The 113402-nt window shown below is 65.7% G+C and carries 113 protein-coding genes, 4 tRNA genes and 1 pseudogene (2 of these 118 only partly in view); 52 read left to right on the top strand and 66 right to left on the bottom strand.

Annotated features, from left to right (window positions below):
- The 6 genes and pseudogenes from MNAB215_RS13120 to MNAB215_RS13095 form a co-directional block, all read left to right on the top strand.
- On the top strand, positions 1-901 hold the 3' portion of the coding sequence (locus MNAB215_RS13120) for a thiolase C-terminal domain-containing protein (RefSeq protein WP_174604591.1). 791 nt of this gene lie to the left of the window's left edge; the window shows 901 of its 1692 coding nt (coding positions 792-1692); its start codon lies off the left edge, out of view; its stop codon occupies positions 899-901.
- The gene (locus tag MNAB215_RS13115) at positions 898-1776 is read left to right on the top strand and encodes an alpha/beta hydrolase (RefSeq protein ID WP_077079241.1); all 879 of its coding nucleotides are present in this window, start codon (positions 898-900) and stop codon (positions 1774-1776) included. The genes MNAB215_RS13120 and MNAB215_RS13115 overlap by 4 nt, the downstream gene beginning before the upstream one ends.
- Positions 1776-2591, top strand: coding sequence for an NAD(P)-dependent oxidoreductase (locus tag MNAB215_RS13110; protein ID WP_077079240.1), 816 nt, complete (start codon positions 1776-1778; stop codon positions 2589-2591). The genes MNAB215_RS13115 and MNAB215_RS13110 overlap by 1 nt, the downstream gene beginning before the upstream one ends.
- Positions 2567-3394: pseudogene (locus tag MNAB215_RS13105) on the top strand (NAD(P)-dependent oxidoreductase); the annotation flags it as partial. The gene MNAB215_RS13110 and the pseudogene MNAB215_RS13105, both read left to right, overlap by 25 nt.
- A 109-nt stretch (positions 3395-3503) precedes the next feature.
- Positions 3504-4706 (top strand): cytochrome P450, encoded by a 1203-nt coding sequence (locus MNAB215_RS13100; RefSeq protein WP_077079239.1) that lies wholly within the window; start codon positions 3504-3506, stop codon positions 4704-4706.
- A gap of 10 nt (positions 4707-4716) precedes the next feature.
- Positions 4717-4914 carry a ferredoxin gene (locus MNAB215_RS13095; protein WP_077079238.1) on the top strand — a complete coding sequence of 66 codons (198 nt, stop codon included), beginning with the start codon at positions 4717-4719 and terminating at the stop codon, positions 4912-4914.
- Between the two features lie 17 nt (positions 4915-4931).
- Here the strand turns inward: MNAB215_RS13095 and MNAB215_RS13090 are convergent, their stop codons facing one another.
- The 9 genes from MNAB215_RS13090 to MNAB215_RS13050 form a co-directional block, all read right to left on the bottom strand.
- Positions 4932-5216 carry a DUF1330 domain-containing protein gene (locus tag MNAB215_RS13090; protein WP_077079237.1) on the bottom strand — a complete coding sequence of 95 codons (285 nt, stop codon included), beginning with the start codon at positions 5214-5216 and terminating at the stop codon, positions 4932-4934.
- Positions 5217-5247: 31 nt separating this feature from the next.
- Positions 5248-5448: a ferredoxin gene (locus MNAB215_RS13085; protein ID WP_077079236.1), complete on the bottom strand. Its 201-nt coding sequence runs from the start codon at positions 5446-5448 to the stop codon at positions 5248-5250.
- Positions 5445-6719, bottom strand: coding sequence for a cytochrome P450 (locus MNAB215_RS13080; protein WP_077079235.1), 1275 nt, complete (start codon positions 6717-6719; stop codon positions 5445-5447). The genes MNAB215_RS13085 and MNAB215_RS13080 overlap by 4 nt, the downstream gene beginning before the upstream one ends.
- A gap of 120 nt (positions 6720-6839) precedes the next feature.
- Positions 6840-7358, bottom strand: coding sequence for a hypothetical protein (locus MNAB215_RS13075; protein WP_077079234.1), 519 nt, complete (start codon positions 7356-7358; stop codon positions 6840-6842).
- Positions 7355-7972 carry a TetR/AcrR family transcriptional regulator gene (locus tag MNAB215_RS13070; RefSeq protein ID WP_077079233.1) on the bottom strand — a complete coding sequence of 206 codons (618 nt, stop codon included), beginning with the start codon at positions 7970-7972 and terminating at the stop codon, positions 7355-7357. Before MNAB215_RS13070 ends, MNAB215_RS13075 begins: the two co-directional genes overlap by 4 nt.
- A 95-nt stretch (positions 7973-8067) precedes the next feature.
- Entirely contained in the window at positions 8068-9216 is a 1149-nt protein-coding gene (locus MNAB215_RS13065) for a thiolase family protein (RefSeq protein WP_077079232.1), read from the bottom strand.
- A 4-nt stretch (positions 9217-9220) separates the two neighbouring features.
- Positions 9221-10030, bottom strand: a complete 810-nt coding sequence (locus MNAB215_RS13060) for an enoyl-CoA hydratase/isomerase family protein (protein ID WP_077079231.1) — start codon at positions 10028-10030, stop codon at positions 9221-9223.
- Complete coding sequence (locus MNAB215_RS13055) at positions 10027-11193, bottom strand: acyl-CoA dehydrogenase family protein (protein ID WP_077079230.1); 1167 nt, start codon at positions 11191-11193, stop codon at positions 10027-10029. Before MNAB215_RS13055 ends, MNAB215_RS13060 begins: the two co-directional genes overlap by 4 nt.
- Before the next feature lie 71 nt (positions 11194-11264).
- Entirely contained in the window at positions 11265-12563 is a 1299-nt protein-coding gene (locus MNAB215_RS13050) for an amidohydrolase family protein (protein WP_077081981.1), read from the bottom strand.
- A 420-nt stretch (positions 12564-12983) separates the two neighbouring features.
- Here MNAB215_RS13050 and MNAB215_RS13045 point away from each other — a divergent pair, with 420 nt between their 5' ends.
- The 7 genes from MNAB215_RS13045 to MNAB215_RS13015 all read left to right on the top strand — a co-directional run bounded on the left by MNAB215_RS13045 (position 12984) and on the right by MNAB215_RS13015 (position 18674).
- On the top strand, positions 12984-13520 hold the full coding sequence (locus MNAB215_RS13045; RefSeq protein WP_077079229.1) for a carboxymuconolactone decarboxylase family protein: 537 nt from the start codon (positions 12984-12986) through the stop codon (positions 13518-13520).
- A gap of 5 nt (positions 13521-13525) precedes the next feature.
- The gene (locus MNAB215_RS13040) at positions 13526-14803 is read left to right on the top strand and encodes an aromatic ring-hydroxylating oxygenase subunit alpha (RefSeq protein WP_077079228.1); all 1278 of its coding nucleotides are present in this window, start codon (positions 13526-13528) and stop codon (positions 14801-14803) included.
- Positions 14787-15110, top strand: coding sequence for a hypothetical protein (locus tag MNAB215_RS13035; RefSeq protein WP_077079227.1), 324 nt, complete (start codon positions 14787-14789; stop codon positions 15108-15110). Before MNAB215_RS13040 ends, MNAB215_RS13035 begins: the two co-directional genes overlap by 17 nt.
- A gap of 4 nt (positions 15111-15114) precedes the next feature.
- Positions 15115-16341 carry a metal-dependent hydrolase family protein gene (locus tag MNAB215_RS13030; protein WP_077079226.1) on the top strand — a complete coding sequence of 409 codons (1227 nt, stop codon included), beginning with the start codon at positions 15115-15117 and terminating at the stop codon, positions 16339-16341.
- Positions 16313-16747, top strand: a complete 435-nt coding sequence (locus MNAB215_RS13025; RefSeq protein ID WP_077079225.1) for a nuclear transport factor 2 family protein — start codon at positions 16313-16315, stop codon at positions 16745-16747. The genes MNAB215_RS13030 and MNAB215_RS13025 overlap by 29 nt, the downstream gene beginning before the upstream one ends.
- The gene (locus MNAB215_RS13020; protein ID WP_077079224.1) at positions 16744-17850 is read left to right on the top strand and encodes an acyl-CoA dehydrogenase family protein; all 1107 of its coding nucleotides are present in this window, start codon (positions 16744-16746) and stop codon (positions 17848-17850) included. Before MNAB215_RS13025 ends, MNAB215_RS13020 begins: the two co-directional genes overlap by 4 nt.
- Positions 17851-17912: 62 nt before the next feature.
- A complete protein-coding gene (locus MNAB215_RS13015; protein WP_083746309.1) occupies positions 17913-18674 on the top strand; it encodes an acyl-CoA dehydrogenase family protein in 762 nt (253 codons plus the stop codon).
- An 11-nt stretch (positions 18675-18685) separates the two neighbouring features.
- Here the strand turns inward: MNAB215_RS13015 and MNAB215_RS13010 are convergent, their stop codons facing one another.
- Positions 18686-19705: an NAD(P)H-dependent amine dehydrogenase family protein gene (locus MNAB215_RS13010; RefSeq protein WP_083746310.1), complete on the bottom strand. Its 1020-nt coding sequence runs from the start codon at positions 19703-19705 to the stop codon at positions 18686-18688.
- Between the two features lie 113 nt (positions 19706-19818).
- Between MNAB215_RS13010 and MNAB215_RS13005 the strand changes: the two genes are divergently transcribed.
- On the top strand, positions 19819-20151 hold the full coding sequence (locus tag MNAB215_RS13005; protein ID WP_077079222.1) for a DUF4190 domain-containing protein: 333 nt from the start codon (positions 19819-19821) through the stop codon (positions 20149-20151).
- Between the two features lie 21 nt (positions 20152-20172).
- Here MNAB215_RS13005 and MNAB215_RS13000 read toward each other — a convergent pair whose 3' ends face one another.
- Positions 20173-21357 (bottom strand): acyl-CoA dehydrogenase family protein, encoded by a 1185-nt coding sequence (locus MNAB215_RS13000; RefSeq protein WP_077079221.1) that lies wholly within the window; start codon positions 21355-21357, stop codon positions 20173-20175.
- A 231-nt stretch (positions 21358-21588) separates the two neighbouring features.
- On the opposite strand from MNAB215_RS13000, the gene MNAB215_RS12995 reads away from it, so the two are divergent.
- Positions 21589-22239, top strand: a complete 651-nt coding sequence (locus MNAB215_RS12995; RefSeq protein ID WP_077079220.1) for a TetR/AcrR family transcriptional regulator — start codon at positions 21589-21591, stop codon at positions 22237-22239.
- 266 nt (positions 22240-22505) lie between these two features.
- Complete coding sequence (locus MNAB215_RS12990) at positions 22506-23345, top strand: mycofactocin-coupled SDR family oxidoreductase (RefSeq protein ID WP_077079219.1); 840 nt, start codon at positions 22506-22508, stop codon at positions 23343-23345.
- 3 nt (positions 23346-23348) lie between these two features.
- Here MNAB215_RS12990 and MNAB215_RS12985 read toward each other — a convergent pair whose 3' ends face one another.
- The 3 genes from MNAB215_RS12985 to mdlC form a co-directional block, all read right to left on the bottom strand.
- Positions 23349-23765: a DUF5313 domain-containing protein gene (locus tag MNAB215_RS12985; protein ID WP_077079218.1), complete on the bottom strand. Its 417-nt coding sequence runs from the start codon at positions 23763-23765 to the stop codon at positions 23349-23351.
- A 9-nt stretch (positions 23766-23774) separates the two neighbouring features.
- Complete coding sequence (locus MNAB215_RS12980) at positions 23775-24266, bottom strand: MarR family winged helix-turn-helix transcriptional regulator (protein ID WP_077079217.1); 492 nt, start codon at positions 24264-24266, stop codon at positions 23775-23777.
- A gap of 188 nt (positions 24267-24454) precedes the next feature.
- The gene (mdlC, locus tag MNAB215_RS12975) at positions 24455-26068 is read right to left on the bottom strand and encodes a benzoylformate decarboxylase (protein WP_077081979.1); all 1614 of its coding nucleotides are present in this window, start codon (positions 26066-26068) and stop codon (positions 24455-24457) included.
- Between the two features lie 398 nt (positions 26069-26466).
- Between mdlC and MNAB215_RS12970 the strand changes: the two genes are divergently transcribed.
- Positions 26467-27303: an SDR family NAD(P)-dependent oxidoreductase gene (locus MNAB215_RS12970; RefSeq protein ID WP_077079216.1), complete on the top strand. Its 837-nt coding sequence runs from the start codon at positions 26467-26469 to the stop codon at positions 27301-27303.
- Between the two features lie 38 nt (positions 27304-27341).
- On the opposite strand, the gene MNAB215_RS12965 is transcribed toward MNAB215_RS12970, so the two are convergent.
- The 8 genes from MNAB215_RS12965 to MNAB215_RS12930 all read right to left on the bottom strand — a co-directional run bounded on the left by MNAB215_RS12965 (position 27342) and on the right by MNAB215_RS12930 (position 36359).
- Positions 27342-29777 (bottom strand): CaiB/BaiF CoA-transferase family protein, encoded by a 2436-nt coding sequence (locus MNAB215_RS12965; protein WP_077079215.1) that lies wholly within the window; start codon positions 29775-29777, stop codon positions 27342-27344.
- Positions 29774-30901, bottom strand: coding sequence for a M24 family metallopeptidase (locus MNAB215_RS12960; RefSeq protein WP_077079214.1), 1128 nt, complete (start codon positions 30899-30901; stop codon positions 29774-29776). The genes MNAB215_RS12965 and MNAB215_RS12960 overlap by 4 nt, the downstream gene beginning before the upstream one ends.
- On the bottom strand, positions 30891-32135 hold the full coding sequence (locus MNAB215_RS12955; protein WP_077079213.1) for a M24 family metallopeptidase: 1245 nt from the start codon (positions 32133-32135) through the stop codon (positions 30891-30893). Before MNAB215_RS12955 ends, MNAB215_RS12960 begins: the two co-directional genes overlap by 11 nt.
- Positions 32132-33196 (bottom strand): amidohydrolase family protein, encoded by a 1065-nt coding sequence (locus tag MNAB215_RS12950; RefSeq protein WP_174604658.1) that lies wholly within the window; start codon positions 33194-33196, stop codon positions 32132-32134. Before MNAB215_RS12950 ends, MNAB215_RS12955 begins: the two co-directional genes overlap by 4 nt.
- Before the next feature lie 165 nt (positions 33197-33361).
- Positions 33362-34600, bottom strand: a complete 1239-nt coding sequence (locus MNAB215_RS12945) for a cytochrome P450 (protein WP_077079211.1) — start codon at positions 34598-34600, stop codon at positions 33362-33364.
- A gap of 1 nt (position 34601) precedes the next feature.
- The gene (locus MNAB215_RS12940) at positions 34602-34796 is read right to left on the bottom strand and encodes a ferredoxin (protein ID WP_077081978.1); all 195 of its coding nucleotides are present in this window, start codon (positions 34794-34796) and stop codon (positions 34602-34604) included.
- Positions 34797-34807: 11 nt separating this feature from the next.
- Complete coding sequence (locus MNAB215_RS12935) at positions 34808-35470, bottom strand: TetR/AcrR family transcriptional regulator (protein ID WP_077079210.1); 663 nt, start codon at positions 35468-35470, stop codon at positions 34808-34810.
- A gap of 79 nt (positions 35471-35549) precedes the next feature.
- The gene (locus MNAB215_RS12930; RefSeq protein WP_077079209.1) at positions 35550-36359 is read right to left on the bottom strand and encodes an SDR family NAD(P)-dependent oxidoreductase; all 810 of its coding nucleotides are present in this window, start codon (positions 36357-36359) and stop codon (positions 35550-35552) included.
- Positions 36360-36509: 150 nt separating this feature from the next.
- On the opposite strand from MNAB215_RS12930, the gene MNAB215_RS12925 reads away from it, so the two are divergent.
- Together MNAB215_RS12925 and MNAB215_RS12920 are read left to right on the top strand one after the other, a co-directional pair.
- Positions 36510-37268: an SDR family oxidoreductase gene (locus MNAB215_RS12925; RefSeq protein WP_077081977.1), complete on the top strand. Its 759-nt coding sequence runs from the start codon at positions 36510-36512 to the stop codon at positions 37266-37268.
- A gap of 84 nt (positions 37269-37352) precedes the next feature.
- Positions 37353-38996: a multicopper oxidase family protein gene (locus tag MNAB215_RS12920; RefSeq protein ID WP_077079208.1), complete on the top strand. Its 1644-nt coding sequence runs from the start codon at positions 37353-37355 to the stop codon at positions 38994-38996.
- Here MNAB215_RS12920 and MNAB215_RS12915 read toward each other — a convergent pair.
- The 8 genes from MNAB215_RS12915 to MNAB215_RS12880 are packed head-to-tail and all read right to left on the bottom strand — an operon-like array spanning position 38993 to position 48128.
- A complete protein-coding gene (locus MNAB215_RS12915; RefSeq protein WP_077079207.1) occupies positions 38993-39817 on the bottom strand; it encodes an alpha/beta fold hydrolase in 825 nt (274 codons plus the stop codon). The two genes, MNAB215_RS12920 and MNAB215_RS12915, sit on opposite strands and share 4 nt — an antisense overlap.
- Positions 39817-40806 carry a cyclase family protein gene (locus tag MNAB215_RS12910; protein ID WP_077079206.1) on the bottom strand — a complete coding sequence of 330 codons (990 nt, stop codon included), beginning with the start codon at positions 40804-40806 and terminating at the stop codon, positions 39817-39819. Before MNAB215_RS12910 ends, MNAB215_RS12915 begins: the two co-directional genes overlap by 1 nt.
- Complete coding sequence (locus tag MNAB215_RS12905; protein ID WP_077079205.1) at positions 40794-41621, bottom strand: coniferyl-alcohol dehydrogenase; 828 nt, start codon at positions 41619-41621, stop codon at positions 40794-40796. The genes MNAB215_RS12910 and MNAB215_RS12905 overlap by 13 nt, the downstream gene beginning before the upstream one ends.
- Positions 41622-41641: 20 nt before the next feature.
- Entirely contained in the window at positions 41642-42940 is a 1299-nt protein-coding gene (locus tag MNAB215_RS12900; protein ID WP_077079204.1) for an LLM class flavin-dependent oxidoreductase, read from the bottom strand.
- Complete coding sequence (locus MNAB215_RS12895) at positions 42937-44685, bottom strand: FAD-binding protein (protein WP_077079203.1); 1749 nt, start codon at positions 44683-44685, stop codon at positions 42937-42939. The genes MNAB215_RS12900 and MNAB215_RS12895 overlap by 4 nt, the downstream gene beginning before the upstream one ends.
- On the bottom strand, positions 44682-45599 hold the full coding sequence (locus tag MNAB215_RS12890; RefSeq protein ID WP_245830295.1) for a 3-carboxyethylcatechol 2,3-dioxygenase: 918 nt from the start codon (positions 45597-45599) through the stop codon (positions 44682-44684). Before MNAB215_RS12890 ends, MNAB215_RS12895 begins: the two co-directional genes overlap by 4 nt.
- Positions 45547-47265: a bifunctional 3-(3-hydroxy-phenyl)propionate/3-hydroxycinnamic acid hydroxylase gene (locus MNAB215_RS12885; RefSeq protein WP_077079202.1), complete on the bottom strand. Its 1719-nt coding sequence runs from the start codon at positions 47263-47265 to the stop codon at positions 45547-45549. The genes MNAB215_RS12890 and MNAB215_RS12885 overlap by 53 nt, the downstream gene beginning before the upstream one ends.
- Positions 47265-48128 carry an alpha/beta fold hydrolase gene (locus MNAB215_RS12880; RefSeq protein ID WP_077079201.1) on the bottom strand — a complete coding sequence of 288 codons (864 nt, stop codon included), beginning with the start codon at positions 48126-48128 and terminating at the stop codon, positions 47265-47267. Before MNAB215_RS12880 ends, MNAB215_RS12885 begins: the two co-directional genes overlap by 1 nt.
- 127 nt (positions 48129-48255) lie before the next feature.
- Between MNAB215_RS12880 and MNAB215_RS12875 the strand changes: the two genes are divergently transcribed.
- Positions 48256-48933, top strand: a complete 678-nt coding sequence (locus MNAB215_RS12875) for an IclR family transcriptional regulator (RefSeq protein ID WP_077079200.1) — start codon at positions 48256-48258, stop codon at positions 48931-48933.
- 14 nt (positions 48934-48947) lie between these two features.
- Positions 48948-50561, top strand: a complete 1614-nt coding sequence (locus MNAB215_RS12870; protein ID WP_077079199.1) for an FAD-dependent oxidoreductase — start codon at positions 48948-48950, stop codon at positions 50559-50561.
- A gap of 14 nt (positions 50562-50575) precedes the next feature.
- Here the strand turns inward: MNAB215_RS12870 and MNAB215_RS12865 are convergent, their stop codons facing one another.
- Positions 50576-51778 (bottom strand): ATP-binding protein, encoded by a 1203-nt coding sequence (locus MNAB215_RS12865; RefSeq protein ID WP_174604589.1) that lies wholly within the window; start codon positions 51776-51778, stop codon positions 50576-50578.
- A gap of 113 nt (positions 51779-51891) precedes the next feature.
- On the opposite strand from MNAB215_RS12865, the gene MNAB215_RS12860 reads away from it, so the two are divergent.
- Complete coding sequence (locus MNAB215_RS12860) at positions 51892-52545, top strand: response regulator (RefSeq protein WP_077079197.1); 654 nt, start codon at positions 51892-51894, stop codon at positions 52543-52545.
- On the opposite strand, the gene MNAB215_RS12855 is transcribed toward MNAB215_RS12860, so the two are convergent.
- Both MNAB215_RS12855 and meaB read right to left on the bottom strand, forming a co-directional pair.
- On the bottom strand, positions 52538-53443 hold the full coding sequence (locus MNAB215_RS12855) for a thiamine pyrophosphate-dependent enzyme (protein ID WP_245830293.1): 906 nt from the start codon (positions 53441-53443) through the stop codon (positions 52538-52540). The two genes, MNAB215_RS12860 and MNAB215_RS12855, sit on opposite strands and share 8 nt — an antisense overlap.
- A gap of 155 nt (positions 53444-53598) precedes the next feature.
- Positions 53599-54477, bottom strand: coding sequence for a methylmalonyl Co-A mutase-associated GTPase MeaB (meaB, locus tag MNAB215_RS12850; protein ID WP_077079196.1), 879 nt, complete (start codon positions 54475-54477; stop codon positions 53599-53601).
- 172 nt (positions 54478-54649) lie between these two features.
- Here meaB and MNAB215_RS12845 point away from each other — a divergent pair, with 172 nt between their 5' ends.
- Positions 54650-55513, top strand: a complete 864-nt coding sequence (locus MNAB215_RS12845) for a proline iminopeptidase-family hydrolase (protein WP_165691639.1) — start codon at positions 54650-54652, stop codon at positions 55511-55513.
- A 324-nt stretch (positions 55514-55837) separates the two neighbouring features.
- Positions 55838-56080 (top strand): microaggregate-binding protein 1, encoded by a 243-nt coding sequence (mbp1, locus tag MNAB215_RS12840; RefSeq protein WP_077079194.1) that lies wholly within the window; start codon positions 55838-55840, stop codon positions 56078-56080.
- Positions 56081-56120: 40 nt separating this feature from the next.
- Here the strand turns inward: mbp1 and MNAB215_RS12835 are convergent, their stop codons facing one another.
- Genes MNAB215_RS12835 through MNAB215_RS12820 form a run of 4 tightly spaced genes read right to left on the bottom strand, consistent with a single transcriptional unit; the run spans position 56121 to position 60251 of the window.
- Positions 56121-56888: an enoyl-CoA hydratase/isomerase family protein gene (locus MNAB215_RS12835; protein WP_077079193.1), complete on the bottom strand. Its 768-nt coding sequence runs from the start codon at positions 56886-56888 to the stop codon at positions 56121-56123.
- A gap of 1 nt (position 56889) precedes the next feature.
- Positions 56890-57978 (bottom strand): acyl-CoA dehydrogenase family protein, encoded by a 1089-nt coding sequence (locus MNAB215_RS12830; protein ID WP_077079192.1) that lies wholly within the window; start codon positions 57976-57978, stop codon positions 56890-56892.
- Complete coding sequence (locus tag MNAB215_RS12825; protein ID WP_077079191.1) at positions 57965-58870, bottom strand: acyl-CoA dehydrogenase family protein; 906 nt, start codon at positions 58868-58870, stop codon at positions 57965-57967. Before MNAB215_RS12825 ends, MNAB215_RS12830 begins: the two co-directional genes overlap by 14 nt.
- Positions 58848-60251 (bottom strand): class I adenylate-forming enzyme family protein, encoded by a 1404-nt coding sequence (locus MNAB215_RS12820; RefSeq protein ID WP_077079190.1) that lies wholly within the window; start codon positions 60249-60251, stop codon positions 58848-58850. Before MNAB215_RS12820 ends, MNAB215_RS12825 begins: the two co-directional genes overlap by 23 nt.
- Before the next feature lie 183 nt (positions 60252-60434).
- Here MNAB215_RS12820 and MNAB215_RS12815 point away from each other — a divergent pair, with 183 nt between their 5' ends.
- Together MNAB215_RS12815 and MNAB215_RS12810 are read left to right on the top strand one after the other, a co-directional pair.
- Positions 60435-60725, top strand: a complete 291-nt coding sequence (locus MNAB215_RS12815) for a 2Fe-2S iron-sulfur cluster-binding protein (protein WP_077081974.1) — start codon at positions 60435-60437, stop codon at positions 60723-60725.
- 20 nt (positions 60726-60745) lie between these two features.
- Positions 60746-61066: a DUF4286 family protein gene (locus MNAB215_RS12810; RefSeq protein WP_077079189.1), complete on the top strand. Its 321-nt coding sequence runs from the start codon at positions 60746-60748 to the stop codon at positions 61064-61066.
- Here the strand turns inward: MNAB215_RS12810 and MNAB215_RS12805 are convergent.
- Both MNAB215_RS12805 and MNAB215_RS12800 read right to left on the bottom strand, forming a co-directional pair.
- A complete protein-coding gene (locus tag MNAB215_RS12805; RefSeq protein WP_077081973.1) occupies positions 61063-61959 on the bottom strand; it encodes a TIGR03620 family F420-dependent LLM class oxidoreductase in 897 nt (298 codons plus the stop codon). The genes MNAB215_RS12810 and MNAB215_RS12805 overlap by 4 nt on opposite strands.
- Positions 61960-61983: 24 nt before the next feature.
- Positions 61984-62877 (bottom strand): SDR family oxidoreductase, encoded by an 894-nt coding sequence (locus MNAB215_RS12800; protein WP_077079188.1) that lies wholly within the window; start codon positions 62875-62877, stop codon positions 61984-61986.
- Positions 62878-63032: 155 nt separating this feature from the next.
- Here MNAB215_RS12800 and MNAB215_RS12795 point away from each other — a divergent pair, with 155 nt between their 5' ends.
- Positions 63033-63935, top strand: a complete 903-nt coding sequence (locus MNAB215_RS12795; RefSeq protein WP_077079187.1) for a LysR family transcriptional regulator — start codon at positions 63033-63035, stop codon at positions 63933-63935.
- 3 nt (positions 63936-63938) lie between these two features.
- On the opposite strand, the gene MNAB215_RS12790 is transcribed toward MNAB215_RS12795, so the two are convergent.
- From MNAB215_RS12790 to MNAB215_RS12775, 4 genes are read right to left on the bottom strand one after another with little or no spacing between them, the layout of a single operon-like run.
- A complete protein-coding gene (locus MNAB215_RS12790) occupies positions 63939-64979 on the bottom strand; it encodes a CaiB/BaiF CoA transferase family protein (protein WP_077079186.1) in 1041 nt (346 codons plus the stop codon).
- Positions 64976-65932 carry an LLM class F420-dependent oxidoreductase gene (locus tag MNAB215_RS12785; protein WP_077079185.1) on the bottom strand — a complete coding sequence of 319 codons (957 nt, stop codon included), beginning with the start codon at positions 65930-65932 and terminating at the stop codon, positions 64976-64978. Before MNAB215_RS12785 ends, MNAB215_RS12790 begins: the two co-directional genes overlap by 4 nt.
- Complete coding sequence (locus MNAB215_RS12780; RefSeq protein ID WP_077079184.1) at positions 65917-66342, bottom strand: cobalamin-dependent protein; 426 nt, start codon at positions 66340-66342, stop codon at positions 65917-65919. The genes MNAB215_RS12785 and MNAB215_RS12780 overlap by 16 nt, the downstream gene beginning before the upstream one ends.
- Positions 66342-67919, bottom strand: coding sequence for a methylmalonyl-CoA mutase family protein (locus MNAB215_RS12775; protein ID WP_077079183.1), 1578 nt, complete (start codon positions 67917-67919; stop codon positions 66342-66344). Before MNAB215_RS12775 ends, MNAB215_RS12780 begins: the two co-directional genes overlap by 1 nt.
- Positions 67920-68089: 170 nt before the next feature.
- Here MNAB215_RS12775 and MNAB215_RS12770 point away from each other — a divergent pair, with 170 nt between their 5' ends.
- The gene (locus tag MNAB215_RS12770) at positions 68090-69625 is read left to right on the top strand and encodes an amidase (protein WP_077079182.1); all 1536 of its coding nucleotides are present in this window, start codon (positions 68090-68092) and stop codon (positions 69623-69625) included.
- Between the two features lie 5 nt (positions 69626-69630).
- Here the strand turns inward: MNAB215_RS12770 and MNAB215_RS12765 are convergent, their stop codons facing one another.
- Positions 69631-70440: a methyltransferase domain-containing protein gene (locus tag MNAB215_RS12765; protein WP_077081972.1), complete on the bottom strand. Its 810-nt coding sequence runs from the start codon at positions 70438-70440 to the stop codon at positions 69631-69633.
- Positions 70441-70528: 88 nt separating this feature from the next.
- A complete protein-coding gene (locus MNAB215_RS12760; protein WP_077081971.1) occupies positions 70529-71215 on the bottom strand; it encodes a M15 family metallopeptidase in 687 nt (228 codons plus the stop codon).
- Positions 71216-71436: 221 nt separating this feature from the next.
- Here MNAB215_RS12760 and MNAB215_RS12755 point away from each other — a divergent pair, with 221 nt between their 5' ends.
- Positions 71437-73422 carry a molybdopterin-containing oxidoreductase family protein gene (locus tag MNAB215_RS12755; protein ID WP_077079181.1) on the top strand — a complete coding sequence of 662 codons (1986 nt, stop codon included), beginning with the start codon at positions 71437-71439 and terminating at the stop codon, positions 73420-73422.
- A 7-nt stretch (positions 73423-73429) separates the two neighbouring features.
- On the opposite strand, the gene MNAB215_RS12750 is transcribed toward MNAB215_RS12755, so the two are convergent.
- Positions 73430-74461 (bottom strand): epoxyqueuosine reductase, encoded by a 1032-nt coding sequence (locus MNAB215_RS12750; protein WP_077079180.1) that lies wholly within the window; start codon positions 74459-74461, stop codon positions 73430-73432.
- 469 nt (positions 74462-74930) lie between these two features.
- On the opposite strand from MNAB215_RS12750, the gene MNAB215_RS12745 reads away from it, so the two are divergent.
- A complete protein-coding gene (locus MNAB215_RS12745; protein WP_083746112.1) occupies positions 74931-75194 on the top strand; it encodes a hypothetical protein in 264 nt (87 codons plus the stop codon).
- Between the two features lie 129 nt (positions 75195-75323).
- The gene (locus MNAB215_RS12740; RefSeq protein WP_245830288.1) at positions 75324-76466 is read left to right on the top strand and encodes a class I SAM-dependent methyltransferase; all 1143 of its coding nucleotides are present in this window, start codon (positions 75324-75326) and stop codon (positions 76464-76466) included.
- Between the two features lie 44 nt (positions 76467-76510).
- On the opposite strand, the gene MNAB215_RS12735 is transcribed toward MNAB215_RS12740, so the two are convergent.
- From MNAB215_RS12735 to MNAB215_RS12725, 3 genes are all read right to left on the bottom strand, one after another.
- A tRNA-Phe gene (locus MNAB215_RS12735) sits at positions 76511-76584 on the bottom strand.
- Between the two features lie 26 nt (positions 76585-76610).
- A tRNA-Asp gene (locus MNAB215_RS12730) sits at positions 76611-76687 on the bottom strand.
- Between the two features lie 35 nt (positions 76688-76722).
- Positions 76723-76795: transfer RNA gene (locus tag MNAB215_RS12725), tRNA-Glu, on the bottom strand.
- A 134-nt stretch (positions 76796-76929) separates the two neighbouring features.
- On the opposite strand from MNAB215_RS12725, the gene MNAB215_RS12720 reads away from it, so the two are divergent.
- Positions 76930-77002: transfer RNA gene (locus tag MNAB215_RS12720), tRNA-Lys, on the top strand.
- A 45-nt stretch (positions 77003-77047) separates the two neighbouring features.
- On the opposite strand, the gene MNAB215_RS29430 is transcribed toward MNAB215_RS12720, so the two are convergent.
- A complete protein-coding gene (locus tag MNAB215_RS29430; protein ID WP_131829109.1) occupies positions 77048-77230 on the bottom strand; it encodes a hypothetical protein in 183 nt (60 codons plus the stop codon).
- Positions 77231-77409: 179 nt separating this feature from the next.
- Here MNAB215_RS29430 and MNAB215_RS12715 point away from each other — a divergent pair, with 179 nt between their 5' ends.
- A complete protein-coding gene (locus tag MNAB215_RS12715) occupies positions 77410-78219 on the top strand; it encodes a TIGR04255 family protein (protein ID WP_077079179.1) in 810 nt (269 codons plus the stop codon).
- Positions 78220-78228: 9 nt separating this feature from the next.
- On the opposite strand, the gene MNAB215_RS12710 is transcribed toward MNAB215_RS12715, so the two are convergent.
- Positions 78229-79128, bottom strand: a complete 900-nt coding sequence (locus MNAB215_RS12710) for a class I SAM-dependent methyltransferase (protein ID WP_077079178.1) — start codon at positions 79126-79128, stop codon at positions 78229-78231.
- 110 nt (positions 79129-79238) lie between these two features.
- On the opposite strand from MNAB215_RS12710, the gene MNAB215_RS12705 reads away from it, so the two are divergent.
- Complete coding sequence (locus MNAB215_RS12705) at positions 79239-79646, top strand: ArsR/SmtB family transcription factor (RefSeq protein WP_077079177.1); 408 nt, start codon at positions 79239-79241, stop codon at positions 79644-79646.
- A gap of 28 nt (positions 79647-79674) precedes the next feature.
- Here the strand turns inward: MNAB215_RS12705 and MNAB215_RS12700 are convergent, their stop codons facing one another.
- Positions 79675-80736 carry an oxygenase MpaB family protein gene (locus tag MNAB215_RS12700; RefSeq protein ID WP_077079176.1) on the bottom strand — a complete coding sequence of 354 codons (1062 nt, stop codon included), beginning with the start codon at positions 80734-80736 and terminating at the stop codon, positions 79675-79677.
- A gap of 67 nt (positions 80737-80803) precedes the next feature.
- Between MNAB215_RS12700 and MNAB215_RS12695 the strand changes: the two genes are divergently transcribed.
- The 5 genes from MNAB215_RS12695 to phoU all read left to right on the top strand — a co-directional run bounded on the left by MNAB215_RS12695 (position 80804) and on the right by phoU (position 86764).
- Entirely contained in the window at positions 80804-81442 is a 639-nt protein-coding gene (locus MNAB215_RS12695) for a TetR/AcrR family transcriptional regulator (RefSeq protein ID WP_077079175.1), read from the top strand.
- A gap of 61 nt (positions 81443-81503) precedes the next feature.
- Positions 81504-82526 (top strand): acyl-ACP desaturase, encoded by a 1023-nt coding sequence (locus tag MNAB215_RS12690; protein ID WP_077079174.1) that lies wholly within the window; start codon positions 81504-81506, stop codon positions 82524-82526.
- Positions 82527-82533: 7 nt separating this feature from the next.
- Complete coding sequence (gene dusB, locus MNAB215_RS12685; protein ID WP_077079173.1) at positions 82534-83667, top strand: tRNA dihydrouridine synthase DusB; 1134 nt, start codon at positions 82534-82536, stop codon at positions 83665-83667.
- A 259-nt stretch (positions 83668-83926) separates the two neighbouring features.
- Complete coding sequence (locus tag MNAB215_RS12680) at positions 83927-86038, top strand: LCP family protein (protein ID WP_077079172.1); 2112 nt, start codon at positions 83927-83929, stop codon at positions 86036-86038.
- A 57-nt stretch (positions 86039-86095) separates the two neighbouring features.
- Positions 86096-86764, top strand: coding sequence for a phosphate signaling complex protein PhoU (phoU, locus tag MNAB215_RS12675; protein WP_077079171.1), 669 nt, complete (start codon positions 86096-86098; stop codon positions 86762-86764).
- A 4-nt stretch (positions 86765-86768) separates the two neighbouring features.
- On the opposite strand, the gene pstB is transcribed toward phoU, so the two are convergent.
- From pstB to MNAB215_RS12645, 6 genes are all read right to left on the bottom strand, one after another.
- Complete coding sequence (pstB, locus tag MNAB215_RS12670) at positions 86769-87545, bottom strand: phosphate ABC transporter ATP-binding protein PstB (protein WP_077079170.1); 777 nt, start codon at positions 87543-87545, stop codon at positions 86769-86771.
- A 9-nt stretch (positions 87546-87554) separates the two neighbouring features.
- Positions 87555-88469 (bottom strand): phosphate ABC transporter permease PstA, encoded by a 915-nt coding sequence (pstA, locus tag MNAB215_RS12665; RefSeq protein WP_077079169.1) that lies wholly within the window; start codon positions 88467-88469, stop codon positions 87555-87557.
- Positions 88466-89497 (bottom strand): phosphate ABC transporter permease subunit PstC, encoded by a 1032-nt coding sequence (gene pstC / locus MNAB215_RS12660; RefSeq protein WP_425436443.1) that lies wholly within the window; start codon positions 89495-89497, stop codon positions 88466-88468. Before pstC ends, pstA begins: the two co-directional genes overlap by 4 nt.
- A 48-nt stretch (positions 89498-89545) precedes the next feature.
- Positions 89546-90670 (bottom strand): phosphate ABC transporter substrate-binding protein PstS, encoded by a 1125-nt coding sequence (pstS, locus tag MNAB215_RS12655; protein ID WP_083746111.1) that lies wholly within the window; start codon positions 90668-90670, stop codon positions 89546-89548.
- Between the two features lie 187 nt (positions 90671-90857).
- The gene (gene mshD / locus MNAB215_RS12650; RefSeq protein WP_077079167.1) at positions 90858-91790 is read right to left on the bottom strand and encodes a mycothiol synthase; all 933 of its coding nucleotides are present in this window, start codon (positions 91788-91790) and stop codon (positions 90858-90860) included.
- On the bottom strand, positions 91787-92557 hold the full coding sequence (locus MNAB215_RS12645; RefSeq protein WP_108637618.1) for a winged helix-turn-helix transcriptional regulator: 771 nt from the start codon (positions 92555-92557) through the stop codon (positions 91787-91789). Before MNAB215_RS12645 ends, mshD begins: the two co-directional genes overlap by 4 nt.
- 207 nt (positions 92558-92764) lie before the next feature.
- On the opposite strand from MNAB215_RS12645, the gene lmeA reads away from it, so the two are divergent.
- The 9 genes from lmeA to MNAB215_RS12605 all read left to right on the top strand — a co-directional run bounded on the left by lmeA (position 92765) and on the right by MNAB215_RS12605 (position 100793).
- On the top strand, positions 92765-93577 hold the full coding sequence (gene lmeA / locus MNAB215_RS12640) for a mannan chain length control protein LmeA (RefSeq protein ID WP_077079166.1): 813 nt from the start codon (positions 92765-92767) through the stop codon (positions 93575-93577).
- A complete protein-coding gene (locus tag MNAB215_RS12635; RefSeq protein WP_077079165.1) occupies positions 93574-93996 on the top strand; it encodes a thioredoxin family protein in 423 nt (140 codons plus the stop codon). Before lmeA ends, MNAB215_RS12635 begins: the two co-directional genes overlap by 4 nt.
- A 5-nt stretch (positions 93997-94001) precedes the next feature.
- Positions 94002-94115 carry an Ms5788A family Cys-rich leader peptide gene (locus MNAB215_RS30755; protein ID WP_425436442.1) on the top strand — a complete coding sequence of 38 codons (114 nt, stop codon included), beginning with the start codon at positions 94002-94004 and terminating at the stop codon, positions 94113-94115.
- A 101-nt stretch (positions 94116-94216) separates the two neighbouring features.
- On the top strand, positions 94217-94681 hold the full coding sequence (locus MNAB215_RS12630) for a DUF4395 domain-containing protein (RefSeq protein ID WP_077079164.1): 465 nt from the start codon (positions 94217-94219) through the stop codon (positions 94679-94681).
- Positions 94682-94714: 33 nt separating this feature from the next.
- Positions 94715-95548: a sulfurtransferase gene (locus tag MNAB215_RS12625; protein ID WP_077079163.1), complete on the top strand. Its 834-nt coding sequence runs from the start codon at positions 94715-94717 to the stop codon at positions 95546-95548.
- 1 nt (position 95549) lies between these two features.
- A complete protein-coding gene (locus tag MNAB215_RS12620; RefSeq protein WP_077079162.1) occupies positions 95550-95852 on the top strand; it encodes a DUF1416 domain-containing protein in 303 nt (100 codons plus the stop codon).
- 157 nt (positions 95853-96009) lie between these two features.
- The gene (locus MNAB215_RS12615) at positions 96010-96675 is read left to right on the top strand and encodes a nitrobindin family protein (protein WP_077079161.1); all 666 of its coding nucleotides are present in this window, start codon (positions 96010-96012) and stop codon (positions 96673-96675) included.
- Between the two features lie 162 nt (positions 96676-96837).
- Entirely contained in the window at positions 96838-99156 is a 2319-nt protein-coding gene (locus tag MNAB215_RS12610) for a hypothetical protein (RefSeq protein WP_245830286.1), read from the top strand.
- A 98-nt stretch (positions 99157-99254) separates the two neighbouring features.
- Positions 99255-100793 (top strand): sensor domain-containing protein, encoded by a 1539-nt coding sequence (locus tag MNAB215_RS12605; protein ID WP_083746110.1) that lies wholly within the window; start codon positions 99255-99257, stop codon positions 100791-100793.
- A gap of 242 nt (positions 100794-101035) precedes the next feature.
- Here MNAB215_RS12605 and MNAB215_RS12600 read toward each other — a convergent pair whose 3' ends face one another.
- Entirely contained in the window at positions 101036-101902 is an 867-nt protein-coding gene (locus MNAB215_RS12600; protein ID WP_108637762.1) for an aminodeoxychorismate lyase, read from the bottom strand.
- An 85-nt stretch (positions 101903-101987) separates the two neighbouring features.
- Here MNAB215_RS12600 and ygfZ point away from each other — a divergent pair, with 85 nt between their 5' ends.
- On the top strand, positions 101988-103076 hold the full coding sequence (gene ygfZ, locus MNAB215_RS12595; protein WP_077079158.1) for a CAF17-like 4Fe-4S cluster assembly/insertion protein YgfZ: 1089 nt from the start codon (positions 101988-101990) through the stop codon (positions 103074-103076).
- Between the two features lie 151 nt (positions 103077-103227).
- The gene (locus MNAB215_RS12590) at positions 103228-103410 is read left to right on the top strand and encodes a DUF3073 domain-containing protein (protein ID WP_077079157.1); all 183 of its coding nucleotides are present in this window, start codon (positions 103228-103230) and stop codon (positions 103408-103410) included.
- A gap of 65 nt (positions 103411-103475) precedes the next feature.
- On the opposite strand, the gene purM is transcribed toward MNAB215_RS12590, so the two are convergent.
- From purM to MNAB215_RS12575, 3 genes are all read right to left on the bottom strand, one after another.
- The gene (gene purM / locus MNAB215_RS12585) at positions 103476-104570 is read right to left on the bottom strand and encodes a phosphoribosylformylglycinamidine cyclo-ligase (RefSeq protein WP_077079156.1); all 1095 of its coding nucleotides are present in this window, start codon (positions 104568-104570) and stop codon (positions 103476-103478) included.
- Between the two features lie 50 nt (positions 104571-104620).
- Positions 104621-106162, bottom strand: a complete 1542-nt coding sequence (gene purF / locus MNAB215_RS12580; protein ID WP_077079155.1) for an amidophosphoribosyltransferase — start codon at positions 106160-106162, stop codon at positions 104621-104623.
- Between the two features lie 139 nt (positions 106163-106301).
- On the bottom strand, positions 106302-106691 hold the full coding sequence (locus tag MNAB215_RS12575) for a sterol carrier family protein (protein WP_077079154.1): 390 nt from the start codon (positions 106689-106691) through the stop codon (positions 106302-106304).
- A 106-nt stretch (positions 106692-106797) separates the two neighbouring features.
- Between MNAB215_RS12575 and MNAB215_RS12570 the strand changes: the two genes are divergently transcribed.
- A complete protein-coding gene (locus tag MNAB215_RS12570; protein ID WP_108637761.1) occupies positions 106798-108036 on the top strand; it encodes an HAD family hydrolase in 1239 nt (412 codons plus the stop codon).
- 63 nt (positions 108037-108099) lie between these two features.
- Here MNAB215_RS12570 and purL read toward each other — a convergent pair whose 3' ends face one another.
- Both purL and MNAB215_RS12560 read right to left on the bottom strand, forming a co-directional pair.
- On the bottom strand, positions 108100-110376 hold the full coding sequence (gene purL / locus MNAB215_RS12565; protein ID WP_165691638.1) for a phosphoribosylformylglycinamidine synthase subunit PurL: 2277 nt from the start codon (positions 110374-110376) through the stop codon (positions 108100-108102).
- Positions 110377-110467: 91 nt separating this feature from the next.
- Positions 110468-111538 (bottom strand): phosphotransferase, encoded by a 1071-nt coding sequence (locus MNAB215_RS12560; RefSeq protein WP_077079151.1) that lies wholly within the window; start codon positions 111536-111538, stop codon positions 110468-110470.
- An 83-nt stretch (positions 111539-111621) separates the two neighbouring features.
- Between MNAB215_RS12560 and MNAB215_RS12555 the strand changes: the two genes are divergently transcribed.
- Entirely contained in the window at positions 111622-112209 is a 588-nt protein-coding gene (locus MNAB215_RS12555) for a TetR/AcrR family transcriptional regulator C-terminal ligand-binding domain-containing protein (RefSeq protein WP_077081966.1), read from the top strand.
- On the opposite strand, the gene MNAB215_RS12550 is transcribed toward MNAB215_RS12555, so the two are convergent.
- Together MNAB215_RS12550 and MNAB215_RS12545 are read right to left on the bottom strand one after the other, a co-directional pair.
- Entirely contained in the window at positions 112203-112550 is a 348-nt protein-coding gene (locus MNAB215_RS12550; RefSeq protein ID WP_077079150.1) for a VOC family protein, read from the bottom strand. The genes MNAB215_RS12555 and MNAB215_RS12550 overlap by 7 nt on opposite strands.
- Before the next feature lie 35 nt (positions 112551-112585).
- Positions 112586-113402, bottom strand: the 3' portion of a protein-coding gene (locus tag MNAB215_RS12545) for a M18 family aminopeptidase (protein WP_077081965.1). Its footprint extends 440 nt past the window's final position; the window shows 817 of its 1257 coding nt (coding positions 441-1257); its start codon lies beyond the right edge, outside the window; its stop codon occupies positions 112586-112588.

Below are 113402 nucleotides of genomic sequence, written 5' to 3'. Positions count from 1 at the left end.
CCCGGGCGGCTCGGTGATCGCCGCAATGCTCGCTGTCGCAACCGGTTTGGCCCGGCACGTGCTGTGCTTCCGGACGCTGTGGGAAGCCACCCACGGGGAGCTGATGAAGCAGGGCAAGATCATTCCGTCGATGGGCCGGATGACGGGCTGGCAGATGCCGTTCGGCGCGACCTCGGCTGCACACACGTTGGCGATGAACGCGCAGCGGCACTTTCACCGTTACGGCACCACCAAGGAGACGCTGGGCTGGATCGCGTTGAACCAGCGAGCCAACGCCGAGCTCAACCCGACCGCCGTCTATCGCACCCCGATGACGATGGATGACTATCTGAACGCGCGGCCCATCACCACGCCGTTCGGTCTCTACGACTGCGACGTGCCGTGCGACGGCGCGATAGCCGTTATCGTCTCCGCCGTCGACGCCGCCCGCGACCTCGCCAAGCCGCCCGTCCTGGTGGAGGCGGTGGGCACGCAGATCATCGAGCGAACCGATTGGGACCAAAGCACTTTGACCCACGAGCCGCAGGTACTGGGCCAGGCGGCGCATGTGTGGACCCGCACGTCGCTGCGGCCCGCCGACGTCGACGTCGCCGAGCTCTACGACGGGTTCACCTTCAACTGCCTGTCCTGGATCGAGGCACTTGGCTTCTGCGGCATCGGCGAAGCCCGAGAATTCCTGGACGGCGGCAAAAACATTGCGCGCGATGGGCAATTGCCGCTCAACACACACGGCGGCCAACTCTCGCACGGCCGCACCCACGGCATGGGTCTGCTACACGAGGCGATCACCCAGCTGCGCGGCGAGGCCGGCGACCGGCAGGTCGTCGACGCCCGCGTGGGAGTGGTCAGCAGCGGCGGCCTCACGCCCAGCGGCGTGCTGCTGCTGCGGGCAGACACATGAGTGCGGCTCCGCGTTCGCGGCTGGTGATCGTCGATGGGGTGCCGATGTCGGCGGTCGTCGCCGAGGCGGAAAACCCCAAGGCCGTCATCCTGGCGATCCACGGCGGGGGCACTACCGCGATGTACTTCGACTGCCCGGGCCACCCGTCGTACTCCTTGCTGCGGACCGGCGCGGCGGCCGGATTCACCGTGGTCGCACTCGATCGGCCCGGCTACGGCAGCTCGGCGCCCTATCCCGAGGCGATGGTCGAGGGCGAGCAGCGCGTCAACCTGGCTTACGGAGCGATCGATCGCATTATCGGCGAACGACCAAGCGGCGCGGGCCTATTCGTGATGGGCCATTCGGGCGGATGTGAGCTGACGATGCGGATGGCGGCCACCGAGCGCGGCGCCGAGCTGCTCGGTATCGAACTGGCCGGGACCGGCAGGCACTACCACCCGGCGGCCCGCGAGATGCTGAAGACGGCGACACGCGAGCGCCGCCCGTCGGGCCTGCGCGAGTTGTTGTGGCATCCGGAGCATTTGTATCCGCCCGAGATCCTCACCGGCATCACGGTGTCCCCGACCGCTCCGGCCTACGAGGACCAGATGGTGTCCGACTGGGCCCGGCAGACCTTCCCGGAGCTCGCGCCCGCCGTGCGCGTCCCGGTGCACTTCAGCATCGCCGAGCACGAAAAGGTCTGGCAGACTGACGATTCAGCGTTAACGGAGATCGCAGGCCTGTTCGCCGCCGCACCGCGGTTCACCGTGCATCGACAACAGGACGCGGGGCATAACATCAGCCTCGGCCACACCGCCGCCGACTATCACGCGAAAGTGCTTGCGTTCGTGGAGGAATGCATGGCTGACGACGCAGAGGAAGAGGCGGCCGGCTGATGCACGTCGGATTCATCGGATTGGGCAGCCAGGGTGCCCCGATGGCCCGACGGATCATCGAGGGCGGCTTCGCGACGACGTTGTGGGCACGCCGACCCGCGACACTCGAGCCGTTTGCCGATACCCCCGCGAAGATTGCCCAATCGCCGGCCGAACTCGCGGCCTCGAGCGACCTGGTCTGCCTCTGCGTCGTCGGCGAGGCCGACATCGAGGAAATTACCGCCGGCCAGGCCGGGCTGCTGGCGGGCCTGAAGCCGGGCAGCGTCATCGCGGTGCACAGCACGGTGCATCCCAACACATGCAAGGAGCTTGCGAAAAGGGCGGAGAGCAAAGGTGTTTCGGTCGTCGACGCACCGGTGAGCGGCGGCGGCCCCGCGGCCGTGCAGGGCCGGCTGATGGTGATGGCCGGCGGGGACGCCGACCAGGTCGAGCGCTGTCGCCCGGTGTTCGAAACCTATGGCGAGCCCGTCGTCCACCTCGGCGACCTAGGTTCGGGGCAGACCACCAAGCTGCTCAACAATCTGCTCTTCACCGCGAACCTGGGCACCGCGGCCACCACTCTGTCCCTCGCGAAGTCGCTGGGCATTTCCCCGGAGCGGTTTACCGAAGTCGTGTCCCGCGGTAGCGGAAACAGCTTTGCGCTCAACGTCATTGGCAATGAAGGCACGCTCGACCGGCTCGCCGGCCTGGCGGGCACGCTGTTGCAGAAGGACGTCCGGCTCATCGTCGAAGTCGCGGAGCAGGCCGCCGCCCCCGCGGGCACCGTACTCGACGCCGCCGACGCCGCACTGACTCTGATGGATCACCCGCGATGAGAGTCGGATTCATCGGTGCCGGGCGGATGGGCCGCCCCATGGTGGCACGCCTTGTCGCGGCCGGCCATGACGTCCGGGCGTTCGGCCGCAACGCCGAAAGCCGACGAGATCTCGAGCAGCTCGGCGCGGGCGTCGCCCACGACGTGGCCAAGGCCGCCGCGCAAGCCGATGTGGTGGTGCTTTGTGTGTTCTCCGACGAACAAGTGCGGCAAGTCTGCCTGGACAGCGCGCTGCTGCCCGCCATACCGTCCGGCGCGGCGCTGGTCGTGCACACCACCGCAAGCCCGACGACGATCGAGGCCGTGGCCGTCCACGCCGCCCATCTCGACGTCATCGATGCGCCGGTCAGCGGCGGCCCGCACGACATCGCGGTCGGCACGGTCACGCTGTTCGTGGGCGGCGCCGACGATGCGGTGGCGCGCGTGCGGCCCGTATTGAGCTGCTACGGCGACCCGATTCTGCATGTCGGCCCGAGCGGCGCCGGGCAGAAGGTGAAGCTGGTCAACAACGCGCTGTTCGCCGGCCACATCGGCCTGCTCGCCGAAGCCATCCGGCTTGGCGAGCGCATGGGCGTGCCCGAGGCGACCGTGCTTGACGCATTGACGCACGGCAGCGCTACCAGCCGGGTCCTGGAAATCGTGACCGCACGCGGTTCCGTCGCATCGTTCATCGAGGTGGCCGGCGAATTCGTGAACAAAGACGTCGCCGTCGTTCGCAACATCGCCGAAGAACTCGGCAGCGATCTCGGTGGGCTCGACGATGCCATCAAAGCCGTCAACATCGTCGGAAAAAGTTTGAGATGACGGCCTTCCAGTTCTTTTCGGTTTGCCTCGAACCCGCTACCGTTAGCGTTACAGTCAGGCATTCAACCGTAAAGGTCCAGCCCCGCATCGCGTCACCGAGGAGTCTGCAGTGACAAAACCGAAAGTCGTCTTCGACCCGTACTCGGACGAGTTCTACAACAACCCGTTCGATATTTACGCACGAATGCGCGAGGACGCTCCGCTCTATTACGACGAGAAAGAAGACTTCTACGCGCTGACCCGTCATGAGGATGTGGCTGCCGCGTTCAAGGATTTTGACACTTACTCGTCGGCGCGCGGCTGCGACCTGGCGATGGTGCGCAAGGGCGACGTCCCGCAGAAGTCGATCATCTTCATGGATCCGCCGGACCACCGCCACATGCGCAGCCTGCTCAACAAGGCGTTCACCCCGCGGGCGATCACCTCGCAGCTGGACACGATCCACGAGGTGATCGACAAGTACCTGGGCGCTTGCGATCCGGACAACTTCGACGTCGTGCAGGACTTCTCCGGCCCATTCCCGGTGGAGGTCATCACCCGGATGGCGGGGGTGCCCGAGGAATACCGCCAACAGGTGCGGCACTGGATCGACACCAGCCTGCACCACGAACCCGGTCAGATCGAGATCAGCGAGGCCGGCATGCAGGCCAACATCGACACCGCGATGTACTACTTCGGCCTCATCCAGGAGCGGCGCGCCGACCCGCAGGACGACATGATCAGCAGGCTGATCGCCGCCGAGATCCCCACCGAGGAAGGTACGACCCGCCAACTCGACGACATCGAAATCACCGGATTCGCAACACTTTTGGGTGGCGCCGGCGCCGAGACCGTCACCAAGCTGATCGGAAACGCGGCGGTGATCTTCGCCCGTCATCCCGACCAGTGGCAGAAGCTGCAGGAGGACCGCGACAAGATCCCGGGTGCCGTCGAAGAGCTATTGCGCTATGAGGGACCGGTCCAATACAACGTCCGCTACACCCTCAAAGAGGCACATGTCAGCGGTGGCGTGATCCCGCCCTTCAAACCGGTATTCCTCTGCGGCGCCGCGGCCAACCGCGACAGCGAGGCCTTCACCAACGCCGACACCTTCGACATCGAGCGCGACCAGACCGAGGCACAGCATCTCGGTCTCGGCTACGGGATCCACAGCTGCCTCGGCGCAGCGTTGGCTCGCCTGGAAAGCCGGATCGCACTCGAGAAGCTGCTCGACTTCATGCCGCGCTACGAGGTGGACTGGGACGGCTGCAAGCGAGTGACCATGCAGAACGTCGCGGGCTGGAAGCACGTGCCCGTCAAGGTCCTTCGGTAAGGGGGTCGCAATGACGAAGAAAATCGAAGTCGATTGGGGACTCTGCGAAAGCAACGGTGTCTGCATGGGCATCAATGCCGACATCTTCGAGCTCGGCGACGACGACATGCTGACCGTGCACCAGGAAGAGGTCACCCCGGAGATCGAGCACGACGTGCTCGAGGCAGTCCGTCAATGCCCTCGCCAGGCGATCTCGATCGTGGAGTAGCCAGCGCCCTAAGGGATCTAGAACCCGGACAGGATTACCGCGTTGCAATCGGCGGCCGCCTGGCGCAGTTTCGCTGCCTTCTGGTAGCCCTCGGATTCGTACCACGCACGCGCAGCATCGACCGACTCGAATTCCAGCACCACGGTCTGATCGCCGTGCCAGGTGCCCTCGATGACTTTGGGTGCGGTGTCCACGGCAAGAATGGTGGCACCGGCCATCGCTCCCCCGGCGGCCTTGCCGTAGGCCTTCATGCCCTCCGGGTCCTTGATCGCCTCGGTCAGGATGACATATCCCTTAGCCATTTCGAATCTCCTAACGTCGGTCCGAATCTCGTCAGTTCTCGTCTTTGATCTCGCTGATGGCCTGCTCGGGGCAGAACTCGATGGCTTCGTGGGCGGTCGACTCCAATTCCGTTGGGATATCGCCCTCTATCGACACCGCGTAGCCGTCGTCGGTGAGGCTGAACACGTCCGGACAGACCGTGAGGCACATGCCGTGACCGCGACAGCGCTGGTCGTCTACCCAGACCCTCATGCCAGCGTGAACTCCAGGTTCAGTTCGGTCAGGCCACGCAGGATGTACGTCGGAACATATTGGTAACGGCGGTCATTCGCCGGGCCGTGGAGGTCCTCGTCGATCCGGATGTCGGTGGTGCGGTCCAGCAGGCGCTCGATCGCCACCCGGGTTTCGGCCCGGGCCAGCGGTGCGCCCGGGCAGCTGTGGATGCCACGGCCGAACGAGATGTGCTGGCGCGCGTTCTTGCGGGCCGGATCGAAGGTGGCGGGTTCCTCGAACCGGCGGGGGTCCCGGTTGGCCGCCGCCTGCACGATCATCACCGTGGTGCCGGCGGGCAGGTCGACGCCGCCGACGTTGACGGGCACCCGGTTGATCCGGAAGTCGCCCTTCACCGGGCTCTCGTGGCGCAGCGACTCTTCGATGAAGTTTCCGATCAGGCTGCGGTCCTTGCGCAACTGCGCCTGGATGTCCGGGCGCTCGCCGAGGGTCTGCAGCGAGGCACCCAGCAGCCGCACGGTGGTCTCCTGGCCTGCCGAGAAGACGTTGCTGGCGACGCGGGCGACATCTTCGACCTCGGGGATCGAGCCGTCGGGATAGGTGGCGGTCGCCAGGCCGGTCAGCACGTCGTCGCGTGGCTCGCGGCGGCGGTCGGAGACGTAGTCCGAGAAAAGGCCGTAGAGGAATTCCAGCGGACTGTGCGACAGCGACTCCTTGCCGGTGCCCCCGATGCCGCCACCCGCGTGCTCGGCGATGCCCTTCACAAACTTGTCGCGATCCTCCATCGGCACGCCCAACAGGTCGGCGATGACCAGGAGCGTGAAGGGACTCGAGAAGCCCTTGATCCAGTCGCCCTTGCCCGGCGGCAGGAAGTCGTCGAGCACCTGGTCGGCGAGCGCCCACATGGCGTCCTCGTTTTCCTTGAGGCGCTTGGGGGTGATCAACCGCATCAGCAGGGAGCGGTGGTTGGTGTGGGTCGGCGGGTCAAGTGTGGGCAGCTGGTCGCTGAACGGCAGCTCGTCGCGGTGCTCTTCGATCAATTCGGTGATGTCGTCACCCTCGATCGGGACCGGAAAGCCGGGAAAGGGTCCGGTCACCGAGATGCAGGACGACCAGGTCTCGGCGTCGTTGAGTACTGCGCAGGCCTCTTCCCAACCGGTCACCATGGTGACTCCGTGGTGGTCTTCGCGGGTCACCGGGCACTGCTCCCGTAGCGCCTCGTAGTAGGGGTACGGGTCCGCGATGAGCTCTTTGCCGCGAAAGAAGTCCAACTTGGAGAAGTCGTTCGTCATCTTGCTCCGTTCGAATCTCAGCGGTGAGAATGAGCCTCTCAGAGATGAGTATTACATTTCCACACGGCGTGATCGCCGTCAACGACGGGGTGTTCAAAGAGGTGCCGCCACGCCGGCGGCCTAGCTGGCAGGCACCAGATCGGCCGCGACCGAGGGCCACGCGAGCAGCCCGCTGCGGAAGGTTTCGATGTGGCCGATCGATCCCAACCGGACCCCGCCGTCATCCAAGGCCGCGGCCAGCGCCCGCCCCTTGAAGATCTGCGCGGCCGAGCTCAGCCGGTGCTGCACCAGGCCCACACTGTCGTCGAGTTCGGCCGGCCAGGTCTCCCCCCACAGCGTGACTTCGGTGACGCCCTGATTGAGGGCCGCCAAGACGCCGTGGCGCACCTGCGAGTCGCACCCGAACAGATCCGCCGAGGCCGCCAGCGCTTGCGGATGGGGACGCGTTGCGGCCGCCGCCAGGGCATGTTCGAGATCCATAGCCTGGGCGCCCAGGATCTGCAGCGGCCGAGGATCTTCGCGGTCGGTGAGCAGAACGGTGACGTCCCAGCCGGCCATCGAGCGGTCGAACAGCCAGCCACCCGCGAAACGCACCACGTCGAGCACGCCGGACGCGACGACGTCGAGCCGGTACCTCATGTCGTGGTCTGGGGCGTCTGGGTCGGCGCGAAGTCCCGCGCCAGTGTCTCGGTGTACTGCTTGAACACCGCGGTCAGCGGTATCGAAGGATCGAGCAACCATAGGGTTTCCATTCCGTGGACGAAGGCGAGAATCTCGACTGCCTTGACTTCGGGGTCTATGTCGGACCGATACGAACCGTCCGCCTGGCCACGCCGGATCGCGGCCGCGACGATGTCGGCCGCGGTCTGTTGCCGGGCCAACATGCGGTCGTGCAACGGGGCGTCGGGAAGGATGTTTTCGACGAGCAGCACGGTGAACGTGCTCAGCAGCTCGGGAGCACGGTTGAAGCGCTCGGCGACCTGCGAAATCTGGGCGAGCAGATCGCCCGACCTGTCGGCGTGTGACTCATCGTCGAGGTCGCGGGCGTCCAGCACCGCGTGCAGCAGCTGTTCCTTGGATTCGAAGTGATGCAGCAGCCCCGCCGGAGTCACCCCCGCTTCGCCGGCGATCTGGGCCAGCGTCGTGGCGCGCCAGCCGTTGCGAGTGAGGAGGCGCTGCGCGACGGCGAGGATCCGCTGCTTGCGGTCCTCACCTTTGGCGAGAAGCGTGTCGTATCGCCGTGCGTCGGGCACCGGACTCCTTTGACCGATTGGCGGCCTGAACCAACCTAGTGAACACACAGTAGGTTGGTTTTGCCGCCGCGACAAGGGTCACGGGAAAACCCGCGCTAGTTGACCAGCTCAACCAGGGTGGCGTTGGCGGTGCCGCCGCCTTCGCACATGGTCTGCAGCCCGTATCGAAGGCCGTTGTCGCGCATGTGGTGCACCAACCGCGTCATCAGCACCGCGCCCGAGCCGCCCAGCGGATGGCCCAGCGCGATGGCGCCGCCCAGCGGGTTGACCCGGCGCGGGTCGGCTCCCGTCTCGGCAATCCAGGCCAGCGGGACCGGCGCGAAGGCCTCGTTCACCTCGAACGCACCGACTTCGGATAGCGCGACGCCGGCCTTGGTCAGCACCTTTTCGGTCGCCGGGATGGGGCCGGTAAGCATGAGCACCGGGTCCGCCCCGGTGACGGCGCCGGCGCGGTAGCGCACGATCGGCGTCAACCCCAGATTCAGGGCCATCTCCGACGTCATCACAAGCAGCGCCGCGGCGCCGTCGGAGATCTGCGAGGAATTGCCGGCGTGGATCACCCCGTCTTCGGCGAACGCGGGCTTGAGCCCGGCCAGTTTCTCGACGCTGGTCCCCCGCCGAATCCCCTCGTCCGCGTTGACGATTCCGCCATCCTCGACGAACACCGGCACGATCTGCTCGGTGAACGCGTTGGCGTCCTGCGCCGCCGCGGCGCGCTCGTGCGACTGCGCGGAGTAATCGTCGAGCTGGGTGCGGGAGAAGCCCCACTTCTTGGCGATCATCTCCGCCGAGAGGCCTTGGTTGAAGGAGAAATCGTCATAGCGGGCAAGTACTTTCGGCCCATACGGCATTCCGGTGGCCCGGGCCGAGCCAAGCGGGACGCGGCTCATGACCTCGACACCGCCGGCCACCACGACGTCCTGCTGGCCCGACATCACGCCCTGCACCGCGAAGTCGAGGGCCTGCTGGCTCGAGCCGCAGGCCCGGTTGACCGTGGTTCCGGGGATGGTCTCGGGCCACCCGGCGGCCAGGACCGCGTAGCGCCCGATGTTGCTGGATTGGTCGCCGACCTGGGAGACGCATCCCCAGATGACGTCGTCGACGATCTCGGGACCGACACCGGCGCGCTCCAGCAGTTCGTTGAGAACGACCGCGGACAGGTCGGCGGCGTGCATGCCGGACAGTCCGCCGTTCCGCTTCCCGACCGCCGTGCGCACCGCCTCGACGATGACCGTCTCGCGCATAGCTCTACTCCTCTTTGTCTGATTTCGACAGCGCCCATCGTCCAGTAAACGTCGGCTCCCGCCGCTCAGCGAACGCGGCATAGGCGGACGCCGCATCGGTCGTCGCGAAATTGCCGATCTGCGCGCGCGCCTCGTTGGCCAACGCGTCGCGCATAGTGGTGTTGGCGCCGTCGTTCAGCAGCGCTTTGGTCTGGGCGAGCGCGAACGGCGGGCCGGCCGCGAGCCGACCAGCGAGGTCGTCGACGAAGGCGTCCACTTCCTCGGCGGGCACCACCCAGGTCACCAAGTTCATCGCGAATGCCTGTGCGGCATCGATGGTTTCGGCCAGCAGCGCGAGCCGCTTCGCCTGTTGCAAACCGACGAGTTTCGGCAGTAGCCACGATCCGCCGAGGTCGATCGACAGGCCGCGCTTCGAAAAGATCTGGGAGAACGTGGCTTCCGGGGACGCGACGACCAAATCGCAGCCCAGCGCCAGATTCCATCCGGCGCCCACCGCGACGCCGGTGACTTTCGCGACCGTCGGGATCGGGAGTTCGTGCAACGCCAGGGCCACGTCGGTCAGGCGCTGCAGCTTGTATCTCGGATGAACGTCGTCGGGGACCCCGATGTCAGCGCCCGAGCAAAAGCTTCCGCCGGAACCGGTGATCACCAGCGCGCGCACACTGCGGTCACGGCCGGCCGCATGCAGCGCGTCGCGCAGCGCGATCCACAGCTCGGGATTGATCGCATTCTTTCGGCGCGGACGGTTGAGCGTCAGGGTGCGCACCCCATCGCTGTCATCCGACAGCAGGACGGGTTCTTCGGTGGTCGTCAGTAGCTCCTCGGCAGTTTTAGGACGTTGGATCCCAGGAAGTTCAGAATCATCTCCTGGCTGACCGGGGCGATCTTCATCAGCCGGGCCTCGCGGAAGTAACGCGCGATGTGGTACTCCTCCGCGTAGCCCATGCCGCCGTGGGTTTGCAATGCCCGGTCCGCGGCTGCGAAGCCCGCATCGGCGCAGAGGTACTTTGCGGTATTCGCTTCGCGGCCACAGGATTTGCCGTTGTCATACAGCCAGGTGGCCTTCCGCAGCATCAGCTCGGCCGCATCGAGGCGGGCCAGCGAATCGGCGAGCGGGAATTGGATGCCCTGGTTCATCCCGATGGGCCGGCCGAACACCTCGCGCTCGTTGCCGTATTTGACGGCCTTCTCCAGCGCCACCCGGCCGATGCCGAGCGCCTCGGCGGCAATCAGCATCCGCTCGGGGTTCAAGCCGTCCAGAATGTACTGAAAACCCTTGCCCTCCTCGCCAACTCGATCCTCGACGGGAATTTCGAGATTGTCGATGAATAACTCGTTGGAGCTCACAGCGTTGCGGCCCATCTTGCGGATCGGGCGGATGTCGACGCGGCTGCGGTCGAGATCGGTGAGGAACAGCGTCATCCCGTCGGTCTTCTTGGTGACTTCCTCATAGCTCTGCGTGCGGGTAAGCAGCAGGATCTTGTCCGACTCCATCGCCTTGGAGATCCACACCTTGCGCCCGTTGACGATGTACTTATCGCCGTCACGCTTGGCGAACGTGGTGATCCGCGAAGTATCAAGCCCGGCACCGGGTTCGGTGACTCCGAAGCAGATATGCACTTCGCCGGTCGCGACCGAAGGCAACGTACGAGCCTTGAGTTCGTCGGAGCCGTGCACGACGACCGGCTGCATGCCGAAGATCGACAGGTGGATGGCGCTGGCCGCGTTCATGGCGCCACCGGACTTGGCGACTTCCTCGAGCAACAGCGTGGCCTCGGTGATTCCGAGACCATGGCCGCCGTATTCGGTCGGGATCGTCATGCCCAGCCAGCCGCCGTCGGCTATCGCTTTGTAGAACTCGGTCGGAAACTCGTGCGCCTGGTCTTTTTCCATCCAGTACTGGTCGTCGAATTTGCGCGCCAGCTCGGCGACGGACTTACGGATCAGCTCCTGGTCGTCAGTCAGCTCAAAATTCATTCCACCGCCGGGCACTGCTGGGTCTCCTTAGGTCAGTTCATGCACCGGGGCGCAAGCTCATCCGGTTGAGGTCAGTCCTTGTTGCCGGTAAGGGCTTTCGCGTTGGCGGCGAAGTCCGCGAACGACGAACCCGCCCTGGCGTCCTTGTCGTGTCCCGCCGCTTTGATGGACACATCGTGTCCCTCGGCCGCCTTGCGCAACGCGCCGACAGTAGCCTGCTCGCGCGGGATGTGGGTGAACGGGTCGAACGAATACCACCGCATGGCGTTCTCGTAGGTCATCTTGTTGATCTCGTCGTCAGGAACGTTGTTGAGCGACAACACATCCCACAGCTCTTCGGGCGCACCCGGCCACATCGAGTCGCTGTGCGGGTAGTCGGCCTCCCACGCGATGTTGTCGATGCCGATCATGTTGCGCAGTGCCACGCCGACCTTGTCGCTGATGAAGCAGGTCAGGAAGTGCTCGCGGAAGACCTCGCTGGGCAGCTTGCCCTTGAAGTCCTGGTGGGTCCAGGTGGAGTGCATCTCATAGGTGCGGTCGGCGCGCTCCAGGAAGTAGGGGATCCAGCCGGTCCCGCCCTCGGACAGGGCCACCTTCAGGTCCGGGTACTCCTTGATCGGCCGCGACCACAGCAGGTCGGCGGCGGCCTGCACGATGTTCATCGGCTGCAGCGTGATCATCACGTCCATCGGCGCGTCCGGTGCGGTGATGGCCAACCGGCCCGAGGATCCGATGTGCACGTTCATCACAGTGTCGGTGTCCACCAAGGCTTTCCACAGCGGGTTCCAGTACTCGTCGTGGAAGCTTGGGTAGCCCATCGCGGCCGGATTTTCGGTGAACGTCAGCGCGTGCACGCCCTTCTTCGACACCCGACGCACCTCGGCGGCGCACGCCTCGGCATCCCAGATCACCGGGATCGCCATCGGGATAAACCGCGCCGGGTAGGCGCCACACCACTCGTCGATGTGCCAGTCGTTGTAGGCCTGCACCAGAGCGATCGAGAAGTCGTGGTCGTCGGTGGCGAACAGCCGCCCGGCAAAGCCCGGGAACGACGGGAAGCAGATCGAGGCGAGAATGCCGCCGGCATTCATGTCCTTGATTCGTTCGTCGACGTTGTAACAACCCGGCCGGATTTCGTCGAGACCCGTCGGCTCGATTCCGTACTCTTCCTTGGGCCGGCCTGCGACGGCGTTCAGTGCGACGTTCGGGATCACCGTGTCACGGAACTTCCACATGTCGGAGCCGTCGGCGTTGTGCACCAACCGGGGCGCGTCGTCTTGGTACTTCGCCGACAGGTGGTTCTTGAACATGTTCGGTGGCTCGACAGTGTGGTCGTCGACGCTGATCAGCATCATGTCTTCTTTGTTCATGACGTTCCTCTCGATCGGATCATCCACTAGCTGTCGGCACCCACAGCATCGGCCGGCCAACGTCAGCCCTCTACCTTTGAAAACTAGCTTCTCGCCAAGTGAGAATCAACATTCGCTGCGCCGCTCCGGCAAATCCAGCGGCCGCGCCGCGCTCGACCATCATGGCCTCGATCGCCCGCTCACCTGCCATTACATGTCGATGGAACGCCTGCGCGGGGTGGTTAACCAAGAACCGAACCAAACAATTGTTTCTCACCGGCCGCGAAGCCGCCTGTGCTCGCGCGTCCCGATGCGAATCTCCGGGGCCGGCGCGGCCACCGAGGCACCCGGACCGGCCGGCATTGACCCGCAGACCGAATCATGCCAGTCTGTTGGTTGTAAATGAGAATATGATTCTCTTTGGCCGAGAGGACTCTCACAATGCGCTTGCCGCCACTGCCCGCTGATCAGTGGGACGAGGCTACCCAGCAGGCACTCTCGGCAATGCGTGGCGCGGACACCAACAATGCGCTCAGTACCTTCGCTCACCACCCGGCATTGGCCAAGGCGTTTCTGAGGTTCAACGTCCATCTGTTGATGGCGTCGACCCTGCCGGCGCGCCTGCGCGAACTGGCCATTCTGCGCGTCGCGCACCGCCGCGACTGCGCATACGAATGGACGCACCACGTCGACCTCGCCAAGGACGAAGGGATCACCGACGACGAGATCGCCGCGGTGCCGTGTTTTGCCGGCGAGGGTGCCGGCCACTTCGACGATTTCGAGCGCACGGTCCTCACCGGGGTCGACGAACTCGTCGACAAATCGGAGTTGTCCGACCAGACCTGGGCCGCGCTCGGCGAGCGCCTCAACGACCAGCAGCGCATGGATTTCGTCTTCACGGTCGGCTGCTACACGCTGCTGGCCATGGCTTTCAACACATTCGGCATACAGCTCGAGCACGTCGCACAAGAAAGGTAAGAACGTTGGCCCACTTTCCTAAGCCCGCTGCTGGCAGCTGGACCGAAAACTACCCCGAGCTGGGTACCGCGCCGGTCGATTACACCGACTCGATCGACCCGACTTTCTTCGAGGCCGAGCGCGACGCGGTCTTCAAGAAGACGTGGCTCAACGTCGGCCGTGTCAACCGGCTCCCCCGCACCGGCAGCTACTTCACCAGAGAGCTGCCGTCGGTGGGCAAGGGCACGTCAGTGATCATCGTCAAGACCAAGGACGGGACCGTCAAGGCCTACCACAATGTCTGCCGCCACCGCGGAAACAAGTTGGTGTGGAACGACTTTCCCAACGAAGAGACCTCCGGCACCTGCCGGCAATTCACCTGCAAATACCACGCGTGGCGCTACAGCCTCGATGGCGACCTGACCTTCGTCCAACAGGAAGACGAGTTCTTCAACCTCGACAAGGGCAACTACGGCCTGGCGCCCGTCCGTTGCGAAGTGTGGGAAGGCTTCATCTTCATCAACTTCGACAACAACGCGGCGCCGCTCACCGACTACCTCGGGCCGCTGGCCAAGAGCATCGAGGGCTACCCCTTCGGCGAGATGACCGAGACCTACTCCTACCGGGCCGAAGTCGGCAGCAACTGGAAGCTGTTCATCGACGCGTTCGTCGAGTTCTATCACGCGCCGATCCTGCACCAGGGCCAGTACACCAAGGAAGAAGCCGCCAAGATCCAGAAATTCGGCTACGAGGCGCTGCACTACGAGCTGGCCGGACCGCACAACCTGCAGTCGACCTGGGGTGGTCAGGCACCGCCCCCGGACATGTCCATGGTCAAGCCGATGGACCAGGTGTTGCGTAGCGGTTTGTTCGGTCCGTGGGACAAGCCGGAGATCATCGAGAACCTGGAGCTGCCACCGGGTGTCAACGTGAAGAGGGTGCCGCAGTGGGGCATCGACTCGTGGCTGTTCTACCCGAACTTCATGCTGCTGATCTGGGAGCCGGGTTGGTACCTGACCTACCACTACTGGCCGACGGCTGTGGACAAGCACATCTTCGAGGCGTCGCTGTATTTCGTGCCGCCGCGCAATGCACGGGAACGCCTGGCCCAGGAGTTGGCCGCCGTGACGTTCAAGGAGTACGCACTCCAGGACGCCAACACCCTGGAAGCGACCCAGACCATGATCGGCACCCGGGCCGTCAACGAGTTCCTGCTCTGCGACCAGGAAGTCCTGATCCGCCATCTGCACAAGACGACCGGTGATTACGTGAAGGAGCACCAGCGCAATGTCGCTACCGTCTGAGTTCTCCGCCCTGGAACCCTATTTGGCGTGGGACCTGGCCACCGAGCCCGAGCGTTACGCCAAGCGGTTGGCCTCGACGATGGCCGAGATGCAGGAGTTCTACGACGTCGCATTCCCGTTGCTGAACGATGTCATCGCCTACTGCGATAAGTTCCCCTTGGACGACCTGCCCGAGGACGCAAGGAGTTTGATGCACGTCATGCAGTCGCTGGTTATGGTGTCGTTTCCGATCGAGGCATGGAAGCAACCGCGCGTCCCCGACAGCGGCGCGGCGTGGGTCGAAGTGCTCCGGGAACCGGTGATCTAAAACGGTGCTGACGCTCAAGGCCGCCGGACTGCTCGACGTCGACGCCGGCGAGATCGTACGGCCGGGCATCGTCAAGATCGAGGACGACCGCATCGTCGGCATCGGGGGCGACCCCGAAGGCGAGATCATTGATCTGGGCGACCAAATCCTGCTGCCCGGCCTGATGGACATGGAGGTCAATCTCCTGATGGGTGGTCGCGGCGAAAAGCCCGGCCTGTCACAGGTTCAGGATGACCCGCCGACGCGGGTGTTGCGTGCGGTCGGCAATGCCCGCCGCACGCTGCGCGCCGGCTTCACCACTGTGCGCAACCTCGGGCTGTTCGTGAAAACAGGCGGGTATCTGCTTGACGTCGCGTTGGGCAAGGCGATCGACGCCGGCTGGATCGACGGTCCCCGCGTGGTGCCCGCCGGCCACGCCATCACCCCGACCGGCGGCCATCTGGATCCAACGATGTTCGCGGCGTTCGCGCCGCACGTGCTGGACCTGACCATCGAGGAAGGCATCGCCAACGGGGTCGACGAGATCCGCAAGGCGGTGCGTTACCAGATCAAACACGGCGCCCAGCTGATCAAGGTGTGTTGCTCCGGCGGGGTGATGTCCCTCACGGGACCTCCTGGCGCACAACACTATTCGGATGAAGAGCTGCGCGCGATCGTCGACGAGGCACACCGCCGCGGGCTGCGCGTCGCCGCGCACACACACGGCGCCGAAGCCGTCAGGCACGCTGTCGACGCCGGCATCGACTGCATCGAACACGGTTTCCTGATCGATGACGAGGCGATCGCGTCGATGGTCGAGCACGGCACCTTCCTGGTGAGCACGCGACGGCTGGCCGAAGGTATGGACGTCTCGCACGCCCCGCCCGAACTGCAGGCCAAGGCCGCCGAGATGTTCCCGAAGTCGCGCACGTCGATACTGGCCGCCTACCAGGCGGGCGTGAAGATCGCCGTCGGCACCGACGCGCCGGCGATCCCGCATGGCCGCAACGCGGACGAGCTTGTCACCCTGGTGGAGTGGGGCCTGCCACCGCTGGCGGTGCTGCGGGCGGCCACGGTAGTCGCCGCCGAGCTGATCAACTCGACCGACCTGGGCCGGCTGGTGCCGGGTCAACTCGCGGATATCATCGCGGTACCCGGAAACCCGTTGGAAGACATCACGGTTACCCGAGACGTCAGCTTCGTCATGAAAGGCGGCAAGGTCTATGTCAACAAGTCAGCCCAGCAGAACTGACGATCTGGTCGAGATTCAGCAGCTGCTGGCCCGCTACGCGGTCACGATCACCCAGGAAGACATCGAAGGCCTCATCGGCGTGTTCACACCCGACGGGACCTATAGCGCCTTCGGATCCACGTACAAGCTGGACAGGTTCCCCGAACTGGTGGCCGCGGCGCCAAAAGGCTTGTTCCTCACCGGAACTGCCTTAGTGGAAAACCTCGAGGGCGACTCGGCGAGCGGCACCCAGCCGCTGTGCTTCATCGACGGCTCCACCCACGACATGCGGATCGGCTACTACCGCGACACCTACTCCCGCACCGCCGGCGGCTGGCGCCTGAAAACCCGGGCCATGACCTTCATCCGCCGCAGCGGGGTACACGACTCCGGGCGCCCGCACGCCATCGGCCGCCCCACGCCGTGAATGTCGAGGAGTTCCGGTCGGGGCTGCGTAAGTGGCTCGATGAGAACGACTTAACACCTGGACCCGACCACTCGCTGCAGGGCCATATGCTGCAGTTCCTGCGGGTCAGCCGCGCCCTGTACGACGCCGATTGGATGCGCTACGGCTGGCCGGTCGAGGTCGGCGGGCTGGGCGGGCCCGCGGTGTTGCGCGCGGTCGTCGGCGAAGAGGTGGTCGGCCGGCGCCTTGCCGAGCCCGGACCCTATTCGATGCTCGAAGTGCTCACACCCACGATGATCGACTACGCGCCGCCAGAACTCGCAGCCGAAATGGTCCCGCGTCTGCTCCGCGGCGAAGAGCAATGGTGCCAGGGCTTTTCCGAACCGGGTTCGGGCAGCGACCTGGCGTCGCTGACCACCCGTGCGGTCCAGGACGGGGACAACTGGATTGTCAACGGGCAGAAGGTGTGGACCAGCTTCGCGCAGTTCTCGACTCGATGCATCCTGCTCACCCGCACCGCCCCAGGACATGACGGAATCACCGCGTTCTTCGTCGACCTGGACACCCCCGGCATCACCATTCGGCCGCTGCGCACGATGCACGGAGTCGACGAATTCTGCGAGGTGTACTACGACGACGTGGTGATCCCGGGCAGCCGCATGCTCGGCAAGCCGGGTGACGGTTGGAACCTCGCCATGGATCTACTCCCCTACGAGCGGTCCAGCTGCTTCTGGCAGCGGATCGCGTATCTCTACTCCCGATTCGATGCGCTCATCGCCGAGGTGTCCGGCGGCAACAAACACGGCGGTCACGACGAATATGATTTGGGCGCAGCGTATCTCGCACTGCACACGCTGCGTTGCCGTTCCCGCGCCACCCAGCACCGGCTACGGGACGGAGCACGCCTAGGCCCCGATACCTCTATTGACAAGGTGCTGTTGTCCTCCGCCGAACAGCAGCTTTACGACACCGTGCGCGACCTGTTGCCCGGCGTTCTCGAGCTCGATGAGACGCCGTGGCGCTCGGAGTATCTGTACTCACGCGCGTCGACTATTTACGGCGGTACGGCTGAGATTCAGCGCAACATCATCGCCCGCCGGCTTCTCGACCTCGGGAAGGAGTGATCGTGGAACTGACCTCAGACTCCGAGGAACTGCAACTGCTTGCCGAGTCGATACGCACTGCGATGAGAGCGGCTTCCGGCGCCAAGCTCGATGCGGCGCTGGCCTCCCTCGGCTGGCACGACATGCTGGACGAAATCCCGGACATTGCAATCCCGCTGGTGTTTCGACTGCTCGGCGAGACCGGTGCGCACGCCCCGGTGCTCAACGACGTGGTGCTGAGCGCGGCAGGAAAGGCAACGGGCGGTCTCACCCCGCTTCCGTTGGCGGGAGACTCCTGGGTGGTGTGGAAGCGCGAAGACATTCCGAGCTCTGCGATCGATGATGAATTACCGATACATCCTGTCGCCGAGGGAGATTCAGCCGCCCACGCGGGGCTTGCCGCCGGGCGACAGGCACTGGGCTGGTGGCTGGTGGGCGCCAGCCGCGCCATGCTTGCCCTGGCGCGGCAGCACGCCCTGGATCGAGTTCAATTCGGCCGCCACATCAGCTCGTTTCAGGCGATCCGGCATCGGCTGGCCGAGACACTGGTCGCGATCGAGGGCGCCGAGGCGACCCTGCAGGCGGCCACCGATGCGTCCGACGATCCCGACGGCTTGGCCTGCCTGCTGGCCAAAGCGGCAGCGGGCCGCGCGGCGCTGACGGCCGCCCGGCACTGCCAGCAGGTGCTCGGCGGTATCGGCTTCACCGCCGAACACACGCTGCATCGTCACGTCAAGCGGGCGTTGCTGTTGGATAGCCTGCTCGGCAGCACCCGGGAGCTGACCCACGAGGCGGGTAAGATCCTGCGGGCCAAGGGATTTGCGCCCCGACTGGCAGAGCTGTAGCCCGACCGCCGCTACCGGTTTCCGAACCCGGTGTGGCTGACGATCAACGGCAGATCCGCTGTGGTGGCAAAGCCGCAAGGCGCGGCGCAGACGGCGGGCACAGCGTTGAGGACCTGCATGGCGGTGGCCACGCTGGCCGAACGAACGTGTTCCTCCATGCTGGCCGCGCGGGTGAAGCTGGCCAGCGAGAAGAAATGCGTCCGCATCGACGGGTCGCCCTCGATGGTCAACGTCCACCCGTGTTCGGGTCTCGGCCAGTGCTTCGGGTACTCACCGCCAACCGTCCAGAGCGTTTCAATCTCTATGAGAGTCTGGCCTTTCCGGCGTCCGGACCAGCTCCATCGTTGCCCGGCGGTAGTTCCCGCCCGTAACACGCGGTCGAATATCTGGTGATCGGCCCGGGCGGCAACAGCATCCACCGTGACGGCGACCTCGTCGATGTCAGCGTTGAGCGCATCGGCGAGAAACCAGACCTGCTCCTCGAATATTCCGCTGTTGAAAGTCAGGAATTCGGTGCCGGTGCGGCTGATCGATTCCACCGGTTGCCCGAAAGCCATGTTGTCGAACGTGATTGACGTGCTTTCGTACACCGACCAGTCGGCTCGTTCCTGCAGGGTGATCTTGTCGATGGTGCGACTCATCCCCGACAACGCCAAAGGCAATACACCGGAAAGGTTCCCGGGGTTGAGACCACTGCCGTGCACAGTCGCGTTGCCGGCCTGGCAGGCTTGCAACAACCGGTCACGATCGTCCGCGGCAATGCGGTTCGGGTGGAAAAGGAACGCCGTCGTCACCACGTTCTTGCCGCTGGCGAGGATGGCGCAGACGTCGTCGATGCTGGTGTTTCGCGGCGTGTAGAGCACGCAGTCGGCGTCCAGCGCCAGGATCGCGTCGGGGTCGTTGGACGCGGCCACCCCGATGGGGCTGCGTCCGACCAGGGAGCCGATGTCGGCGCCGTTTTTCGCGTCCGAGTACACGCGGGCGCCGACGATGGACAGGTCGGGTCGATGGTCGATGATCGCGGTGATCATCTCGGCGCCCACCGCGCCGGTGCCCCACGGGACAACCCGGATCGGCACAAGCACACCTCCTGTTGGTCCGAGGACGGTTGTGCAGTGAGAACCTACACCTAGGATTGGCAGACATGAGTCGTCGCGACGCCGCCAGGAACCAGGTCGCCCCCAGGAACCAGGTCGGCGTTGCTTCGGTGATCCTGGGCGGGTGCGCGATCGCCACCTGCTGGCTGATGATCGGCGTCCCCCTGGGTGTCGCGGCGGTGGTGACCGGTGACATCGCCCGCGGCCGGGTCGCCCGAGGCGAAGCATCGAATCCCCGCGCAGCGATCGCCGGCATGGTGTTGGGCTTCCTGGCGATTGCTGCGGGACTGGCGGGACTCGCTTACTACGCCTGGCTGAGCTCTAAAGATCCGGACTGGTTCCAGAAGTGCTTGGACAACCCCGCAACGAACAATTGCTGAACGTCGCCGGCCGGTGCGCGGCTAGTTGCGGGGCAGGCCGAGTATTCGTGAGGCGATGATATTGCGCTGTATTTCCGACGTTCCGCCCGCGATGGTGGCGGCGAAGGTGCGTATGTAGCGGTCGAACCAACTGCTGTAGTGGCTGTCCAGATTCAGCGGCGCGAACGGGGCGGTGACCGCTCGCAGTGCAAGCCCCTCGGGCCCTTCGGCATTCAGCGCGTCCTCGCACGCGCGTTGCATGGCCTCCGAACCGAGCAACTTGAGCACCGACTGGGCGGGTACGTCTTCTTCCCCGCGAGCCGCCTTGGCCAGCGAGGCCGATCCCATCAGCCGCATCGCGTAGCGATCCATCACCAGGGTGGCGTAGTGGTCCCGGTGCACCGCACCGGATGGACGGTATTCGACGCACAACGCGTGCAGCATGTCGGCGTAATCCAGCCACAGCATGGCGCGTTCGTGGCCGAGCGATCCGGTCGCTACCCGCCAGCCCTCGTTGATCTCCCCCACCAAGTTCTCGGCCGGCACCCGCGCGTCGGTGAAAAAGACCTCGTTGAAATCGACGTCGTCGTGGTCACCCACCGAAGCGAACGGGCGGCGCACCACACCCGGCGTGTCGGTCGGAATCAGTAAAGCGCTGATGCCCTTGTGTTTTGGCGCCGCCGGGTCGGTACGCACGAACGTCAGCAGCACATCGGCATCATGGGCACCCGATGTCCAGACCTTCTGCCCGTTGACCACGAAGTGGTCCCCGTCAAGCACCGCCCGCGTTTTCAGCGACGCCAGATCAGAGCCGGCGCCGGGTTCGCTCATACCCAGCGATGCGGTGATCTCGGCGCGCAGGATCGGTATTGCCCAGCGCTGCTTTTGTTCTGGCGTGCCGAACGACAACAGCGACGCGGCGATGATGCCGACGCCCTGCGGGTTGAAGCTCTGATACATCCGCCGCCGCGACAGCTCTTCGGAGTAGACGTATTGCTCGAGCAGCGATGCGTTGCGCCCGCCGAACTCCGGCGGATTGCCGGGCAACAGCCACCCGTTGTCGAACAGCAGCCGCTGCCAGCGGCGTGCCCACTCCGGGATGTCCGAGCTCGAGCGCGGTCGCACCAAGACATCGGGTGAGCCGAAGAGTTCGGGGAGATGACTGTCCAGGAACGCCACGAATTCGGCGCGGAATGCCTCGACGTCGGCATCAAAAGTCAGCTGCACAGGACTCTCCGGGACTCGCCGGCCAACAGCGGATCAAGCGTTCCACCGGGGACGCGGTTCACTCTTACGATTGCACTTCCATACACACGGGTAAGAGAATAGTATTCTCGCAGCACGAAAGTTACAATCTCCGACACGTCATCTGCGAGGGGGTCGAGCACACCGATGGCACGGCGTTCTCCGGTAGAGTCCAACCATGTTCTCCCCTCGCGGCAATCGTCAGAGTCGGCCGTGACCAGCCCAAGCGAAGAGCCCGCCTGGAAACAGCGCGCGGTCGAGCGGTCCATCAAGACCGCCAAACTCCGGGCCGCGCAACGCGTTCAGCGCTTCCTTGACGCGGCGCAGGCAATCATCATCGAAAAGGGCACCACTGACTTCACCGTCCAGGAGGTCGTGGACCGGTCCCGCCAGTCGCTGAGGAGCTTCTACCTGCAGTTCGACGGCAAGCACGAGCTGCTGCTGGCGCTGTTCGAGGACGCGTTGAGCCGCTCGGCCGACCAGATCCGCGCCGCGACGGAAAGCCACACCGACCCGCTCGAGCGGCTCAAGGTTGCCGTCGAGCTGTTGTATGAGTCCTCCCGTCCCGATCCGACCGCCAAGAGGCCGCTCTTCACCGATTTTGCTCCGCGGCTGCTTGTTACACATCCGGTAGAGGTCAAGGTCGCGCACGCGCCACTACTAGCGTTGCTGACCGAGCTCATGGAAGCCGCAAGTGAGGCCGGCGAGCTGCGTGCCGACGCCAATCCGCGCCGCATCGCCGCCATGACGATGCAGACCGTCATGTTCATCGCCCAGTCCAGCGGCGGCAACGACGATGCGACGGTTCATCCCATTGGCGCCGACGAGGTGTGGGACTTCTGCTCACGCGGATTTGCCAGCTAGCACACCCTCTCGTCACATCATCGAACTGAGCAAATAGCGCACGCGATTTGCCGGGTGAGAATGAAATTCTCTAATATTCAGAACCACAAGTAGCCAAAATGGATTCGTCGTTGACACGTATTGGTGGCTGGTGACAGAGTTCAGGATGCGACACGACGCGTGGTCCCCTCGCGGATTGCGGCGAGCGCGATTCCACCGAGAGGCGATCATCCGGCTCAGCTCCGCTGAGGTGTGCCGACGAAATCAAGTCAGGAATTGAGGTAGCCATGGCTGGACGTGTTGAAGGCAAAGTCGCTTTCGTCACCGGTGCGGCGCGCGGTCAGGGCCGTGCACATGCGGTGCGGTTGGCCCAGGAGGGCGCCGACATCATCGCAGTCGACATCTGCAAGAAGATCGACACCGTGGATCTGATCGCCGCCTCCACGCCGGAGGATCTGGCCGAGACCGCAGACCTGGTGAAGGCACAGAACCGTCGGATCTACACCGCCGAGGTCGATGTCCGGGACTACGACGCACTCAAGTCCGCCGTGGACACCGGCGTCGAGCAGCTCGGCAAGCTCGACATCATCGTCGCCAATGCAGGCATCGGCAACGGCGGCCAGACGTTGGACAAGACCAGCGAAGCCGACTGGACCGCCATGATCGACATCAACCTCGCCGGCGTGTGGAAGACCGTGAAAGCCGGTGTGCCGCATATCCTCGCGGGCGGCAACGGCGGCTCGATCATCCTCACCAGCTCGGTCGGTGGGCTCAAGGCCTACCCGCACACCGGTCACTACGTCGCCGCCAAACACGGTGTCGTCGGCTTGATGCGCACCTTCGCCGTCGAGCTCGGCGCGCAGAACATCCGCGTCAACTCCGTCCACCCGACCAACGTCAACACCCCGCTGTTCATGAACGAGGGCACGATGAGGCTGTTCCGTCCCGATCTGGAGAACCCGGGTCCTGAGGACATGAAGGTCGTCGGCCAGCTGATGCACACCCTGCCGATCGGCTGGGTCGAACCCGAGGACATCGCCAATGCGGTGCTGTTCCTGGCGTCCGACGAGGCGCGTTACATCACCGGCGTCACGCTACCCATCGACGGTGGCAGCTGCCTGAAGTAGCCGCTAGAACGGGCTGCTGTTGGACTGCCATTCGGCCGATTCGGGACGCGGCCCGTAACGACGTGCGTAGTCCTCATGCATCCTGGCCTGTTTCCTGCGCTTGACCACGTCGACCAAGTTGGGGTCCAGTCCATGCTGCGCCAGCCGGTGCCTGCGCCAAACCTTGTTCAGGGCAAGGTTTACCACCAGCGCCCAAGCGTAGAGCGGGACGGTCATCTCCGTATGCACGTAGAGCGAGGCGGGCAGTAACCAGAACGGGGCGAGGACGAACAGGGGCGGTATCGCCCACCTGATCATGTGCCGGCGGATGGCTCCCTCGCCGGCCAGATCGCGGGCGACCCAGCTGCGCATCGAGTCGGGTAGCACCCGGCCGTACGAATAGCCGATGCGCTGCCACAGGTTAGGTTTGGCGGCGGTCATGGTGGCTCCTCAGGATTGCAGTGCGCCGGCCGCCACAGCGGCCGAATTGATGCGGGTGAGCACCTGATGCAGGTTCTCGAGTTCGGCAAGGTCGACGCCGAGACGTGCGACGACGGCCGGCGGAATCTCGAGTGCCCTCTCGCGCAAGGCTATTCCGTCTTCGGTGAGCATGACATCCGTGGCGCGCTCGTCGGCGGCATTCTTGGCACGAGCAATCAGGCCGAGCCCCTCCAAGCGTTTGAGCATCGGTGAAAGCGTGGCCGAATCCATCTGCAGCGCCGTGGCAATCTGCTTGACCGACAGCGGCGACTGGTTCGCCGCGGGAGTCTTGCGGTGGTCCCACAGGGCCAGCATCACCAGATACTGCGGGTGGGTCAGGCCGAGCGGCTCCAATAGCGGCCGGTAAACCGCCAAGACCGCCCGGTTCGTGGTCGCCAGCGCAAAACACACCTGGTGCTCGAGCGCGAGCGGATCGATCTCGCGTGCGGTCGTCGTGGCCATGTTTGCATAGTACCCTAATAGTTAGTTCCCTACCTATATTGCACCGCTCACGTCCGGCAGTGCGGGCCGTGCAGTTGGACAACCTGGCTCGGATTGTGAGTGAAACCTGTTTTCCCACAGCAACTCTCAGCATCGCCGCAGTATCAGGCCGGGCGCGTCGCCGAGACGCCAATAGCCTGCGTGATGACTTAGCTGCCGAATCCGCCTGAGACCGGGATGGTGCGGGCGTTGATCAGGGTGGGCCGGTCCCGATCGGCGATGCCCGCCTTGACCAACTCGAAGACCTCGTCGCTGCTGTGGGCTTCGTGGGCGTCCACGCCGTAGCTGGCGGCGGTGCCCACGACGTCCAACCCGGGCACGTCGAGCCCCGGAACATTCGGCGTCTTCTCCCACACACCGAACTCCTTGACCACGCCGTACTCGGCATTGGACGCGACAACCACGGTGACCGGGATCTTGTAGCGGGCCGCGCTCCACAACGCGGTGATGGCGTAGTGCATCGAGCCATCGCCCATCAGCGCGACAACGGGACGATCGGGTGCGGCGAGCTGAGCACCGACGGACGCGGGCAGCCCCCATCCGAGTCCACCGCCGGCGGCCGACAGATGCGACAGCGGTTGGCCCGGCCGGATGCTGTTGGTGAGGGGCACCTCGTTGCTGCCGGCCTCGCTGACCCACAACGTATCCGCGGGTGCGGCGTGCCCGACGGCCGTCCACAACGCCTCGGGCTTCATCGGCGACTGCTCGGATACCCGATCGGGGACCGCGGAGCGCGGTGCCGGAGCCGGCCGCGAAGTGGGCTTCACGGTCTCCGCCAGGACCTGGGCCGCCTTGCGGACGTCGGCGACGATCGCGTCTCCCATGGGTGCGCGGGCCGCCTCGTCGGGGTCGTTGGTGATGTGGATCAGGCTCGCGCCCTCGGGTAGGTAGGGCCCGGGCACCAGAGGGTAGTAACGGAAGACCGACGTCCCGATCGCGAGAATGAGATCGTGTCCGGACAGGATCTGGGAAATCCAGCCCGCGCCGGGCGGCAGGGCGCCGTGATAGAGCCGGTGATTCTCCGGGAACCCGCTCCAGCCGGTCAGCGGGGCCGTGAACACGGGCGACTCGGTGCGTTCGGCCAGTTCGATCACCGCATCCCACGCGTCGTAGCGATCCACATCGCCGCCGACGACAATCGCCGGAGACTTGGCGGCGTCCAATCGTGCGCCGACCTGCTCGGCCAACTCCGTCGGGAATCCGGCCGCGTGCGTCACCGTGCGATCGCGCACGACGGCGATGTCGGCGGCCTGATCGTCGGTCAATTCGATCGGCATATCGTCCATCGGCAGCGATACGAACACGGGTCCCATCGGCGGCGTGGTGGCCAGGTGGATGGCACGGGCCAACACCGCCGGGGACTCGCTGGCGATGGCCGGCTCAGCGGCCCATTTGATGAACGGCCTTGGCACCGTGAGGGGTTCGTGGTTGGTCAGCAGGCAGTACTGGTTCTGCATGTTGCGGCGCTGGTTGCCCGCTGTGATGATCAGCGGCGTCTTGTTGACATACGCGTTGTAGATCTGCCCCTGAGCGTTGCCCATGCCCGGGGCGGTGTGCAGGTTGACCACAGCGGGCCGGCGGGTTACCTGGGCATAGGCGTCGGCCATTCCGACCGGAATCATCTCCTGCAGCCCCAGGAAGTACCGGAAGTCGTCCGGAAAATTCTGCAGCAGAGCCAGTTCCGACGAACCCGGATTACCAAACCAGGTTGTCAGGCCGTGTGAACGGAATAGGTCGAGAATGGCGTCGCGGACAGTCGTCATATCCGGGTTTCCTTTCACTTCAGTTGGCTGGACTTGCAGCAGCAATCCGGCAGTTAGGGAGCACATTTCACCGCAGCACCCGCACCACCAGGTGAATAGCAAAGTGCCCCAAGCTCTTTTAGCAACGTTACACGGTGAGCGTTGAGCCGGACCATGATTCCACCGCTCCCTTCAGCTATTGAGCTGGGGTTCGCCCGCGGCGAACGTGCCGGCACCCGATCGTGCCCGCGGCGCTGCGGCCTTCCGCTTATTGTCTTTTCGGATGGACGCCAGCGCAATGTTTCGTGGCCCAATGTCAGCAGGCGACGGTTGTTCGGGCGCACAGTGTGCCGCGTCCCTGCAGCTGGCCGTCAACCAGAGCGAAGCCGCAGAATCCCGCTGGGTACTGTCCCAAGGTTATGGACACATTTGAAGGACGCGGCGCGGTCGTCACCGGCGGTGCGAGTGGTATCGGCTTAGCGACCGCCACCGAGTTCGCTCGTCGTGGCGCGCGTCTGGTGCTCGCCGACGTCGACAAGCCGGCGCTCGAACAGGCGGTGCAGCGGCTGCGCGCTGAGGGGTTCGACGCCAACGGCGTGACATGCGACGTGCGGCATCTCGACGAGGTGATTCACCTCGCGGATGAGGCTTTCAACCTGCTTGGGCAGGTCGACATCGTGTTCAGCAACGCCGGCATCGTGGTCGCGGGTCCGCTCGTCGCGATGACGCACGAGGACTGGCGCTGGGTCATCGATATCGATTTGTGGGGCTCGATCCACGCCGTCGAGGCGTTCGTGCCGAGGTTGCTGGAACAGGGCGCCGGCGGCCATGTCGCGTTCACCGCGTCGTTTGCCGGCCTGGTGCCCAACGCCGGCCTCGGAGCTTACGGGGTTGCGAAGTATGGCGTTGTCGGCTTGGCGGAGACGTTGGCCCGCGAGGTCAAGGACAACGGCATCGGAGTATCGGTGCTGTGTCCCATGGTCGTCGAGACCAAGCTGGTGTCCAACTCGGAACGGATTCGTGGCGCCGACTACGGCATGGACTCGGCTCCGGACATCACCGGCGATATGGGGCCGTTGCCGGCGCAAGACCAGACCCTGGGCGTCGATGACGTCGCCCGGCTGACCGCCGACGCGATCCTGGCGAACCGTCTCTACGTCCTGCCGCACGAGGCGGCACGGACGTCGATCCGGCGCAGGTTCGAGCGCCTCGACCGCACTTTTGACGATCAGCTCGCCGAAGGCTGGAAGCACTAACCTAGCGACCCTAGCGAGATGACTGCGGTACCGGCGATTCAGCTCGCCGTGTACATCGTCGGTGCCCGGCCGATGACGCCGTCGGCCTCCAGGTCGTCGATTTCTTCGGCGCTCGCGCCCAACTCGGCAAGCAACTCGTGGTTGTGTTGCCCGAGCAGCGGCGCGGGTTGCGTGTGAAACACGCCTGGTCCGGCGGAAAACCTCATCGGCACGGTGCTGAGCCTGGCCCGGCCGTTCACCGGGTGGTCGACGGCTTCGAAGAAACCGCGGAACGACAACTGCTCCAATTCCGTTTGGCGATGCGGCTGCATCACCTTGGCCACCGGCACCCCGGCATCCCACAGGGTTGCGACGATGTCGTCGCCGCTGCGGTCCGCACACCAGGCGGCCAGGTGCTCGTCGATGAGATCATGGCCCGCACGCCGCCCGGCCACCTCGGCCAGCGCGGGATCGATTGCCCAGGAAGGCTTTCCGAGTGCACCGCACAGGCTGGCCCACTGTTCGTCGGTCTCGACCGCGATGGCGACCCAGCTGTCGAGCCGACCGAATTCGTCGGTGTCCGCGCTGAGGTAGAGGTTTTGCGGTGCCGCCGTCGGCCCGCGGTTCCCAGCACGTTCCAGGAGTGCGCCATACGCGGAATATTCCACGACCTGTTCGGCGGCGACGTTGGCCGCCGCATCGACCATCGCCGCTTCGACCAACACACCCGCGCCGGTGCGGCGACGGTGTTCCAGCGCGAGCAGCACCGCGTTGAGTGCGTGCACACCCGCGTTCGGGTCGCCGATCGAATACGGCTCGTAGGGGGTGCGGTCGGCGTAACCGGTCAACCAGCTCAGGCCCGCGGCCGACTCGATGGCATACGCGAACGCGGGATTGTCCCGCCACGGCCCGTCCAGCCCGAACCCGGGCATGCGCACCATCACCGCGCTCGGGTTAATCGATTGCACCGCAGCAAAATCCAGACCGATCTGATCCAGCACCCGCGGGGTGAAGTTCTCCACCACCACATCGGCGGTTGCGACGAGGCTGCGCAGCAACTCGCGTCCGCGCGGGCCCTGCAGGTCCAGCGTCAAACCCCTCTTGTTGGTATTCAGCGCGGCGAAGATCGGCGACTTCTCCCACCATGCGTCTTCGGTGACCGGTATCCCGGCAATCAGCCGGGTGCCGTCCGGCCGCCGCGTCGATTCGACATGGATCACATCGGCGCCCAGCATCGCCAGATAATGGGTGCAGCACGGCCCCGCCCAGAACGTCGTCATGTCCAGGACCCTGAGTCCGCTGAACGGCAGTCGATTTCGCGCTTTCGCAGCGTTAGGAGCCGGCCGCGGCGCCATTTCGGCGCACCGATAACGCGCGGTGTGCTGACCCAGCCGCGGCGCCGAACCCGGCTCGCGAAGCTGTGCGGGGAACATCCGGTAGGGATGGCCCGGCTGAAGAAATCCGTCGCGCGGATTGCGTACGAACGAGCCACGCTCCTGAAAGTGGTCCAGGGATGAGATGTTGGCTCCGTTCGCCACCGGGGCATTGGGAATCCGGAATGCCGTAGCGAGATCCCGGATTTCGTCGACCGGGGTGGCGGCAACCCATGCGTAGATGTCCGCGGCGTAAACGTTGGCGAGCTCGGTGATCGACAGGGGAGATTCTTCGTCGATCCACTCAGGGTGACCGACCATCGCGCACAGGTCGAACCATTGCTGGGCGGTGCCGCAGCCGAGGTCCACCAGACCGTCCTTCGCCTGCGCGACACCCGGAATCGTACGTCGCCGTGCGTCTCGCCAGGGCCGGCCCAACATTTCGAAGTACGTGACGGGGTAGTAGGTGAGGCCCAGGATCTGCGACTCGAGTATCGAGAGGTCGATCAGTTCTCCGCCGAGTCCGCGCAACCACGACGTCAGCGTCGCGACGCTCGCGTAGGCCCCGGCCAGATAGTGACCAACCTGCCCGCCGATGAAGATTGGTGCGCGGTCGGCCTCGCCACGTCCGAGGCCCACGATTCCGCCCGACCAGGCTTGCAGCGTGAATTCGGTCGCCGCCCGGTCGCGCCAGGGGCCCTCCAGGCCGAATGGCGTGATCGACGTGACGGTCAAATGGGGGTGGACTTCCCGGATCGCTGTCGGCGTAAATGCCTGAAAGTCCGCGACTTTCGATCCAGCCGACCAGATCACGGCGTCTGCTGACGCGAGCAGCTTACGGAGCATCTCGACGTCGTCCCCGACATCGGGGTCGGCGACCACGCTGTGCTTGGAACCCGACAGAAAGCTGAACAGCGCCCCGTCACTGTCGGGCGGAATCACCGCACCCGAGGCCGACCATCGGCGCAGCGGGTCACCTGAGGGTGATTCAACCTTGATAACGTGGGCGCCGCCGTCGGCGAGCAGTTTGGTGCAATACGCACCGGCAATCCCCGAGGAAAGGTCGACCACCGTGTAGCCGGTCAGCGGTGCCGCCGGCTGCGGGAGGCTCCTTTCATTCATGCATGCCAGAACGGGCTCGAGGTCAGTACTTCGGGACCGTCCGCGGTGATCAGCACCGCTTCTCGCCCGAATACCGCCCCGACTCCCTGTTCCCACACATAGCCAGTCACGGCAAGAACCATGCCGGGCTCCAAGCGCTCCTCGGCCGCGGTCGCGGGGAGGTGCTTGGAGACGACCGGCGGGTCAAAACCCATGCCCAGCCCGCGGGCCACCGGCATCGGTGGTGGCGGCTCGCCCGCTGCCTGGTAGGCGGCGAGCAATTCCCCCGCCCCGGCACCCGGCCGGCACGTGGCAATCAGCTTCTCCCACAAGTTTTCCCAGCGCCCGTAGAGCGGCGCGGCGCCGCCGACTCCTTGTCGTTTGTCCGCGGGCCAGGTTCGCCCGACCTCTCCGACATAACCACGGGCCAGCACTCCCGCGGAGAAGGCCACCAGGTCGCCGTCCTGAATGCGGCCGTCACCGTTGGCCCGTCGCCACGGATGCTCGCGTGAAGTCACCCATGCGACATCCTGATTCGACGGGGTGCTCACGCCGCCGGCCGCCGAGGCTTCCAGCAACACGCCGGCCAGGGCCTGCTCGGTGACGCCGGGCCGCAACTCGGACACCGTTGCCGCGAGGGCCGATTCGGCCACCGCGATGGATTCACGCAGCGCGGCCACTTCCTCGTCCGTCTTGATGCGCCGGGCGGCCCGCATCGCGAGTTCCCCGTCTACCAGTTCGGCGTTGGGAAATACCATTGGCAACAACTGCGCGAAGACCGGTGACAGCGCGTCGGTTCCGACGCGGCGGGCGGTGGCCGTGCCCTCGATGCGCTGCAAATTGGCGACGGTGTTCATCGGATTCCACGAGATGCCGTACAGGTTCTCGTGCGGGATGTCCTCGGGGACACCTTCATCCCAGGTGCTGAGCAGATGGATGGCGCCGGTCTCGCGGACCAGCACGCAGGACGGCCCGAAGGGCCTGGTCCCGGCGACCCAGAGCTGCGGTACGCCGGTCACGTATCGGACGTTGGCGAGCCGCCCCAGGACCAGGACGTCGAGATCGTGGGCGGCCATCTGCTCGAGCGCCCGTTGGCGGCGGCCCGACCGGAGCGTGCGCTCGTCGGGCAGGACTTCAGTTGCCATACGGGTCATAGGGGTAGTCGGTCAAGCGGATCCAGCCTTCCTCGGTGATCACCAGGACCTCTTCGCTGCGGTAGCCGCCGGTGCCGTCTTCCCACACCACCGGCTCCAGCACCAGAACCATCCCGGATTGCAGAACGAAATTCTCGTCGAACTCCTGCCCGAGATCGGTTCCGATCATCGGCATTTCGGCGGCATTCACGCCGATGCCGTGTCCGAGATAGAAGTGCGGCAGCCACGGCTTGGTGCCGCCATTGGCTGCGGTCGCCGCCCTACCCAGATCCGCCGCGGTGGCCCCGGCCTTGGCGACGCCCAGGACGGCGCTCATGATCTCGAACCATTTGTCGAACTGCGCCTGCTGACGCGGCGACGGATCCCGGCCGACGATCCAGGTGCGCCCGAAGTCCGAGCAGTAGCCCTGGTAGGTGATGCTGACGTCGGTCCACAGCACGTCACCCTCGGCCAGCTCGCGCTCGGTGCTCAGCAGCGGCAGCGCCAGGTCGCCGTGCGTGGTCCACACGCCTTCGGCCTTGCTCGGCGGCATCACCTGCCAAATGGGTTCGAGCATGCTGGCGGTGGCCCCCAGCTCGAAGGCGCGGCGCAAAAAGCTTGCGGACAAATCGGTCTGACGTATTCCCGGGGCCAGACGCTTCTGCACCTCGACCATCGCCTCGTCGGTGATCCGGATCGCCGTGCGCATGCACGAGAGTTCATCCGGGGTCTTGACCGACTTCGCAGCGCTGACGATGGCGGACGCGTCTACCGGAGCGCCGTCGGGGAATAACGACTCCGCGGCGCGGGACATGGCTCCGGTGAACTCGTCGACCGCGACCACCGAGCCGGCCGGGATCAGGTCGGCCAGCACACGCGCGAAATCGGCTACGCCCTCATCGAATTCGAGGTAGACCGGCCCGTGCAGGTGGTCTGCGGGCAGGTCGGATTCCTGCGAGGCGCCTTCGCGGAACGGCAGGAACAGGTGGGGCCAGTCGTCGTCGGCGAGCACCACGGCCACCGGGCGTTCGACGTAGGACAGCCCGGCGTCGCCGAGCGGCCAACTCGCGCCGGTCGCGTAGACGACCGAATTGTTGCCCAGCAGGATCATGGCGTGGACCCCGCGCTCGCCCATCGCCGAGCGCAGCCGAGCCCCGGTCTCCCGCCGCATCCGCGCCAGGTCAGGTGTTTCGGGGATCACCAGTCCATGACCGGCGCTGGCGCCCAGGTGTGCGAACGTCGTCACGAGAGGCCCAGGAACTTCGTGATGTTGTCGCTGACGATCTTCCTCGCATTCGCCGACCCGACGGCGTCGACCACGGCCCGCAACGACTTTTCGGAGTAGCCGTAGGTGCTTTCGTTGTGCGGATAGTCGCTGGACCACATCACCTTGTCCACCCCGATCTGGTCGATCAACTGCAGGCCCAGCGGGTCGACCATGAACGATGCGCTCATGTGGTTGTCCCAGTAGTAGCGGACGTCGTGCTCGAGCGGCCGATTCAGCATGTGCTGGTAGGACCCCATGAGGTGTTCGGCATCTTGCAAAGCCCAAGGAACCCAGGAGATTCCACCCTCGAACCAGCCGATGCGTAGCCCGGGGTGATCGTCGAGGATCCCGGTGAACAGGTATTTGGCGAATTGTTCGCGGAACCCGTCGATGTTGATCATCATGCCGACCACGACGCTGTTGAACTGGCACGGAGTTTTCGGCGGCGTCTCACCGATGTGGTGGGTGATCGGCAGTCCGGCCGCTTCGATCTCGTCCCAGACCGGCCTCATGGTGTCGCTGCCGTAGTCGATGATGTTGCCATCGTCGTCCTTGCCTGGGTTCAGGGGCAGCAGGAAGGTCTTGAGTCCCAGCGACTTCAGTTCGGCCAGTGTTCGTTTGGCGCCTTCTGGCTCCCACCAGTTGATCAGGCCCGCGCCGTAGAAGTGCCCGTCGGACCGCTCCTGCAGTTCCGCGATGTACTCGTTGTAAATCCGGAACGCCAGTTCGCGAAGCTTCTTGTCCGGGTAGTGGAACAGCGCCAGGACGGCGTTGGGGAATGCGAGTTCCTTCTCGACGCCGTCGTCGTGCAACTCCTGGATGCGGGCCTCGATGTTGGTGCTCGCCGCGCCGGGCAGGTCGTCGTACTGCATGAGCACCGCGCTGAAGTCGCCGGGCAGGAACGACTGCCCCTTGCGCCCGACTTGGTAGGCGCCGTCCTCGTACCAGATCCGCGGCGCCTTGTCCTTGAGGTCGTCGGGAAAACGGTCGTAGAAGATGTCGTCGGCCAGCGAGATGTGGTTGTCCGCCGAGAAGACCACGGTCCCCTCCGGCAGGCCCATATCGCTGTCGGCCGCGTGGCCGCGGCGATCCTTCGGCGCTCCATAGCCTCCGGGCGGGTAGAGCGAGGTGGTTGTCGGCGTTGACATTGTTGACCCTCCAATTGGATCGGGGTTTGAGATCTCTGGCCGCTCAATCGATTTCGGTCACCAGGTCACCGGCAATTCATAGACGCCATACGCGAGCCGGTCATGCTTGAACGGGACGTCCTCGATCGGCACGGCCAGTTCCATGGTCGGGATGCGGCGGAACAGAGTTTGGTACACGATCTGTAGCTCCGCCCGGGCAAGCTGCTGTCCGACGCACTGATGGCGACCGTAGCCGAAGGCGACATTGCGATCGGCCCCCGAGCGGTGCAGGTAGAGCCGATCGGGTTCGGTAAAGGCGTCCGCATCCCAGTTCGCCGGCGCCAGGTCGATGATGATGCCGTCGTTCGCGTGGATGGTCTCCCCGGCGATGTTGATGTCTTCCAACGCAACCCGGCGCTGGCCATTCTGGATGATGCTGAGGTAGCGCAGCAACTCCTCGACCGCGTTGGCAAGGATTTTGGGATCCTCGGCATCGCGGATGACGGCCGCCTGGGAGGGGTTCAGCAGCAGCGCCAGGACGCCGAGCCCAATCATGTTCGCCGTGGTTTCGTGCCCGGCGATGAGCAGTCCGGTGCCCAGCTGCGCGGCCTCTTTTACGCTGAGCTCGCCGGCCTTGACCCGTTCGGCGAGGTCGGAAACCGCGTCCTCGGCGGGGTTTTCCATCTTCGCTTCGACCAGCTGAGCCAGGTACTTGTGCAGGCTCATCGCGCCCTTCATCGTGTCCTCGGCGGCGGCGTAGCGCGCGAGGCCGACATTGGCGTGATGCTGGAACATTTCGGCATCCTCGTAGGGCACGCCCAGCATCTGACTGATCACCAACGACGGAACCGGCAGCGCGATCGAGGAGACGATGTCCGCGGGTTGCGGGCCGGCCAGCATGGTGTCGATGTGGTCGTCGGTGATCTGCTGGATCGAGGGCCGGAGCCCTTCGACTCGGCGGAACGTGAACGGCTTGGACAGCATCCGCCGGAATCGGGTGTGCTCGTCGCCGTCGGCGGTGAACACCGATCGGGGACGCTTGTGAACGGTGGACAGCATGCCCTCGTTCCAGTGCGGAAAGCCGGGCACCCGGTCGTCAACGCTGACTCTGGAATCCGAAAACAGGTCGCGCACTTGCTCGTAACCCGTGATGAGCCATGGCGTGCTGCCATCCCAGATCCGGACCCGGGACAACGGCCGCTCCTCGGCCAGGGCCATGACGTCCGGCGGCGGGGCGAACGGGCAGCGCGCGTCCCGGTCCATCGGATACGCCGGAATCTCGGCCTCGGTCGTACTGCTGGTCAGTGCTTCCGACATGTCATTCCTCGATGTGGATGGCTTGCGCGGGGCACGCCGCGGCTGCCTGGCGGGTGGCCTCGGTCTGATCGTCCGACGGATGCTCGTTGAGTAGGACGACGACACCGTCCTCGTCCCGCTGGTCGAAAACCTCGGGCGCATTCATGACGCAGTTGCCCGAGGATGCGCAAATGTTCTGGTCGACAATCACTTTCATCTGCATGCTCTTCACTCGTGCGGTGTCACCGGCGCCAGCCATAGGCCGACGATCGCGTCGATGAGGCCGAAAGACGCGGCCCGCCAGGATGGTTGGGCCATGGGGGAACCTGCGGCGAGCGCACGCTCGCGGTCGGCGCAGGTGTGCATCAACAGGTTGCGGGCCATGATGTTGCGTTCGAAGTGCACGTCCGCGGGCAGGTTGGGCAGGCAGCGGTTGAACCCGTCGACCACCTGAACCAGCGACGGCGAGCTGAGCGCGCCCTTGACGACGATGTTGTAGTAGGCCGGATCAGTCATCGCCTGCGCGGCGAAGCGCGCGTACCAGGTGGGGTTGCCGAGATCGGCCAGGTGATCGGTGAGGGGGCGGACCAGGCAGGCCACCCAATCCCGCAGTTCGGCGTTGCCGCCCGACGCGAGCAGGTCGGCGACCATCTGCTCACGCAGCTCCTCGACGGGCCCGCGGTGCTTTCTCTCGATGGCGCGCACCAGGTCCGCCTTGGTGCCGAAGTGGTATCCCACCGCGGCGTTGTTGCCCTGTCCCGCGGCCTCGCTGACCTGCCGGTTCGATACAGCGAACATGCCGTGCTCGGCGTACAGCCGCTCGGCCGCCACCAGGATGGCCTCCTGGGTGGAGCTGGCCCGCTCGGTGCGGACCGTCCTGGCCGTGGTCATTGGACTAGTCAACCTCGCTCGCCGTCGTTAAGTCAAGCGCTTGATTTAATTTGCCCATGATGCTGCCGGCCATGGGCGCTCATCCCTCGCGCTTCCTCGGACGGACCACCTTCCCGGCCGAGGTCCCGCCGTCGACCGGGAGCACGGTTCCGGTGACGTAGCGCGAGCGCTCGGTGGCGAAATACAGCGCGGCCTGGGCAACGTCGTCGGTCGTGCCCTCCCGCTTCAGCGGCCGGTCATCGCGCATCCCCTGGCGGATCCGGGCCTCGAACTCCGCCAGCTCATCTGGATCCATCCCGGCGGCCGACTTACCCAAGATCGGCGTGGGTATGCTCCCGGGCGCGATGGCGTTGACGCGAATGTCGTAGCGCGCCAGCTCAATTGCCGCCGACTTGGTGAACTGGATGACGGCGGCTTTCGATGCGCGATAGATCATCACCCCGCCGCCTGCCTGGATCCCGCCGATCGACGTGAGGTTGATGATCGATCCCCCGCCGCTTTCGGCCATGTGCCGGGCAGCATCTCGGGTACCGGCCATCACGCCCAGCACGTTGACCCCCATGATCCGATGGAAATCCGACAGGTCGTCGTCGAGCAAGCGGCGCAAGGGGCTGGAGACCGCGGCGTTGTTCACCATCACGTGCAGCCCGCCGAATTTCTCGACGGTCGCCGCTATCAGTGCCCCGACCTGTTCGGGATCCGAGACGTCGGTCCGCTGGAAAAAGGCGGCGCCGCCCAGTGTGGCGGCCAGCTGCTCGCCCATGTCGGTCGCGACATCGGCGATGACGACCCGGGATCCCTCGGCCACAAAGCGTTCCGCTATTCCGCGACCGATACCCGAGGCACCGCCGGTGACGATGGCGACCTTGCCATCCAGTTCGTTGACCACACGACGAGTTAATCGGGGTCGCGAGCGTTAAGTCAAGCAGTTGATTTAAGCGTTCCGAGCAGAAAGCACAAGCCAGAGCCTTGGCCGACTGGCGGGGTTCGACAATGCTTGGTTCGCCAGGACATCTCGCAAACGTTGAAAGGCAAGATCATGAAGGTGTTAGTGATCGGCGGCAGCGGGCTCATCGGTGCACAGGTTGTCGCTCAGCTAGCGGAGTTGGGACACGAAGCCGTCCCGGCCTCGCCCCGCTCGGGCGTCAACGCCGTCACCGGCGAGGGTCTCGCGCAGGCCGTCGCCGGTGTCCACACGGTGGTCGACGTGGCCAACTCACCATCCTGGGCCGACGACGACGTGCTGGAGTTCTTCACCACCTCGACCCGCAACCTCCTGGCGGCGGAGCGGGCGGCCGGCGTGGGAAACCACGTCGCGCTCTCGATCGTCGGAGCCGACCGGGCCGCCGAAAGTGGTTACCTGCGAGCCAAAGTCGCCCAGGAGAAGCTGATCGTGGAATCGGGAGCTCCCTATACCATCGTGCGGGCCACCCAGTTCTTCGAATTCGTTGACGGCATTGCGGATTCGCTGGCCGACGGTGATACGATTCGCGCGCCGCATGGGGCGTTCCAGCCCATCGCCGCCGCGGACGTCGCCACGGCCGTCACCCGCGCGGCGGCCGCCGATCCACTCAACCGCGTGATCAACATCGCCGGCCCGGATAGGCAAGGCATGGACGACTTCATCCGAACCCGTTTCGCCGCCACGGGCGACAACCGCAACGTCGTCACCGACACGGACGCCCGCTATTACGGCGCGGTGCTCGACGACCGCACGATCGTTCCCGTCGACGGCGAGGAACTCACCGTCTACCCCACCAGTTTCAGCGACTGGCTGGCCGCGCACGCGACGCGCTAGGAAGGTCAACTGTTGCGCTTTGGCTAACGGCCTAGCACGGTATAACTCGCCGGGGACGAATGGACCGACGACAAGGAGCGACGAATGCCGGTGCTACCCATAAGCGGGGTCCCCGTGGACGGCACGCAGCTCTCCAGGCGCGGCTTCATCGCCGCCGGCATCGCCGGCGGATTGACGCTGGCGGGGTGCAGCAACTCCGCGCCACCGGTGCCAGGTGCCGCGGCCCAGATGACCGCCGCGATCGCTGCCGCCGAGGCGGCGCGTCCGCACAGCGGGCGCACCGTGACAGCCAGCTTGACCCCGCAGGTGACGCAGATCGACCTGGGTGGACCGATTGTCCGGACGATGGCGTTCGGGGACACCATTCCCGGGCCGGTGATCCGAGCCAAGGTCGGCGACGAGCTGGCAGTCAAGGTCTCCAACCGGCTGGGCGAGCCGACGTCGGCGCATTGGCACGGCATCGCGTTGCGCAATGACATGGACGGCGCCGAGCCCGCGACTGCGAATATCGAGGCGGGCCAGGACTTCACGTACAAGTTCTCCGTGCCGAATTCGGGAACCTACTGGGTCCACCCGCACGTCGGCCTTCAGGACGACGTGGGACTTTACCTGCCACTCATCGTCGAGGATCCCACCGAGGGGGACTACGACGCCGAATGGATTGTGGTACTTGATGATTGGACCGACGGCGTCGGGAAGACCCCGCAGCAGTGGTACGAGGAACTCGCGAATCCGAGCAAGCCACCGATGTCCATGCCAGCATCCCCGTCTCCCTCGACCACCGCGACGAGTCCGACAACCTCGACGAGCGAGACTACTTCGACGAGCGCGACCAGCTCGACGAGCGGGACCACCTCGGCGAGCGCGAGCAGCTCTGCTCCACCGCCCCCAGCGCCGGCGGCGCGCGTCGGCACCAGCGACCTACTCGGCGGTGACGCAGGAGACATCGCCTACCCGTACTATCTGGTCAACGGCCGAATCCCCGCAGCTCCCACCACCTTCGAGGCAAAGCCGGGTCAGCGCATCCGGATCCGATTCATCAACACCGGCGCCGACACCGCATTTCGGGTGGCGCTGTCCGGACATACGATGACAGTCACCCACACCGACGGCTTCCCGGTAGTGCCCAGGGAGGTTGACGCCCTGCTGATCGGCATGGCGGAGCGTTACGACGTCATTGTGACCGCCGCCGACGGCGTCTTCCCACTGGTCGCGCTGGCCGAGGGGAAGAACGCGCTGGCGCGAGCGCTGCTGTCGACCGGCAAGGGCAGCGCTCCCGATCCACAGTTCCAACCACCCGAGCTCACCAAGCGGGTGGGCACCATCGAGATGTTCTCTGCCACTACGCCGGTCAACTTGGGCCGGCCCGACCCCAACCTGAACCTTCCGGTTGTGCTGGGCGGCAACATGATGCAGTACAACTGGACGATCAACGGCGAGCCGTGGAGCAAAACCAATCCATTGCAGATACGGCAGGGACAACGACCGACCCTGGCGTTCGACAACACCACGATGATGTATCACCCAATCCACCTGCACGGTCACACATTCCAGCTGATCAACGCCGACGGCACCCCAGGCGCCCGCAAAGACACCGTGATCGTGCTGCCCAAGCAGAAGCTGAATGCCGTTCTGGTCGCCGACAACCCTGGGCAATGGGTGATGCACTGCCACAACAACTACCACCAAGTCGCCGGGATGCAGACCGTTCTGAACTATGTCTTCTAACCAACGCCGCCGAGAAATTCCAGCAGCAACTCGTTGACCGCTGACGACCGCTCGATCTGCGGGCAGTGGCCGGCGTCGTCGACCACCACCGAGCGGGCGACGTCGATCTGCTTGGCGATCTGAGCCGCCCAGCCGGACGGGAGCAGCTTGTCCCCGCCACCTTCGACGACGATCGTCGGCACACCGATGCGCTCGTAGGCCCGCGCACTCGACGGCGTCGAGGAGGGTCGGGCATTGGGGCGCCGAAAACGGGCCGCCGCTATCGCTTCCCATGCCCCGGGAGCGGTGCTGGACTCGTAGCGGCGCTGCACGTAGTCGTCGTCGGCGGGATAGCCGGCGTCGTAGAACAGCGCCTCGACAATGCTGCGCATCGCCGGCAAGGATGCATCGTACTGCTGCAGCGCTTCGAAGTACTGGTTCTGCTGGATCTCCCCGCCGCCGCAGATGATGCCCAGGGAGCGGATAGGCAGTAGCGGCCCCTCCGACGTAGCGTCGGTGAGCAGGTTGATGGCACCCATCGAGTTACCGACGAAGTGTGCCGAGTCGATGCCGAGCGCCTTGCAGAAGCGGGCCACGTGGCGAATCCGCATGCCGCGGCCGTCGACGAAGTCGATGACCTTCGCCGACTGCCCGTACCCCAGCTGATCCGGTGCCAGCACCCGATACTGCGCGGCAAGTGCGGCGATGTTGCGTTCCCACCCGAGCTCCGCGCTGCCGCCAAACTCGCCGCCGTGCAGCAGCACCACCGGATCGCCTTGGCCCGCTTCTAGATAGCTGGTGGCCAGGCCGTCGACGAGCATGGCCTTGCGCTGAATCTGCATTATTTGATCGCTATCGGATTGACGGGAGAACCCACGGCCCCAACGAATCTCAGAGGCGGCGCGATGAGTTGAAACTCGTAGACGCCGTCGGCCGCGCAGTCATCGGCCAGCGCGGCCAGATCCCAGTACTCGCCGAGCATCAGGCCCATGTCACGAATCGCGAGCAGATGGAAGGGCAAGAACACCCCGTCGACGCCGGACACCGGATCTTCGACTTGCAGGTTGTCGGAGGCGACCGCCGCGATGTCGTTGTCGTGCAGCCAGTGCGCGCACCGCCAGTCCAGCCCGGAATACAGTTCGGTCTTGTTCCCGGTCTGCAAAAACCTCGTCCACCAACCGGTTCGGATGAGCACGATATCACCGCGACCGACCGTCACGTTCTGTGCCCGGACGACGTCGTCCAATTCCTCAGGGGTGATTGGGTTTCCGTGTTCGAGGAAGACCTCGGCGCCGCGATGGCGCACCACATCCAGCAGCACACCCCGCGAGGTGATGCCCTTGCCGTCCACCTTCTCGATACCGAGGTGGTAGGCGCCCAGGCTGGTCACCGAACCGGCGGGGATCCCGTTGTAGAGCAGGTCGTCGTAGTAGACGTGCGAGAGCGCGTCCCATTGGGTGGCCGCCTGCAGCGGCATGATGATCATGTCGTCGTTGAAGCGGAACAGATTGTCGACGAGATAGCCGCCCATCTGCTTCGCCGTCGGGTTCCTGGCCCAGTTGGGTCCGTAGTGTGCCAGCGTGCTGGAGTCTCCACCGTCCACAGTCATCACGTGGATGGGGTTGTGCCGAAACCCAAAGGCGCCCTGTGGTCCCGACGAGCCGAAGTCCACGCCGAGCGGAAACACCTTCCCGTGCTTGACCAGGCTTGCGCCCTGGGCCACCTTTTCTTCGGTGATGAAATTCAGCGTGCCGAGCTCGTCGTCGGCGCCCCAGCGGCCCCAGTTGGACACCTCACGAGCCGCCTGGCGAAAGTCCGTCACACCGGCCACGGAGCACGCCCTTCCTCGAGTTCACGGGCGATCGCGGCGCCCACGTTTCCGCCGTCGACCCATATCACCTGACCCGAAATATAACTGGCCGCATGGCTATTCAGAAAGAGCAGAACCGTCGCCTGTTCCGCGGGCTCGGACACGCGACCCAGCGGCTTGGGGATGTCGTCAAGGAATCCCTGCCCGTAGGCCGTGCGCAGCTGGTCCAGGATCGGCGTCTCGGTGACCCCTGGCCCGGTGCAATTGATGCGAATGCCACGGGCGCCGAGCGGCGTCGCATTTCGCATCGTGTACAGGATGATCGCTTCCTTGGACAGTTGGTAGCCGGTGCCCAGCGTATCGGGATGCCTTGCACACCAGTCGATTCCGTCGGCCATACTCGCGGTGTCGAGCAACGGCGCCACCTCACGCAGATGCTCGCGGTATCCAGCCGCCGCGAGCGAGGACACGCTCACGATCGACGAACCCGCAGGCATCTTGGCAACGAGCGCCTCGGTGAAATGGCGCATCCCCAGAAAGTTGATCGCGACGATCAGCTGCGGGTCGCCGATGCCCGAGGAGACCCCGGCAATGTTGAACAGCGCGTCGACGTGCCCGTCAATGGACGTCACTGCGCGATCGATCGAGGCCGGGTCGGCCAGGTCGACCTCACGAAAGTCGTTGAGCTCGAAGGCCGGACGGCGCTTGTCGAACCCGACCACATCGGCCCCGAGTTCGGTGAGCTGGCGCACCACGTGTTCGCCGATACCTGACGCACACCCGGTGACCACGGCCCGGCGGCCGTCGTAGCGCCACAGCTCGTCGATGTGTCCCAACGCTACACCCTCTTTCGGGGTTACTTACGTTCTTCCTTCGCGCGCTGTGCCGCCTGCACGCGGCCCTCGTTGATCTCCGCCATCGCCTCGGGGATCTCGCTGGCGGTGAACTTGTCGCGCCCGGTGGGCAGACCGCCGAACGAGTAGGTCTCGTCGAACAGCGGCGCGCCCGACGTGTGGCGTCGCGCCTCGACCTTCTCGATGACCGGTGCGAGCCGCTTGGCTTTGTCGGCCAACGCTTTCTGGTCACGCTCGATGAACTCGGGCAACACCTCTTTGCCCATCAGCTCGATGGATTCCATGGTGCCCTCGTGGCTGCGCGGGTTGAGCAGCAGGATGATCTCGTCGACGCCGCTCTCCTCGTAGCCGCGCAGGAATTCGCGCACGGTATCCGGCGTGCCGATCGCCCCGCGCCCGGGGCCGTAGGCCAGCGTCGGGTCCTTCTCGACCTCTTCGAGGTACCGCTTCCACACCCCGGTGCGGCCAGGGGTGTGCATCCCGGTCAGGTAGTAGTGCATGATGCCGAACGAGAAGAATCCGCCGCCCTGCCCCAGACGTTGCAGCGCCTGATCTTCGGTCTTGGCAACCATCATTGACAGGTCACCGCCAATGGCCAGGATGTTCGGGTTGATCTGTGGCGTGATGGGCACGCCGTTCTCCTCGAATTCCTTGTAGTAGCCGTTGACTCGCTCTTTCAGCGGCCCCGGACCGGTGTAGGCGAAACTCAGTGCGCCGATGCACTTCTGGGCGGCCATCTGCACGCTGGCCGGCCGCGTACAGGCGACCCAGACCGGCGGATGCGGCTTTTGCAGCGGCTTGGGGATGACGTTACGGGGCGGCATCTGGATTTGCTCACCTTTGAAACCCGTGAACGGTTCCTCGATCATGCAGCGGATCGCGACCTCAAGGGATTCCTCCCACTGCGCGCGTTTGTCGGCGGGATCGACATCAAATCCGCCGAGTTCACCGACGGAGGAACCTTCACCGGTACCGAATTCGACACGCCCGTTGGAGAGCAGGTCGATAGTCGCGACGCGCTCGGCCACCCGGGCGGGGTGGTTAACGGCGGGCAACAGGTGCATGATGCCGAAGCCCAGCCGAATGTTCTTGGTCCGCTGGCTGGCCGCGGCCAGGAAGATCTCTGGCGCCGTGGAGTGGCAGTACTCCTCGAGGAAGTGGTGCTCGGTCAACCACGCCGTGGAGAACCCGGCCTTGTCCGCGGCCTCGACCTCGTCCAGGCAGTCTTGCAGCATCTCCCGCTCGTCATCCGGCGCCCAGGGGCGCGGCAGGGCGAATTCGTAGAACAGTGAAATTTTCATTGCTTCCTCCTATGAGAATTAAGGGCGTGGGTGGCCTTTTGTCCTGCAATGTGTTTCGCGGCGACGAAGCCGAAGGTCATGGCCGGGCCGATGGTTGCCCCGGCGCCCGCGTAGCTGCGGCCCATGACTGCCGCGGAGGTGTTGCCCACCGCGTACAGGCCGGGCACCACCGTGGCGTCCGGTCGCAGCACTCGCGCATATTCGTCGGTCAGCAGGCCGCCCGAGGTCCCCAGATCGCCGAGGACGATCCGGAACGCGTAGTACGGCGGATTCCCCAGCGGGTACAGGTTCGGGTTGGGCAGGGTCGGGTCGCCGTAGTAGTTGTCGTAGACGCTGTCGCCCCGGTGGAAATCGTCGTCATGCCCCTTGTGCGCGAGTTCGTTGAAGCGACTTGCCGTGTGGCGAAGTTGCTCGGCCGGGACGTTGATGTTGGCCGCCATCTCGTCCCAGCTCATCGCCGATTTGACCACGCCCGATTCCAGCCAGGCCGCCGGCACCTTGCGGCCGGTGGGTACCGGCGCGAAGGGAATCTTCGGTATCGGCAGGTGGCCGCCGACGACGTAGCGGTTGAACGACCGGTGATCGGTGATGAGCCAGCACGGGATGTGGGTGACGCCGGAGCGCTGGCCGTCGATCATGGCGTGGCCGAAATCCATGTACGGCGCCGCCTCGTTGATGAAGCGTTTGCCTTCGCCGTTGACGATGAACTGCGACGGCATCATCCGCTCGTTGAGCATGAATTGCATCCGGCCATCCGGCCATTGGATGGCCGGGAACCACCATGCCTCGTCGAGCAGATCGGTCGCCGCACCCACCTTTTGCCCTGCCCGGATGCCGTCGCCCATCGAAGCGGGGTTGCCGAAGCTCCAGTCTTGGTCCACGACGGGCAGGTGCTCCTTGCGCCAGGCGAGGTCGTGGTCGAATCCCCCGGACGCCAGGATCACACCGGCGCGCGCGGCGATCCGGCGTTTCGCACCGTCGCGCTCCACCACGGCCCCGGTGACCGATCCGTCGGCGTCGGTGATCAACTCGACCATCGGCGAGTCGAGCCACAGCGGGATATTGCGCTCCCGCATCGCCAGACGCAACCGGGCCGCCAACGACTGCCCGATGGCCGCCATGCGCTCGCCGAGCACCCGGGCCCTGAGCATGCGGGCGACCAACTTCAGCAGCACACCCTTGCCGGCCCAGGACTGCCTGATCCGGTAGAACTGTCGTAACTCCTTGGGGCCCAGCCAGATTCCGCGGGGAGCGAACGCGAGCGGCGCGAGCAGCTGCTGCTCGTCGACGCCCAGCTTGCGCAGATCGATGGGCGGCACGTTGATGGTGCTGCCCAGTTCGGAGCCGCCCGGCAATTCCGGGTAGTAGTCGGCGTAGCCGGGCTTCCAGACGAATTCGAACCAGCTGGACAGACCCTCGAGGAATTCGAGCATTTTCGGTGCCGACTCGACGTACTGCCGGATGCGCGCTTCGCTGACCAGACCGTCGGTGATCTCGAGCAGGTATTTGACCACGCCTTCGGGTTCCGGGACGTAGCCCGCCCTGCGCTGCGAGGGCGCTCCGGGCACCCAGATGCCGCCGCCGGACAGCGCGGTGGAACCGCCGAACTGGGGCGACTTCTCCACCACCAGAACGTCGAGTTCCGATGCGGCTGCGGTCAGGGCGGCCGCCATGCCTCCACCGCCGGATCCGACGATCAGCACGTCGACCGCGTGGTCATGGCCGTTGGTCTGCGGGGACGTCATGTCGGCATCGCCGTCCTGATGGCGAACCCGGCGATGAGTTCCTCGGCCTGCTTGTAGTACCGCAGCCCTGTCCGGTACTCGCCAGCGGTCCCCAACGCCGCGAAAGCGGCTATCCACGTCCTGATTTCATGTGCCGAGCTGCCACCCTCGTAGAGCACGAACGAGTTCGACCACTGGTCGAACTCGTCGAGCCGTCCGCCGTCGACGATTTCGAGGAAGCGCTGATCCCACGTGGGGTTCAGTGGCTGCAGGTCGCTCTCGCCGGCGGCGAAGCTGCGGGCCGCCTCCATCACGGCCGTCTGCCGGGCCTGGCGCTGCTCGGGCGTCATCGGCCGGCCGTGCACGATCCGCTCCAGCGCCGCGGGCGGCGCTGTCGCCAACGTGGGCACCGGGGGGCTGTGCGAGAGCCCGCCCGATCCGATGATCAGGACCCGCTTGTCCAGGGTGGCCAGGTAGGTGCCGACTGCGGTGCCCAGCGCGCGGATCCGATGCAACGGCCCCAGTGGCACGGCGACGCCGTTGACGAAGACCGGTATCACGGGTCGCGCGGTGGCGTCCCCGAACAGCTTCTCCAGCGGCTGGACGGTGCCGTGGTCCACATCCATGCTCGCCGATATCGCGACGTCGACCCCCGCGTCGAGCACGGCCTCCGCGCACTGCTCGGCCAAGTCCTGCGGCACCGGAAGCGGGCCGGAGTGCGTGCCGTAATCACCAACTCCACTGGCGCTCAACCCGATACAGAAGGGCGGCATCGCGCGGTAGAAGAAGCCGTTGTAGTGGTCCGGGGAAAAGACAACGACGAGTTCGGGGTCGTAGTCGTCGACGAAGGCGCGCGCCTGGGCGATCGCTCCCTCGATGTCGTCAAGCAGGTCCCGCGACGGCCCGGGAAGATTCAGCAGCGGGCTGTGGGACATACAACACAGAGCCAGCGTCACTTTCGCACTCACCCCCTCCCGGGGTGAGAGTGAGGGCATCGATCAGCGCGGCGCTCAGGTCGGGGGCGAGCTGAGCGATGCAGGCCCCCGCGATGCACCGGTCGGGACGCAGGAAAACGACCGATTCCCGGCGGACATCGAACCAGGACTTGAGGTCTCCGGCGCGGTCGCCGACGACGACGACATCCGGGTCGTCGTGCGCGGTCCAGTGCAGCTGCGTCGACGGCCGCAGCGCAATGAAGCTTGCCCCCAACGCTTTCCAGCTCACGAAGGCCTCGTCGCCGAGAATCTTGCGCGGGTTGTTGTTCCAGCACAGCACGGCGAACCACGGGCCGAGCACGTCGTCGAGCAGGACGTCCTGCTGCTTGCGGGTGTCGACCTTGGGCTGGATGAACAGGGTACCCACCGGCGACTCGGGGTTGCGCGGCACTTTGGGATCAAGCGCGTGCACGACCGCGCCTTGCTCGTAGCGCGGCATCGGTTTGAACCGCATCTCGAGCACATACCGCTTGAGCGTGGGGACAATTGACGCCGAACGCACCAGCAGGTCGCGGGCCGACGCGACGCGCCGGTTGGTGGGTGAGATCACCCGGCCGACCATGGTGGACAGGTCGATCATTGCCCGGGCGTGCTTGCGCCGCTCCACGTCGTAGCTGTCCAGCAACTCGTCGCCGGCGTGGCCGTTGACCACCGCGGCCAGCTTCCAGCCGAGGTTGGCGGCGTCGCGAATACCGCTGTTGTAGCCCTGCCCCTGCCACACCGGCATCAGATGCGCGGCGTCGCCGGCAAGCAGCAGCCGGCCGCTACGGAACGCGCCGGCGATGCGCGAGTGGTGCGTGTAGACGCGGCGGCGGATCACGTCCACCCGGTCGGGGTGGGGCACCATCCGCGCCAGCATCTGGGTCAGGAACTCCGGGTCCTCTGCCTGCTCGTCGGATTCGTCGGCGTGAATCATGAACTCGAAGCGGCGAATTCCGTGCGCAATCGAGATCGAGGCGTACGGGCGTTCGGGGTCGGCGCCCACCTCGCTGTTCGGGTGGCCAAGCGGATCGTTGGCGATATCGACAACCAGCCACCGCGTCGAGGACGTCGTGCCGTCGAACGACACACCCATCGCTCGGCGCGTCAGGCTGCGCCCGCCGTCGCAGCCGACGACATAGCGCACGCGCACGCTCGTGGCAGCACCGTCACCGCCGAGCGTGACGGTGACCGCATCGGCCGATTCTTCGCACGCGGTCATGGGCCGGCCCCACCGCACCTCGACGTGCGCGAATCTGTCCAGGCCGGTGAGCAATTCGGCGTCGACCAGCGGCTGCACGAACCCGTTGCGCTTCGGCCAGCCGAAACGTGCATCGGGAGGGGCCATTTCGGCCAGCACCCGGCGCTTGGCGTCGACGAACCGCAGGATCTGGTTGGGCACGGTGTGCGGCAGGACGCGATCGACCAGACCGATCGACTGAAAGGTACGCAGCGACTCGTCGTCGAGACCCACCCCGCGCGGGTAGTCGATGAGGTTGTCCCGCTCCTCGACCACCAGCGTCCGCACGCCTTGCAGGCCAAGGATATTGGCAAGCGTCAAGCCGACCGGTCCAGCGCCGACGACCAACACGTCGAAGGCGTCGGATTCCGCTTTCCGTGCGGCCATCAGCGACCCAGCAGGAAGTCGAGGTGCAGGCTGTTGAAGGTCTTGGCGTCCTCGTACTGCGGCCAGTGGCCACAGCCCTGCATGACCTCGAACCGCGCGCCGGGGATCATGGAAGCCATCCGGCGGCCCTCGGTCACGTCGGCCGTCGGGTCATCGCTCGTCCAGAGCACCAGCGTCGGTGCGGTGATCGATCCGTATTGGGCCGGGCCGAGAATGTTGCGTGCCCGGATCTCGGGGTCCTGCAACGCCATGATGTCGCGCATGGCGTCGACGAATCCTGGTTGGCGGTAGATGCGCTGGCGGCTGGCGACCAGGTCGTCGTAGTCCTTGGATTTGTCGGCCATCAACCACTTAATGCGTGCCTGAACCGTTTCCCACGTTGGGCTTTCGGCAGCCGCCATGGACAACGTGATGATCCGCTTCATCACCTCGGGGTCGGCCTGGGACCCGCCTGCGGTGTTGAGAACGAGGCGCACCACCGCGTCCGGATGGTCGACCGCGGTACGGGCCGCCACCCAGCCGCCGAGGGATTCACCGCTGAGGTAGACGCGGTCGGTACCGATGGTGCGCAGCACGGCCATCAGGTGGGCGACGTAGTGGCTGACTTCCAGCGGGTGGCCGGGCTTGTCGGTGTAGCCGTGGCCGAGCATGTCGATCGAGTAGGTGTGGAAATGCTCCGAGTGCGAGGCGAGGTTTCGGATGTAGGCCTCGGCGTGGCCGCCGGATCCATGCAGCAGCACCAGCACCGGCTTGTCGGGATCGCCCGCCCGCAGGAACCGTGTCCGAACCCCGTCGGCATCCAGGTAGCCCTGCTCGAACGCGACGCCCTGCAGGTCGCTCCATACGCTCTCGAACTCCGCCACTGGTTCCTCTCTGGCCAGGCTGGTGGAAATGTGCTTCTCGTTTTAGACTAAGGCGATGTGCGAATATCGCACACTAGCGTGCGTTATATATTAGAGCTTCGCTCTCGCAGGGAGGTCTGTCAAGACTGTGACGGCTTCAGGGACTGGTTCTCAGACGCTGGCCCGGGGACTCACCGCGCTGCAGATAATCGCGGCGTCCCCGACGGGGCTGACCGTGCAGCAGCTCGCTGACGAGGTCGGGGTGCACCGCACCATCGCCTATCGGCTGCTGTCGACGTTGGCTCAATTCCGGCTGGTAGCCAAGGGCGAGGACGGGCGGTACCGGGGGGCAGCCGGCCTCGCCGTGCTCGGCGCGTCTTTCGACCGCAACGTACGCCAGCTCTGCCTACCGACGCTGCGCGCCCTGGCCGACGAGCTCGGCACCACGGTTTCCCTGCTCGTCGCCGAGGGCGATCAGCAGGTGGCGGTCGCGGTCATCGTCCCGAGCCATGTCGCCTACCAACTCTCCTTTCACGAGGGCAGCCGTTACCCGCTGGAGCGCGGCGCCGCCGGAATCGCGTTGCTCGCGAGCCTGCCGCCCCGCCCGGGCGAACGGAGCCTGGTCTCTCGCGCTCGCGAGCGCGGCTGGGTGACGACATACGGTGAGATCGAACCGAATACGTACGGCCTGGCGGTCGCGGTACGGCGTCAAGCACCCTCCCCACCAACCTGCATCAACCTCATCTCACATCGAGAAGACGTGGTGCTGCGCGGGAAAGACGCGGTGGTCACCGCGGCCAAGCAGTTGTCCGAGCTACTGAGCTGAAGGGATCACCGTCCATGTCTTGGGACTCAGAAGTCGATGTCGTCGTCCTCGGTAGCGGTGGAGCCGGGCTCACCGCCGCGCTCGCGGCAGCGGCCGCCGGCGCGTCGGTGACGGTGTTCGAAAAGGCGCCGACCGTCGGCGGAACCACCGCGGTGTCGGGTGGCATCGTCTGGATCCCGGCCCATAACCGTTCTCCCGCAGGAGAACTCACGACGGAGGCCGCGCTGCAATATCTGCGCGCGCAGTCATTCGGTTCGATGGACGACGACCTGGTCGAGACGTTCGTGCGGACCGGTCCGGCCATGCTCGATTTCGTGGAGAAGCACAGTAGTCTGCGCTTCGACATCGCGACCGGCTTCCCCGACTACCGGCCGGAGCTGCCCGGAGGACAACCGGCAGGCGGCCGCTCGCTGGCCGCGGGCCCGTTCGACCTGAATGAACTGGGCGAGTGGGCTTCTCGGATCACGTCATTCCCGGCCGACTGGTCCAATGTCGGCATCGACGCAGAGACCAGGGCCCGGTTGCACGTGGCGGTCGAGGACGGCAGCGATCTGTGCGTGGCCGGCACCGCGCTGATTGCCGGGCTGCTCAAGGGATTACTCGACGCCGGGGTGAAGGTCCGCACCAATGCCCGGGCGGAGGAACTCATCGCCGAGGGCGGCGAGATCACCGGAGTGCGCATCACGGTGGACGGGCACGGCGCGACGGTGCGCGCGCGCAGGGGTGTCGTATTGGGCGTGGGCGGATTCGAATGGGATCCGAGTTTGGTGCAGGCATTTTTGCGCGGCCCGATGCACGGCCCGGTGTCCCCGCCGAACAATACCGGCGACGGCCTGCGCATGGCCATGGCACACGGCGCGGATCTGGCCAATATGGGCGAAGCGTGGTGGGTTCCGATTGTGCAGATCCCGGGCGACACCATCGAAGGCAAGCAACGCAGCCGCAGCGTTCGACTGGAACGGACCCGCCCACGCAGCATCATCGTCAACCAGGCCGGGCACCGATTCGTCAACGAGGCATGCGATTACAACTCGATGGCAGGCGCGTTCCACTACCTCGATCCCCGCGGTGGGTACGTCAACGATCGCGGCTGGATCGTCTTCGACTCAGTTCACTTGCAGCGCTACGGATTTCTAGGTATCGCTCCGGGAGAACCGGTTCCGGGCTGGTTCTGCGAATCCGCGGACCTCGCGGAGCTGGGCGCCAAGACCGGTATCGACGCCGAGGGCCTGACACGCACGATCGAAGCATGGAACCGCCATGTGGCCTCGGGTTCCGATCCCGATTTCGGCCGGGGCTCCAGTGCATACGACGGTTACTGGGGAGACGACACCGCCACCACACCCGCCGGCAAGACGTTGGGCCCGATCGACACCGCCCCGTACTACGCGGTGCCGGTGTGTGTGGGTGCCATGGGCACGAAGGGCGGACCGCGCACCGATCACGACGCGCGGGTGCTGCACGTCAACGGTGAGCCGATTCCGGGTCTTTTCGCCGCGGGCAACGCGATGGCCGGTGCGACGGGAAGAGCGTACGGCGGGGCGGGTGGAACCATCGGTCCGGCAATGGTTTTCGGCTATCGCGCGGGACATGCCGCCGCCACGGGGAAATCGGTCGACCTGAAATAGCGGGCCCGACGGGGTCACTGCTTCAACGGTATCTCCACGCAGATGTGCGTACCCTCGGCCACATCGAGGAAGACGAACGTTCCACCGGCGGCGTCCACCCGCGTGCGATGCGACGCCAAACCGATGTGTCCCTCGCCAAGCCGGCGTGCCATGGTCTCGCTGTCGAATCCCACCCCGTCGTCGGACACGTTCAGCACACACGTGTGATCGGTGACGCCGAGCGTGACCGACGCGTGCTTGGCCCGAGAGTGGTGCACCACATTGGAAAGCAGTTCGCGGACAACGCCGAACAGGATCGGGTCGATCTCGTTGCGGACCCCGTAATCGATGTCCGTCGAGACGTCGATTCCGGAACGCTCCGCGGTGTAGATGGCCAACTGCTGCACGGCCGCACCCAACCCGACCTGCTCGAGAACGGCCGGATGCAACTCGAAAGTGGCCTGCCGCAGGCTCTGTGAGGCGGCGTGCAGGCCGGCAAGCGCGCGCTCGACCCGCTCATCGTCGGGAAACGCCGCTTTCAATTCGACCATCTCCTGCCGCACCACCAGGATGTCCTGCAGCGGTCCGTCGTGAATGGTTTCCGAAATGCGGCGCTGCATCACATCCGACGCGGTCATCGTCTGGGCTAGCAATTCCTCCCGCAACGCGCTCAGCCCGGCCATTGAGCGGACGTGCCGCTCGGCAATGCGAACCGCGACGAAGGCCGTGGCACAAAGGAATCCGTAGAGCACGAACCTGAAGCTGGCTTCGAACCATCCGATGTCGTCGATCATCTCCGGGTCCTGGAGCACCGCGATCGCGAAGCCCACCATGGAGAAGATCAGCACCACCGCCGCGCGCCGCGAGTCGACATCGAGGCCCAGCAGAATCGGCAGCAATGTCATGATCAGCAACGGATAAATCCCGTTGGTGGACAACAACTGAAATACCGTCAACGCGACGACGTCGATAACGGTGAAAGCAAATGGCTCCAGTTGGCCCAACGTGACCCATTGATGAAAAGGAGAAAATGCCAGCGAAACCGCGCAGAGGGCAATGAATGCGTAGACGACGATCAAGATGCTCTGCTGCGGCCATTCGGATCGCTTCGTGCCGATGATCATGGCGGCCACCATGAGTCCCACCACACCGATGCGGACCACCGAGGCAATTCGATACGAGCGCAGCTGCTGAACCCTGCGCACCCGCTGCAGTTCTGCGTCGCTGGTATCGATCACCCGATCACCGTACTCATCGGTGCGGGCTCCCCCGAAGCAAACTGCGAAAAAGCGCATCACGTTGCCCGGAACCCCACACTGCGCTTTTGCTGGAACCGGCTAAACTCTCCGCCATGGCCGGCCCAGCGACGCCCGACAAGGTGCGTGTAGTGGTCGGCGACGATCACCCGCTTTTTCGCGAGGGTGTGGTGCGCGCGCTGTCGTCGAGCGGTGCGGTGGATGTCGTCGGTGAGGCGGACGACGGCACGGCGGCCTTGGAGTTGATCAAGGAGCATCTGCCCGATGTCGCGTTGCTCGACTTCCGCATGCCCGGGATGGATGGCGGCCAAGTGGCCGCGGCGGTGCGCATCAACGAGTTGGCGACCCGCGTGCTGCTGCTGTCGGCGCACGACGAGTCGGCGATCGTGTATCAGGCGCTGCAGCAGGGCGCGGCCGGGTTTTTGCTGAAGGACTCGACCCGCAGCGAAATCGTCAAGGCCGTGCTCGATTGCGCGCAGGGTCACGACGTGGTGGCCCCCTCGCTCGTTGGAGGTCTTACCGCACAGATTCGTCAGCGCGCAGCACCAAGCGCCCCCGTGCTCAGTGCACGGGAGCGCGAGGTGCTCAATCGGATTGCGCGCGGTCAAAGCATCCCTGCGATCGCCGGTGAGCTGTACGTGGCGCCGTCAACGGTCAAAACGCATGTCCAGCGGCTCTACGAAAAGCTCGGGGTCAGCGATCGCGCGGCGGCTGTTGCCGAGGCGATGCGCCAAGGGCTGCTCAACTAGCGGCCGGCCACGGCTCTGGCTGCCTGACGGACTCCGGTGCCGCGCCGACCAGCGTGGCCTTGGCAAATGCCTCCGCCTCAGCGACCAGGTAGCGAGCCCTGCGCTCCACCTCGTACAGGTGTCCCACGCTGACGCCGGCGTCGATCAGCTGCTGCCGGGCGAAGACCAACGGGTCGACCTTGTGGACATGGTTGTCACGGTTGGTGACCGCCCGGACGAGGGTGGGGCCTTGGTCGTCGCTCGCACGCCGAAGCGCTGTGGCGACGCAGTCCCGAACCGCGTCAACGTCATTGCCGTCGACCGACAGGACGGGCATCCCGATGCGCTCGTGTAGGGCCCTGTCCGTGCACGTATTGCGCGCGAAGCGGGTGTTCTCGACGACGAACACCACCGGAAGGCGCCACAACACGGCGGCGTTGACGATTTCGGCGAAGTCGTCGCTGTTCACCTCGTGGTCGCCGATGACGCAGACCGTCACCTTGCCCTCCTCGGCCAGCCAGTTCGCGTAGGCCCGGCCCACGGCCAGCAGCGCCGATTGCGCCAAACTGCCTGAAAGCGGGGACAATTCGCGGTTAAGGACCGCGTCACGCGCGCTGTCTGCCGCACCCGAGCCGATCATCTCGGCGATCGACGGGCCCAGCGGCAGGCCGATCGCGGCCCGGTGGGCGTGCAGCAGGTGCGGAATGCTGGTTGTCATGGCGTCGCCCGGCCGCAGTGCTACGGTGGCGCCGACAGCCACGGCCTCTTGTCCGAACCCGGCCTCGACGGGCTCCTTGAGTAGACCGTCGATGCGCAGCTCCTGCAGTGCCATGTCGACCAGTCGCAACACCCACATGCGGCGGTACAGCTCCAACTGCTCGCTCATCACTGTCGCCGACTGCTCCGTTGTGGAAGTCATCTGCCCGTTCTCCTCGCTGGCGTTGGATCTGAACACCACCTCAAGGTAGGGCGATTTAGCTGGGCAAACCTCCGCCGATCGGTCCGCAAACGTGATGAACGCCGGTGTCCCCCGATCGGGGGACACTCAGGGCGGCGGGCTGTCCCCCGCCCGCGTCAATCCTGTGGTTGAGCGGGCGGCAAAAGCAGACGTTCAGCCGCCGCATAGGGGTTGTCCTGGCCGTCGACCACCGCCTCGGCAAGCCGGTCGAGATCAGGCCGGGTGCGCAGTCGGGTCTGTGCCAAGGAAAGGATCTGCGCCCGGGCGCGGGCCAGCCGCCGGGCCCGGCTGTCGGTGCGGTGATGGTCGTCGATGGCGGCCAGCAGGTCCGCCACGCCTTCTCCGCGCGCGGCGATGAGGCTGACGATCGGGGCCGTCGTTTCGGCGCGCAAGTCGCGCACGGTCTGTTCGGCGCCGTCGCGGTCGGCCTTGTTCACCGCGACAATGTCGGCGACTTCCAGGACACCCGCCTTCGCGGCCTGCACCGCGTCACCCGCCCCGGGGTTGAGGATGACGATGGTCGGATCAGCCACAGCGGCAATCTCAATCTCGGACTGCCCCACTCCGACGGTTTCCAGCAGGACTACGTCATAACCGATCGAGCCCAGCAGGCTGATGGCAGCCGGAACGGCAGCGGCCAGCCCGCCGAGATGGCCCCGGCTAGCCACCGATCGGATCAGCACATCGGCATCATTGATGTGCGCAGCCATTCGAATTCGATCGCCCAGCAGCGCTCCGCCGCTGAACGGCGACGACGGGTCCACGGCCAGCACGGCCACCCGGCACCCGCGTTCCCGGTAGGCGCCGACCAAAGCCGCGATTGTCGTCGACTTGCCCGCGCCCGGGGGCCCGGTGATGCCGACGACACGTACCGATGAGGGGTCGATCGCGGCCAGCACCTCGTCGCGTCGCTCGCCCTCGACGAGGCTAAGCAGCCGGCCCACCGCGCGTTGAGATCCGTTGCGCGCTCCCGTGATCAGGTCGGCGATGGTCATGAGAACATTATTCTCTCAGTACGAGAGTCCGCGTCGCAAGAAGGCCGGTCCCGCAGGCTGGGTGAACCGCCCGCTCGCGGGGGCCTGCTTCGTCGCATATAGCGGCAGCGGATCGTGGCATTCTGCTGGGGGCTTACCAACCAATCAGGAGGCACCGCTAGCCATGGCTCAGCTGGAGGGAACAGTCGCGGTCCCGGGCGGAAATGTCTGGTTCAAGCGGGTTGGCGCTGGCGCCGGTCGCCCGCTACTTGCCGTTCACGGCGGCCCCGGACTCCCGCACAACTACATACGCTCGCTGGAGCGATTGGCCGGCGAGCGGGAGGTGATTTTCTGGGACCAGCTGGGCTGCGGGAACTCCGAACGCCCGTCGGACCCGGCTTTGTGGACGATGAAACGCTCGGTCGCCGAAATGGACGCGGTGGTAAAAGAGCTGGGGCTGAGCAGGTTTCACATCTTCGGGAACTCCTGGGGCGGAATGCTGGCGCAGCAGTACGCCCTGGATGCGGCGCCCGCGGCCGTCAGCCTCACCATCTCCAACAGCATCGCGTCGATACCGCTCTTCGCGGACATGGTGACCCGCTTGAAATCCGAGCTGGATCCGGCGACCCAATCCGCCATCGATCGTCACGAAGCCGCGGGCACGACCTACTCCGCCGAATACCAGGCCGCCATCCGCACGTGGAATGAGACCTATCTGTGCCGCGTCCGCCCCTGGCCCGCAGAGCTCGAGGATGCCTTTCGGCGCATGGGAACCGAGATTTTCGAAACGATGTTCGGGCCCAGCGACTTTCACATCGTCGGGACCGTCCGGGACTGGGACGTGTTCGACCGGTTGACCGAGATCGCCCTGCCGACGCTGATCGTCGCGGGCCGCTACGACGAATGCGTGCCGGAACACATGCGGGAAATGCACCAGCGCATCGCCGGCTCACGGTTTGAGTTGTTCGAGTCGAGCGCGCACATGCCGTTCATCGAGGAGCCAGAGCGCTTCGATGCGGTGATGCGTGATTTCCTGCGGCACCACGACAAGGTTTGACATCCCAGCAGAGCTGCACGGCGGGGCGGGCGGCGTCACCATCGACCACGCGGTGGAGAAACTGTGCGGTTCCTGGCGAAGGACTAGACGCTCGGCACTTGGCGCGACGGCCGCGCGAAGTCGGCGATCGCGACTGGCGGTCACCGCGACACACCTGCCCGACACGCCGAACGCTGCTAGCCACAACGCACCGTGGCTTCGCCGCGGCGCAGGTAGAGGGCCGGGGTGACCGAGGCCACACCAATGGCATCGGTATAAGCGTTGGCGCGCCACTCTCGCGGGGTACGGATCACTAGACCGGTAACTTCAGGAAGGGAGCTCAATATGAGTGAGCGCGACAATGGACTCGTCGAAGGCATCAAGGGCATCGTTGAGGACGCGATCGGGAAGACCAAGGAAATCCTCGGCATCCTGATCAGCCACGAAGGTCTCCGCAAGGAAGGCCGTGCCCAGCAGGACAAGGCTCAGGCTCAGCGCGACGTGGCCAAGAAAGAGGCCCAGGCCGAAGCGTCACGTGCGGCTGAGAAGACGGCAGAGGCCCGCCAAAAGGCCGCCGCCAAGAGCTGATCGCAGCAAAGCACGCAAAGGACTGGGCCGCGATTGCGGCTCAGTTTTTTGCTGCGTTGAACTTGGCGACGTTGGCCCGAAAGTCCTCGGTCAAAAACGACTGGCTCTCGGCCGAGAGGGCATAGTCGAGGCTGGCGAGCACCGCGCGCTCAAGATGAATATTGAGCACCCGCTTGGTGCTCTCGACAGCCTGCTGGGGCAGCTCCAAAATTTTTTTGGCACAGGCGATTGCCTCCGCAACGGGGTCGGCCACGGCGTGGTTGGCCAGGCCGAGCTCGACGGCGCGCTGCGCTTTGATCCGGGCGCCGGTCAACGCGTATTCCTTGGCCAGCAGCAGACTGATGTGCAACGGCCAGGTCAGCGGTCCGCCATCGGCGGCCACCAGCCCCACCTGCACGTGTGGATCGGCCAGGTAGGCGTCTTCGGCGATGTAGACGATGTCGCTCAGCGCGACCAGGCTGCAGCCCAGGCCAACGGCGGGCCCATTCACAGCCGCTACCACCGGAATTCGGCACCGCGCCATGCCCAGCACGATCTCGCGCCCGTCCCGGATGGTCTTGGCCCGCAGGTCGGCGTCGTTCGCCAGTTCCTCGAGATAACCGAAATCGCCGCCGGCCGAAAATGCCCTGCCGGCACCGGTAATCACCGCCGCGCGGGCGGTCGGGTCGTCGGTCAGCCGCTGCCATATCTTCGCGAGCCCGGAGTGTAGGTCGTCGTTGACCGAATTCAGCGAATCCGGCCGGTTCAGGGTGATGATGCGCAGCGCCCCGTCGGCCCGGACGTCGATTTCAGCAGGCATGTCGTACACGTCAGACTCCCAATCCCAAGATTCGCGAAGCGATGATGTTCTTCTGTATCTGCGATGTCCCGCCCATGACGCTTTGCGCGCGGCTGTACAGATAGGCGCTCAGCAGGTCTGGATCACGCGTCCCGGTGACCGCCAACGCGGCGTGCCCGACGGACTGCTCGACCCAGGTCATCAGTAGCTTGTCGAGTGATCCTTCCGAGCCATGCGAGACCCCGTCCAGCTGCTCGGAGAGCCGCCGCCGGACGTGGTGAGTTAGCATCTCGGATTCTATTGCCGCCCAGGCGAGTTCCTCGGGCACCTCACCAACGTTGCGAGCCAGCATGCTTCGGACAAGCTTGCCGTATCGCGCCGCATACCCCAGCGTCGACGGCTCCCGCTCGTGTCCGACGACCGTCATGGCCACAGCCCAGCCGTCGCCGGGATTGCCGACCATACGGTCCGCAGGCACCTTTGCGTCGTCGAAGAAGACCTGGCCGAATTCGTTGGTCACGCCATTGATCATTTGAAGCGGACGCTGCTGCACGCCGGGCTGTTTCATCTCGAGCACGAACGCCGACAGACCGCGATGCCGTTTGGCGTCGGGATCGGTGCGAGCCAACAGCAGGCAGTAGTCCGCGACGTCGGAGTAGCTGGTCCAGATCTTGTGGCCGTTGATCACATAGGTGTCGCCCTCGAGGCGCGCGCTGGTGGTCAACGACGCCAGGTCCGAGCCGGCGCCGGGCTCGCTGAAGCCCTGGCACCACCGTTCGGTGCCGTTCAGGATGCCGGGCAGAAACCGTTGCCGCAGTTCGTCGCTGGCGTACCGGCCGATGCCGTGGACCAGGTAGCCGACACTGGGCCTTGGTGGAGCACCGGCGCGCGCCAGCTCTTCGTCGACGATGACGTCGTATACCGGCGCCAACTCCTGGCCGCCGTATTCGCGCGGCCAGGACAGCCCGAAGAAGCCCTCCCTATACAGGGCCTGATGCCACTCGGCCTGACGAGCCCAATACTCATCACCCGAACCGGAAAACCTCTTGGCGTGCACCGAAAGCCACGAGCGCAGCCGTCCCCGAAAGGCGGCTTCCTCAGGTGAGTCACGAAAGTCCAAGATCGATCTCCTTCAACGCAACGGGCCACAGTTCGGTCGATGTCAGGGCGCGGCGCAGGTAGACATGCACCAGGCACTCCCAGGTATTTCCGATGCCGCCGTGCACCTGTATCGCGGTCTCGCACACGGTTCTGGTCGCGCGCGCGCAATAGACCTTCGCGACTTGAGCCGCACGAATGGCTTCGCCGCTGGGAAGTTCATCGACCGCCCATGCGGCGTGCCGCAATACACTCACCGAGCCTTCGATAAGGGCCAGGCTTTCGGCCAGCAGGTGGGCGATCGCCTGATAGGACCCGATCGCTTTGCCGTACTGTTCGCGAATTTTCGCATAGTCGCAGGCGACGGCGTGAGCGCCGCGGGCGACTCCGACCAGGTCTGCCGTCGTGGCAACCAGCGCGAGCGCACGCCATTGCGCGGCAACATCTTCCGATACCTCGCCGATTTCGGTCGGTGTTCCCGCTAGTTCGGCTTCGGCCCGGGTCAAGTCGGCGCCGCCGCCGAGCGCACCCAGATCCACGGCCAGGACCGTGGAGCCGTCGAGCAACAGGGCTCGCTGGTAGCCGCGCGCGTCGATGGCGTGCTCGTCGACAGCTATGGTCGTTCCCGCGCTGTCGGCGCCAACTCGGCGGGCCAGATCGTCGGCCAGGACCGGCCCGAGAAACGGTGCGTCGACCAGTCGGCGCCCGAATTCCTCTGCGACAATTGCGACTTCGACACCAGAGGCTTCGTCGGAGCGCAGCGAGCGCCAGCCCGTCGCACCAATCTGCCTGTCCAGGCGGCTGATTCGACTATCCTCGCCGAGGTCCTGGACAGCGCCAGGCCCGAGGTCGTCGGCCAGCTTTGCGGCCGCGTCGCGTAGCTGTTGTTGTTCAGCTGTTAGACGTGCATCCATAGCGCTCCTTCAGGACTCGCCGCAGCACCTTGCCCGAAGGCAGGCGGGGGATATCGGATACGAACACGACCCGGCTCAGACGTTTATACGACGCCAGCTTCTCATCCACCCGGGCGGTCAGGTCAGCGGCGTCGACGGGAGCGCAGGTGGTGACCGCGGCGACGACCGCTTCCCCGTTGATCCCGTCGGGAATGCCAAACACCGCACAGTCTTTCACGGCCGGATGACCGTGCAGCACCATCTCGATTTCGGCCGGCGCGACCTGGAAGCCGCGCACCTTGATCATCTCTTTGAGACGGTCGGTGATCCGCAGCCAGCCATCGGTGTCCAGCCAGCCGACATCCCCGGTCCGATACCAGCCGTCGCGGATCACTTCGTCGGTCTCCGTGACCGGCAGGTAGCCGGCCATCAGCGACTTGGACCGCGCCGCAATCTCACCGACCTCCCCGAGGCACACCGGGTCGCCGGTCTGCAGCGAGACCACCCGCAGGTCCACACCGGGCACCGGACGCCCGACCGAGTCGAGCCGGGCCCCGTCGACGGGATTGCAAGCGATGACCGGCAATTCCGTGGTGCCGTACGCGGGGACCCAATTGACGCCGGTCCGCCGGGTCACCGTCTCGGCGACACTGGCGCTCACCGGTGTCGCACCCCACATGATGTATCGCAGCGAGGACAGATCGTATGACTCGAGCGTGGGATGCGAGGCGATGGCCAGCGCGATGGGGGCGACCGCCATTTCGATTGTGATGCGGTCACTTTCGATGTGATGCAGCATTTGGTCTACGTCGAAACGCCGATGCAGCCGCATCCAGGCACCGGTCCGCAGTACCGTCAGGATGTTGAGCAGGCCGAGGATGTGCGACGGCGGGGTGGCGATCTGGATGCGGTCGTGGCGGGTCAGCTGCAGCGCGTCGCGCCAGTGCCGCACGGCCTCTTCCAGCCCCGCGTGAGTGTGCCGCACGGCCTTGGGCAGGCCGGTGGTCCCGGAACTGAACGCCAGCACCGCGTCGGCCCGTGGCGGCAGCGATCTCGCTGTCGGCCCCGCGGGTGAGATGGGTTCGTCCAGGTCCAGCATCGGCATCAACCCGGCCAACACCGGATGATCCCCGACGGCGTGGGACGGCTGGGTGAGCCCGAGTGCGTGATCGACCTCGTCGTGCTTCCAGGCGGGACTGATGAGGACGACCGTGGCACCAAGCCGCCAGATGCCCAGCAGGGCGGCGACGAATTCCGGGCGGTTGGACGCCATGAGCGCGACGCGTTGGCCCGCGACGAGGCCCCGTTTTGTCAGGGTCGCGGCCAGTCCGTCCGCCAGCGCGTCGAGCTGGGGCGCAGTGAACTGCCGTCCCTCGAACGCGAGCGCGTCCGGCTCGGTCACGTCCCGTCCTTCCCTGGCAGGCCCGGGTGACCCGACATCCGCACAGTCTTGAGAAGATCCTATCGCTTAGTGAGAATAGTATTCTCTAGAGTGAAGAACGCAAGTACGGAGGGGGCGGCCCCCGCGGGACAATCAGCATTCCAGGATGCGGCCGTCACCGCGATCATCGAGGAGACTGCACGGGTGGCAGATCCGTTGAACGCCGGCAAGGTGACGATCTACCTCGAACGCAAGAAGGTGGAGGTTCCGCTGGTTCCGGGCGAGACGCTGCTGGAAAGCGCGCGCCGGGCCGGCCTGGATCCACCGTTCAATTGCGAGGCGGGCAACTGCGGGACCTGCATGGCCCACGTCGAGGAAGGGCACGCGACCATGCGGATCAACGACGCTCTCGACGATGACGAAGTGGACGAGGGCTACATTCTGACGTGCCAGGGCATACCGGATACGGGCTCGATCACGGTGCGCTACGAGTAGTCACTAGAGAGGCGGCGACGATGGCCAAGGGCATCATCCTGGTGGAGAGTTATCCCAGTTCGCCCGATCGCGACGAGGAGTACAACACCTGGTACGACGAAGTGCACCTCGGCGAGTTGGTGGCTCTCGACGGCTTCGTCTCGGCGCGACGGCTACGTCCGGTGGACGGTGTCGGGCCGTATGTCGCCATCTATGAAATCGAGGGCGACAATCTTCAGGCCATCCTGGACGGCATGATCGCTAACGCCGGCCAGCTAACCATGTCGGATGCCCTGCAGCTGAATCCCGCACCGATTCCGCGACTGCTCGAGCTGACCACCGAGCACGGGCCGACGGGCTAGCCGGGGTACGCCAACCGGATCTGCTCGAGCTGTTCGATGCCGGCCGCGAACTCACCGCCGATCGCCGGCAGCAGCACGACATGATCGGCCCCCGCGACGAGATGCGCGCGCACTGTGGCGATGATGTCTCCCGGACGGCCATGGGCCACGACCGCATTCACCAGTCGATCGCTTACCGTCGCGATGTCGTCGTCGAAGTAGCCCAGCTGCTTCATCATGGCCCGATAAGGACGGCGGCCGAGCCAACCCGAAACAATCTCCCGCGCAGTCGCTTTCGCCTGATCTCGGTCGTCATTCGGCGCCACGGAGAGCCCGACGATCAGCAGCTTGTCCGGGCCTAACAATTCCCTTGCTTGTGTGGTGAACTCCACGGGCAACATCGCCGGGAGCGCCCCGTCGGCGACTTCGCCGGCCAGCGCAAGCATTTTCGGACCGTTGGCGGCGACGATCCTGGGATACGCCGCGTCAGGTGCCGGCGGCCAGGTGGGGCTATCCATTCGGGACAGATATTGGCGCATGGTAGCCAGCGGACCGCCGAATTCCTGGCCGACGCTGGCCGCCTGTTCCGGGTAGCCGACCCCGAGGCCCAGCACGATCCTGCCCGGATACGCCTGTGCCAGTTGGGCTGCCGCGGCATGCATGGTCGGCGCCGGCCGGGCCCAGATGTTGGCGATGCACGTACCGAACACCATGTCGTCGGTTGCGGACAGCAAGGTGGCGAGCTGCACCAAGGCGTCCTTGCCGATCACTTCGTTCGTCCACACCGCGCGGAATCCGGCCCGTTCCAACCGGCCCACTGCCTCGCGCTGCACATCGACAGAAGGCGTGCCGGTGAAGGAGACCGGGAGGCTCGCACCGACCGGCCTCAATGCCTGACGGGCAGTCTCGACCACGGCATCAGCCACCAAGGTCCTCCTTTACTCGCCGAAGTAATGGCCTGCGTCGAGGTCCGCGATCAACCCGGGCCGCTCCGGTTGCCAGTCAAGCACTTTCCTCGTCAAGGCGTTTGACGTCGGGTTGTCCAAAGACGCAAAGAGCGCGAGAAAGCCGAAATGACCGGCTTCTTCGGCCGCAACGCTGACGGCCGGCACGTTCAGGTGACGGCCGATGACGGCGGCGATGTCCCTAAACGGCACCCCTTCGTCTGCCACCCCATGCAAACGCGTTCCGGCGGGCGCGTTTTCCAGGGCCAGTCGGTACAGGTGCGCGGCATCGAGGGTATGCAGTGCGGGCCACCGGTTGGACCCGTCACCCAGGTAGCCGGAGATGCCGGTGTCGCGAGCGGTGTTGATCAGGTGGTGGGCGAAGCCATGGTGGTCAAGATCGCTGTGCACCAGCGGCGCGAGCCGGATCACCGACGACCGCACCCCGCGCTCGGCCAGGGCGATGACCGCGTTTTCCGAGTCGACCCTCGGGCCCGCGGCCACCGTGTCCTGTTCGGTGCCGACGCCCCCCTCGCCAAGCAACGCGAGCAGGAGCGTTCCCGACGTGCCGACAAAGGGCCGGTCGGAACCGACGAGTGCCTCACCCATCGCCTCGACCGCACGCAGGTCGCTCTGCGCGGCGCCCGCATAGTCGCTGAAGTCGTGCTTGAAGGCGAGATGGATGACACCGTCGGAGGCCGCCGCGGCATTCCGCAGGCCGTCGAGGTCGTCGAGGTCGCCCCGGTGCGCCGCGGCACCCTTCGCCGTCAGGGCGGCTGCGCCCTCATCCGACCGGGCCAAGCCGGTTACCCGGTGACCCGCTTCGAGGAGTTCGGTGACGACGGCAGAGCCGATGTGCCCGGTCGCGCCGGTGACGAAGACGTGCATGGAAATTCCCTTCTGGTTGATGTCACCAAGTCAATGACGGCCCCCGAAGCGTGTCCAAGTCCTATTTCATATGGCGCGATGCGAACCAGGCATCACCGCAGCTCATCGGGCTTTCGGGGATGAATAGCTGTCATCGGCACCGCTACACTGGGCGCATGACGGACTCGGCAGCACCGGTGGTCGATCTCGACCTGCGGCTGGTGAGTTATTTCGTCGTAGTGGCCGAGCACCGACACTTCGGCCGGGCCGCCGCGGCGCTGCGCGTCGCGCAGCCGTCGTTGAGCCGTCAGATTCGCCGGCTCGAGCAGCAGCTCGGCGTCCGGCTGTTGGACCGCACGCCGCAGGGCACCCGGCTGACCGAAGCCGGCGAGGTCTTTTTGCCCCGGGCCAAGACCCTGCTGCGCTCTGCCGGCCAGGCCGCAGCGCAGGCCCGCGCCGCGGCTCAGCCGAGCCGGATCGTAATCGGGTATACGACGGGCCTGATCATCACGCCGGCGGTGCGCGAGCTGCGCCGCGAACACCCCGAAGCCGATGTGCAAGTGTCACACGTGGATTGGGACCAAGCGCGCGATGCCCTACTCGACCATCGGGTGGATGCTCTGGTGACCCGGCTGCCGTTCCCGACCGATCAGCTGCACGTGACGGTGCTGTATGCCGAGCCTCGGGTGGTCGCGATTCCCATCGACCATCGGCTCGCGGGCAGGGAATCGGTCACCCTGGACGACATCGCCGACGAGCCCATGCCGCGGTTGCGGCACTCCGATCCGGCGTGGAGTGCGTTCTGGCGCATCGATCCTCGCCCTGACGGGCGCCGCGCACCCGACGGCCCGATCATGGACGCGCTTGAGGACAAGTTCGAACTCATCGCCTCCGGGCAGGCAATCGCGATCACGGCGGACTGGCGCGGCAACAGCGTCCGACCGGATATCACCACGGTCCCGCTGGAAGGCGTCGAGCCCAGCCACGTGGTACTGGCCAGCCGCGCCGGGGACCGCAGTCGTCTGCTTGCGGCCTTCCGCAAACTCGCCGAGGCACACCTGACCGGCCCTGGCTCCTGACGTCTAGCCCTCGGGCAGCGCGGGCGGTGGCCGGTAATCCGGCTGATACCCGGAGACGTGGATCGGGCTGCCGACCAGGCGGAAATCACCTGCTGTCACAACCATTTCCGGCGTCGCCTCGAGCGCCTCGGGTAGCGTTCTGACGGCCGCCGCCGGAACGCCGAGCCGACGCAGTCGCCGTTCCCAACCCGCGGCGGTATCGGTCGCCAGCATGGCCGTGACGACCGCCAGCACTTCGTCGCGGCGAGCAACGCGCTCGGCCATGGTCTCGAACCCGCCGATACCCGCTTCCGCGGCAAAGGACTTCCAGAACCCGTCGTGGGTGATGAACAATGCCAGATAGCCGTCGGATGTCGGAAAAAGTTGAGCGGGAACGTAATACGAGTGCGCTCCATGCGGGCGGCGCTGCGGCTGGACGCCGTTGTTGAGGTAGGCGGCGGCGTGGTAATTCAGCTGCGACAGCATGACGTCGCGCAGCGACACATCGACTTGTCCGCCGGTGCCGGAGATGATCTTGGCCAGAAGTCCCAGTGCCGCAGTCATTCCGGTGGAGTTGTCGGCCGATGAATAGCCCGGCAATGTCGGCGGGCCAGCGGGGTCGCCGGTCAGTGCTGCGATCCCGAAGCCCGCCTGCACGACGTAGTCGAAAGCCGGATCGTCGCCACCATGCAGCCCGAAGCCGGTGATCGCCACACAGACGATCCGCTCGTTGTATTGCCGCAATTGCTCATAGGTGAGGCCAAGCCGGCGGATGGCCGACGGCTTGAGATTCACCAGCAGCGCATGCGAATCCGACACCAGCTTACCCAGGCGCTCTTGTCCCGCATCGGAATTCAGGTCCAGACAGATGCTGGACTTGTTGCGGTTGAGGCTGGCGAAGTAGCTGGGTCCGACGCTGCGGGAGATCTCACCCCCGCGCGGTTCGATCTTGGTGACCTCGGCGCCGAGGTCGGCGAGCAGCATGGTGGCGTACGGACCCGCCAGCATGGTGCCGACTTCGAGGATCCGAATTCCCGCAAGTGGTCCGGGGTCTCCCGGCGTCACCGCAACTCCGTTGCCAGCTCGGCGATCATCTCGCGGGTGCGGCGCTTGGAAGCGATCAGCTCGTCGCGATTCTCGCCGATCGGCAGCAGCCGCACCGACAGGTCGGTCACCCCGGCATCGGCGAATTGTCGCATCCGAGCCAGGATGGACGTCTCGTCACCGGCCGCACACAGATCGCCGACATCGCGAGCGTCGCCGCGGTCGAGCAGACGCTGGTAGTTGGGCGACACCTCGGCCTCACCCAGGATTCGGTTTGCCCGCTCCTTCGCCTCGTCGACTTGGGAAGGTGCACAGAGGCATACGGGTATACCCGCAACAATCCGCGGCGCCGCACGCCCGGCATCCGCGGCGGCCTTGGTGATTTTCGGCGCAATGTGATCACCGATCGCACGCTCGTCGGCCATCCACAGCACGGTGCCGTCGGCCAGTTCGCCTGCCAGCTGCAGCATCACCGGGCCGAGTGCGGCGACCAGTACCGGCATCGGGGTATCCGCCCCGATCGCTGTCGGGTTGTGCACCGTGAACGAATCATTCTCGACGTCAACCGGTCCCGGACCGGCAATGGCGGCGCTGAGCACCTGCAGATAGTCACGGGTGTAGGCGGCCGGCTTTTCATACGGCAGGCCGAGCATGTCCCGAATGATCCAGTGGTGCGACGGCCCGACGCCCAGCGCCAGCCGGCCGCCGGCCACCGCGTGCGTCGAGAGCGCTTGGCGGGCAAGAGCAATAGGATGCTGCGCCTGCAACGGCACCACCGCCGTTCCAAGCTCGATGCGTGAGCTATGCGCGGCCATCAACGCCACCATGGTCAGGCAGTCGAAGTCGTTGGGCACCTGTGGCATCCATGCGGTGTCCAATCCCGCGGATTCGGCCCATTCGATATCGGAGGCCAACTTGGCAACCTTGCGCGCCATATCGCCACGCTCGGCGCCGATCATTACTCCGACGCGCACGGTTCCTCCAGGGCTGGTTCCGGTGTGCCGGTGAGCTTGCGGATTTCACGCACCAGCGTGTCGAGCGGTGTTCCGGTGGGGAAAACCGCTGCCGCCCCGGCAGATTGCAATTTTGGCACATCGGCGTGCGGGATCGTTCCGCCGACAACGACGGCGATGTCGGCGGCATCGGCGGCCCGCAATGCTTCGATGGTGCGCCTGGTCAAGGCCAGGTGGGCTCCGGACAAGATGCTCAAGCCGACGACCGCCACGTCTTCCTGCACCGCGATCGATGCGATGTCCTCGATGCGCTGGCGGATGCCGGTGTAGATGACCTCGAAGCCGGCGTCACGCAGGGTGCGCGCGACGATCTTGGCACCACGGTCGTGCCCATCCAGCCCAGGCTTGGCCACCAGAATACGAACGGTCATCAGAACACCACCGGCTGCTGGAATTCGCCCCATACTGCCTTGAGCGTGGAAACCATCTCCCCGACCGTGCAGTACGCGTTGGCGCAGTCGACTAACTTGTGCATCAGGTTGTCGTCTCCCTCGGCGGCTCGCGACAGTGCCGCGAGGCTGGATTGCACTGCGGCCGAATCTCTTTCCGCTTTCACTTTGGCGAGTCGCTTGAGTTGCAGATCACGTCCCTCGGCGTCGAGTTCATAGGTGACGACGTCGGGCTCCGGCTCCTCGGTCACGAACCGGTTGACCCCGACGACCGGTCGGGTGCCGGCTTCAACGTCCTGATGCATCTTGAAGGCTTCGTCGGCGATCAGGCCCTGCAGGTAACCGTCCTCGATGGCATGGACCATGCCACCGTGCTGCTCGAGGTCATGCATGATCTCGACGATGCGGGCCTCGGTGGCATCGGTCAGCGCCTCAACGAAGTAGGAGCCGCCTAGCGGGTCGGCGACGCTGGCGACGCCGGTTTCGTGCGCCAGAATCTGCTGGGTGCGCAGCGCCAGTGTGGTGGTTTCTTCGGTGGGCAGGGCGAACGGCTCGTCCCAGGCCGCGGTGAACATCGACTGGACACCGCCCAGCACCGCAGCCATCGCCTCGTAGGCCACCCGGACGATGTTGTTGTGGGCCTGCGGCGCGTACAGCGATGCGCCGCCACAGACGCAGCCGAAGCGGAACATCGCCGCCTTATCAGTGGTTGCGCCGTAGCGTTCCCGTACGATCGTCGCCCAACGCCGACGCCCAGCACGATATTTGGCGATCTCCTCGAAGAAGTCGCCGTGGGTGTAGAAGAAGAATGAGATCTGCGGTGCAAATTGGTCGATCGTCATACGACCGCGCTCGACCACGGTGTCGCAATAGGTCACACCGTCGGCCAGGGTGAACGCCATCTCCTGCACCGCGTTGGCCCCGGCATCGCGGAAGTGCGCGCCGGCCACCGAAATCGCGTTAAACCGCGGCACCTCGGCGGCGCAGAACTCGATGGTGTCGGCGATCAACCGCAGTGATGGTTCCGGCGGCCAGATCCAGGTTCCGCGCGACGCGTATTCCTTGAGGATGTCGTTCTGGATGGTTCCGGTGAGCTTCGCCCGCGGTATCCCTTTCTTCTCGGCAGCGGCGACGTAGAACGCCAGCAGGATCGCGGCCGTGCCGTTGATCGTCATGCTGGTGCTGAGTTTGTCCAGCGGAATGCCGTCGAAGAGGATCTCGAAGTCAGCCAGGGTGTCTACCGCGACTCCGACCCGGCCGACCTCTTCCCCGAACTCGGGGTCATCGGAGTCGTAGCCGCACTGGGTGGGCAGATCGAGCGCCACCGAGAGCCCGGTGCCGCCCTGTTCCAGTAGGTATCGATAGCGACGGTTGGATTCTTCGGCGGTGCCGAAGCCCGAGTACTGCCGAAACGTCCACAATTTGCCCCGATAGCCTGACGCGAAGTTGCCCCGGCTGAAGGGGAACTCCCCCGGCGGCGGAGGTTCGGTGCCAACGTCCGCTGGGCCGTACACGGGCTGCAGCGGGATGCCCGATGGGGTCTGAGCCACGTTATCCATCGATGAATAACGTACTTGCCAAAAAAGAGAATGCCAATACCACCAACCTGACCAGGTCAAACGTGCGGACGGACCTGGTTAAACACTTGTGCGCGCGCGGGTAACGGCCCAAATCGACGGCTGCCGCCTAGGCTCCTGGTCCGACGGCCGAAACGACGACGGAGGTCGACATGGCGGTTTCCAGGCCAACGGCGGCGGACATCGAGGCCGCGGCCACCCACTTCGGCTTTCACCTCGACGCCGACGAGCGCCGCGGTTACCTAGAGGCCGTCGGGCAGATGCTGACGTCCTACGACGTGGTCGACGAACTCTACGACGAGATCGCGCGTCCGCAGGTCCCCGAACGCGGCTACCGGTTCCCCGAGCCCGCGCAGAACCCGCTGGGAGCCTGGTATGTCAGAACCCAGATCGCCTCTGGCGCCCGGGGCCCGCTGTCGGGCAAGACGGTGGCCGTCAAAGACAACATCGCCGTCGCGGGCATCCCGATGATGAACGGGTCGCGCGCGATGGAGGGTTTCGTTCCCGGCCGCGACGCGACTGTCGTCCAGCGGCTTCTCGCCGCCGGGGCGACGATCGCCGGCAAAAGCGTCTGCGAGGATCTGTGCGCTTCGGGTTCGAGCTTCACCTCCGCGTCCGGGCCGGTGCGCAACCCATGGGATGCCCGCCGCGAAGCGGGCGGATCGTCCAGCGGCAGCGCCGCACTGGTGGCCGCCGGCGAGGTAGACCTGGCCGTCGGCGGGGATCAGGGAGGTTCGATTCGGATCCCCGCTTCGCTGTGCGGCATCGTCGGACATAAGCCGACACACGGGCTAATCCCCTACACGGGTGCGTTCCCGATTGAACGGACGGTCGACCACGTCGGCCCGATGACGCGGACCGTCGCCGATGCCGCGCTGTTGCTCACCGTGCTCGCCGGGGCCGACGGCCACGACCCCCGCCAACCCGCGCAACTGCCCGCGCTCGACTACCGAGCCGTGCTCACCGGGGACGTGGCCGGTCTGCGGGTAGGCATTGTCGCCGAGGGCTTCGGGCAGCCCGGCTCGCTGCCCGAGGCGGACGACCTGGTCCGGTCCGCGGCACACCGCTTTACCGAAATCGGCTGCGCCGTAGACGATATCAGCCTGCCCTGGCACCACACCGCCCTGCATGTCTTCACCGTCATCTTTACCGACGGCGCCACCTATCAGATGCTGGACGGCAACGGGTACGGGCTCGGCGCTGACGGGCTCTATGACCCAGAACTCATGGCGCACTTCGCAACTCAGCGGCTCGTCCACGCCGACCAGCTGGCCAATACCGTCAAGGCGACGGCGCTGTGCGGCCACTACGGCCTGCGCGCACTGGGCTGCGCTTCGTATGCCAAGGCACGCAATCTGCTGCCGCAGGTGCGCGCGGCCTACGATGCGGCGCTCGCCCGATACGACGTCCTGGCAATGCCCACCGTGCCCGGCACGGCCGACGTGCTCCCGGCGGGCAGCCCGCACGATGTCAGGTTGCTGGGGCGGGCCCTCGGCAAGGCGCTCAACACCGCGCCCATGGACATCACCGGGCATCCGGCGATCTCGGTGCCGGCTGGTCTGCTCGACGGCCTGCCGGTCGGAATGATGCTCATTGGCAAGCGATTTGACGATGCCACCGTGCTCAAGCTTGCGGATGCCTTCGAATCGCTCTGTGGAGGTTTCCCGGTGTCGCCCCGAACTGCCTGACGGTGCTAAGCGCGACAGAGGATTTCGCCGTGCGGTATCGCCAGCCAGCCATCAGGGGCCGCCGCCCAGTCCCGCCACGCCGCCGAGATCTCCTCGAGCTGCGCGGCGGTGGCCAGGCCCAGGCGCACGATGTCGCGAGCGATGGCCGAATGAAGAATTCGGTCGGCCCACATGCCGCCCCACCATTCGCGGTCCGCGGGCGTCGCGTAGCACCAGAGGCTGCCGGTGGGCGTGATGTCGTCGAATCCCGCTTCCAGGGCCCAGGACAGCAGCCGCCGGCCCGCGTCCGGCTCCCCACCATTGGCGCGAGCGGCCTGCTGGTAAGCGTCCCGCCAGGCATCCAGGGCCGCGAGTCGCGGGAACCAGATGAAGCCCGCGTAGTCGGCGTCGCGGGCCGCGACAACTCCGCCCGGCCGGCACACCCGCCGCATCTCCCGCAATGCCCGCACCGGATCGGCGACGTGCTGCAGCACCTGGTGTGCGTGAACGACATCGAATGTGCCATCGGAGAAGTCGAGTCGGTGGACATCGGCCGTCGCAAAGGAGACGTTGGACAGGTTGCGCCGCTGCGCCTCGGCGCGAGCCATGTCGAGGACGTCGGCGACCTGGTCTACGGCCGTCACCGCCCCGGGCGCGACGCGCTCAGCGAGATCGGCCGTGATCGACCCCGGGCCGCAACCGATGTCGAGCACCGACAGGCCTGACTTCAGATGCGGCAGCAGGTAAGCAGCGGAGTCCTGTGCGGTACGTCGCTGATGACTGCGCAGCACCGATTCGTGATGTCCATGCGTGTACTTGACCGAAACGTCGTTCATCGTGCAGCCCTTCGCCGTGAAGCCTTCTCGGCACACAGCTTACCGGGTGGGTCATAATATGAAATATGCTTCCCAATATATGAGACAGCTAGTCGACCGGAACGTTGAGGATTGGACGGTCGTCGGCGGCCCCGGCACCGTTGAAATGCCACCACTCACCGGAATACACGGTCAACCCGCCGTAATTCATGGCATTGCGCAGGCGGGCCCGGTTCGCCTGGGCGTCCGCGCTGACGCCTTGGGTGGCGAATGCCGTTGCCCGCGGGGAGAAATCATCGAAATCGGTACCCATATCGGCCAGGCAAAGTCCGTCCACCTGACGTTCGGGCGGGCACTGCTGTTGCACCGCGGTGAACGTCACGTCGACCGAACGCCCGGACTCATGGCTGTGCGCGAACTGACCCGGGCGCGCCACCCAGGCCGGGTTGGGGACGATGTTGAACATCCGGACCTGAACGTCGTGTGGCCGGTAGCAGTCCCAGAACACCAGCACATGACCCTGCGGACGCAGCGCCGTCGCGGCCGCGGCGAGCCCCGGCGCCATGGACTGGTGCGTCAGGCATCGGGCGTCGGACGGATACAGCTGGGTGCCGGTGAAATTATTGGCCGTCGCGTAGCGCAGATCGATGATGGCGTCGGGGACCACGGTTCGGACGTCGACGAATCCGGCCGCGCGCGCCGCGTCGCTGACCGGCGGCACCTCGGGGCCGGCCTGGGCTGGGGCGACAGCCGCAACGAGACCGAGAGCTACCGATAGCGCAGAGAGCTTCCGCATCACATGCATCTGGCCATTGTGGCCTTACTAGCCCCGCTGGTCGCCCACGATCCACGCAGCCTCGTGGCCGGGTTCTGGGAGCACCCGTCCCGCGATGCTCGCGAAAACCACTGACCGCGGGGCACAGCCTCAGCATCCGGTGAGTGACTTGCGTCACCCTAGCCAATCGGCTAGCCTGCGGGCGGTAGCCGATCGGCTAGTCGACACGTGAGGTAGGTCCGATGCACACGGTCCGCAGCTTCTGCCGCATCTGTACCTCCGTCTGCGGCATTTTGGTAGATGTCGAGGGCGACAAGGTCATCCAGGTCCACGGCGACAAGGACCACCCGTTCTCGCACGGCTATACCTGCGCGAAGGGTCGTGCCTTGCCCCAGTTGCATCACCATCCGGATCGCCTCGAACGGCCCCGGATGCGGGTGGACGGCCAGTTGCAGGACACCGGATGGGACGCATGCCTGGACGACCTGGGCACGCGACTGAAGGACATCATCGACCGACACGGACCCGAGTCGATCGCCTTCTACTTCAGCACCATGGAGAGCGCCGGCTTCCGGATGGCCGAAGCGCTGCACGCGGCGATCGGCACTCCGGCGAAGTTCAGCCCGCTCACCATCGACGGCACCGCCAAGCCGTTGGTCTCGGATCTGGTGGGTGGATTCATGGGGCTGTCCGGCCGCACCGACTTGGACAACACCGACTTTCTGATGCTCGTCGGAGTCAATCCTGTTGTCTCCCATGGTCATGCGATCTCGATGCCCAATCCCACGGGCACCGTGCGCGACATCGCCAAGCGCGGGCAGGTGTGGGTTATCGACCCGCGGCGCACCGAGACCGCCCGGCTGGCCACCGGCCACCTGGCGCCGCGCCCCAGTACCGACCACGCGGTGCTGGCTTATCTGGTCCGCGAGATCCTGCGCGACGGACGGAAACCCGACGTGCCGGTTCAGGGGATCGACGAACTGGCGGCTGCGGTGGAACCCTTCACCCTGGCACACGCCGCGGCACTGGCCGATGTGCCAGAGGCCGAGTTGACGCGGCTGTGCGAGGCGGTCCGCGCCGCAAAGTGCGTCGCGATCGAAACCGGGACGGGCGTCACCATGACCGCCGACCGGGCCAACGTCACCCAGTGGCTCGCCTGGGTATTGATGATCCTCACCGGCGCGATGAACCGGCCGGGCGGGACCTGGTTCCATCCCGGATTCGCTTATCAGCTCGAGGTTTTCGGTGATCTGCTGCCGATCACGCCGATCGAGGGATCTTTTGGCCCCGGCCCTCGCAGCCGCCCTGAGGCGCAGGCGTTCATCAACGAATGGCCGTGCGCCGTCTTACCCGACGAAATCGACGCGGGAAACATCCGCGCCCTGATCAACGTGGGCGGCAGCCTGGTCACGTGTATGCCCGAGACGGGGAAGTTGATTCCGGCGCTGCAGCGCCTCGAGGTGTTCGCGACTACCGAGATCATCAACAACGAGACGACGGAACTGGCGACTCACGTGCTGCCGACCAAAGATCCGTTGGAACGGCCGGATATCACCATCCACGACGTCCTCAGTGCGCGGGTGTCCGTGCAGTACAGCCCCGCCGTCGTGGAACCGGTCGGCGAACGGCGATCGATGTGGTGGGTGTTCGCCGAACTCGGCCGGCGGCTCGGCTACGACCTCGGCACTCTTGGGGATCCCGACAGCAGCACAGATGACGATGTCCTGGCCATCCTGCTGGCCGGCGCCCGGGTCAAATACGACGAGGTGGCGGCCACGGGTTGGGCGGAGGCCCCCCAGGATCTGCCCGCGCCGTGGGTCGATGAGCACATCGAGCGGATGGGCGGCTGGCGACTGGCGCCACCGTTGCTCGTCGATCAGCTCAGCGCCCTCGAGCCACCCGCGCCACTGGTCTTCGTGCCGCGCCGGCAGCGCAAGAAGCTGAATGGGCAACTCGATTTCATGGGTGAGCGTGCCGAAATCCTTATCCACCCCGACGACGGCATCGCCGCGGGCGTCGTGGACGGCCAACAAGTAACCGTCCGCAGCGCCAACGGAGAACTGACCGGCATCGCGAAAGTCGACGAGTCGATCCGGCGTGGAGCGGTGTCGATTCCGCACGGTCACCACGACGCCAACGTCAATCGCCTGACCAACAAGGACGACATCGACGTGGTCACCGGCATGGTCCGCTACTCTGGCATACCGGTCAGCCTGCACCAGGCATAGCCGGGCGTTAGCGGCCCCCGACCCCGCTGTCGACGACCTTCACTCGCTTGTGTGGATAACGTCGTTCCGCGTGTGCTTTGGCCGCCGAGTTCGGCAGCACATACAGCGTTTCCTTCTTGTCCTGCAACGGTTTTAGTACCAAGTCCATGAACCCCTTGCGATCGTCGAGGTAAGGCTCGATGACGTCCTCGCCGGCGGGACACACCGCCAGGCAGTACGCGGCCTTGTAGTTGGGTTTGAACGAGAGGCTCTGCCACATCGAGGCGTTTTCCGAATCGCTTACCCGCGAACGGAAGTCGTCCCCATCAGCACTGTCGGCGATGGTCTGGACCCAGTCGGTGAACCCGCCCATGAACTCCCGGTAGTTATGCACCGAGCAGGCTTGCCAGTCGAATTCGCCGTTCTTGCCGATCGCGCCGACCGGGCACGCTGCCACACATAGCTTGCATTCCAAGCAGGGACTGTAGTCCAGCGGCTCTCCATAGCTGCTGACCGGCGCGTCAACCAGAATCGTGCCCAGCAGGATGAAATTGCCGAACTTTGGGTGAATCACGTTGCGGTGGATGCCCATTACGCCGAGTCCCGACGCCACGGCGACCGGTTTGTGCGCCACTACCCAGATGCGGCCGGGAAAGCGGTCCATCTCCATCGGGAAGGTCGCCGACGGGTTCAGCACCCGATAACCGGCATCCTGCAATTGACGCACGATGCGGTGGGCCGCCTCATTGAGAACCTCGCCGCTGCGGTGGAATTCCTGATTGGCGACGCTGCGCGCGGTCGACCGCACGTTGTCGCGGTTCATCTTGACCACCAGCGAGATGTAACTCTTGGTTCCCGGCAGGGCGGCCTGAACATGCTCGACCTCGGAGGCCAGCGCGGGATTGTCCACACTAGCGAACGCCACATCGTCGGCACCGGCAGCCAGACAGATTTCGCGCAGCCAATCGGCGTCCAGGACGCCCGGCTTGCGGGACGCACGCGCCCGCACCTTTCGCACGGTGGGGTGTTCGGCCAGTCGCGCCGGGAGCTTGTCCGCCATGCTAGGTATAGTACACAATACTCAGCAATGCCGCGTATCCGAGCCATGGCCTGCGACGCCGAGGACGGCGACGGCGACGGCGACGGCGACGGCGCGCAGTGATCGTGTGAGCTGGATTTCACAGTATTGCGGCATGTGATTTGCCTAACTGTGAGCTCTGTTATAGCTAAATTCGTTCACTACATTTGGTACGTTCAAAACAATATTTGCGTCGAAATTATGCGTCAGGAAATAAATGCGAAGAATCACTGCGCTGTTGCTTGTTGGTGCCAATATGCTTGGAACCGTGGCCTTCTGGTGAGCGACCGGCGTTGCGGTGGCGGATTCCAGTCCCGCGAGCTCACTTCAGCCGCTGATACCAAAATTTCGCGCGTGCGACTTCACCTGGGCGGTAAATGTACCGACATTCGGTACAGGCCGCGGCCAGTCCGTCATCAGTAAGGCAGCACCAAACAAGGTCGTCGCACAGGTGGAACTAATTGCCGCCGAGCCGCAGGCCCACTACAACGTCAGGCTGATCCAATCGCCCAGGCCTGGTGCGGGCTGCGCGGCCGGAGATGCCGGCGTCACCGCGGGCGGTCTCGACACCGACGGCTCCGGCGCAGGCACGGTGACGCTGCACGATACGATCTCCGCGAATACGACGGGCGTTTGGGTGTTCGTTGACCGCCCCTCGCCGCACTCGCAAAGGCCGATTGACTTCTACACGTCGGACATCATCGCGCCGATCTAGTCGAAATCGTGTTTTAGGGCAACGGTTTCTAGCACTCTGCATTGGCCGTTCGCCGCGTTTGCTGGCACTTCGGCGGATTAAACCGACCAGCATTTATCAGCTCCGTTAGGATTGCGCGAACATACCAGAGTGGAGAATCGACACCAGGTTTTCGACTTCATCGATAGGCCGAGAGTGGATCGTACGAATCTCCATCACGTATGGAAAGCGATTCTCATCGGGGTCGCGCTCGTTGTGGCTACGGCGTGTTACTTCGTGCCGGTTCTCCTCGTCGCGATCGGCCTGGTCCTACTGGTGCTCCTCTGTGCGCGCGTGGTTTATCCGGGTCGCGACCGCTACATTCCGAACTTGTATGCCCGGGACATCAGGGTTTATGACGACGCATACCGTTCGTTCATCGGCCACACCCTTTCGGATCTCCGCGCATGCAGGATTCGGGGCCATACGCTGTTGTCGGAGGCATCGCTGCTGCCGGGACTGTGCCCCCAGGATTCCGACGAGCTACTGCTTGATCTTGGCGCCTGGATCGGCTGGTCGACACGGCTGATATCCGACGCTTCCGGCCGCCCGGTGTACGGCTTCGATACATTTTCTGGCCTTGTTGAAGACTGGCAAGTCGACGACCAGGCGGTCGTCCAGCGTGGCACCTTTTCATTATCAGAGCCGTTCGCCCAGCGCTTGATCCGGGATACCGGTGTGACCCTGCACGACGGCGTCCCCGACACGCTCGGTCGCAAGGTGCGGTTCGTCAAGGGAAGTACCTACGAGACGTTGGCCCCGTTCTTGGCGGCCCATCCAGCCGCCCCGATTCGGCTTTTCCACATGGATTTGGATACCTATGAGAGTTGCCTGCACGCGTTAGAGACCTGCAAGGACCGTTTCATCGAAGGATCCGTCCTTGTCTTCGACGAGTACCTCGTCACCAGTGGCGAGATGCTGGCCTTCTATGAGTTCCAGCGCAAGTACGAGCTTGAATGGCGTTACCGGGCTTGGGGTCTCGAAATCATGGAGATGAATGTCGAGATGGTTACCGCGCGTCGGAAGCGCGGCGTTTACTACTTGCTCTGGATCGTGGGATATGGGTTGATCGGGGACGGCAGCTACGTATGGAAATTTCTCCGCAGGCAGTTCTGGCGGTTTTGGTTGGGCGCGCAGATCAGCGACATACTTTTCCTGCTTGCCGTTGGTGGACAACGGAAGTCGGTTAGCATTGCGATCACCGGGCTGGGCACGCTACGCCCGAACGCTGAGCATGACCAAGCCGACGGGTGAGATCGCTAGCGTGCCGTCACCACGCTCGTGCAATGCAATCCAAGTGGCCAGGGCCGGGATCGAACCGGCGACCTTCCGCTTTTCAGGCGGACGCTCATACCGACTGAGCTACCTGGCCGGAAGGCAGCATGTGCCTCGCCGTATTGGCGACCCTGACGGGACTCGAACCCGCGACCTCCGCCGTGACAGGGCGGCGCGCTAACCAACTGCGCCACAGGGCCTTGCTGTACTACTGCTCCGCGCGTAACGCGTCGCGTACCCCCAACGGGATTCGAACCCGTGCTACCGCCGTGAAAGGGCGGCGTCCTAGGCCACTAGACGATGGGGGCCAGAACCGAATCACTCCGGGGTACTCGCAACGCAACTACCGTTGGGAGCCACGATAGCTTAGGTCACCGCACGCCCAATCCTCAAACGAGCGGTGTTCGGGGCGCGTTTGCCACCCAGTATCCTGAACCCTCGCGCCCCTATAGCTCAGTTGGTAGAGCTACGGACTTTTAATCCGCAGGTCCTAGGTTCGAGTCCTAGTGGGGGCACCGAAATGGCACATCACCTCGGGCGATGATCGACGGCCGGCAGCGCTAGGGAGCCGGTGGCGGAGGTTCGGGCGGCCGGTACGCCGGTTCGACCAATGGCGGCATGGACGGAACCATGATCTCGGTCGGCGGTGGGTCGCGCTCGTCGAGGTGCGGCGGATCCGGGGGTGCAGGGGTGCGCGGCGCCAGGACCAGAATCGCCACCACGGCGGGCAGGCCGTACCTCAATAATGTGATTCCGGTTCGGGCCTTGGGATTCTCGCCCGCGGTCAGTGCCCCTTTCAGATCCCGGCGTCCGGGCTTCTCGCACCAGGGTAGGGCGAACCGCCCCTTTGTGGCGTGCGTCCTGCGGTTTCACCGGGCCGCCGCGCGGCTCGGCCTGCGTTGAGCCGCCAAACGGCTTGGCTATGCTTCGCGAGGTGAGTGTCGATGCGGCCGGGCCGACCACGCCCATAGCCCTGGTGACGATGGAAATCCGTCACCCGGCAACGGATTCCCTCAACGAAGCGTCGAGCAGGGAGCTCAAAAACCTGCTCGCCGACCACCTTCCGATCGAGCGCCAGGGACAAGACGTCGCGTGGGGAATGGGGCCCGGCGGAAGCCCGGCGCCCGCCACGGAACGCTTCGTCCGGTACGTCAACCGCGACAACACGCTGGCCGCCTCGATCAAATCCCAAGCGGTCGTCGTCGAGACGACCGCTTACTCGACTTTCGAGGCACTGCTGGATGTCGTGATGCGCGTCGTGGATGCCCGCTCCCAGCTCTCGTCGATCGTCGGGGTGGAGCGCATCGGTCTGCGCTACGTCGTCGAGGTTCGAGTTCCCACCGGCGCGGATGGCCGTATCGATTGGTCCAACCAGATCGCCGAGCCGCTGCTCGGACCGCACCGCAACGCGCCTGGCGGCTTGACTCTGACCGAGTGGCAGGGCGCCGCGGTCTATCGCGAGCCGCAGCCAGGCAAGTCGATGATCGTGCGGTACGGGCCGGGCTTGGGACAGTCGGTGGATCCCAACTACCACCTGCGGCGCACGCTGCCAGCCGAGCCCGGGCCGTTTTTCCTATTAGATATCGACAGCTTCTGGACGCCGACCGCGTCGATCCCCGAATACAACTTCGACGCGGTGCGGGCGACGTTTCAGAACTTGTACGCGCCCGCTCGCGCGGTGTTCGACGAGATGCTCATCGGCCAGCCCAGGGACGACCTGCTTCGCTCGTAGCGGCGCACGTTATCCCTCGAGCACCGCACTGCTGTAGGTGATGTCGGCGAAGGCCTGCGCGACGTCGTCGTCGTGATAGGCGAACCCGTTGGCCGCGTACAGCTCTCTGACCGTGTGCCGCGAGGTCTCCCAGCCCCGCTGCTGCAGACAGTCGAAGACGTGACTGCGCTGGCCGTGATAGACGAGGTCGTTGAAATCGACCTCGAATCCCAGTTCGCTCATGCGGTCGTGGTGAGCGCGCCACCGCTCGTCGGCGAAGACGGCAGTGTTCGGCACGATGTCGAACGCCAGCCGGCTGCCGGGCGCACTGAGAGCGGTGATGTTGTCGAACAACGCGTCCTGCGCCTCGTCCGGCAGATAGATGAGCAGACCTTCGGCGCTCCATGCCGCCGGGGCTTGCGGGTCGAAACCCGACGCCTGTAGAGCCGCGACCCAATCGTCGCGCAGATCCACGCCGACGGTGCGCCGCTCTGCGGTCGGCTCGGCACCGAGATCGCGGAGCGTCGACGTCTTGAACTCGATCACCTCCGGCATGTCGACCTCATACACGACGGTGCCGGCCGGCCACGGCAACCGGTAGGCCCGGGCATCAAGACCCGCCGCGAGGATCACGGCCTGGCCGACGCCGCTGCCCGCCGCGTCGAGGAAGAACTGGTCGTAGAAGCGGGTCCGGCAGGCCATGCCCTGGGCCATGCGCTGCGGATCGAACCCGGCGTCTCCCCCGACGGGGATCTGACCGTTGACCAGCCGGACGTAGACATCGATTCCAACGGCGCGCACCAAGGGCGCAGCGTAGGGGTCGTCGATGAGTTTCTGGTCGGTCGATATCGCCCGCTGAGCGGCCACCATCGTCGCCGTCGCCCCGACGCTCGTTGCCAGATCCCAACGATCACTCTCGGTGCGCGCCATGCTGCTCCTTCATGCGGAACGCCAACAAAATATAGATAATCTAGTTAATAGCACAGCGCCGGCTTTCCGGCCGTGGGGCTTACTCCCCGGCCTCCGGCTACTATCTGCGTATGCATGCAGGTAGTAGCGAAGAGCGGCTGCCCGACGACCAGGCCAGTCTGGTCGTCGAGGTGTTCCGGATGCTGGCCGACACCACCCGCGTGCAGGCGCTCTGGTCGTTGACGCATCGCGAGATGTCGGTCAACGAACTCGCCGAGCACGTCGGCAAGCCCGCGCCGTCCGTCTCCCAGCATCTGGCGAAGCTTCGGATGGCGCGGCTGGTGCGCACCCGCCGGGAGGGAACCACCATCTTCTACAGCCTGGAGAACGACCACGTACGCCAGCTCGTCATGGACGCCGTATACAACGCCGAGCACGCCGGTCCGGGGGTTCCCAGTCATCATCGCGGCGAGGCTGGGTTGACGGCCGTCGCCGGATCAGCGCCGGCCGAGCGCCCGAAACGGCCGAGTCGCGGCTGAATCACTAACCGGCACAGGCTCTTTGGAGCTAGGACACCTCGGGGCAGTAGTGCTTTGGGTCGCCCCGCTCGTCCAGGGGCGGCAGATTGCGCGCCGGTGTCTGCGGCAGCGGAGCGTCGGCTGGGACGCGCCCGGATGCGCGGTCGAGACCGGCGCGGGCCCGCGGGTGTTTGCGGTATCGCCTTGGCACACAAGAGAAAACGAGATGAACGAGGTTGCCGAAGCGCCGGTGCAGCCATTCGTCGCTGCGGGACCATCGATAGCCCAACCGCTCGCGAACGGCCGGGTGATACAAGCCGACCGTCAACCAGAGGAAGAACGGCGCGGACAACTTGCACAGGCCGACCCACAGCCAGTCCGGAAGCCACGGTGCGATCGGCGGTTTGTCGTATTTCGTCAGATCGAGCACCGCTCGCGTCGCGAAGTTGTCCTCTAACACGTTGCGGCACATGTGATCCCAGTAGACCTGGAACTCCTCCCAGGACTTCGGCACCGGCCGCATGCTCATGCCGTACATCCGGTACCACTGGATGTGTTCGTCGAACAGCTGGCGCTTCTCGGCTTCGGTGAGGCCGCCGCCCAACCGTTCGGCTACATGGATCGTGCCGACAAAGAAGGTGCTGTGCGCCCAGTAGAAGACGTCGGGGTTCAGCGCGTGGTAGCGGCGCCCCTGGTCGTCCACACCCTTGATGTCGACGTGGTAGTCACGCACCTGCGCGCCCGTCATCGGGGCGCGGTCACCATCGAAGACGACGCCGCCGATGGGGTACAGCGACCGCATTACCCGCGGCAACGGCTCCCGAAGGAACGTCGAGTGCTGCTCGACAGCCGCGCCCAGCTGGGGGTGCATGTTCTGCATGGATCCCGCGAACGGTCCCTGCAGCATCCCGCGCCAGTCGCCGAAGTATTTCCACGTCAGCGAATCCGGGCCCAGTGGCGTGGGCGGCGCCTCGTAGCCCAGAGGTGACACCGGGCAGCCGGCGGCGACTCCGTCGGGTCCGGGCGCCGTTGCCGCCTGGCCGGTGGCGGTTGCGTCGCTGCTACCTCCGCTGCTGGTCACTGGGCAGGCTGCGGACGTATGTTGGGTCACAATCGGGTTCCCTGGTCGATATCTCTAATTTGACTACATGCGTTGTCAGTTTGAGCTTAGGAGCGATGTGCCGTCGGGTCAACGACGGGGCCGTTGGTCCGGCGTCCCCCTGGAAAGTCGCTATGCCCTGCGCCGCGACAACCTCGTCGCCGCCGGTGTGCAGCTGCTGGGCAGCGAGCACGGTCCGGCGCTGACCGTTCGCGCCGTCTGCCGTAAGGCCGCGCTGACCGAACGCTACTTCTACGAGAGCTTTTCCGACCGCGACGAATTCGTGCGCGCGGTGTACGACGACGTCTGCACGCGGGCAATGGAGACCCTCACCTCGGCGGACACTCCCAGGGAAGCCGTCGAGCAGTTCGTCGAGCTGATGGTCGACGACCCGGTGCGCGGACGTGTGCTGCTGTTGGCGCCGACGGTCGAGCCGATACTGACCCAATCGGGCGCGTCATGGATGCCCAGCTTCATCGACCTGCTGCAGCGCAAGCTGTCCCGGATCGGCGATCCGGTGCTGCAGAAAATGATCGCCACCAGCCTGGTCGGCGCCCTGTCGGGCCTGTTTACGGCGTACCTGAACCGGCAGCTGGGGGCGACGCGCAAGCAGTTCATCGACTACTGCGTCAACATGCTCTTCACCACGGCGGCGCCGTATGTCCGCGCCCCTGAGGTGCAACCCGATAGTGACCCGGCATTCGGCGAAGCAACTTGATGCTGCTGAAGTGCACAGATATATTGACTGCTACCACTAGACACAGATAACTGGGGGCGCCATGTCAGCCGAGCTGACAAACTTACAGCTCTTGCACGAACTCGAGCCGGTCCTCGAGTCGTGCATAAACCGGCATCTGAGCGTGCACAAGAACTGGAACCCACACGACTACATCCCGTGGTCGGATGGGAAGAACTTCTATGCGCTGGGCGGCCAGGAATGGGAGCCCGGGCAGAGCCAGCTTTCCGATATCGCGCAGGTCGCGATGGTGCAGAACCTGATGACCGAGGACAACCTGCCGTCCTATCACCGCGAGATCGCCATGAACTTCGGCATGGACGGGCCCTGGGGTTACTGGGTCAACCGGTGGACCGCCGAAGAGAACCGCCACGGCATCGCGCTGCGCGACTACTTGGTGGTGACCCGCGCGGTCGATCCGGTCGAACTGGAGAAGCTGCGCATGGAGGTGGTGAACCGCGGCTTCAGTCCGGGCCAAAACCACCAGGTTCGAGCCGATCTGTTCGCCGAGAGCCTGTTCGATTCCGTCGTCTACGTCACATTCCAGGAGCTGGCGACGCGGATCTCGCACCGTAACACCGGCAAAGCCTGCAACGAGACGATCGCCGATCAGTTGCTGGCCAAGATCTCGGCCGACGAGAACCTGCACATGATCCTCTACCGCGATGTCACCGCGGCCGGCTTTGACGCTTCGCCGAATCAGGCGATGAGGTCGCTGCACAAGGTGCTGCGCAACTTCCAGATGCCCGGCTACCAGGTGCCCGAATTCCGCCGCAAAGCGGTTGCCATCGCCGTCGGCGGCGTCTACGACCCCCGGATCCACCTGGACGAGGTCGTCATGCCGGTGCTGAAGAAATGGCGCATCTTCGAGCGTGAGGACTTCAGCGGTGAAGCCGCCGCGCTTCGTGACGACCTGGGACTGCTGATCCAGGAGCTCGAGACTGCCTGCGACAAGTTCGAGATCTCCAAGCAGCGCCAACTCGACCGGGAAGCCCGGACGGGAAAGACGACCACCGCGTTCGAGCTCCACAAGACTGCGGGCAAGCTCACCATGAGCGGGCGGTAGCCGGGCGGTGCGCATTGGACCCATCGAGCTCGCCAGCCCGGTGGTGCTGGCCCCGATGGCCGGTGTGACCAACGTCGCGTTCCGGACACTGTGTCGTGAACTGGAGCTGGCCAAGGTCGGCACGGTCAGCGGCCTCTACGTGTGCGAGATGGTCACGGCGCGGGCGCTCGTCGAGCGCCACCCGGCCACCCTGCACATGACGACGTTCTCCCCGGACGAATCACCACGCTCGCTGCAGCTCTACACCGTCGACCCGGCCACCACATATGCGGCTGCCCGGATGATCGCCGACGACGGCCTGGCCGACCACATCGACATGAATTTCGGCTGCCCGGTGCCCAAGGTCACCAAGCGGGGCGGCGGGGCGGCGCTGCCGTTCAAGCGGCGGCTGTTCGGCCAGATAGTCGCCGCGGCCGTGCGCGGCACCGAGGGCACCGACATCCCGGTGACCGTCAAATTCCGCATCGGCATCGACGACGACCACCACACCCACCTGGACGCCGGCCGCATCGCCGAATCAGAAGGCGCCGCAGCGGTTGCCCTGCATGCCCGAACCGCGGCGCAACGGTACTCGGGCACCGCCGATTGGGAACAGATCGCGCAGCTCAAGCAGCAGGTGCAGACGATTCCGGTGCTCGGCAACGGCGACATCTACGACGCCAGTGACGCGCTGGCCATGATGGCATCGACCGGGTGCGACGGTGTGGTGATCGGGCGCGGCTGCCTGGGCCGGCCGTGGTTGTTCGCCGAGCTGTCGGCGGCGTTCACCGGTAATCCGGTGCCCATCCCACCCACGCTCGGCGAGGTCGCCGACATCATGCGCCGCCACGGCCAACTGCTGGCCGCGCATTTCGGCGAAGACAAGGGCATGCGCGATATCCGCAAGCACATCGCGTGGTACCTGCACGGCTTCCCCGCGGGGTCCGACTTGCGCCGGGCACTGGCGCTGGTCAAAACACTCGACGAACTCGACGACCTGCTGCACCAGCTGGACGGCAGAGTCCCATTTCCGGACGCGGCGACCGGCCCCCGGGGTCGGCAAGGGTCGCCTGCCCGCGTCGCCCTGCCCGACGGCTGGTTGGCCGACCCCGAGGACTGCACGGTTCCCGCCGGCGCGGATGTCATGCACTCCGGCGGCTGACTCGACCAGTGCGAGGTCATGTACCGGCTGCTGACTCGATCCGTGCGAGATCGCGTCCGGACTGATAAATCAGTACGATGTGGACCTTGCTGGATTGCGCTTTGGCGGCGGTTCGGTTTATCCCGCTGCACGAGGGCTATCAATGCGGCGCCGCCCACGGGTTGCGCAGGTCAACACGCTAGATTGCGGCAGCGCTGCCGCGACGCGGCGCACGGACAACCCTTGGCGTCCGCAACAGATCTTCGGAGGCGATTAGGACATGAGTGACGGCGACCGTGGCGCCACTCTTGGTTCCGAGCGCGCATCCGGGACCGACCAGCTGATCGCATCAAGTCCGAGTCCCGCACCCTGGGAACGGTTTTCGGAGCCACAACTCGATGACAATCTGCACCGGTGGCAGGTCGAGCCGCCTATCGAGGCGCAGTCAGAGAACCCGGCCGTATCGGCCTCGTCCGATCGGGTCGGGTCGCATACCGGTAGCGGACTCAGCGTCGCTGAGCTGATCGCCAAGGTGGGCGCCACGCCCCAGGGTCCGCCCGCGCATCATCACCACGCCTCCGAGCCCGAGTTCGCCGAGGCCGTTTCGGACGCAACCACCGCCATGCAGGACACGCAGGTCATCGAGAACCCGGCGTACTTGCAGGACGTCTTCTCCGAGCTTCCCGACCTCGAGGTCGCCGACTATCCCAACGGCGACGAACCGGAGTCCAACGACGCCGTCGAAGAACTGGCCACCTCGCTCCCGGTGAAGTCGAGGCGTATCCGTAAGGCGAAAACTCCCAAGGATGCGGCGTCGAACCGCAAGTCCCGCAGACGACCGGTGCTGATTGCCGCACGCTCACTGTCGGCACTGTTTGCCGTGCTGGCGCTGGCCCTGACCGGCGGCGCATGGCAGTGGAGTTCGTCGAAAAACGCCCGGCTCAATGTCATCAGTGCGCTCGACCAAAACTCGAGCGACATCCGCGACCCCGCCGGACAGTACGGCGACGAAGACTTCCTGATCGTCGGGGTCGACTCGCGTGCCGGGGAGAACGCGAACATGGGCGCCGGGGACACTGACGACGCCGACGGCGCGCGGTCGGACACGGTGATGCTGGTGAATATTCCGGCGAACCGTAAGCGGGTGGTGGCGGTGTCGTTCCCCCGCGACCTGGCGATCACGCCGATGCAATGCGAGGCGTGGAACCCCGACACCGGCAAGTACGGGCCCCTCTACGACGCGAAGACGAAGTCCTGGGGCGGGAAGATGGTGTACACGGAAACCAAACTGAACTCCGCGTACTCCTTCGGCGGCCCGAAATGTCTGGTCAAGGAAATCCAGAAGCTGTCCGGCCTGAGCATCAACCACTTCATCGCCGTCGACTTCGCCGGATTCGCGAAGATGGTCGAGGCACTGGGCGGCGTCGAGGTATGCAGCAAGACACCGCTGCACGATTACGAGCTCGGGACGGTCCTGGAACATGCCGGACGCCAAATCGTGGACGGGCCAACGGCGTTGAACTACGTCCGTGCGCGCCAGGTCTCCACCGAAACCAACGGTGACTACGGCCGCATCAAACGCCAGCAATTGTTCCTGTCGTCGCTGCTGCGTTCGCTCATCTCCGAGGACACGCTGACCGACCTCGGCAAGCTCAACAACGTCGTCAACATGGTCATCGGCAACACCTCCGTCGACAACGTCAAGACCAAGGACTTGGTCCAACTGGGTCAGTCGCTGCAGGGCACCGCGGCCGGGCACTTCACCTTCGTGACCGTGCCCACAGGCGTGACCGACCAGAACGGCGATGAGCCACCGCGTACGGCCGACATGCGTTCGCTCTTCGACGCGATCATCAACGATGATCCGCTGCCGATGGAGAACGATCAAAACGCCCAGAACCTGACCGCGGCGAAATCCGGCACGCCCACCACCAAGAAGGCACCGGCGCCACCGAGCGCGGCGCCGGAGGCTCAGCGCCAACAGGTGACGACGGCGTCGCCGGAGGACGTAACCGTGCGGGTGTCCAACGCGACCAGCCAGTCCGGTCTTGCCACAACGGCGTCCAGCCAGCTCAAGCGCGACGGTTTCAACGTGATGGCGCCCGATGACTATCCGAGTCAGGTGAACTCGACCACGGTGTTCTTCTCGGCCGGCAACGAGCAGGCGGCAGCCACGGTTGCCTCGGCGTTCGCCAGTTCCAAGATCGAGCGGGTTACCGGTTACGGGCAGGTTGTTCAGGTCGTGCTCGGCCCGGACTTCAAGACGGTAACCTCTCCGCCACCCACCGGCTCGTCGGTCAGCGTCCAGATAGACCGCAACCCCGGCAACGCTCCGACCAAGCTGCCCGAGGACCTGACGGTGACGAACGCTGCCGACACCACCTGTGAGTGACCATAATTCACCTGGCGCGGGCGCCATTTTTCCTTACTGAGAAGTAGGCTTGGCAGCATGCGCACCGCCTACCACGAGCAGCTCTCGGACCTGTCTGAGCGCCTTGGCGCGATGTGCGGGTTAGCCGGCGTCGCCATGGAACGGGCCACCCAGGCGTTGCTGCAGGCCGACCTGGTGCTCGCCGAGCAGGTGATCTCCGGCCATGAAGAGATCGCAGCGTTGAGCGCCCAGGCCGAGGAAAGCGCGTTCGTGCTGCTGGCATTGCAGGCGCCTGTCGCCGGTGACCTGAGGTCGATCGTGAGCGCGATCCAGATGGTGGCCGACATCGACCGGATGGGCGCGTTGGCGCTGCACGTCGCCAAGATCGCCCGCCGGCGCCATCCCCAGCATGCGCTGCCCGAGGAAGTCAACGGGTATTTCGCTGAAATGGGCAGAGTCGCAGTCGAATTGGGCAACAGCGCACAAGAGGTGGTGTTGTCGCGCGACCCGGAAAAAGCGGCCCGGATCCGCGAAGAAGACGACGCCATGGACGACCTGCACCGGCACCTGTTTTCGGTGCTGATGGACCGCGAATGGAAGCACGGTGTGGCAGCAGCGGTCGATGTGACGTTGTTGGGCCGGTTCTACGAACGCTTCGCCGACCACGCCGTCGAGGTGGCCAGGCGCGTCATCTTCCAGGCCACCGGCAGGTTGCCCGAGGACGAAGCGGCATCCACGTCGCCGTAGTCGCCTAGCCGAAGCGGCCCGATATGTAGTCCTCGGTGGCCTTCTCGGTCGGGTTGGAAAAGATCTTCTCGGTATCGTCGATCTCGACAAGCCGGCCGGGCTTTCCCGCCGCCTCGAGGTTGAAGAACGCTGTGTAGTCGCTGACCCGCGCGGCCTGCTGCATGTTGTGCGTGACGATGACGATCGTGTAGTCCTGCTTGAGCTCGCTGATCAGTTCCTCGATCGCCATCGTCGAAATCGGGTCCAGCGCCGAACACGGCTCATCCATCAGCAACACATCGGGCTGCACCGCGATGGCCCGCGCGATGCACAACCGCTGCTGCTGCCCGCCGGACAACCCACCGCCGGGTTTGTTCAAGCGGTCCTTGACCTCGTCCCACAGGTTTGCCCCGCGCAGTGAGTATTCGGCGGTGTCGTCGAGCAACTTGCGATTACGCACGCCCTGCAGTTTCAGGCCGGCCACCACGTTATCGCGAATAGACATGGCGGGAAACGGGTTTGGCCGCTGGAACACCATCCCGATGGCGCGGCGCACGCCGACCGGGTCGATACCGGAGGCGTAGATGTTCTCGTCGTCGAGCAGCACGGTGCCGTCGACCCGGGCGCCGGGAATGACCTCGTGCATCCGATTCAGCGCGCGCAACACGGTTGTCTTGCCGCAGCCGGACGCGCCGATGAACGCGGTCACGCTGCGGGGCAAAATGGACAACGACACATCCGCGACCGCGTGAAACGGTCCGTAGTAGATGTTGACGTCTTTCATGTCCAACCGCTTGGCCACCTGATACTCCTACGAATTCTTCGGCGCAAAATATCTCGAGACCACCCTGGCCCCGATATTGATGAAGGCGATCATCAGGATCAACGTCAACGCGGCGCCCCACAACCGATCCGTGGGAACCGGATTGACGCCGGCGCCAGCCGATGCCTGGTCGTACATCATTCCCGGCAGCGTTCCCATAAAACCGCGGAAGATATCCCAATTGATGGTCTGCGAATAACCGACCAAGATCAGCAACGGTGCCGTCTCGCCCATCACCCTGGCCACCGCCAGCATGATCCCCGTGATAATGCCCGACAACCCTGTCGGAATCACAATCCTGGCAATGGTTTTCCACTTCGTGACACCCAGAGCATAACTGGCTTCCCGCAGGTCTATCGGAACGATCCGGAGCATCTCCTCGGTCGCCCGCACGATCACCGGCAGCATCAACAACACCAACGCGAGCGACGCCGCGAATTGCGAACGCGGAAAGCCGAGCGTGGCCACAAACAGCGCATAGATGAAGAGCGCGGCCACGATTGAGGGCACCCCGCTGAGGATGTCCACCATGAAGCCGGCCAGCCGGCCCAGCCTGCTTCCGCCGCCGTACTCGACCAGATAGATCGCGACCATGATGCCGATCGGCACCGAGATCGCGGCGCATGCGAGTCCCTGCAACAGGGTTCCGACGATCGCATGGTAGGCACCGCCACCGGATGCGAAGGCCGTCATCCCCGCTTGCGAATGCGTCCACCATGCCGAGGACGTGATCGCCTCGAACCCCTTGGCGACAACCGACCACAACACCCACAGTAGGGGCGCCAAGGCGATCACGATCGAAAGTGAAACAAGCAAGTTTGCAACACTATTCGCGGTTCGACGACGAGGGCTCAGCCCTGGCAATGTCCGCGCCTTAAGCGGCCGGTCGAAGATCGACGTCATCGGCCGCCTCTTGCGGTTTTGGCGACCGCTCCCCGGGCAACGACGTCGGCCACGAACACGAGCACAAAAAGCACTAGCCCCGCGGCGATGTACGCTCCGCCCCGGTACTGGTTGTTGAATTCTGCTGCGGTACCGGCAATCTTGGTCGCGAAAGTCGAACCGCCATCGAAAAGTGACCAGCCGAACCGTGTTTGGGTTCCGCGCAGGATGATCAGCAGTGCGACTGTCTCACCGAGCGCACGGCCCAGACCCAGCACCGCCCCGCTGACGTACCCAGATCGGCCAAAGGGCAGCACGGTGGTTCTGACCACCTCCCACCGGGTAGCGCCGAGCGCGAGGGCAGCCTCGATCTGGTCACGCGGAGTCTGCACGAAAACCTCGCGGGTGACCGCGGCGATGATCGGCAGGATCATCACCGCCAAAACGATTGCGCCAGTGAAGATTGTGCCACCGCCGGCCGCCGACACATTGCCGGTGGCGAACAGGAAACACCAGCCCATCGAGTGATTGAGCCAGGCCGCGACGGGCCGCAGGTGTGGTGCGAGTACGTGCAGACCCCAGACGCCGTAAATGATCGAGGGCACCGCGGCCAGCAGATCGACGGCGTACGCCAGCGGCGCGGCTAGCCGCCGTGGCGCGTACTGGGTGAGAAAGAGGGCGACCCCCAGGGCGATCGGCATCGCCAGAAGCAACGCGAACAGCGACACGAAAACGGTCACCCGCAAGAGGTCAAGGATTCCGAAGTGCATCGACGACGGGTCGGTCGTGATCCACTTGCCGCCGTATGTGAAGAAGTTCTCTCGATTGCGCCGCAACGCCGGTATCGCGCGCAGCAGCAGGAAGCCGCCGATCGCGACGACCACGACGACCATCAGCGCACCCGAGGACTCCGCCAACCGGCGAAATATCCGGTCTCCGATACGGGGTTTGGTGTTCCCCCACGGGCTGATGGGCACCACGGCCGATTCGGGAAACGGCGCAGCAACGACCGCGCCCGAACCTGCGTCGGCTGGATTTGGCGTCGTCACTGTGATCCCGTCACTGCTGGTTCTGCCGTCGCTCCTGGAACCCGAGGGTCATTGCATCGCGTTGATGGCGGTGATCAGTCGCTCTTTGACCTTATCGGGCAACGGGACGTAGCCGTCCGACGGAAGGCCGGCCTGTCCGTCGTCGGCGGCCGTGGTGAGGAACGACTTGATCGCCAGCGCGGTCTGCGAGTCGTAACCCTCCGAGCAGACGATCTCGTAGCTGGCCAGCACCAGCGGATAGGTCCCCGATTGGTGAGTGGCGTACATGGGGTTGAGGTCGAGCACCAGGTCGTTGCCACTCGCCACGAAAGCGATGGCGTTGACGGCATTGGCGGCGGTGTCATTGGTCAACGGCACCGGCCCGCTGCCGGTGTCGATCTGCGCGTAGGGCATACCGGCCTGGTCGGCGAAGCCTTTCTCGACATACCCGATGGCACCCCGGACGGTGTGGACCGCCTGGACGACACCGGACGACTTCGCCGCCCCTTCGCCGACGCCGCCCAGAAATTCGGTCCCGACGCCCTTAGACCAGCTCTCCGGCGCGGCGGTCGTGAGATATCTCTGCAGGTTGTCGGTGGTTCCCGACGAGTCAACCCGGTAGATCGGCATGATCTTGGTGTCCGGCAAAGTCACGCCCGGATTGAGTGCGGTCAATATCGGGTCGTTCCACGCGGAGATCCGGCCGGTGAAGATCTTGGCCAGCACGTCGCTGTTGACCGTCAACGTCGCGACACCCGGAAGGTTGTAGGCCAGTGCGACGGGTCCGAACACCAGTGGCAGGTCCCACGCCGGATGCCCGTTGCACCGCCTGGCGGCCGATGCGATCTGATCGGCGGTCATTGGCGAATCCGATCCGGCGAAGTCGACGTGGCCGGCGATGAATTGCTCGCGGCCGGCACCCGACCCGGTCGGGTTGTACGAGACGTTCTTCCCTGGGCAGAGCTGGCCCCACGCATGGTTGAAGACGTCCATCGCGTTCTGTTGAGCCGTCGATCCCTCCGACGTCAGTCGGCTTTTGCCGGTGCAGGCGACCGTGCCGGCGGGTCCCGAGAGGGCCAGCGCCGAGGCGCCGTGCCGATTGTCGTCGCTGCCGCAGGCCGTGAACGCTGCACCGAAGATCGTCGTCGCGAACACCGCCACCGCCAGCGTCTTGCCCACCCTGCCGAGCTCCACCGATCTCGCTTTCTGACGAACTCTCGACGCCTGCGGCCGCAGCTTGACCGTGGCCGAACGTGACCTGGAAATCAGGATGCCAAGTCATCGCGAAACTATGCGTTGAGGTGGCCTTACAAGAGTGCCTAGCCGGTGAACGTGCGGTGAATAATCTGCGCACGGGGCCGCGGCTGCCTGCGCTTTCGAGTCAGTCGGAGGCGGGTGTCGCCGCGAAGGCGGTGTCGACGCTGTAGGTGGTGAAGCCCAGGCGCTGATAGGTCCGCACCGCAGGGGCATTGTCGGACTCCACGTAGAGCATCACGGTGGGATCGACTGCCTGCGCGGTGTTGAGTCGCCGAGCCAGGTGTCCGACGCCGACGGCCGTCAGGGTCTGCCCCAAGCCGCGACCTTGCGCCGACGGGTCGACGCCCACGATGTAGACCTCGCCGAGGGCGGGTTCATCGAGATGCACTTTGGTCCAGTGGAAGCCCAGCAGCCGGCCGGGCTGGTCGCCCGCGGAGTCGTCGAACGCCAGGAACAGCCCCGCCGGGTCGAACCATGGTTCGTCGCGCCGCTCGGCCAGGTCGGCCAGAGTCCACCCACCCTGTTCAGGATGTCGGGCGAACGCGGCGTTGTTGACCCGCAGCAGCTCGGCGTCATCGTCGGCGCCGGCGTACGTCCGGATCCGCACCCCGGGCCCAGGACTCACGTCGTCGGTGACACCCCGCAGCGACCGTCGCATCTGCACGAGTTCGCGGACCGCGACGAGGCCCAGCGCGGCCGCGGTCGCCCGAGCCGGCTGCAGCGTGCCGTGCGCCCAGAACCGGTTGGCCCCCGCGGCCCTGGCGAGCGCCGCACGTGCCATCGCCGAGCCGATGCCGCCCCTGCGAGCCTGCGGGTGCACCACCAATTCCGCCATGCCCGCTTCCTGGTCGCGCGGGGGGCTGAGGTTGAGGTAGCCGACGACGGCGTCGGCGGCGGACGCGACGAGCAGATGATCGGTGCGGTCGTGGCCGAGTTCGCGCAGTACCTGTTCACCGACGGGTGCCACTCCATCGAATTCCGTTGCAGCCGTGACTAATTCGCGCACCGACCGCTGCTCTTCGACGGACAGGGTGCGGCGCCAGTCGGGCGAGCTCACTGAGTGTGCAGCGGGTCGACCAGAGGGTCTTGCAGACTCTCGGAGTCGGATTCGGCACCGTCGGTGTCGTCGGGTCCGGATATCGGCGCTCGGCCACGCGCCGGCCGGACAGCTTTGTACCCGACGTTGCGCACCGTGCCGATCAATGCCTCGTACTCGGGACCGAGCTTGGCCCGCAGCCGACGCACGTGCACATCGACGGTGCGCGTTCCGCCGAAGAAGTCATAGCCCCACACCTCGTGCAGCAGTTGCGCGCGGGTGAAGACCCGGCCGGCATGCTGGGCCAGGTATTTCAGCAGCTCGAATTCCTTATAAGTGAGGTCAAGCGGGCGGCCCTTCAGCCGTGCGGTGTAGGTGCCTTCGTCGATCACCAGCTCGCCGAGGCTGACCTTGCCCGCGCTCTCCTGGTCGGCCAGTCCGCCGCGGCGCCCGACGACGAGCCGTATTCTCGCGTCGATCTCAGCCGGCCCCGTGCTCGGCAACAGGATTTCGTCCAAGCCCCAGTCGGCGCTGATCGCGACCAGACCACCCTCGCTGACGATCGCCACTACCGGAACCGACCGCCCCGCCGTGCTCAGCAGACGACAAAGGCCGCGCGCGGCCGACAAGTCGGTGCGCGCGTCGACGAGAACTGCGTCCGCGGTTCCGGCCTCAAGCAGGGAGGCCGGCTCAGCCGGGGCCGTCCGCACGGTGTGCGGGAGCAGCGACAATGATGGCAGGACCGGGTCGGGGTGCAGCTCCGAGGTCAGCAGTAACAGCTCCAACAAGCCCCTCCAGCTCGTGGCGACGGTCCTCGCCCAAACTCGTCAAGAAATATGGCGTTAGTGGCCAGGTCATCTAACGATAACGTGCCACCTGGTCTCAGGCGGCGCGTTGGAGCGCATCGGGTCCGAGTGTGACGAAGCGCTCTCGGCGGTGTTCGGGGGTCGACAAGCCGCCTCCGACGGCGCGTCGGCGGAGGGACAGGCCACAATATGCGCATGCGCAAAGTGCTGATCGGCCTGATCACGGCGGTCGTCACCGTGGCCGTGATCGTCATCGGTGTCGTCGGCGTCGACTTCGGGGCCAGCATCTACGCCGAATATCGCCTGTCAGCGACCGTGCGCAAAGCGTCCAATCTGGGGTCAGACCCGTTCGTGGCCATCCTGGCCTTCCCCTTCATTCCGCAGGCGATGCGTGACCAGTACAAAGAAGTGGAGATCAAGGCCAACGCCGTCGATCACGCGGTGACCGGCAAGGCCACCCTCGAGGCCACCATGTATTCGGTCGACCTGACCTACGCGTCATGGCTGATCAGGCCAGACGCGAAGCTGCCGGTGGGCAAGCTGGAGAGTCGCATCATCATCGACTCGACCCACCTGGGCCGCTATCTGGGCATCACGGACCTGATGGTCGAGGCACCGCCGCAGGTAACCAACACCGCCACCGGAGGCATCACCGAATCCGGCATCTCCGGCAACCACGGGCTGGTGTTCAGCGGCACGCCGACGTTCGCCAACTTCGATCGCCGGGTGAGCGTGTCGGAGGATCTAGCGATCGACCCGGACGACCCGGCGACCATTGTCTTCACCCCCACCAACATCCTCACCGGCCCCGACACAGCCAACCAGGCCGTCCCGGACGACAAGCGGGACGCGGTGCTTCATGCCTTCAGCGCTCGGCTGCCCAACCAGCGGCTTCCGTTCGGGGTCGCGCCGCACACCGTGGGTGCCCGGGGTTCGGACGTGATCATCGAAGGCATCACCACGGGAGTAACCATCGCCCTCGAGGGGTTTAAGCAGTCATGACTACCGTGATCGTCGCGATTGCGGTGGCGTTTGCCCTGGCTGCCGTTGCCGGTTGGTTGCTGACCCGGCGCTCCGGAGGCGTCCGGGAGATCAGCGCGGACACCGCGGCGGGTGCCGACGCGGACACCGCCGACCTGGGTTTGTCGCCCACCGGACCGACCGTCGTGCATTTCAGCGCACCGTGGTGCGGACCATGCGACCGGGTACGCCGGGTGGTCGACCAGGTCTGCGACGACATGGGCGCGGTGGCGCACGTCGAGATCGATATCGATGCCAATCCCGCGGCGGCCCGACGGTTTTCGGTGCTGTCGCTGCCGACGACGCTGATCTTCGATGCCGACGGGCGGCAGCGTTACCGGGCATCGGGCGTCCCCAAGGCCATCGACCTGCGGTCCGCGCTGCAACCGCTGTTGGCTTGACCACCATGTCTTTGGGTAAGCTTGCGCCCGTGTCAGCCCGTTTCGAGCCCATGCTCACCAAGCGTCGCGCAGTAGATCTGTGCCGTACCGCGGGCTGTTGTTGTTGCTGTAGCTGCTGAGTCGCCGCGCCGTTTTCGCGTAGCACTCGGAGCTGCCCCGGAATCTCACCGCGGCATGCCCTCCCCCAGTCTTCCTTCAGCGCGCATACGAGGAGTAGTTCGTGTCAATCAATAACACCCCCGCTGACATCGATCGCGTCGACGTGCGCGGGCCACGGTTTGCTGCCTGGGTGACGACCGCGGTCCTGCTGATCGCGCTGCTCGTCTCGGCGGTCAGCCCGCTGGCAGCCGCGGCCATCTTGGCCGTGCAAGCCGTGATTTTCGCGATCGGCGCGGTCGGCGGCCCCCGCCGACACCCTTACGGCAAGCTGTTCGCCGCCCTGGTCGCGCCCCGGCTGGGACCGGTCAAGGAACGCGAACCCGTGCCGCCATTGAAGTTCGCCCAACTGGTCGGCCTCATCTTCGCGGTGGCCGCCGTGGCCGGATTTGCCCTTGGCGTGCCCTTGGCTGGCGTTATCGCCACGGCGTTCGCACTGGTAGCGGCCTTTTTGAATGCGGCTTTCGGGATCTGTCTGGGCTGCCAGCTGTACCCGCTAGTCAACCGCTTCCGCCACGTCCCGGCGTAACGCCGAACACCAAGCAATCGAAAGGACTCCCCCATGGCACGCTCCGACGTCCTGGTCTCTGTTGACTGGGCCGAGAGCAATCTCGACGCCGAAAACGTCGTCTTCGTCGAGGTAGACGAGGACACCAGCGCATACGACGACGGCCACATCGCCGGCGCCGTCAAGCTGGACTGGCGCACCGATCTGCAAGACCCGGTCAAGCGCGACTTCGTCGACGCCCAGCAGTTCTCGAAGCTGCTCAGCGAGCGCGGCATCGCCAACGACGACACCGTCATCCTCTATGGCGGCAACAACAACTGGTTCGCGGCCTACGCGTACTGGTACTTCAAGCTCTACGGGCACGAGAACGTCAAGCTGCTCGACGGCGGCCGCAAGAAATGGGAGCTCGACGGCCGCCCGCTGTCCAAGGACGCCGTCAGCAGGTCCTCGACCTCGTATTCGGCGGCAGCGCCCGACAACACGATCCGGGCCTTCCGGGACGAGGTCATCTCGGCCATCAACGTCAAGAACCTGGTCGACGTGCGCTCCCCCGACGAATTCTCGGGCAAGATCCTGGCGCCCGCGCACCTGCCGCAGGAGCAAAGCCAGCGTCCCGGACACATCCCGGGAGCGATAAACGTGCCGTGGAGCAAGGCCGCCAACGAGGACGGCACCTTCAAATCCGACGAGGAGTTGGCCAAGTTGTATGCCGACGCCGGTCTGGACGGCACCAAGGAAACGATTGCCTACTGTCGGATCGGGGAGCGTTCGTCGCACACCTGGTTTGTTCTGCGTGAATTGCTCGGGCACACGAACGTCAAGAACTACGACGGCAGTTGGACGGAATACGGCTCCCTGGTGGGCGCCCCGATCGAGTTGGGAAGCTGATATGTGCTCTGCACCGAAGCAAGGACTGACGTTGCCCGCCAGCGTCGACCTCGAAAAGGAAACGGTGATCACCGGCCGCGTCGTGGACGCCGACGGCCAGGCCGTCGGGGGCGCGTTCGTCCGCCTGCTGGACTCCTCGGGTGAGTTCACGGCCGAGGTCGTGGCATCGGCCACCGGCGAGTTCCGGTTTTTCGCCGCGCCCGGATCGTGGACATTGCGGGCCCTGTCCAAAGCGGGCAACGGCGACGCGGTAGTGACGCCGTCCGGCGCCGGCATCCACGAGGTGGACATCAAGATCGGCTGACGTGCGCGCCGGACCGGGATGTCCCGAGGAGCGCCGCGGAGAAGCCGAATAGACTTATCTGCGTGGTGCTCTTCTTCGAGATCATGCTGGTGGTGTCTGTCGTGGTCATCTCGTGGTTTGCGCTGTACACCCTGTACCGGCTCATCACCGACGAGTCGTGAGCGCCGAAGCCAGCTCTGACACACCTGACGGCCCGGAGAACTCGGGCCGCGCCGTCGCCGCTGCGGCTGAACGCGCCAAAGTGACCGCAGCACGCAATATCCCGTCCTTCGACGACCTGCCGCTTCCCGCCGATACCGCCAACCTGCGCGAAGGCGCCAACCTCAACGACGCACTGCTGGCGCTGCTGCCCCTGGTCGGCGTGTGGCGCGGCGAAGGCGAAGGCCGCGGAGCGGACGGCGATTACCGGTTCGGCCAACAAATCGTGGTCTCCCATGACGGCGGCGACTACCTGAACTGGGAAGCCCGCTCCTGGCGTCTCGACGACGCCGGCGGCTATCAAGAACCCGGCCTGCGTGAGACCGGCTATTGGCGGTTCGTCCGCGATCCCGACGATCCCACCGAGTCCCAGGCGATCGAGCTGTTACTGGCTCACTCGTCCGGTTACATCGAATTGTTCTACGGGCGTCCACGCAACCAATCGTCGTGGGAGTTGGCGACCGATGCGTTGGCGCGCAGTCGTTCCGGCGTGCTGGTCGGGGGCGCCAAACGGCTCTACGGCATCGTCGAAGGCGGCGACCTGGCCTACGTCGAAGAGCGCGTGGATGCCGACGGCGGCTTGGTGCCGCATCTGTCGGCGCGGCTGGCGCGATTCGTCGGCTAGTCACGCCCGGGCATCGCCGTTCTCACTGGCTCACAACACGCGACAAACCGGGCCCACCACGTTGCTTTCGGCCGCTCTTTTGCGTGTACTGTTCGACGTCCCAACAGCCGATATTCCAGAAAGGGAGGTCGGCGGATGCGTCCCAGGAGGACAGCCTCGCCCATGCTGCGCTGGGCCGTAACGGGGACCGGCCTGCTGCTGATCGCCTATTTGGCCGCGCTGGATTTGCGGCCCTCGATCAGCGACGGGCTACCGCCGGCACTGCGATGGTTCGGCCGGCCGGGATCCATGCCGACGCTCGGCATCGTTGTGGCCGTGCTCATCTGGGTATCCGTGCTGACGTTCCGCTCGAACAACAACCACCGGGTGGTCGGTGTTTCGTTCACCGTGATCGCAGCCCTCGTCCCCCTGACCGCAATCCTGGGACTGAGCTCCTACTGGGGATGTCATGACGCCAACCATCCGGCCGTCTTCACGCCCATGATGGCGACGGCCAGTCTGGTCAAGGGCGGCACCGGCGACTTTTCGGTCGGCGGGCGGACGTGCCCGAGCCCCACACCGGTCGGGCTGGAACTGGCGCGGATCGCCGCGCTGACGACAATCTTCACCGGACTGGGCGGCGTCGTCGTCGGCGCCTTCCGCTCCCAGGTGGACCGGCTGCGGGCCAACTTCGCCGAGTCCGTCACCGCCATCGTCGGAGTAGACGCCGATACCGAATCGATGATCAGCGGGGTGGCACGAACGCTGGATCGGCGCGGCACCCTGGTCCTCATCACCGGCGCCAGCGACGATCGCGTGCAACGCGCCCGCAGGCAGGGCGCGCGGGTGGTGCTAGTGGACTTCAATACCCCGTCCACCCTGGTGTCACTTCGGTTGTGGCGCCACCTCTCTCGGCTCTACCTGATGGCACCCGACCCAGCGGTCAACCTGATGTGGCTCGACCTCATCGGTCGTCGCCTCGCCGAGGTCGCCCACAAGCAGCGGTTGCCCCTCATCGTGCGGATGGACGACCCATGGCTGGCCCAAGCGTGGCGCGCCCAGCAGTTCGGCGGATCAGACACCCGATGGGCGGCCGACGTTGTCGGGAAATACGAGGTCACCGCGGGCAGGCTCCTCGACAGCATCATGGCGACAGGCCGAACACGGCGTGTATTCGTTTGCGGCACTTCACAATTGACGTTGGCATTGTGCGCAGACCTGACTCAACGCGCTCTGGAGCGTGACTTTTACACCCCGCCCGACGCGGCGCCGTTGCCCGCCCTCACGCTCGTCGAACGAGACGCCGACGAGTACCTGCGAGACCACGAGTTCTACCGCCAGCAGGCTGGATTCATGTCGGATGGCCCGACCATCGACGCGATAGGTGAGGCGCCGACGGTGCCGACCATGCTGAAGCTGATCGCTGATGGCGACGACCCCACCACCAGCGCGGTGATCTTCGTCGATGTCCACGCCGCGACAACCGCCGCCAGACTGGCCGCCCGCTTCCCCGAAATGCCCATCTACGCTTCGGATCTCAACACCAGCATCAACGACGACTCGATCCAGGTCGTCGGCCGGCTGCAGTCGTACTCGCTGGTACTCGACACCCAAGAGGGTCAGGTGCAGGACGCCTGGGAACGCGCAGCGAGGCTGATTCACGAGCGCTATGTCTCCACAATCGACCCGAGTTGGACACGGGGACCCGCATCGGTGCCATGGACCGAACTGCCCGAGTTCTACCGCGGGTCCAACCGACGTCAGGTGCGCAACGCGTTATGGATGGTGGAACAGATCGCGGGCCACACCTGGAACACCTGGGGCAGCCCGCCGGCGCAACTGTCCGGCAACGAAATGGCGGGGTTGCAGCCGTTGGAGCAGCTTGCGCTGATGGGCTTCGACCACTACTCCGCGATGAGCATGGCGCAAGCCGAACACGAGGACTGGTGTCGCTACTACCGCCGCAATGGCTGGAAATACGGTACGCCCCGGGATGATTCGCGCAAGATCCACGACAAGCTGGTCGACTGGTCGGTGGTCGAAAGCGACCCAGATCTGCTCAACGCCGCCGTGCGCAGCCTCGCCGGGACACTGTGGAGCTTGCGGCAGCTAGGTTTTCGGTCGCGTCCGATCTGGCAGTCCTTCGCCCGGGTCGGGACGGTGGCCGCCGAGCAGCGAAGTGCCCCTTGGACGTGGACGTCGGATTCGGGACACACCATGCGCGCCGGCGCCGGCGATTGGGCCGTGCAGGAAGACGGGAAAACCTGGTCGGTCCGCGACGATATCTTCCGGGAAACCTACGAGCCCACAGGCGATGGACGGTGGCAAAGAAAGGGACGTGTGCAGGCCCGCCCGGCCTATCCGGGCGAGACCGTCAACACGCTTGAGGGTCCCGCCGCCGCGGCCGAAGGCGACTGGGTTGTGCGGGGATCCACCGGCGAGCAATGGCCCGTTCCCGGTGACGAGTTCGCTCGCCGCTATACGGAAATTTGCGCATCGTGACCTTACTCAACACTGATACGGTATCGGCGCGTGTGCGTACTGGTCGCGCAGGCAGGATTTCACGCAGTTCTTTGCTCCTCCTCCCCTAGGAGACTGGGATGGCGCTGTTCATCAGCTACTCGAGCCAAGACAGGGCGACGGTTGACGCCCTGACGACCGCCTTGCGGCGCGGGCAGAACCAAGTCTGGTTCGACCAAGAGCTCGGCGGTGGCGATTCCTGGTGGGCCAAGATCCTCGAGCAGATCCGTGACTGTGAAGTTTTCATCGTCGCGCTATCGAGTAACTGGTTGCAGTCCAAGCCGAGCCAGGCCGAGCTCCGCTACGCCCAGGCCCTCAACCGTCCCATCCTTCCGGTTCGTATCGGCGAGGTCGACAGCATGCGGGTGAATCCGCTTGCCGCATTGCAGATCATCGACTACCGGGACCCGACCGTCGACGCCGGCATTCAATTGGTCACCGCGGTGCACCAGCTGCGCAGCAAGCCGGTGCCGCTGCCTGACCCGCTACCCCCCGAGCCGGCGGTGCCGTTCGGCTACATCACCCGGCTGGGCAATCAGATGGCCGAAAAGGAGCTCAGCCCGCAGCAGCAGATCCAGCTTTTGATCGAGCTGCGGTCCGGCTTCGACGAGGACGGCGACGACCCCAGCGCACGCGGCGACATCGCCCAACTACTGCGGATGCTGCGCCTTCGACACGACGTGACATACCGCACCCGAAGCGAAATCGACAACGTGCTGGCCGAGATCGAGGCCAAGGACGGGTCGTCGGCCGCGTCGGCGACGGGCAGTACGGCAGAAGCGGCGACGGTCGCCGCGACCGCCCCGGCGCAACCCAGCGCGTCCGCCGCGAGGCCCAGCGCCGCAGCCGCCCCCGCGGCCGGCGGATCGAACAAGCGGCTGATCCTCATCGGCGGGGCCGCACTGGCCGTCATCGCCGTGATCGCGATCGTCGTCGTCTTCGCTACTCAGGGCGGCAAAAAGCCGGCCCCCAAGGCCGGTGGCGGTTCGGTCGCAAATTCCGCCGTGAATTCGGCGCCGGGCTCTGCCGCCAATCCGGTACCGGGTTCGGCCCCCTCGTCAAAGCTGGCGTCGTATTTGCTCGGCGTCCCGGAGATCGGCAACATCCTGGCGGACCCAAACCTCGTCGTTTCCGATCAAACCGACCAGCTGCGGTCGGTGCGGGGAACGCTGTCGAATCCGGAGTGCCTCGCCGTTTACGAACCCATGGAAGAGGCGGTGTACAGGCCGGCGCCCGGCTTCACCGGCGCGAGCGGCCAGGCGGTACATACGCCCGGCGAGGGCCAGGTTCATCGGGTGTTCGAATCCGTTGCCGACTTCTCGTCGCCGGACCAAGCCAACGCATTCGTGCAGGCGTCTTCGGACAAATGGAAGGCTTGCGCCGGGCAATCGGTCACGATGACCTTCAACGGCAAGAAGAGCGACTGGCAATTCGGTGACGTTACAGGGGCAGCGCCGAAGATCTTTCAGGAGAGAACACAAGCGGACGGCAGAGTTTGCCACCACGGCCTGCACGCCACCGGCAGTGTGGTCATCGACGTGCTTGTGTGCGGTCCCCCTCCGGGGACTGGCGAAGCCGGCAAAATCATCGAGCAGATAGCCGCAAAGACGGGGCAATAAGGGCCCAAGACATGGATCGGCCCCCGAGCAATGCTCCCGGTTGGACAGACCGGGACGCTCGGGGGCCGGGTGGCTACGGGGAATTCGCCAGCGCGCGTCGATCGCCGACTCTTCCGAGCCAATGCAGCTAGCGCGTAGCCACCTCACATGTCCATGAAGCTATCAATTTCGCGGACCACCTCCTTCCCTGTGTACGGCCGACCGTACCCGTGATTGGGCGAGCCGACAACAGAATTCAGCGCTCAGCGATCGCTGACGATGGCCGCGTCGATCAGTTCGGCGAACTCCGTGGCGATCGGCGACCGGGGCAGTCGCTGACCATCGAGGGTGTGCACCCGCGCGGCGAGGGTCATACTCGACACTAGCCAAATCCCTTGCGCAGCAAGTAAATCCGCTACTCGCAACGGGTGGTAGTCACAGTCGTAGCCCTTGGCGCGGGCCACCTCGAAAAGGGCCTGCTGGGTGGTGCCGCGCAGGATCGGATACCACGGCGGAGGTGTCAGCAGGCAAAGGTTGCCCGCACCTTCGGAGTCTGTGGCGATCACCACAGTCGAGCGCGGCCCCTCCAGGATGAAGCCGTCCGAGCTGACGAAGATGACATCGCCGGCGCCCCGCTGGGCGGCGTGGCGCAAGGCGGCCATATTCACCGCGTACGACAGTGTTTTCGCGCCGGCCAACAACCAGGGCATCGCGTCGACACCGTTGGCGGGTAACCCCCGGTCCAGGGTGACCGCGGCCAAGCCGTCGCGCCGCACTGCCGTCACCCTCTCCGGGACCGGGTTCACCATCACGTACGCGGTCGGCGCCGGGTCGCTTTCGCGGCCCCGGCTGTAGATCAATCTCAGCGCACCTTCCGCAGCAGTGCCCGCAGCCCACTGCCGGGTTGCCAGGTCGATCGCGCGCCGCCAACCCGGAAGGTCGGGTTTGGGCAGGTCCATGTATTTGGCCGACTGCGTCAGGCGCTGCAGATGCGGCTCGACCAGACAAGCCGCGCCATCACGCACGAGCAAAGTCTCGAAGGCGCCGTCGCCGCGGACCGCGGCAAGATCGTCGGCGTGCAGCAGCGGGGTGTCCGGCGGATGTATTTCGCCGTCCAGCGTGACAACCACACCCGTCGGGCTCGACATGGACGACAAGCCTAGCCGCGCACTCCACGGTCCGGGCGGCCAGTGGGCCGGGCCGTAGAGTTGAGCTGTGAACGCAGTTCCCGCGCCCGATTCAGGGCCCGACGCCGGCGCGATCTGGCACTACGGCGATCCGCTCGGCGAACAGCGGACGGCCGAGACCGGCGGGGTGCTCGTCGACCGCTCCCACCGCGCGGTGCTGACCCTGACCGGCAAGGACCGCCAGACCTGGCTGCACAACATCTCGAGCCAGCACGTCAGCGGCTTGCCCGACGGCGCCAGCACGGAAAATCTCAGTCTCGACGGTCAGGGCCGCGTGGAGGATCACTGGATCCAGACCGAGCTGGGCGGGACCACCTACCTCGATACCGAACCGTGGCGGGGCGATCCGCTGCTGAGCTACCTGCGCAAGATGGTGTTCTGGTCCGAGGTCACGCCGGCCGCCGCCGATTTGGCGGTGTTGTCGTTGCTGGGCCCGCGACTGGCTGATCCTGCGGTCCTCGATGTGCTCGGCCTGGATGCACTGCCCGACGAGTTCGCCGCGGTCCCGCTCGCCAGCGGCGGCTTCGTGCGCCGCTTGCCCGGTTTCCCGGCCGGCCAGCTCGAATTGGATGTGCTGGTACCGCGCGACGAGTCGGCCGATTGGCAACAGCGGTTGGCGCAGGCGGGGTTGCGGCCGGCCGGGGTGTGGGCTTACGAAGCGCACCGGGTGGCGGCGTTGCGCCCGAGGCTCGGCGTCGACACCGACGAACGCACCATTCCGCACGAGGTGGGGTGGATCGGCGGTCCCGGCGCGGGAGCCGTTCACCTGGACAAGGGCTGCTACCGGGGGCAGGAAACCGTCGCGCGCGTGCATAACCTGGGGAAGCCGCCGCGGATGCTGGTGCTGCTGCACCTCGACGGTTCGGTGGACCGCCCTGCGACGGGCGATGCGGTGCTCGCGGGAGGCCGCAGCGTTGGACGCCTCGGAACCGTCGTCGACCACGTCGACCTTGGGCCGATCGCGCTGGCCCTACTAAAGCGCGGGCTCCCCGCCGACACCGAATTGGCGACCGGCGACCAGGCGTCGGTGGCCGCCGCGATCGACGCCGATTCCCTGCCACCCGTCGAGGGGGTTGGTGCGGGGAGGTTGGCCGTCGATCGGCTGCGAGGTCGGTAAGAGGAACTAGCGATTACGTCCGCCACAGCGGGCGGGGGGGCCGACGCCCGGGCGCGAGGCACGGTATTCTGTTGACAGGACGAAAACGACATCAGAGATCGGAGCCGCCTACTTGTTAGGCCGCTCCGTTATTGCGCGAGGGGGTCCCCCCATGGGCCGCGGCCGGGCGAAGGCAAAGCAGACCAAGGTTGCTCGAGAACTCAAGTACAGCTCTCCGCAGACTGACTTTCAGCGGCTTCAGGCCGAGCTGTCAGGATCGGAGTCCAGCGGCTCCGCGCCTGCCGACGGCGATGGTGCAGACGAGTACGAGGATGAGGACAGCTGGCGTCGCTAGCACCGCGCACCCCGCACGCCCGCGCCTGATGCGGTTCGCATCGGCTTTGCGTTAAGACAGATTCTTCAGAATCGTGGGTGTTGACCCACGAGTTTGGCTCGCGGGCCTTCTTTTCCACCTTTGCAGACCGTTCCCAACACCCAGCAGTCCAGGTGCCGGGCGGTGAGGATTGCCAGCGCTCGGTCCGTGTCTTCGGGCGCGACGACGGCGACCATGCCGACGCCCATATTGAAGGTCTTCTCCATCTCGACGCGTTCGACCCGGCCGCGCTGGGCGATCATGGCGAACACCGGGGCGGGTGTCCAGGTGCCACGGTCGATTTCGGCCACGAGACCATGCGGGACAACGCGCTGCAGGTTGCCCGCCAGGCCTCCGCCGGTGACATGGCAGAACGTGCGGACTTGAGTTTCGGCGGCCAGGGCCAGACAGTCCTTGGCGTAGATCAGGGTGGGCTCGAGCAATTCCTCGCCCAGGGTGCGACCGAACTCCTCGACATAACCGGCCAGGTTCATCCGATCGATTTCCAGCAGCACCGTGCGGGCCAACGAGTAGCCGTTGGAATGCAATCCGGACGATCCGAGCGCGATGATCACGTCACCGGGTTTGACGCGTTCGGGCCCAAGCACGTCATCGGCCTCGACGACGCCGACGCCGGTGGCCGAGATGTCGTAGTGGTCGGGTTCCATCAGCCCGGGATGTTCGGCGGTCTCACCGCCCAGCAGCGCGCAGCCCGCGCGCACACAGCCCTCGGCGATACCACTGACGATGGCGCTCACCCGTTCCGGCACGGTCCGGCCGACGGCGATGTAGTCCTGCAGGAACAGCGGCTCGGCACCACACACGACCAGGTCGTCGACGACCATGGCGACCAGGTCCAGCCCGACGGTGTCGTGCTTGTCCATCGCCTGGGCGACGGCGAGCTTGGTGCCCACGCCGTCGGTGGAGGCCGCCAGCAGGGGCTCGCGGTAACCGCTGCGCAAAGCGAACAGCCCGGCGAATCCGCCCAGCCCGCCGCGCACCTCGGGCCTGCTGGCCTTTGTCGCAAGTGGCTTGAACAAGTCGACGGCGCGATCACCGGCTTCAATGTCCACCCCGGCCGACGCGTAGGTGATGCCCTCGCTGCCCGGTTCTTCTGCGTCGCTCTTTCCGCGATCCGTCATCGGGCTAAAGGCTACCGGGCGGGACTCACGACGGGTATCGGCCGCCAGTGTTAGGAGCGGATGTCGGTCAGCGGGGGCACCGGGACCTCGTCGGCAACAAGGTCGCCCATTGCCGAGCCGCGCGCCGCATTCGCGAGCATGTGCTCGACGACGTTTTTGCCGAGCACCGCCTCGTTGGGAAGCGCGATCGGGTAGTTGCCGTCGAAGCATGCGGTGCACAGGCGCGAGGCCGGCTGTTCGGTCGCGGCGATCATGCCACGCAGGGAGATGTAGCCCAGAGAATCGGCGCCGATGGCGTGCCGTACCGCCTCGAGCATCTCTTCCTCGTCCTCGACCGCGTTAGCGATCAGTTCGGCCGGCGAAGGAAAATCGATGCCATAGAAGCAAGGCCATTTCACCGGCGGGGAGGCAATACGCACGTGCACCTCGAGGGCGCCGGCCTCGCGCAACATCCGCAGCAGCGCGCGCTGCGTGTTGCCGCGCACGATCGAGTCGTCGACCACGATGAGCCGCTTGCCGCGGATCACCTCGCGAAGCGGGTTGAGCTTCAACCGGATACCCAGCTGCCGGATGGTCTGCGACGGCTGAATGAACGTCCGCCCGACATAGGCGTTCTTCATCAGGCCCTGCCCATACGGGACACCGGACTCCTGGGCGTATCCGACCGCGGCGGGCGTGCCCGATTCCGGCACGCCGATCACCAGGTCGGCGTCCACCGGCGATTCGCGGGCCAGCCGGCGACCGATGTCGACCCGGGCGGCGTGCACCGACCGGCCGCCGATCGTACTGTCCGGCCGCGCCAGGTACACGTATTCGAAGACACAGCCCTTCGGGGTGGGGTTGGCGAAACGCGTGGACCGCACCCCGTCAGCGTCGATGGCCAGCAGTTCGCCCGGTTCGATGTCCCTGACGAACGACGCGCCGACGATGTCCAGTGCGGCCGTCTCGGAGGCCACCACCCAGCCGCGATCCAACCGCCCGAGCGACAGCGGACGCACCCCGTGCGGGTCGCGACAGGCGTACAACGTGTTCTCGTCCATGAACGTCAAGCAGAATGCGCCGCGCACGGTGGGCAGCAATTCGAGCGCAGCCTGTTCCAGGCTGGAATCGGCCGCACCATGGGCCAGCAGCGCGCCGAGAATGTCGGAGTCGGTCGTCGCCGGCGCCGGGCAGCGCTTGGCGATCAACCCGGCAGCGCGAGCCCGGGCGGCGAGCTCAGCGGTGTTGACCAGGTTTCCGTTGTGCCCCAACGCGACCCCCGTACCGGCGGCGGTGTTGCGGAACACCGGCTGGGCGTTTTCCCACGTGGTGTCGCCGGTGGTGGAGTAGCGGCAGTGCCCGATGGCGACGTGTCCGTGCATGGCCGCAAGCGTCTGCTCGTCGAACACCTGGCTGACCAGCCCGAGGTCTTTGAAGACCAGGACCTGTGAGCCGTCGGCGACGGCGATACCTGCGGCTTCCTGGCCGCGGTGCTGCAGCGCATACAGGCCGTAATAGGTGAGTTTGGCGACTTCCTCGCCCGGGGCCCATACCCCGAATACGCCGCATTCTTCGCGGGGTGAGTTCAGGTCTTCAGGTTCCTGGACGGTCACGGGTCGGCGGCTCCCTGGGGAACGAAGGGTGACATTTGGGAGTCTACGGGCACGACGCTCGCACCACCCAATCCTGCGGGCGTGTTGGGCGCCGAAAAAATTCGGCGTGTCACCCTAAACCTGCAGTTCAGAGTTAGTTTCAGCTGACGTCGAACAGCGGCAGCCAGTGGTCGATTTCACCCGCACGGGAGCCCGACAGGGTCAGCGCGCCGGTCGTGTGCGCCTCAACGAGCCGCGACAACCCGGTAACCAGCAACAGCCAGGTCCGCGGATCGGTCTCGACGACATTCGGTGGGGTGCCGCGGGTGTGCCGCGGCCCGGCAACGCATTGCACCGCCACAAACGGCGGGATCCGGACCTCGACGCTGGCGCCGGGCGCCACGGCGGCCAGCGTGCGGGCGGTAAGGCGCACCGCAGCCGCCAGGGCGTCGCGGTCTGGCGCAGGTCGGGAGCCGTCCCGCAACCAGTCCGCGAGGGCCAGTACCGCCTGGCGCGTCTTGACCGGATCGGCTCTATCCCGGGCGGCCATACCCTAGGGTCTCAAAGTCATGAAGCCTCGTCGCTCGGAACACTCTCCTGCACGGGGGCCGTCCGATCGTGCTGCGGCGTTCGTGCGTCGGCTGTCGACGTTCGCCATGGCCGGGGCCGTGCTGCTGGTGGCCGGCTGCGGCGACTCCGGCGATTACTCCCAGAGCGAGGACGCATCGGACAACCATTGCCGCACGGTGTCCGCCGATCCTGGCTGGTACGGCGACAACCGCGACCGGATCAACACGATGATCAGCAAACACGGCACCTGCGGCAAATTGGGTGCGACGACAGACGGTGCGCCGCTGGCGTTGTTCGACTGGGACAACACCGTGGTGCGGAACCCGATCAGCGACATGACGCTGTTCTGGATGCTGCGTAACTCCAAGGTGCGTCAACCGGCTGGCGGGGATTGGAGCACCACCAGTCAATTCCTCACGCCGCAGGCGACCAAGGCCTTGGCGGCGGCGTGCGGTGGGCTGGCGCCCCCGGGCGAGCCGTTGCCCACCGGCATCAACACCGGTTGCGCAGATGAGCTGGTGTCGATATATGCCGATCGCCAAACCCGAACGGGTACACCGGCATTCGGCCCCTATAACCATCGCCGCATGGAGCCCTCCGCAGCCTGGGCAGCCCAACTGCTGGCAGGCTGGACCGACGCCGACGTGACCGGGTTCGTCGAAGCGGCCCGCAAGGAGAGCCTGGACGCGCCCGAAGGAACCGAGCAGGCGGTCGGGAGCGGCCAGCGAGTCGGCTGGGTGCGCTACTACGCACAGATGCGGGAATTGATTACGACCTTGCAGGACAACGGGTTTGACGTGCGCGTCATCTCCGCGTCCCCGGAGCCGGTGGTGCGGGTATGGGCCGCCGAACTGGGCATCTCCGCCGATCGCGCGATGGGCACCCGCACCGAACACGACGGCGATGTCGTGACCTCGCGCCTGGCCCAGTGCGGCGGGGAACCATCCGTGCCATACAACGAGGGCAAGCGCTGCCGCGTCAACGAGCAGGTGTTCGGCGTCCAAGGGCCTGCGGCGTTCGACCAGCTACCCGAGCAACAACGTCAGGTGTTCGCGGCCGGCGATACCGATGGAGACGTCACCTTCATGGGGGATGCGACCGCGTTGCGCCTGGTGATCAACCGCAATCAGATCGAGATAATGTGCCGCGCCTACGCCAATCTCGACGGTCGCTGGCTGGTCAATCCGATGTTCATCAAGCCGCTGGGTGTGAGCCCGCCGTACCCCTGCGCGACACAGGGATTCGACCAGCCCAACGGCGACCAGACACCGCTGCTGCGGCCGGACGGCAGCGTCGTCCCCGACCAGGTCGACCGCGTCCACTGAACGGAGCCGGGGCGCAAATCGGCTGCCTTGCAAGCTGTATCGACGTCGCGGCGGTCGCCCGGCTCACCCGAAGAGCCGCGGCAGCACCGCCTCGGACGTTGTGCGCAGCTGGGCCAGCGACACCGTGAACAGATCCTGAAATTCCACCGCGTCCGAATCGCGATCGGCGACGCCGATGCGCACAGCCGGTAGCCCCCGCGCCTCGCACATCGACACGAATCTGCTCTCCTCGGTCCGCGGCACCGCGACCAGCGCGCGTCCCGTCGACTCGGAGAACAGCATCACGAACGGATCGGCATCCTCGGGAAGCACGATGCGACAACCGGTTTCACCGGCCAGGGCCGATTCGACGATGGCTTGGGCCAGGCCGCCCTCGGACAGGTCGTGCGCCGCCGATACCAACCCGTCGCGTGACGCCGAGCTCAGCACGTCGGCCAGCAGCTTCTCGCGGGTCAGGTCCACCGCGGGCGGTAACCCGCCCAGGTGGTCGGCGGTGACCTGCGCCCAGATGGAGCCGTCAAACTCGTCGCGGGTGTCGCCCAGCAGCATCAGGGTCTCCCCCGGTTCGCCACCCAGGCCGGTGGGGATGCGCCGGGCGACGTCGTCGAGGACCCCGAGGACGCCGACCACCGGGGTGGGCAGAATCGCGGTGGAGCCGGTTTGGTTGTAAAAGCTGACGTTGCCGCCGGTGACCGGAATCCCCAGGGCCACACAGCCATCAGCCAGCCCCCGCACCGCCTGCGAGAACTGCCACATCACGCCGGGGTCTTCCGGTGAACCGAAGTTGAGGCAGTTGGTCACCGCGACCGGGGTGGCACCGGTGACGGCGACATTGCGGTATGCCTCGGCCAGCGCCAGCTGCGCACCGACGTAGGGATCCAACAGCGTGTAGCGCCCGGAGGCGTCGGTCGACAGCGCGATCCCCCGGCCGGTGGACTCGTCAATGCGCAGCACACCGCCGTCGGCGTGCTCGGCGAGCACGGTGTTGCCCCGCACATAGCGGTCGTACTGCTCGGTGATGAATGCCCGGCTGCATAGGTGCGGACTGCCAAGCAGCGCAAGCAAAGTCGCGCGCAGTTCGGGGCCGGACGCGGGCCGGGGCAGGCCGGCAGAAGTGTCCGCGTTCAGGGCGTCCTGGGATTCGGGGCGGGCCAGCGGCCGCTGGTAGACCGGACCCTGGTGGGCCACCGTACGCGGCGGCACGTCGACCACCGTCTCGCCGTGCCAGGTGATGCGCAGTCGGTCGCCGTCGGTGACCTCACCGATGACGGTGGCCAGCACCTCCCACTTGCGGCACACCGCCAGGAACGCCTCGACGTTCTCGGGTGCGACGACGGCGCACATGCGCTCCTGCGATTCGCTGGACAGGATCTCGGCGGGCGTCATGTTGGCAGCGCGCTGCGGCACGGTCTCAAGCTCGACGCGCATGCCGCCGTCTCCTGCGGACGCCAGTTCTGAAGTAGCACAGGACAATCCGGCACCACCGAGATCCTGAATGCCGATCACGATGCCCGCGGCGTACAACTCGAGGCAGCACTCGATGAGCACCTTCTCGGTGAACGGGTCGCCGACTTGCACCGAGGGCAGCTTCTTGCGGCCGGGACCGCCGCCCTCGTCGCCGCCGAAGGTTTCCGAGGCCAGCACGGACACGCCGCCGATGCCGTCAAGTCCGGTGCGGGCACCGAACAAGATGATCTTGTTGCCCTTGCCCGACGCGAATGCCAGGTGCAGGTCCTCCTTGCGCAGCACCCCGACACACAACGCGTTGACCAGTGGGTTGCCGGCGTAGGACGCGTCGAAGACGGTCTCGCCGCCGATGTTCGGCAGGCCGAGAGAGTTGCCGTAGCCGCCGATTCCGCGGACCACACCGTCGAGCACCCGGCGGGTGTCCGGCGCGTCGGCGGCACCGAACCGCAGCTGGTCCATCACCGCGACCGGTCGTGCGCCCATGGCCATGATGTCGCGGACGATGCCGCCCACGCCGGTGGCGGCGCCCTGATACGGCTCGACGTAGGACGGGTGGTTGTGCGATTCCACCTTGAAGGTCACGGCCCAGCCGTCGCCGATGTCGACGACGCCGGCGTTCTCGCCGATACCGGCCAGCATGCCCGCGCGCATTTCGTCGGTCGTGGTCTCGCCGAAGTAGCGCAGGTGCACTTTGGAGGACTTGTACGAGCAGTGCTCGCTCCACATCACCGAGTACATCGCCAGCTCGGTGTCGGTGGGCCTGCGGCCTAAGATCTCTCGAATTCGCTGATACTCGTCCTCTTTGAGGCCCAGCTCGCGAAAAGGTTGCGGCTGGTCGGGCGTCGTAGCGGCGAGTTCGACGGTGTCAACCACGTGGGTGCGCGCGCTGGTCCCGGAGACAGTCACGCACACAGTCTAGGGCGGCCACTCCCCTGAGCGGCCACATGAAGCCGACGGGCCGCGCCTAGCCGGTGATCTCGGCCAGCGCCGAGGACACATCGAGGTCGGCGTAGGCGAACGAATACCGTTGCGCCAGTGCGACCGAGACGTCCGTGCGCTGCCACTCGCCGGCGCTGGCGGTCACCAGCCACAGCGTCAGTCCGTGCGCGACCGACGCCCGGTAGCGCAGCCAGATCTCGTCGGCGCCGGGCAGCTCGTCGGCCGGCAGCCCCAGCGAGTCGCGGTATTCCGCCAGCAGGTCGCGCTCGCTGCGGCGGCGATCCTCGCCGGTCAGGGCGCCTTGCAGGAAGTAGCCCAGATCCAGCGACCAGTTACCCCGCCGGGCGACCTGCCAGTCCAGGAAACCCACTTCCCCGTTGGGCAGCAGGTAGGTGTTGCCGATGTGGGGGTCGCCGTGCAGCAGGGTCTGCGGCGAGGTCGTCAGCGTCGCAATGTAGGGCTTCCAGATCGAATCGATCAGCTCCTCGATGGTCAACGATGTCACCTCCGCGGGGGCGTCGGCACCGAGGCGTTCCAGGGCGGCGGGCAGCGGTGCTGCTTGCATGCCTTCCCACGGCAGGAACGGTTCCAGCCATCCCAGGGCCGGCTCACGCAGGACGCGTTCACCCCAGTAGCGGCCGTGCATCCGGGCCAGGCCGCGCACTCCGGTGGCGGCCTGCTCGACGCTGTAAGGCCGGGTGCCGTCGCGGGGATCGGCTCCCCGCGCGGTGAGATCCTCCATCACCATGACGAAGTCGTAGTCGGGCTCGTCGATCAGCGCGGTGTGGACCGCGGGGTGCTCAAGTGGCAAATCCACGCCGCAGGTGAACAGTCGCGGCTCGTGAAACATGCCGCTGGTCAGCCGGATCAGTGCTTTGTGCGCCGGGTCGGCGGCCTTGACGAAGACGGTCGCCGGGCCGGCACCGGCCTGGTAGGTGACGCCGAGCCGGGCGCGCCGATTGGTGCCGTCGTCGCGCAGCTCGACGGTGACCGCATCGACCGCGACACCGGGGAAGTCCGCGGCCAGGGCCGCCGACATCCATTCGGGCGTGATCTCGTCCCAGGTTTTCGGCACCGACAACGAGGGAGCACTCACCGGCTAGTCCTTTCCTAGAAACGACACGTATCGTTTCCTAAATGTCCCCGATGAACGTAGCCCAACCCACCCGTCAGCCGCCAGTGCCCGACGAACGGGTTGGCCGGCCGCGCGATAGCCGGCTGCATCGCGCGATCCTGGACGCCACCCGCGAACTGCTGACGACCGGCAGCTACGCCGAACTGTCGATGGAAAGCGTCGCGGCCCGCGCGCAAGTGGGCAAGAAGACGCTGTACCGGCGGTGGTCGTCGAAGGCCCCGCTGGTCGCCGAGACGGTCTTGGATGCCTACGGCGGCTCGGGGTCGTTCCCCGTTGCCGCGAGCGGAGACGTGCGGGCCGATCTCCGGTCCTGGCTCAACGAACACGCCGAGTTTTTGGCCGAGCCGGCTAACGCCGCCCTAGTGCGAGCTCTCGTCGCCGCTGCGGCCGCTCGCCCGAGCGACGGCGAGGATCTCTACCGCCAGTTGAGTGCGCCGCAGCTCGCGGGGTTGACGACTCGGCTCCGCCGGGCCGTCGTCGACAAGGAGCTGCGCTCCGGCGCGGACGTCGATGCCGTCGCTCAGGCTTTGGTCGGGACGCTGCTGTTCCACGCGCTGACGCGTCCGGGTGCCGGCGCGGGCGGATTCGACGGGCTCGTCGATGCGCTGCTCGACGGGGTGTCGAGTTACTGACCCGCTACGCAGAATGCATTGCCTTCGGGGTCTGCCAGCACGACCCAGCGAAAGTTCTCGCTGAACTGGTGCCGGCCTACCTCGGTGGCCCCCGCAGCTGTCAGCCGCGACACTTCGCCGTCAACGTCCTCGGCACTGAAATCGAGGTGGATGCGATTCTTTCCCGGCGTGGGATCGGACACGTTCTGAAATCCCAACCGCGGCCCGTCCGGCCGCGTCACCGCAACGAATTCACCCGGAATCATTTCCTGCGTGGTGCCGCCGAACTGGGCGGCCCACCAGCTGGCCAGCTTCGCGGCATCGCCGCAGTCGAACGTGACCATCTCTACTTTGAGCGTCATACCGGTCGACTCTAGGCGCGCAGCGATCGGCCCGACTATTGCGGCGCCAAAAACGATTGCAGCGCAGCGGAATAGGCGGCGACGTCGTGCGCACCCATCAACTCCCGTGCGGAGTGCATGGCGAGCTGCGCGGCGCCGACGTCGACGGTGGGGATTCCGGTCCGCGCCGAGACCAGCGGCCCGATCGTCGATCCGCACGGCAGGTCGGCCCGGTGCTCATAACGCTGCAGCGCAACCCCCGCTTGCTGGCACGCGAGGGCGAACGCGGCCGCGGTGCGTCCGTCGGTGGCGTACCGCAGATTGGGATGCACCTTGAGGACCGGGCCGGCGTTGACCTCGATCAGATGACCGGGCTCGTGTCGCTCCGGGTAGTTGGGGTGGGTGGCGTGTGCCATGTCGGCCGACGCCAACAGCGACGCGGGCAGCCGCCGCAGGAAGTCTTCCCGGCTGCCGCCGGCGGCGAGCACGATCCGCTCCAGCACGGTGCCTAAGAGGTTGGACTGCGCGCCGTGGTCCGACGACGAGCCGACCTCCTCGTGATCGAACAGCACCAACACGGGCACGCCGCTCGACGGCTGCGTGGCCAGCAGCGCCTCCAGGCCGGCGTAGCAACTCGCCAGGTTGTCCAGCCGCGGAGCACTCACCAGGCTGGCGTCGGCACCGATGACCGACGACGGCGTCAGATCGTGCGTCATGAGGTCGGCGGCCAGCACATCGGTCGGCGCCACACCTGCGCGTTCGGCCACGTAGCCCACAAACGAACTCACTTCGTCGCCAACGCCCCAGACCGCGTTGACATGTCGCTGCGGGTCCAGCGTCAGCGACTTGCGATCCTCGGCCAGGTGGATGGCC

The organism is Mycobacterium numidiamassiliense (assembly GCF_900157365.1).
GTDB classification, from domain to species: Bacteria; Actinomycetota; Actinomycetes; order Mycobacteriales; family Mycobacteriaceae; genus Mycobacterium; species Mycobacterium numidiamassiliense.
This window is presented reverse-complemented; position numbering and strand designations above follow the sequence as displayed.

Excerpts from the sequence above, each read along its gene's own strand:
- MNAB215_RS30755 (WP_425436442.1), top strand. The coding sequence starts at position 94,002 with ATGTCTTTGGGTAAGCTTGCGCCCGTGTCAGCCCGTTTCGAGCCCATG.
- MNAB215_RS12705 (WP_077079177.1), top strand. The coding sequence starts at position 79,239 with ATGCATGCAGGTAGTAGCGAAGAGCGGCTGCCCGACGACCAGGCCAGT.
- MNAB215_RS12925 (WP_077081977.1), top strand. The coding sequence starts at position 36,510 with ATGAAGGTGTTAGTGATCGGCGGCAGCGGGCTCATCGGTGCACAGGTT.
- MNAB215_RS12825 (WP_077079191.1), bottom strand. The coding sequence starts at position 58,870 with ATGGATGCACGTCTAACAGCTGAACAACAACAGCTACGCGACGCGGCC.
- MNAB215_RS12965 (WP_077079215.1), bottom strand. The coding sequence starts at position 29,777 with ATGAATGAAAGGAGCCTCCCGCAGCCGGCGGCACCGCTGACCGGCTAC.
- MNAB215_RS12610 (WP_245830286.1), top strand. The coding sequence starts at position 96,838 with ATGCTGCGCTGGGCCGTAACGGGGACCGGCCTGCTGCTGATCGCCTAT.
- MNAB215_RS13035 (WP_077079227.1), top strand. The coding sequence starts at position 14,787 with ATGTCGCTACCGTCTGAGTTCTCCGCCCTGGAACCCTATTTGGCGTGG.
- MNAB215_RS13095 (WP_077079238.1), top strand. The coding sequence starts at position 4,717 with ATGACGAAGAAAATCGAAGTCGATTGGGGACTCTGCGAAAGCAACGGT.
- MNAB215_RS12760 (WP_077081971.1), bottom strand. The coding sequence starts at position 71,215 with ATGCGGAAGCTCTCTGCGCTATCGGTAGCTCTCGGTCTCGTTGCGGCT.
- MNAB215_RS13025 (WP_077079225.1), top strand. The coding sequence starts at position 16,313 with ATGTCAACAAGTCAGCCCAGCAGAACTGACGATCTGGTCGAGATTCAG.
- MNAB215_RS12900 (WP_077079204.1), bottom strand. The coding sequence starts at position 42,940 with ATGAAAATTTCACTGTTCTACGAATTCGCCCTGCCGCGCCCCTGGGCG.
- lmeA (WP_077079166.1), top strand. The coding sequence starts at position 92,765 with ATGCGCATGCGCAAAGTGCTGATCGGCCTGATCACGGCGGTCGTCACC.
- MNAB215_RS12635 (WP_077079165.1), top strand. The coding sequence starts at position 93,574 with ATGACTACCGTGATCGTCGCGATTGCGGTGGCGTTTGCCCTGGCTGCC.
- MNAB215_RS13075 (WP_077079234.1), bottom strand. The coding sequence starts at position 7,358 with ATGAGGTACCGGCTCGACGTCGTCGCGTCCGGCGTGCTCGACGTGGTG.
- MNAB215_RS13045 (WP_077079229.1), top strand. The coding sequence starts at position 12,984 with ATGCGCTTGCCGCCACTGCCCGCTGATCAGTGGGACGAGGCTACCCAG.
- phoU (WP_077079171.1), top strand. The coding sequence starts at position 86,096 with ATGCGCACCGCCTACCACGAGCAGCTCTCGGACCTGTCTGAGCGCCTT.
- MNAB215_RS12750 (WP_077079180.1), bottom strand. The coding sequence starts at position 74,461 with ATGGCGGACAAGCTCCCGGCGCGACTGGCCGAACACCCCACCGTGCGA.
- MNAB215_RS12550 (WP_077079150.1), bottom strand. The coding sequence starts at position 112,550 with ATGACGCTCAAAGTAGAGATGGTCACGTTCGACTGCGGCGATGCCGCG.
- MNAB215_RS13115 (WP_077079241.1), top strand. The coding sequence starts at position 898 with ATGAGTGCGGCTCCGCGTTCGCGGCTGGTGATCGTCGATGGGGTGCCG.
- MNAB215_RS13015 (WP_083746309.1), top strand. The coding sequence starts at position 17,913 with ATGAGAGCGGCTTCCGGCGCCAAGCTCGATGCGGCGCTGGCCTCCCTC.
- MNAB215_RS12715 (WP_077079179.1), top strand. The coding sequence starts at position 77,410 with ATGCTTCGCGAGGTGAGTGTCGATGCGGCCGGGCCGACCACGCCCATA.
- MNAB215_RS12755 (WP_077079181.1), top strand. The coding sequence starts at position 71,437 with ATGCACACGGTCCGCAGCTTCTGCCGCATCTGTACCTCCGTCTGCGGC.
- MNAB215_RS12960 (WP_077079214.1), bottom strand. The coding sequence starts at position 30,901 with ATGGCAACTGAAGTCCTGCCCGACGAGCGCACGCTCCGGTCGGGCCGC.
- MNAB215_RS12915 (WP_077079207.1), bottom strand. The coding sequence starts at position 39,817 with ATGCAGATTCAGCGCAAGGCCATGCTCGTCGACGGCCTGGCCACCAGC.
- MNAB215_RS12575 (WP_077079154.1), bottom strand. The coding sequence starts at position 106,691 with ATGGCCGCCCGGGATAGAGCCGATCCGGTCAAGACGCGCCAGGCGGTA.
- MNAB215_RS12590 (WP_077079157.1), top strand. The coding sequence starts at position 103,228 with ATGGGCCGCGGCCGGGCGAAGGCAAAGCAGACCAAGGTTGCTCGAGAA.
- MNAB215_RS13010 (WP_083746310.1), bottom strand. The coding sequence starts at position 19,705 with ATGATCACCGCGATCATCGACCATCGACCCGACCTGTCCATCGTCGGC.
- MNAB215_RS12795 (WP_077079187.1), top strand. The coding sequence starts at position 63,033 with ATGACGGACTCGGCAGCACCGGTGGTCGATCTCGACCTGCGGCTGGTG.
- MNAB215_RS13080 (WP_077079235.1), bottom strand. The coding sequence starts at position 6,719 with ATGACGAACGACTTCTCCAAGTTGGACTTCTTTCGCGGCAAAGAGCTC.
- MNAB215_RS13065 (WP_077079232.1), bottom strand. The coding sequence starts at position 9,216 with ATGCGCGAGACGGTCATCGTCGAGGCGGTGCGCACGGCGGTCGGGAAG.
- MNAB215_RS12690 (WP_077079174.1), top strand. The coding sequence starts at position 81,504 with ATGTCAGCCGAGCTGACAAACTTACAGCTCTTGCACGAACTCGAGCCG.
- purM (WP_077079156.1), bottom strand. The coding sequence starts at position 104,570 with ATGACGGATCGCGGAAAGAGCGACGCAGAAGAACCGGGCAGCGAGGGC.
- MNAB215_RS12855 (WP_245830293.1), bottom strand. The coding sequence starts at position 53,443 with ATGACTTCCACAACGGAGCAGTCGGCGACAGTGATGAGCGAGCAGTTG.
- pstA (WP_077079169.1), bottom strand. The coding sequence starts at position 88,469 with ATGACGTCGATCTTCGACCGGCCGCTTAAGGCGCGGACATTGCCAGGG.
- MNAB215_RS12885 (WP_077079202.1), bottom strand. The coding sequence starts at position 47,265 with ATGGCCGCACGGAAAGCGGAATCCGACGCCTTCGACGTGTTGGTCGTC.
- MNAB215_RS13085 (WP_077079236.1), bottom strand. The coding sequence starts at position 5,448 with ATGAGGGTCTGGGTAGACGACCAGCGCTGTCGCGGTCACGGCATGTGC.
- MNAB215_RS12970 (WP_077079216.1), top strand. The coding sequence starts at position 26,467 with ATGGACACATTTGAAGGACGCGGCGCGGTCGTCACCGGCGGTGCGAGT.
- MNAB215_RS12940 (WP_077081978.1), bottom strand. The coding sequence starts at position 34,796 with ATGAAAGTGATTGTCGACCAGAACATTTGCGCATCCTCGGGCAACTGC.
- MNAB215_RS12780 (WP_077079184.1), bottom strand. The coding sequence starts at position 66,342 with ATGACCGTTCGTATTCTGGTGGCCAAGCCTGGGCTGGATGGGCACGAC.
- MNAB215_RS12605 (WP_083746110.1), top strand. The coding sequence starts at position 99,255 with ATGGCGCTGTTCATCAGCTACTCGAGCCAAGACAGGGCGACGGTTGAC.
- MNAB215_RS12870 (WP_077079199.1), top strand. The coding sequence starts at position 48,948 with ATGTCTTGGGACTCAGAAGTCGATGTCGTCGTCCTCGGTAGCGGTGGA.
- MNAB215_RS12810 (WP_077079189.1), top strand. The coding sequence starts at position 60,746 with ATGGCCAAGGGCATCATCCTGGTGGAGAGTTATCCCAGTTCGCCCGAT.
- MNAB215_RS12800 (WP_077079188.1), bottom strand. The coding sequence starts at position 62,877 with ATGCACGTCTTCGTCACCGGCGCGACCGGGCACATCGGCTCTGCCGTC.
- MNAB215_RS13090 (WP_077079237.1), bottom strand. The coding sequence starts at position 5,216 with ATGGCTAAGGGATATGTCATCCTGACCGAGGCGATCAAGGACCCGGAG.
- MNAB215_RS12980 (WP_077079217.1), bottom strand. The coding sequence starts at position 24,266 with ATGGCCACGACGACCGCACGCGAGATCGATCCGCTCGCGCTCGAGCAC.
- MNAB215_RS12860 (WP_077079197.1), top strand. The coding sequence starts at position 51,892 with ATGGCCGGCCCAGCGACGCCCGACAAGGTGCGTGTAGTGGTCGGCGAC.
- MNAB215_RS12625 (WP_077079163.1), top strand. The coding sequence starts at position 94,715 with ATGGCACGCTCCGACGTCCTGGTCTCTGTTGACTGGGCCGAGAGCAAT.
- mbp1 (WP_077079194.1), top strand. The coding sequence starts at position 55,838 with ATGAGTGAGCGCGACAATGGACTCGTCGAAGGCATCAAGGGCATCGTT.
- MNAB215_RS12935 (WP_077079210.1), bottom strand. The coding sequence starts at position 35,470 with ATGACCACGGCCAGGACGGTCCGCACCGAGCGGGCCAGCTCCACCCAG.
- mdlC (WP_077081979.1), bottom strand. The coding sequence starts at position 26,068 with ATGACGACTGTCCGCGACGCCATTCTCGACCTATTCCGTTCACACGGC.
- MNAB215_RS12710 (WP_077079178.1), bottom strand. The coding sequence starts at position 79,128 with ATGGCGCGCACCGAGAGTGATCGTTGGGATCTGGCAACGAGCGTCGGG.
- MNAB215_RS12895 (WP_077079203.1), bottom strand. The coding sequence starts at position 44,685 with ATGACGTCCCCGCAGACCAACGGCCATGACCACGCGGTCGACGTGCTG.
- MNAB215_RS12680 (WP_077079172.1), top strand. The coding sequence starts at position 83,927 with ATGAGTGACGGCGACCGTGGCGCCACTCTTGGTTCCGAGCGCGCATCC.
- MNAB215_RS12620 (WP_077079162.1), top strand. The coding sequence starts at position 95,550 with ATGTGCTCTGCACCGAAGCAAGGACTGACGTTGCCCGCCAGCGTCGAC.
- MNAB215_RS12985 (WP_077079218.1), bottom strand. The coding sequence starts at position 23,765 with ATGACCGCCGCCAAACCTAACCTGTGGCAGCGCATCGGCTATTCGTAC.
- MNAB215_RS12890 (WP_245830295.1), bottom strand. The coding sequence starts at position 45,599 with ATGTCCCACAGCCCGCTGCTGAATCTTCCCGGGCCGTCGCGGGACCTG.
- MNAB215_RS12765 (WP_077081972.1), bottom strand. The coding sequence starts at position 70,440 with ATGAACGACGTTTCGGTCAAGTACACGCATGGACATCACGAATCGGTG.
- MNAB215_RS12770 (WP_077079182.1), top strand. The coding sequence starts at position 68,090 with ATGGCGGTTTCCAGGCCAACGGCGGCGGACATCGAGGCCGCGGCCACC.
- MNAB215_RS13050 (WP_077081981.1), bottom strand. The coding sequence starts at position 12,563 with ATGAACAAAGAAGACATGATGCTGATCAGCGTCGACGACCACACTGTC.
- meaB (WP_077079196.1), bottom strand. The coding sequence starts at position 54,477 with ATGACCATCGCCGACCTGATCACGGGAGCGCGCAACGGATCTCAACGC.
- MNAB215_RS12945 (WP_077079211.1), bottom strand. The coding sequence starts at position 34,600 with ATGTCGGAAGCACTGACCAGCAGTACGACCGAGGCCGAGATTCCGGCG.
- MNAB215_RS13005 (WP_077079222.1), top strand. The coding sequence starts at position 19,819 with ATGAGTCGTCGCGACGCCGCCAGGAACCAGGTCGCCCCCAGGAACCAG.
- MNAB215_RS13055 (WP_077079230.1), bottom strand. The coding sequence starts at position 11,193 with ATGAATTTTGAGCTGACTGACGACCAGGAGCTGATCCGTAAGTCCGTC.
- MNAB215_RS12775 (WP_077079183.1), bottom strand. The coding sequence starts at position 67,919 with ATGGATAACGTGGCTCAGACCCCATCGGGCATCCCGCTGCAGCCCGTG.
- MNAB215_RS12990 (WP_077079219.1), top strand. The coding sequence starts at position 22,506 with ATGGCTGGACGTGTTGAAGGCAAAGTCGCTTTCGTCACCGGTGCGGCG.
- MNAB215_RS12570 (WP_108637761.1), top strand. The coding sequence starts at position 106,798 with ATGGCCGGGGCCGTGCTGCTGGTGGCCGGCTGCGGCGACTCCGGCGAT.
- MNAB215_RS12920 (WP_077079208.1), top strand. The coding sequence starts at position 37,353 with ATGCCGGTGCTACCCATAAGCGGGGTCCCCGTGGACGGCACGCAGCTC.
- MNAB215_RS13110 (WP_077079240.1), top strand. The coding sequence starts at position 1,776 with ATGCACGTCGGATTCATCGGATTGGGCAGCCAGGGTGCCCCGATGGCC.